Source organism: Alteromonas sp. KUL42 (assembly GCF_006538325.1).
Lineage (GTDB): Bacteria > Pseudomonadota > Gammaproteobacteria > Enterobacterales > Alteromonadaceae > Alteromonas.
In genome coordinates, this window is the sequence record NZ_BJKK01000009.1 from 115,344 (window position 1) to 201,854 (window position 86,511).

Sequence of the window (86,511 nt, forward strand, 5' to 3'; positions counted from 1 at the left end):
AATACAGCCACCACGAGAAACGTCGCTATATTTATTACATCGTCAACATCGCTCATTCGTACCGAATAAAATGGCGCGGTAAATAAAAAGTTAAAGCTTATAGCACCTATAATGGCCGCTACTAGTCCATTCATACGTGAAAACAGAATGGAGCAAGTTACTGCACCCAATTGGAGTATGAGTAAAGTTCCTCCAATAGGTAAAAACCAATTTCTTAACAGCAAACAAATAAATGTAAAAATCACCATTATGCCTACGGTTATGATGCCATCTCGCATTAGATGAAGCGCCCCGCTAAAAATAAAAGGTCTTACAGAAATGTATCAAGGCTGATAAGAAAATACGCGTAAAAATTGCGTAAAAAATGGGAGTGACTGGTAGAAGCAACAAGGACAGGCGAGTACATTGCACACTCGCCCACCAATTGTTAAATCAATTAGAATCTGTAGTTGACTGCTAACTGATAGATACGACCTGTATAGGTTAGACGACTAATAGCACGCTCGTCTGTTCCTAAGAACTCTTCACCAATCTCATCCGTTAAGTTGAAAGCACGAAGGAATAATTTAGTTTTCTCGTTAAGTGCATAAGAACCAACGAAATCTAAACGTCCAATCGCTTTTCTGGTACGTGCATTGGTACCTAGGAACGAGTTTGCACCTCTAAGAGTTTGATCGTCACGCCAGTTATAAGATAAGCGTAAGCTTATACCGTCGTTTTCCCAATACGTAATCACATTGAACGATTCAGGCGAAACACGTGTTAACTCAACTTCGCTGCCTTCTTGGTCTAAACTTGTATAGTTAAATACGCCACCGAAGCCGTTCCATGGGTAGGGTAGGAAATCTAGTTTTTGCTGGATTGCAACTTCGTAACCTTCAACAGTGATGGTATCTGAAACATTGATTGGAGCGACAATGTTTACTTCCCTCAAGTTTTCATTTCCATCATCATCAATGATAGGTGTTGTCTGAATACAGCCAAACTCTCGACCATTAGTCCCTGGGGTACGTTCAATATCGCCAAGTAGTCTATCGACAATTGGGTTTGTACCTGGGTCAGGGCAGAAACCTTGCTCAGAATCAAACAAGTTTGTAATGTCTTTCTTAAAATAACCTACAGAAATTGCACTACCTTCGCGGTTATACCATTCTAATGAAATGTCGTAGTTTTTTGCCTCGTAAGGACGTACTGTCGCGGTCGGCAGGTCTAGACGAACTGTTTGGTTACCGCCCCTTAGCGCTGCGGTTGGGCGCTGAGCAAGCAGGTTTGGACGAACAATGCCTTCATAGTAAGCAGCTCTTAACAATACATCATCATGAACCTCGAAGGTGATGTTTGCCATAGGAAGCGTATGTTGATAATCATCCTCAAACGTGACTGGCGCCGCTACGCCGTTACGACCGCGTTCGTCAACTTGAGTTTCAAAACCGTCAAAGGTGTTATCTGTTTGTACATGGCGTACACCAATGTTCCCGCGATAGGGTATTGAGCCCAATTCGCCACCAAAATCAGACATGACGTACATTGCCAAAATGTCTTGCTCTGCATCGAAATTAAAGCCTAAGTTAGTTGGCAAACCGCTGTTTCTATCTTGTTGGTCCCAAAAACCAGTCCTATTGCGCACTAACCCTGGAAATGGTGTGCTGAAAGAAGTTGCAGTTGGAATATTATTTACGTCAGTTTCAATACCTTGTTGAAGCATTTGCAGAGCTAGAGCATTATCGATGGTTAACCATCCCGAAGTATTATCGAACGTGCCTGGAATATTACCGCCGAAATAATCACTTTGCTGTGACGATAAGGTGTTGTCGGTCAGGAACGCATCAGAGATATTACTTGTATCAATGCCTGCCAAGCTTTGTCTCTGGTCAATACTTTCTAAAGACTCTCGTGAGAATCGCGCACCGAACTTGATAGTTTCAAAATTAAGTTTATCACCTAAGCCGAAGTCTACAAATCGTTCTGCATTGAATTCAGCGCTGCTCAATTCGCGCGATAGATCGCGGACACGCCCCGTCACTCTGAAAGATAAGCGACGACCTTGGTTTGCATCAGAAACAGAGTTAATGCTTGAAGAGCTTAGATTTGGAACTTGCCATACTAAGTCATTGTAAACGTACGGTTGATCATACTGTCCTTGAACAACAATATTATCTAGATTCCCGTTACCTGAATCAATTGAACCATTGAATCCTGTTGGTACACTATCTACGCCAGTTCGACGACCGTCAGCGTCCGTAAAGTTGAATGAATCACGCCAATCCTGATTCGACAAGAATGTATAGCCGACGTTCTGAAACTGATTACTTGCTTCAGAGTGTGTGATTTTGCCATCAAACGCCCAATCTTCTGTGAAATAATCTGCATAAAGAATAATACCTTCGGTTTTTCTCTAAAGGTAGTTTCGCGATTTTCATTTTGGAGTGACCCGTTAGTGAAGTCGTATTTAGATACTGCATAAACTAACGGGGCTCCCTCTTCGTCTGCCGTTCGGTCATAGGCAAACGGTGCTGTATCCATATCTAAAGTAACACGTGCGTCAAAGTTATCTCTGTCACGGCGACGGGTATTAAAACCGGGACTGATTGTTGTAGCTTCTTTGGTACCTGATGCCAAGTCTCGTTCTGAATAAAGTAAATGAGCACCAAGTTTAAAGTTTTCGTTTACACGATATTCGATGTTTCCTGAGAAAGAAATACGGTCACCATCGCTGTACTCACTAACATTTCGACCTCGAGCTGGCGCGGTAAGCTGCGCGTCCTCTTCCAATCCCCACTTTTCGCGATACTCTGCGATATTAGTTGCGCGAACATCACCATCTACGGTGTCAACAGAAGTGTAGTCTATAATATCGAATGTATCGCGTCTGAATGTTTGGCCTGAACCAGCAAGTTTAAATGCAACACCCAGCTTATTGTCAATTAGGTGCTTTACACCTGATATTCTGAAGTTAGGGTCAACGTTTTCCGTTAGATCTTCATAACGTCCACCTAAACTTATAGAAGCTGTTCCATCTCGCTTAGAAAGAGCCTGTTGCAACTGTTGATCTACCGTACCCGCTATACCGCCAGCTTGCATATCCGCAGTTGGGCTCTTTACTACAGTAACGCCATCAAAAATACTTGCTTCAAAAGCAGCAAACGGGTTTGGTTCCCCGACTGAGTTAATATTGTTAGCGCCAGAAGGTGTAGCAAAAGACTGTCCAAACGCCGTTGTTTTAACGAAACCACTACCTAAACCACGAAGGCTGATTGTACTTTGTCTTCCTTCCTCGTCAGAGTTCAACTGAACACCAGGTATCGCCTGAAGTGCTTCACCAAAATCTAATGCTGGCAAAGCATCGATATCGGTAGCAGAAATTGCATCGACAATAGATGCAGCATTGCGTTTGGTGTTAAGGGCATTTTCAAGTGACGCTCTTACACCCGATACTTCAATAACTTCTACATCGTCATCAATCTGATTTTTCTCAGTACTCTGCTGTGCGTTATTGACTGCAGTATTAACCTCTTGAGCTAGCAGTGTAGGAGAGCTAATGGTTAATAATAGTGCAGCTGTGTTGCCCAACAGCTTTCTATTAATATTTGATCTTGTGTTTTGCATCGACCTAGTCTCTTGGTTGTGTGATTTAAGTGTGTGTCTCTTAAAAGTCTTGTAAAAGATTTGTGAAGCAATATTAACCGTACAAAACAATCAAAACAAGTCATAAGGCATCATTTTCATTTATTTTGACTTTATTGGGCGTTTAGAGTTGTGCGAGACATGACTAAACAACGCAGTTCTAGGCGCATTTCTAATATGTGTATATTCTTTAGTCTATAAAAGATAGATGGATTTGTACGACACGTAGTCGACCTTTTCCCTATCTGGTTACCGTGTTGATATTGATATCCATAAAAGCAATTGTTGTTGCGCATTTGTTAACAAATTAAGCCTATGTCTAATAGACCGCTGGTGATTATAAATGCTTATATGTTCCCGGATATTAACAGGTGGTTTAATAAGTTAAGTTAGCACAATAAATATCGATAAACTATTTACGTCATACATTTCAATTAATTACGAGACTATCGGACAGGTCTGTTACTTTTTAAATTACGTTGAACAACCTTGCTTGTGTAAAAAAAGACCCAAAATGATTGAAAATGACTTGATCTTGAGCGGCGGGGTGTTAATGTTATGTTAATTCGTATTTAGTAAAAATTGAATATTGCGAATTTATGAACAGAAAGCACATTACAAACTAATCTTTAAGGTAAAACCGATGGCTACTAAAAAACACTCTAAATCGGCATTTAAGGTCAAAGCTATAATGGTTGGTTCAGCCGCTGCGCTCACGATGGTAAGTTCACCAACTCTACTGGCGCAGGAAGTAAAAACAGCGCTCGATAACGCAAACTCTGCTCAAAGCGTAGAAGAAAATGCGATTGATGAATCAGAAGTAGAGATAATTGAAGTTTCAGGGTTTAGAGGCGCTCTAGAACAATCTTTATTTACTAAAAGAAGCGCTGACTCTGTTGTCGACGCCATTTCCCCATCGGACATGGAATTACTCCCAGCTCTTGATTTAGGTGAAGCGTTGCAGGCTCTGCCTGGTATCCAATTAAATCGCGATGATGGAACCCGAGATGGGGAAATCAGTCTCCGCGGTCTTCCGGGTAGTTTTGTTCTTACCACTGCCGGTGGACAGTCAATTGCAACACCAAGCCGAAGTGAAAGTGATGCGGGTGTCGCCAATCCATTCGGTGCTTTCGAAGCGGGTATATTCGATGGTGTAAACGTAATTAAAAGTCCAACTGCCGATTTGCAAGTGGGTGGCATAGCTGGGATAGTCGATCTCAAATTCCAAAGAGCATTAAGTAAAAAAGATAATTTCTTAAAAGTTGATTTGGGAACTCGATACGAGGACCTATCAGATGAATTTAACAAAACCTACAGATTTCAGGGTGTTAAACACTTTTTAGACGGTCGACTTGGTGTTGCGTTCAAAGCTGCTGGCTCTGAGCAAAACTATCGTCGCGACACAGTGAATTTCACGCAATATACTGATTTGGTAACTTTCAATCAGGAAACTGGTGAGCAAACCGGTGTCAGACCTGTAATTAGCTCGGAAGCCATTGACGCATACCGTGCACAACATGGTTTAGAAGATAACTCACAAATTCGCGTTATTTCTCGCGCAGGTCAAGCTGCGGAAGTACGAAATGGTGATCGTCACTCAGGCGCGCTGAACATTGAGTTTATGGCTACTGACAGCTTAAAGCTTGGACTGGATTATATTTACACAAAAAGAACGCTCGACCAGAGTAACTTGGAAGATACTCAGTTTCTTCTTCGCAGGCAAGCGGATAACGCGCAACAGCAAATAACGTTGTTAGGCGCGCCGTCAGCCTCAGGCTTTGCGGGGCCTGGTGAGCCTCAAACCTATACTGTCGGTCATGCCAGTATCACAAACGTCAATTGGCAGCCAGCGAATCGTTTGTTTCAATTTACAGAAGATGCTAAAGGGCTCTTCTTGTATGGGGATTACGTAAAAGACGATTGGAAGATAGACGCTAAATTTTCGAAATCAGAGTCAGAAAATTTCTTTATCAACGAAGGTCTTGATGTGCGACATTTAGTTGACGGCGCAAGAGGGCGTTGGAATCCGACGGGAATCGATGTAGAAATCAATACAGGAAACGGTGACCTTGGTCAGGCTTTTATCAATGTATTAGACCCTTCTGCTCTTAATTCCTTCACCTATGATGGTGACTGGAGTGCTCCAAATATATCTGCGTTTAACAGTGGCCTCAACCGTTCTGCTAATGGTGATAGACGAGTAGATTTTTATGTAAATGGGCGTGTTGATAACCCAATTCGTGAAATGGACTCGGGAGAATTCAACGTATTTCGATACACAGACCTTGGATTTAAAGATGTTTTTCGTTTGGACTCCGTTAAAGGTGGTTATCGGTATCAAACAGAGGAACTTATCAACAATGACCTTCGTATAGGGGCGGGGGGCATCAATGTTGATGCGTTAACAACAGAGAACTTATTCGGAGATACAAGTCTGTTTGTAGAAACTCAAGGGGAATTCTTTAATGGTAACTTCCCTGGCTCATTCGGTCCAGATAGTGGCTGGATAACGTTGAATGCAGAAAGGCTTCGTCCGCTACTTCAAGAAGGCATACAAGATAGATTACCTGGTGCAAAACTGGCATCACCTACAGGTTGGGCAGTGCGAGAAGCGGGTGGAAGAAACCAATTCTTCGCACGTAATTTCAGTACCACCCAAGATATTGATGCTGCGTATATTATGGGTAACTTCAGCGGTACCTTAGGTGACGTCTTCTACTCGGGAAACTTGGGGTTACGTCGAGTTGAAACGGAGAATGAATTTGTTGGTCCATTTGTTGATGCGAACAATGTCCTTCAGACTCGAACATCTACTAATAATTATGCTCATAATTTAACGTCGTGGAACATTAAATTTGAACTAATTGAGGATGTCATTTTGAGAATGGCGGGTTATGAAGCACTTGTAAGACCAAATCTTCGTAGCCAAAACCCAACTACAATTATCACACCGAGTGAAAACGATGATGGTGATGTAACTGGCGTACGTGTTGATTTACCTGCTTCCGAAGTAGAACCATACACAGCAGATAACTTTGATGCATCGTTAGAATGGTATAACCGTCAAGGAAGTGCGATTTCTATAGGTTATTTTACGAAAGAAATTACAGGTTTATTCGGAACTGAACCAATTTGTGGTGACGATATTCCAAGTGATGTCAGCGAAGGGCTTTTCGGCGAAACAGGTTTGGTTGAAGGTAGTGGAACAGGTGGCCTTGAATGTCGTGAATTGACCCCATTTACAGATTCTCAAGGTAATGTTAATGAGGATGGCCGTCGTATTACTGTAAATCGTTCTATCAATACTGAGGGTTCGATAAAGGTTTCCGGTTATGAATTAGCTGTTCAACAGAAACTCGATTTTTTGCCATACCCTTGGAATGGTTTCGGTGGTGTATTCAATTACACGAAAATCAACACTGACGAATCTGAAGATGGAACAACTCTGTTGAGGGTTTCGCCGGAATCATATAACTTGGTTGGATATTGGGAGAATGACGGAATAAGTATTCGTCTATCTTATAACTGGCGTGAAGCGCAGCAGCTCTCGCAAAATATCATTCTCGACGGGACTAACAGTGCATTCTTGGGAACAGATGCGCGATTTGAAACGAGCCGTGGCCGTCTAGATTTGGCTGTAAACTATAATTATAGCAAAAACTTAAGGTTCGATTTCCGTGCATTCAACTTAACTGAAGACCAAGGTTATGAGTATATTGGCGGCAATGAAGATGCTGTTAACCGTATTCGTTTTGATGGGCGTACTTACAGCTTCAACGTTGGGTATACATTTTAAGGTAAGCGTTTAACACAAACGGTTGTGTGTGCCAAAGGTCAAGCATGTAAAAGTGTTTGGCCTTTTTTAATATTTTAGGTGGATAAACTAAAACCCTCGACTTAATGTTCCCTTGGAAAGGTTTAGCGTTTTTAAAAGGGGATGGGCGTAACGATGCGTTAGTAAATGCATGTCATTATCAGACTGTGCCTTTCTAATTAGTCAACTCCGCTCTGACTACCGAACTTTCGCCATTCCAGTTTTTCCGGCCTGATACTGTTTTGCATAACGAATAGCCATAGTTTCGTTTTTCCAGTTGCCTGAAAGAACTATTTCTGCCATAGGTACATCGGCTTCCATCATAGTGAGCACACCCCCAGTGCGTGTGCTGTGACATGTAAACTTACCATCAGCATTTAATGTTACACCTATCGCTTCATACCGTTTCAACAGTGCTTGATATTGCATAGGCGCTTCTTGGATCGTTTGCTTTGGGGATAACTTCCTAAAAATGAACCCTTCAGAAATCTGCGCTTTTTCAAGCCACTTCTTAAGCAACGAGGACGTTTCATTAGAAAAGAAACCAAAGTGTCCATCACCTAGTTGGTCGGTTTTCGAGCGAGGTGCGAATACGGTTCTTGCTTGCCAATCGATATGCTTAACTTCAATGGCCAATATATTCGATGCTCGAAATAAGGTATCAATAGCCAAGTTGATCAAAACTGCATCGCGTAACCCCAGTAGAGAGTCGGTATCAACAGCACAACTTGCTTCGCGAACGTGGTGTAGTTTTAGAGGTTTTGCCTGCTTCTGTACGGAAGGCTTTTCTTTTAGTTTGCCGTTTACATATCTATTAAATAACTTTGAATGCTTCCAAGGATCTGGCAATTCGCTAACTCCTATAAAAAAGCGTATTGCAGCGAGTTTACGTTTAATAGTGTGATGTTTTAGCTCTGTGATCATTAGACCATCAAAGAATGCCTGACATGATCGCTTTGTTATTTTCCAGTCACTTGCTAGAGCTGGTAATTCGTTTTTACGGCAAAATTGTAGGTATTGGTTAAAATCTGATTGATATGCTTTACGAGTATTAAACGACATCGTTTCCCATACAGAATCGCGCAACTCTGTCAGGTTTTCTACAACGCTTATTTTATGTTCGTTGTTAAGAGCGAAGTCGTTCTGAGATAGAGAAAGTGTCTTAGTCATTTCATTATTCGATATAACTTTAATTATCTATAATAATAAAATAGCACAGCAAAGAGAGTAAATAAAGCGTTACATATAACGCTTGCACAAAATAACAATAGTAGGGTAGCTACAGTCGTGATATAAAAGCGTTATAAGTAACGCAAACGCAGGGCAGGGTAGTGAGCAACGATACGGTTTGGCAGGAATATATAGAAAATAATTTTGATAAATTCATTTCATCTTTAAAAAGCGACGATTTTATAAGTGGCGAAAAAGAAATTATAAGCGATGAAGATATTAATTTTTTAGAGCCTAAAAAGACTTATGATTGCCTTAGAAAAATAATTACTCAAGATGCCATTAAAAAGCTTCAAAATAGATTTAGAGCGCACAAACACAGAGAAAAAAGAGGAATAAAAAATCTTCAATTAAAATCACATTCTCTTAATATGCTTGATAAGTTTAAAGCGCAGGTGGGCGCCGACACATTGGAAGAGGCGATAGACTTTTTATTGTCACCGGACTATCGCGAGTATGAACACGATGTGGACCTGGCTAAGCAGCGGTTAGGCGAAGGAAATTTTGATAGCACCGAATTGATGCTCGACAGCTTTACCAAAAGACTGAAAAACTACGACAGAGAGCGCTTATCGTTAATGATCGCGCTGGCGTTCAACGAAGGCTGGAGAGCTGCAAAGCAAACAAAAAAGCGTACCGGCAATCCCCGCCAAGAAGCGCTCAACCAGTCAGACTTATATAACAGCGTAGTGAAATTAATAGCAAGGAGTAATAATGTTGATTGAAGATAACACATGGAAAATTTTTGCGCCCTACAACATATTGGTGTCGCTTAGAGGGCTAATGGACGAAGTCTGTAACCAGATTGTCGAATATAGAAACAGCGTGCCCATTGTGCCAGTACTGTGCCTGCCTACAGCCGCTAAGGAAATATCGCTGACACCGCTCATTATGCAATCTGCCTACAATCTACAGAGAAATGACAAGGCGGTCTTTTATCCAGTATCGGAGCTGACCGCTACACGAAATAAAAATGAATCAAAGGGGCGCATTGATATAGGTCTATTCAGTAAGAGACACGCCACTTTTATTGAATGCAAAGCTGTAAGAACCAGCGCAACCAACAACAACAATAGAATTTAAAAGGCGTTAAACAAAGCAACGGATCAGCTTCTCGATATAGATATGGAGACACTGCTATTCAATTCACCAAAAGATACAATTAGTAATATTCGTGCGAATAACAAGCTTATACCAATGGTCGCAATCAATGTGACATGCGATAAGAATAGGGTAGAAGATCGAGACAGTCTATTTTTGAAAAAAGTAGAATCAATTCGTGATGGTTTCCGAAATTCAATGATAGTACAGGTCAGATATAAGCCGCACTTTATTCGTTATAATGGTGACATTGATGTAAAAGTTGAGGATAGAAAGCTAATGTCTATTGGTCATGTTTTTATTTTAAAAGAAGTTTTCAAAAGCTAAATTTGGTGAGTCTCAACTTGTTCTGACATTTTAGATAATAGAAAGGTATAAATTACGAAGGGCTGTTGTTTACGTGAAGTAGAAGTTTGCACTCTGGGGGACAGAGGTCGGCTATGAGTAAAGCGGACATTGACCACAACCAATGCGCTGGTCCGCTTCAGACAAACAGCAGACGTTCAGGGCTCTCTGCTCTTGATTCCGATATTTACCATAAGCGGAAGTTAATATGCTTTATTCTGACTGACTCTTCAGTGGCATAAAGCAGTTATTCAGACCACAATAGTCCACAGGATGCGCCTCCAAAAGCCGAATGTTGAATATTACAATTGATAACCAACCCTACAACTCCAAATTTTTATTACAAAGCGATTTACGAGCCACCTCCCCATTTTGTCAAAAGAAGTCGAATGATCGTCATGGGGGTAAGTAAATCCGGGGCATTGATTTATAAACCCAAATGCCCCAGTGCTGCTAATTCACCTTATAGTGAACGAGTCTATAGAGTACAGGTAGTACAACCAGAGTTAACAAGGTAGAGGATATGATCCCACCAATGACCACCGTTGCCAGAGGTCGCTGCACCTCTGCGCCAGTACCTACGTTAAGCGCCATGGGCACGAAACCAAGACTCGCCACTAACGCTGTCATCAGCACTGGCCGCAAGCGAGTCATTGCACCATCAATAATCGAGTTTACCAACTCGCCAGTCTCTTCCATCCTCTGCCTGATAAAAGACAGCATTACCAGACCATTCAATACAGCAATACCAGAGAGCGCGATAAAACCAATCCCTGCCGATATTGAAAGAGGCATATCTCTGATCCAAAGAGCAAAGATGCCGCCAGTTAATGCCAAAGGGACGCCTGTGAAAATTATCAAGGCGTCTTTGACTGAGCCAAATGCAATCACAAGTAATGCAAGGATCAGGAAAAGCGTTGCGGGCACAACCAAGCTCAGTCGTTGACTTGCACTTTCCAATTGCTCAAACGTTCCACCATAACTTATCCAATAACCACTCGGCAGTGCCACATTGGCTGCGATTTGCTCTTTAGCATCATTGACAAAAGAGCCTAAATCACGATCTCTCACATTTGCTGTGACGACGATACGGCGTTTTGCGTTTTCTCGACTTATTTGACTGGGTATATTGGTATATTCAAGCTCAGCCACCTCGGCGATTGGCACATACTCACCATCATTGGTCATGATGGGTATATTTCCCAGCGCTTCTAAATCATTGCGAATCTCTTCAGGATAACGAACAACAATCTCAAAGCGTCTGTCGCCTTCAAATACCAAACCAGCTTCTTTGCCGCCAACTGATGCACTTAACCACGTTTGCAAGTCAGTTACGTCTAAGTTGTAACGCGCCAGCGCATAAGGCTTCGGGTTCACCGTGAAGATGGGGATCTCATCTACTTGTTCTACTCGTGCATCAGCAGCGCCCGGAATATCTTGTAATACGGATAAAACATCACCAGCTGAATCCCGCAGCTTATCCAGATCATCACCATATATCTTGATCCCTAAATCTGCCCTAACGCCACTAATTAATTCGTTAAAGCGCATCTGTATAGGTTGCGTAAACTCATAGTTATTGCCGGGTACATTTTGAAGATCCCTCTCCAATTGCTCGACAAATTCCGTTTTCGATAATGCAGGGTTTGGCCATTCATCAATTGGTTTTAGCATTACAAAAGTGTCAGTGACGTTGGGTGGCATAGCATCAGTAGCCACCTCAGCAGTACCCGTTTTAGCAAATACGGTGTTTACCTGTGGGTATTGCATAATGACCTGTTCAAGCCGTTTTTGCATATCGACAGCTTGTTCAATTCCTGTGCCGGGCACTCTCATTGCATGAAGGGCTATGTCACCCTCATCTAGTTGCGGCACAAATTCAGAACCTAGGCGCATCCCAAACCAAACACTGATAACTACGAGTAATGTTGCTGCACCTACTACCAACCATCGTAATTTTAATGCCCACTCCAGTACAGGGCGGTAAACTGATTTAGCCCCAGTGATTATTGGACTCGCTTTTTCACTGACTTTGCCTGACATAAACATAGCAACAGCTGCGGGCACAATGGTGATTGAAAATACCATTGCCGCTAGCAATGCCAATATTACGGTAGCCGCCATTGGGTGAAACATCTTCCCTTCGACACCTGTTAAGCTAAAGATAGGAATGTACACAATCGTGATTATCATCACGCCAAATAGACTTGGGCGTATCACCTCATTCGTTGCCTCAAATACGACTTCCAGCCGTTCTTTAAGAGGCAGTATTGCACCCGTTCGCCGCTGCGATTCACTTAATCGCCTAATACAGTTCTCGACGATAATAACCGCTCCGTCAACAATCAGTCCAAAGTCTAACGCACCTAAGCTCATTAGGTTCGCGCTAACGCCCGTTTGTACCATGCCTATTATTGTGGCAAGCATGGCAAGTGGGATGACAGCGGCGGTGATAATTGCTGCCCGTATATTGCCCAGCAATAAAAATAAGACAACAATAACGAGTAGTGCGCCTTCAACAAGGTTTTTTTGTACTGTATTGATGGCTTTATCCACGAGCGTAGTGCGATCGTATACACTTTGGATAATTACGCCCTCTGGCAGGCTTGCTTGGATTTCATCCACTTTATCAGCCACGTCTAGCGCAACAGCTCGGCTATTTTCGCCTATTAGCATCATAGCTGTGCCCAACACCGTCTCTTGACCTTCTCGTGTTGCAGCGCCCGTTCTAAGCTCCTTACCGATGGCGACCTCTGCAATGTCACTTACCGTGACGGGAGATCGGTTTGTAAGCGTTACCACCACGTTACCGATGTCCTCAACGCTCGAAAGTCTCGCTTGTGAACGTACTAGTATTTGCTGGCCGTTGCGTTCAATGTACCCAGCGCCCTGATTAGCGTTATTTCGATTTAATGCCCGCAATAAATCGTCAGTACTAACGCCGTAATTAAGCATAAGTTGAGGATTAGGCTTCACATGATACTGTTTGGTAAACCCCCCAATAGCATTAACCTCTGTTACCCCTTTCACCAAGGCCAGTTGAGGTTTCACCACCCAATCGTGTAACTCTCGAAGCGCCATTGCATCAAATTTTCTGCCATCGACAGTTACTGTGCCGGGCTTCGCGCTAAGCGTGTACATGTAAATTTCACCCAAACCTGTGGCAATCGGCCCCATCTTAGGCTCAATACCATCGGGCAATTGGCTTTTGATAATGCCTAGCCGTTCGTTTATGAGGTTTCTGGCAAAATAGAGATCCGTGCCTTCTTCAAAAACGGCCGTCACTTGTGATAAGCCATAGCGCGATAGTGAACGTGTGTAGTCCAAGTTTGGTAATCCTGCCAAAGCGTTTTCTACCAAAAAGGTGATACGTTGTTCAGTTTCAAGCGGTGAATAACCTTCTGCTTGTGTGTTGATTTGTACCTGAACGTTGGTGATATCGGGTACGGCATCAATAGGCAGCTTTTGATAACTGAATAGGCCTAATCCAATCACCAAAAAGGAAAGCATCAGAAAAATACCGCGCTTTTCGATTGCGGTACGAATAATGGAAACTAGCATCTTAAACCTCCCTTAGAACTACACGCCATTTGACAGGGAAATATCAGTTGTAGTGAGGCATTAATGATCATGGCCTGCCTCCGATTTTTCCAAATCTGCTTTAATTATGTAGCTATTGGAAGCCACGACGCGTTCGCCTGCTTCAAGGCCACTGATAACCTCGATATAGTGACCATCTGAGACACCAAGCTCTACCGCTCTGGGCGCATACTCATCACCCTCAACCACAAAAACAACTTGTTTGGCTTCATACTCTTGCACAGAAGATAGAGGAACCGAATGACTTACTGACTTAGTTGACGTCGTAACTTGTGCTTTGACCAGCGTACCGAGTGGCCAATATCCAGTACTATTATCGACAGCTACATTGGCAAGAGAGTGTGGATTGCCATCAGCTGAAGGCGTAATATATGCAATCTTGGAGGTTTGGTTGAAACCTGCGTGGCTTAGTTCAACTGACTGTCCAACCTTGATGCTGCTAAGCATTTGTGAAAAAACGGTCAGCTGTGCCCATACGTTTTTATAGTTAGCTAACGAAAAAAGTACTTGCCCGTTTGATAACTCACCATTATTCGCATGTCGCGCAATCACATTGCCATCAAAAGGTGACGTGATGGAATAACTTTTTAAACTCTCATTGGACTCAACAACCGCTAAAATATCACCTTTCTTAACGGAATCGCCAATGTTGACTTTTACATCTTTAATAACACCGTCAAACCGTGCTCTTATATGACTTAATGAGGCGGGGTCTGCACTAATTCGCCCATAAAGCGTACTCGTTAACGCAATATCGCGTGCGAGCACGGGAGTTGCAGAAATACCATTCTGAATTGCTGTTTCATTGCTCATTCTTACGACTTCACCTGCGTGATTGTCTTGATCGCTGGAACTTACATCACTGTGTTTACCTCCTGCGATTGCGGTTAGGCTATAAAGGCTAAGGGTGAAGATAGAAATAAGTACTTTTTGTATTGTGAATTTATTCATAATCATGACTTCTTATCGAAATGTTAGATGACTGCTGCCAATTGCTTTTGTGACTTGGGTGAAATGAGTCATCATTGTGCTCATTCGTCAGCGCGAGACCTGTGAGTGTTTCAATTTCTGTTTTGCTTAAGTGAACTTGAGACGCTGCCTCTATTAATGTCAGCCGGGTTGTCAGAAATTCTTGTCGAGTAGTTACCCATTCCAAGTAGCTGAAACGGCCCTCCAAATAGGCGTTCTCGACTAAATCTAACGCGCCCTTTAACGGAGGAATCACCTTGCGCTGAAGTGTGTCAATCTCTAGCAATGCTCGTGTATGTTCGCCTAACGCTTGATTAACTGAATGTAATAGGCTTCGAACGTTGCTTTGTCTTTGCTGCTCTATTGCGTCAAGACGTGCCCTGTTTGCTTCATATTCACCAAGGTTTCGTTCTTTTTGAAACAATGGAACGCTTACTCCGGCAACCAGTGCTGTTTCATCAATACCTTGCATTCTGCGAAGCCCCGCTGACCACTCAATATCAGCGCGGTTATTCGCTTGCACTAAACGAAGCTGCGCCGCTTGCACACGGCTTTGTTTAGCGTATAGGTCAATGTGAGGGCTATTTTGGATTGCGACTGCCAGCGCATCAAACGACTCAATCTTATTAAAAGCAAAAAGATCGCCTTCCACACGCTTAAAGCTCGGTACCTGCTCCCCCCACATGATGGATAAACTGCGCAAGGCAAACGTTAGGTCCTGTTGAGCTAGATTAACATCGAGCTTTGCTTGGGCCAGCGCAGCTTGGGCACGTTTTTGTTCTAACAAGGGGGACGCGCCTGCTTCAACGCGTTTCGTTACGGCATTCAATGTATAAAGTGCAAGTGCCTCTGCATCTTTTATGACGTCTAAGTTCGCCTGCAATACGAGTACTTTGATGTAACGACGATTAAGCTCACCGAGGATATCTAAGGTGAGTATTCGCTTTTCAACATCTTGCTGTATTCTTCGTTCAGAGAGTACATTCAACCTTGCTGCTGGCTTATCATTGAGCTGTAACACTGATGATAATGTCAAGGTAACTTCAAGCTCTTTGAGACCTGAAACCTCGCCAGTTCCCAAAAAGTTCTCTAATTCAACCCCTGCATTCAATGCGGGTTTAAGCGCCGCCGTTTTTGACTCTCCGTCTATAACACGTTGTTTAAATTTAAACTCATACAGACTTGGATTATTGGCAAGTGTTAGTCTAATAGCGTCCTCAAGAGTCAGCGTTTCTCGTATGGGCGCTTGGACACTTTTGTCTACAAATCTGTTGGTTTTCGCCGCATGAGCGGTCGGTGGACTGAGTAATAAGCCCAGTATGCAACTGCACACAATGGCAGATGCATGCCCGAAAATAGGAAACATTTTCATTGGAATATCCTAATAATTTATCAATATTTAGCATCGCGAGTGTTATCAGCGCGGTGCTATCGAAAAAACGTACTAGGAAGTAATTTTGGGGGGCGAAGTAAGCGGTTAATAGGTGCGTCAATTACCGCATCTAAATAGTTGAAATTGTGGACTGAAACCACTGTTTTCAGACTGTTGATATGACTCTGACTGACCCATTGTGCATGTGTGCCATGGCAGTGGCCGCAATGGTGACAATCAGCAGGATTGTGGTGCTCTGTACTTACTTTATCACTGGTTTCATTGGCAGACAGCTCAGACTGCACTTGCTCGTGCTCAGAATGCTTATGCTCGTGTTGCAAGTGCTGAATGTCTATTGCATGAAAATCTAACGAATTCGCCACAGCAGAAAACGACTGAAAGAGTATCAGCGAGATCACGATGTAACTTATGCGTTTTAGATTTTTCATGTATGAAAGGTTACCAAGCCTAATTCACTTCGTCACGACATTGTTCATTAGCAAACTCCAGCTCAACTGTCGTATGTTCAAATTTATACTTTTCTAACGAACTGTGTATGTTTTCTTTGAGTGATTGGAGGTGCTCGAGACTGACATCTTCATCAAGAACAAGATGGACCGTCATTACGTTACGCTCACCGTCTAGAGACCAAATATGAAAACTGATGAAGATCACTTACCTTATCGTTTGCCAGTAAATCGCTTCGAATCTTTGAAAGCTGTTCTTCATCGGGCGTTGCTTGCAAAAACAGCATTAGGGTTTCTTTGAGATTGCGGAACACATTGAAAAGGATGAACAAAGTAAAGCCAATGGATAAGATTGGATCTAAAATAGGCCAAGGCTTAAACATTAAGACGATGGACACGATAAATACTGCTACCCAACCAAGCACATCTTCCAGCAAATGCCAGTTGAGGACTCGCTCATTTAATGAGTCTCCCTCACTCAGTTTATAAGCCGCAAAGCCGTTTACTGCCATCCCAAAGATAGACAATAAAACCATCCCTTCAACTTGGGGCATTTCAGGCTCAGCCAAACGAGGTATCGCTTCAAGCAATATCCAAATGGAGCCTACCGTCAGCACAATACCGTTAATCAATGCACCGAGTAAGGAAAATCTTTTGTAGCCGTATGAGAATGTTTGATTAGAATCTTTATCGCTAAGCTTGTTTAATCCCCACGCTGTACCAATGGAAAGACTATCACCCAAATCGTGCACTGCGTCAGCCATAATAGCGGTGCTGTTGGTAAGCCATCCACCAATGAATTCAATAACAGTGAACACCACATTTAAGAAAAACGCCCATCCAATACGTTTAGACGCGTCGGTTGAATTCTCTTGCGAGTGTGAATGGTTATGACTGTGCATTTCTAATTTTTTCCAATATGGCTTTGTTTTCGGGTGAAATAGACATTGACTTGAATGGACTCACGTTTGCCCCACCAGTATTGCCCTCAGGCAATAAGCCAATTGGAGTTTTAGTCAGCGCACCTAGCATTCTAAAAATTTGTCCAAATATCTCTTTAAGGTCGCGGCGTTCTATTCCAAATTTAAGCATTTCATAATGCACTCGTGTGTGGTGGTATGTTGAGTGCTGACCGATGACATGAGCATCCTCTAAGGCCTTAAATCCTGCTTTATTGTCATTGTTCGAAAGGGATTGATGCGCGGCGCTCAGTTTTTGAAGTATGTAAGGTTTTGCTGCTTGAGTGAAATTCATACGATCTCTCCATTCGTCGAGCTGTTTTCACGGAATTCCTGTCTGGCGTCTTTTAGAATTAAGACTGCGCCTCGTAACACAACGATAGACACAATAAAACCTATGACCAAATCAGGCCAACGAGTATCGAATAGATAAACCATCACACCCGCCAATATCACTCCTATGTTTGCAATGACGTCGTTTGCCGAGAATATCCAACTTGCTCGCATATGCACCTCGCCATTTTTTTGTTTTCTGATTATCGCCAAACATATAACGTTAGCGATAAGTGCAACACCGCCCATGCCCATCATAAGCATAGATTCAGGCCCACTTCCAAAGGTTGCGCGACGAGCTATGTCAAACAAAATTAATAGGCCTAATGCCAATTGAAAATATCCACTTACCTTTGCAGCATTGGCTTTGTGAACAATTGTTTTCCCTACTGCATATATACCAACACCGTAAACGACTGCGTCAGCCAACATATCAAGGGAGTCTGCAATAAGTGCTGTTGAGTCAGCGAGTAACCCTACACTCATTTCAATGATAAACATCACAGCATTGATGCCCAATAGCCAGTAGAGAACTGCCTTTTGTTCTTGGTCTTTTATCTCAATTTCGCACCCACAACCACTCATAAAAACACTCGCTTTACTCACCTATAACGCGAGTGTAAACTCTATACTTGGTATAGAGTCAAGCTTTAGGCAAGTTAAAATGAAAATTGGGCTTCTGGCAGCTAAGACAGGGTTAAGTATTCAGACAATTCGTTTTTATGAGCGTAAATCACTATTGGCTGCACCTGAGCGAACGGCATCGAATTATCGAAGCTACTCTGAAGATGCACTGAAGCAGTTATTGTTTATAAAGCAATGTCGCGCATTAGATATGACAATCGAGGAAATTAAATTAGTACTGGAAACCCGAGCAAACCCAGAGAATAGCTGCGAAAACGTTAATACTACAATAGATAAGCATGTTGACGATATCGAACATCGGATAGCTGAATTAAAAGTACTACAAGAAACACTGATTTCAATTCGTTCTGCTTGCGATCATGATAAGAAGGTTAAAGAGTGCGGGGTATTGCATCAATTAGATAGCATTGCAGAAGTGTGTTCTTCTAGTACGGAGAATTAGTCTCGAATTATCAGTTTTATGTTGGAGCTTTGTCATAGGTATTCGGCTAAAGCAGCCATTCAATTTTTATTAGTAGCATGACCGTTGATTACCTCATTCGTGTCATTAAAATCTTAATGAGCCAAGGTCTGCTTCACGTGCACAAGAGACTGTCAATTTTGGTCTAGCTCTATCTCTGAAAGTGTCAGGTTAAGTGACGACTAATCCAGTTTAGCGTGTTAACACCAAGCGACTTTGTCGTATCTTAATTACCAAGCGATTCTGTCGGTCATTTTTTTATGTGCCTGTTAGTGTTTTGTTTTTTGAATACTAGAAGGCATGTTGAGGATGATTGTGATGGATTCTAAAGCTCAACTCACCGTTGATATAATAGCTAAAGTGGTTGAAGGTAAAATATCGATTGCCAATGCTACCAAGTTACTCAATAAATCCCGACGTTCAATTGAACGCTATATAAAACGCTATCAAGAAGTCGGTATTCAGTTTGTGGTGCATGGTAATTGCGGTAAATCACCCCCGAATAAAACGCCTATTTCGATAAAAAAAGCCGTTCAAGCGTTAATTAAGGATAAGTATTTTGATTTGAATTTACTGCACTTAGCCGAGCAGTTGGCTGAGAATGAACACATTGTTGTTAAGCGTGAGACCTTACGTGGTTGGGCGCACGATATTCATCATGTAAAGCGAGCTAAGCGTCGTCGTAGCCATGTTCGTAAACGCAGAGAACGTATGGCCGCACCGGGCTTAATGATGCAAATGGATGGTAGTCCGCACCGTTGGTTTGGTAACAAAAAGCATTGTCTCATTGCGATGATAGATGATGCCACCAGTGAAGTTTATGCTGAATTCTTCCCATCAGAGACCACCGTTGGATGTTTGAAAGTCATGCGTGACTGCCTTGAAAAGAAAGGTGTGTTTAAAACACTTTATGTGGACAGAGCCGGAATCTATGGTGGGCCTAAGCGTTGTAACTTCTCACAAATGCAACGCGCTTGTGAGGAGCTGGGCATTGAAATTATCTTTGCCAATTCCCCACAAGGTAAAGGGCGCGTTGAACGAGCGTTCGAAACCTTCCAAGACAGGTTGGTGCCCGAACTTAGGTTGAACAATATCAACGATATCGCCGCTGCCAATGCTTACCTTAAGCATGTCTTCATTCCGCAGTTCTGGCAGTCGAAAGTCCAAGTGAAATCAAAGCAAGCACCTGAATTTACGCCTCTGTCAAAACACATCAACCTTGATGATATCTGCGTCATTAAAGACCATCGTAAAATACGTAACGACCATACCTTCAGTTATGGCAACAAATTCTACCTCATTGATTCACCGCTCAAGCACTCCATTGCCAATCAGAAAATCGAGATAAGGAACACGAGTAAAAAAGGGTTTACCGCTCACTTCGCTGGTCGCAAACTGAAGATCTCGGAAGTTAATGAGCCAAGCAAACTGGCATCAGAAGACTTGGCAGTACAGAAGAAACTTGAAGTATTAGCGTTAATCGAAAAGCTCGGAAGCGTCAGTGCTGCATCACGCCAAAGTGGCGTCTCACGAGACACTATTCATCGGCACTTAAGAATGGTTAAGCGAGGTGGCCCTGATGCGCTAAAACGGCAAGAAACGCCTAACATACGGCATAAAAACTGTGTAGATATGGAAATCGAGAAAGCGGTAATCGAGTTCTCTCTTGAACATCCTCACCTTGGTCAGCAGAAGGTGGCACATAAGCTAACAGAAGCATTAGGCATTGATGTTAGCCCAAATGGCGTGCGCAGTATGTGGTTGAGAAATGATATGAATACAACCGCACTGAGAATTGAGAGATCACTAGCTTTGCATGAATCAGCATAATAAATAGCCAGTTGTTTAACTGACTACTTTTCAATTACAACAACTGTTGCCCTCTTGAATTGGAGGGCACTTCACTGTTCCATATGAGCAATAAACGCAGCAGTCGCCGCTCAAAGGCTTTAGCAGTGTTTTACATTTAGTGCATTCATAAAAAAATTGGCATGCAGTGGTTGGCATTTCTTCTTGCTGGCTGTAATCGCAATGTGGGCAAGTAATCGTCGATGAGAGTTCTATTTTCGCCATAGTTTTGTGTTCCTCTGAGGGTTTCAATATCGTTCAACTAGCGACGGCCTTACGACTTCACTAATGAAGGATAACCAGCATTCTTTGTAGCCTTTGTTAGTGCATCAGGATTTGTTATCTCATCGTCAAATGTTACAACAGCAAGTTTATTTTCAAATGTCACTTCCACTTGTTTAACGCCTTTAACGCGCTCAAGTGCTTTTTCTACTGTTATCGGGCACGTTACACAATCCATAGACGGAACTTCTAACGTAACAGTTACATCTTTTGCAAACGTCGCCGTGCTGCTTATCAACAATAAAGTTGTAATCAATAACTTCTTCATTTTTCTCTCCAATTAGAGTTAAGTGGTAGCACCTACACGACCCATATGATCCAGTAGTTGCTGGTAACAAAAACAAACGCCAACAGTGTGGTAAACCAAAATACTGCTTTTCGTCGTGTTCTTACCTTTGGGACTGCACAAGCCTCGTCATCCGCACAGTTTTCAACAGGCTGATGTATCTTCCACCCAGCAAAGCCAAATAAAACTACAACCACGAATATAAAAATAGGACGATAAGGGTCTAAGAGTGTTAAATGACTAATCCATGAACCACTTATACCCAATAAAAGTAAAACAAGAGGCCCGGCACAGCAGGCACTTGCACCGATTGCTGCGGCAAGCCCGCCTAAGATTGATAGTTGACTACTTTTTGCCATATTTACGTTTATTACACTGTTCTTTTAAGCACAGCATAAACTCCGTATATGGGTACGGAGTCAAGTGATGAGTCATTTTACGGTTGAAGTGACTGAATGATTGGGCAATCTTTATCACTTGGATTAGTTTTACAGTCTGAAATGAGCGAGACAAGGCTGTCTTTAAGGTTAAGCAAATCTCTTAACTTATCTTCAATTACTGCAAGCTTTTGCTCAGCGAGTTGCTGAACATCTTCACAATTACTAGCACTTAATATTAATAATGATGATATTTCCGCCAATGTAAAACCTAAATACTGTGCACGCTTTATGAACAATAGTCTTGAAAGTGCTTGTTCTGTATATTGCCTGTATCCCTGTATCGGTTTGATGGGTTGTTCAAGTAAGCCTTTGCGTTCATAGAAACGAACGGTCTCTACACCAACATTTGCCTCTTTGGCGAGTTTACTGATTGTATACATTGGCTACCTTTAATATTCTGGTTAATTCAATAATATACAAAACGTCTAATTAACTCATGCTTCAAAGGAAATATTTGCATATTTATTGAAGTGGATAATACTAACTGTTACCTTAAATGCGACAAAGTCGCTCGGTAATTAGACCGACATAATCCCTTGGTAATCACACTAATCCAGTTTAGCGGACTTCTTCAAAGGCGCTACTTTACATCTTCTTCTATTGGAATAGATTCCCAATAGTTGTTCCACCAATCGAGCGGCATTAGTTTTATTGATACTTCAAAGTGCTTTTCAAACAACCGATAAGTCTTGTCAACGTATTTGCAGGATCTATACAAGTAGTCGGGGTCGAGCGGCACGTCTAGTAGAGCAGGAATCAAGTGGTGCTTATGTAGTGGATTTTTGCAACGAGTCATATTGTAAACTGAAACATGGGGCCACATGCTATGCGCCCCTTGGCTAAAGGGCGTGTAAGCAAAATTATAAAGGTCTTCGCAATCTGCCTCTTGCGCCATTTTCCTACAATTTAAATTCGACCACGTTCCAACATCCACTTCGACAAAAAATTCATTGCGTTGTGAATTAATCCAATGCTCTCTAAACTCTATCATTTGTTGAAGATCTTCTTTGTCTTCTTGATATTCCTCCTTTTCTAACAGGAGCTTGTAGTGTTCGATAAGTAACTTTGCTTCACCCAGACCATGCATAATGTATTTATGGGGTCGCTCTTCCAAATCATCCATCATCCACGCAAGCGTGATATATAAATCGGTCATAGAGCGTAAGAATAATGGTGCAGAATGTCCGTTCCATGTTGAGGGAGCTTGAGCCAACTCGATGGAGAGAGTAATTTGTCGAGATAAAAGACCACCAATGGCAGATAATGCCTCCAGTTTATCCGCGGGAATTTTAACTTTAGTCCAAACTTCATCGAAACTGTCCACTAGATAATCGACGTAGCCACTTACTAATTCTTCAATATCCATTGTCGCATCCATCTAAATCAAAAGCCTCATTCCAAAAAGTCTCTGGCCAATTGTTTTCAGGAACCCCTATTTCTTTCAAAAAAGAAGCTGCTGCAAATCCGTTGATATGAGCGCGAGCAAAACTTGCAACACGCTTTGCATCATCAGACTCTGGCGCTTTGAATATTGCATTGAAGTCAGGCAAGTCGATATGAGCAGAAATTTTCATTCGCCCAGATATTATCTCTGCGTAAACCGCAGTAACCTGAACTTTGGTCGCTTTTGATGACAGTCTATCCAAAAGCGCCTCTACATCCTCTTTCAGCATTTCAATGGCATCTTCACGGTCAATACCATACTGGTGCTCAGAAAAAAGAAACGCTAATGGATAGCTCTTTAATAAGTGATACTGATGTTCGAGATTACTTAAAACGTCGTTGAAATATGGTTTCGTTCTTAATGTCTCATACAATTCATTCTTTTTTGAATCTGACAGAGTTGTATAGCTACCCATGTATTGAAGCGGCGCAATTTTTTCACCCTCAAAGCAGTTATACGCAGTATCAATAAAATCAACAATGACTTTAGTTGCATTCCTATCGCCAAGACGAAGATATAATGACGACATCCAAATTAAGCACGGAAGCCGGTCGTTTACAAACGATGTTTCTCTCATCTTGTCGATTTGCATTAAAGGGGGGATGAACTTTTTGCCCACTTTTTTATGATCTTTTAACACCTTTCCTTGGTGGTTACTTTTTTTCATTCTTTTTTTCTACTTCACTTAAGTGATTTTGCAGGGAGCGGATATCTCAGCTCTACATTCTTCGTATGAATTTCACGTTGATCTCGCCTGATATCATGAAAATACCAAATATTAAATTTTCGCTCATAGTCCCAAGTGTCGTGTTTGAGCGAGTCCCAGCCTAAATATGATGCAATATGATTCGCCATATCTCGCTTTCTATCAGAGGTTACTTTTCCTTGAAACGCGCTCATAACTGCTCCCAACAGAAAGTCAGCCAGCTGTATTTGCTGAGAATCTTTTGAGTCTTTAGTCACAACTGTTTGAATCAGAGCATCACCGCCTAATTCTTGTTTTAGGATATTGTTAGCGATTGTATGAAACGCTTCGTCAGCCTTATTGTATCGCGACGGTAATGGGTCGACTTCGACTCGAAATTCTGATAACTGATTAGGATGTGCTTTTTTAACTGCTTTTATTTTTGAAGAAATAAGAGTTGTGAAGTGTTTTCGCATTGCAAGGTCGTAGTCACCGTCATGAAATGATTTATCTACCAATCCTTTTCTAATAACTATGCAATGAAAAGCCAGCCACGCGTGTTTGAAAAATACATCGGCAAGCTCTTTGTAAAAATCAATGTTATTTTTCTGATGAGCACGTTGCCATTTAATTTCGTTTGTATATCGATACTTTTCCCTAAGATTTCTGATGATACGAACAAAATCGCCGCGACGTTGGTACTTCATCCACAAGGAACCAAAACCGTAGTATACCTGCCCATCTATACCAGATTCGTCACAGGCAATATGCCAAATTAGCTTTCCTTTTGCCATTTATACACGCCTCCGTATGCATAATCATATTAAACAATGCAACATATAGTATTAGCAAGTTTAACTTTTAGTCAGGTAGGCGATGTTGTGAAAATTTGGACCTATTGACCCGTTAAGCGCTGATTGCACCAAACATTCCTGAACGACCGGAGTACGTACTTTTCTGCCGTTTAATTACAAATATTCGAACGGCTGCTATTGGCACTAAATTGCAGGACTTATTCGCAATTTCCTTAGTAAAGAGCAGGACTCGGGCTCCTAGACTTAACAGTGGTGAATCAATGGAAATATTATAAACGGTATTACTGGCTCTATAGTATCGATAGTATTTCCTTGAAACCAATTCTTTGTCGCAACATGTGTTAAGGCTTAATGTCTAGCGTTACTTTTTTGAGGTATCAGTCTTTTAGTCGTAACAAAAAATAATACCTACGTCATCATTTTTTGGCCTACTAAAAGCCCATTTGAACAGTAAAAGGAAGTAATAAATGAAATTAATGTCTATTGGATTTTTTTTAGCTATTCTAGTGTCATTTTCTAAGCTAGCTGTAAGTTCGGAAGTCGTTGAGTGTTATGATTGCAGCCATTCCGATAAAATTGTGTCATGGGGTATGTTGAACTTAAAGGTTGGTGAAAAAAAGCATATTACGCTTGTTGATATTTACAATAAAAATGCTCGTTCTTTTGATGTAACTCTTTCTCTCACTCCCACTCTTCCAGGGATGCCTGAAGTTCCGGTTGTGACATACATGCTTTCCTCAGTTCCTTCGGGTATTTCAACAATGATGACGGACCTCAGTAATGCTTCGAACTCTCTGGTGGCCGAAGCTGAAGCAAAATCAATTCCGAAAGAAGTTATATCTTCACCCTGGGAATTCGTTAATTGCAGCTATTGTCGTGCTGATGTAAGCGACTATCTAAATAATAGCTTAGAGGGAAAGATAAAAACTGTAGAAGCGACGGCTATCTCCATAGCTCAGGCGCTTAACTTGATTAATACTAGTGTGCCAAACCAGTTTCAAATTCCACTTGAAACTGGCGGCAGTATTTTAGTTGAATTAACAGTAATTAACTCTCCAATAAAGTTAGAAGTTAAAATACTCAGAATTCTTGATACTAACAATAATGAAGTACAGCAAGATGTAACTAAGTTGAACAATATGAACATCAAAGCGGCGCTAGAGGCTCACATAGAAGATATGAACAACTATTTGAGCCCACTAGGATACGGCGTAAACATGAATTCTTTAATTTTTAGTGGTGGATTTTACAGAGGAAGGATAACGATAGAACGCTTCGATTATAAATAGCGATACCTATCTTTGCTGTACTAAATCTTTCCAAAAGCTACGAAATTTGTTTTTAAGCAACTAGAGATACTTCTATTAAAAAGCTTGGCCCTTGTTTGGGCTTAGCTTTTGGTGTAGCCGTTTACAAGGATAATAGGTTTCATAGTTTGAGACTATTTTGAGTTTTTATAAATCCGTGGATAACCAAAGATTACTGCATATGCTGCTCGTCTAAGCGTACAATTGAAGCTAAAGCGGCCACCTGAAGAACTAGAGGCTATGAAGTACTTTTATTGCTGCAACTAAGAACATCAGCACATAAGTGTAAACGTCCGGTAATCCCACCTAACGCTTAGCAAATTGCCATGGCAATTTGCTCGATATCAACGTCGGCCTTACTGAGTTTATCGAGGCCAGTCATCACATACTCGAACACATTGAGATCATTAGCTTTAGCGGTTTCGATGATGCTGTAGAGAACCGCACTGGCATTTGCGCCCGTGGAGGTCTGGCTAAACAGCCAGTTTTTTCTGCCTATCAAGAACGGTTTAATCGCGTGCTCAGCGCGATTATTATCGATATTCAATAATCCGTCGAGTGTATAACGCGCCAGCTTTTCCCATTGATTCAAGCAGTATTGTATCGCTTCGCCTAATTTGGTTTTCGGTAGTGTCCACTTCCCATAAACTGAGACAGACGTAGTTGGAGTTTTTAGCGATGAATAATGCAGGGTGCAATCAAAAAGTTTAACTTTTCATAACCTTAGCTCATCAGTGTGTTGGATTAAATCGATGTTATTAGGTAGGTTGAGGTAGTAAATATTATTATGATTTAATATCCGATGGATGCATTTGAACTCATAACATATCTAAAGCTTCAAGTTAATCTCAAGCTTTATAAATTTTCGGATTCACGCATGATAATTACACTTATCATGCGTGAAAAAAACAAACAGTGGGACTTTCGATAAAAGCACTATATGCCCATCGCGGTAACTTAACCAAACTATATTTTCGCTAAATGAGCTTCACGTTTTTTGTCTGCCTCGGTAATCGGCCTTGTATAGAGGTTGATGGCTTCATTCAAACACTTCCACGCATGCCCTTGCCTATTTGCTTTACGTTTTTGCGGCACGTGAGCGCTTAACGGACGAATTGTGGGCACATCCTCGTAATTACATAAAATAACGGGCTGTGCCGCATTAATGGTATTTACCACTGGCTTACCGTCACTCGCGCCATAGTAGAGAGACAAATTCACCGACGCATTGCGTGTCTTACGTATATAAAAGCGGTGGGTGTGCTGTGTGCCCATTATACGCGCTTTTATTTCATTCAGTTGTGTATCGTTGAGACCAGACTTGCTGTTATACAAATACAACACAGCGCGCTCAGGCGTTAGCCGTTGGTCAGCGTTCTTGTAGGCCCAATAAAAGTTCACGCTTTTAAGCGCGGTGTCCGTATCAGGGCGACAATTGATGACGTCAATATGCCGATACAGCTGATAAGAGATAATTTCGACGCCACGGTGTTGGTGCAAGAACTCGTGCTTCTGCAAATGATTACGTCCGTGTGAACCATCCGGCTTTCTATCTTGCACGCAGTGTTTGATAGCTGTCTTCGTACTGTTAATGGCGATAATGGTATCAATGATGTCATCATGGTTCTCAAGCAAAAGAATACCAGGATATTTGCCCGCCACTCGGCCTGAAATATCATGAGAAGGACGATGGAAGCATTTTAAGGCATTAAGGCAACGCATCTGTGCCTGTACGTTGAACATATCGCGGTGGCCAAGCATTAGCTCACCGGCAGAGAATGCTTTAAAGTCCTCTTTAGTGACGTCATCAATATTGGCAAAATAAGCAGTAGGGGCTAACCGCATGGCACTATACAACGACTCATACAACTCATCTAAAGTTGTGAGCAGACCATTAAAGCGCGCAAAGTCATTCACCATCACCACACCCTCTTATCAATCAAACCGACTACCCCTATTATATTGTATTGTATTTACAGACCACCTTCAAATAAAAACAACCATAAAACCAACCCGTGGAAACCACATAGTGGCATCCACCCTGCAAGCCCGGCCTACCAAACCAGCCGAAGGCAAGCGCGAGTTGGGCTAGAGGGGCACCTCGGTGGTGGATGAGGGACATGTTTTTTGGTATGACTGTGTGAAGGTGGTCTGTAATGCTAGGTGGTAAGTTCGTTTTTCATGGTAATAGTTGAACAGAAACATTGGATTGTTCTGGCGTGACGGTTCTAGAGACTATGGGGCTTTCAAAATCAACAGTCAGTTGCGAACTTTCATTGAGGTAAAAAATAACGCAACTTGTTTATTGGCTAGTACTGTTTTCTAATGAAAATGAGTAATAATCCCTCTCTATTGTAAATAAATCAACATTAGGGATTGTCAATGTATAAGCGCTGGAGAAATATTAAACGCCGTTAAATTAAAATAATTATCCCCCCTTGAGAGTACGTATCGAGGCTCAAATGTGTCGTCGCCATCACCGGACTGCCCTACTCCATTCTCACCATCGAGGCAAAATACGCTATTTTGCGCAGTGTCTCATATTGATTATTCGCTTAAAACACACATAAAAGCCTAACAATTGTTTTTCTAAACGCAAGTTTCGAGTGGCTATTACCCTCGAATCAAGATAATAAGTACACAACTCTTAATTAAATAGGTAGAAGAGACTGACTACCTGTTGGTAGAACTTTGTAGTGGCGAAAAACAGGAGTAGTTACTAAGAAATATAAGCACTTAAACGAGGGGCAACGATTTAAGGAAGATGTCTACTCAAGAGAGGGTTTAAGTTGCTGAGGAATTAGAAATCGTTTGAAAGATAGTCACAGTACGAGTCGCCGATAGGTTTGACGTAAAAAATCTGTAGTACGCAATACCTGCCGGATGTTTGCGTACTACAAAGCGACCAAGCTTAGAATAGATGCTTCAAAATATTGTATATCAGCACTAACCTTTGCCTTCGCTGAGTCTGTCGTGAATGAAAAATGTAGGCCCAAATTAAAACTGGCTCGCGGTATGCGTAAGTACCCTTAAGACAGTTGCACGAAGCGTGTGATTACCCCCAAATCGCATTAACATCAAGCGTCGCCCCGCTAGAGTGAACAAGAAAAAACTGTTCGGCGATTGCTTAGTCGGTACGCTTTTAGGTAAGCAAGGAAGAAGCATATTAATCAGCCTTGCCGAACAGAAAAGTAAGCTGTTTTTAATAAAAAAGTACCAATAAAAAGCGCATATTATAGAAAAGTTACAGCCATGTTCACACATTCATAGTGACAATGGCAGAGAGTTTTTTGGTCATGAAACAGTAGCAGAGAATTACAAAAAAGGCGTTTACTTCGCGAATTTTTATTCATTATGGGAGCGAGGATTAGTTAAAAACTTCGAAGATCTACTGCGTCAGTGCTAATTAAAAGTTCACGATTTACGGACGGTAAAAGATAAGCTGGTAACTGAGAATGAAAAAACATTTAATGATAGACCAAGAAAGTGCTTCGGCTTTAATCAGCCTATTAAAATGTACAGTGAATTACAAAAAACCAGGCTAACTTAACGGGCGGAGCACCTAGCGAACGAAATCACGCATCAAATACAAGCAAAATTGTTACGTAAGTTTTATCGGCGATGTATGACTAAACGGTCTTAAAAAATTATAAATTTGTACCAAGGTGAATAGTGCCAAAAATCAATATATTTACGTCGTTTTTTTGAAAAAAACATCGTAAAAAAGGATGTGGGGAGCAATACGGAAAGGTTAGAAAATGATATTTTTAGCTTAACATCTCACGCTTATTTTCTTTATGTAATAAGTAGTGTTATAGACATCAGAGAACACTTAAATTTTCGCATTTTTTGAATAAATATCACTCTTTAAACATTTTGCTCGTACCGAGATAAATAAAGAAAGTAACTTCCCGATTAAAACAATGTTCAAAGCGTTACTTCTTGTTCCATTCAGACATACTTTTTGATCGTACCCCCCACGTTACTTCTTAAAAATAAAATAAAAAGGAACGCTTTTTTATGGGGTACAGAGAACGGTACAGAGAACGCTCTTAAAAAAGTCCAAAAATGAAGTTTTGCTTAATTTTTGTTCACCCGCGCTTTAGAATCCAAACTTTGAAAAATGATAATTATATTCACAGTAACGGAGGCAAAGATCTGTCTATATTCATCACTGAAAAAGCCTTTGTACCTAAGCCTTTTTAAAAGAAGTCGGCGACTATATCTTTATCCATTTACTCATAGACCTTAAGGAAAATTTTTCACGGTCTTTTTGGATTCATAAAATGACTAAAAATATTGCGCTGTTTTCCATTCTTGTGCTTATCATTTAGCGGAGCTTTGACTTGCAAGTTATATACGGTCTAGCATTCTATATAACATGACTGAGAGATATAAAATAAGAACTGCAAAAGCACGTTATTGGGTACTTGGTTCAGAAATTGGCTGGCCAGCGTCCATGTCATTTCTATCCATTGCAACGAAGGCAATTAAAGGTATAAAGAAGCAGATAACTTTTTTGTGAAGGGACGATTGTTGAAATACCAAAGACCACTCTTTGTGTTTTCAAAGTGATTTCTGATTGTATAAGATGTTAGAGTGAAATTGTATAATACCGCTTCGTCAATTATCCCAGCATATGCTTCTGAATTACTGTCTGATGTATTTAGAGCTCCCTATTTATTCGCTCCGCCAGTGCCGCCACCTAAAGCTTTTAAACCCGCCGGATATTGATAGCTCACTAACATTTCCCCATCTATAAAAATAGCTTCAAGACCAGTCTTCACATTGTAAGTTTCTGCTATGTTGTGAGGTTTACCATCTTAGTGTTGGCCTACAAGATTTCCCGTCCAGAGAAAGTTTAAGCTCATGATTACCTTGGCCAACAATATACAGCCTAAAACTCAATGACTCTTTGTAATCTCCAGCAGGACGAAGTATTGACTTGCCTTGATCATTTTGGAAACTAAGCAAATTTCTGTTCTTTTTATCGCTTTGGTCTTTTCGAAATATTTCATCAATCCCACTAGCGGCCGCTAGAGTTGTAATCGATTCGGTACGCAGTAACAAACCGAATGGTTTGTTAACGTCGGTGGGTATTATCACAGGTCACAACATTCAGGCTGAAGAACGGCTTATTGCGATTAGAAATAAACTTATAGCAGTATCAAAGTCCTAAACCCGGCCTTAAGCACCTCCGATAACAGGTGCTTTTCCCCTGCCTCTCAGTTGTATTACAACGTTTCGCTTTGTTTACCTTCAGAACCGCTTAATAACGGTGTGGAGGTAATGCCCTATCTTTTGCTGGCTGCCCCTTAAATATTCTTTATATAGAATAAAAAGTGATATTCCTTTTAAAGAATATTGAAAAATATTCCATAAGAAGTATATTTATAAATATACTTCTTATGGAATATATTGAGTTAACAATGAGAATTAAGACCCCAAAAGACGTAGGTCACTACATAGCATCTACACGCAAGGCGCTAGGGTGGTCTCAAACAGACTTGGCCACTAAAATTGGTAAAGACCAGCGCTTTGTATCGAGATTAGAGAATGACCCCACCAGCGTGGCATTTGGTACTGTGCTGATGGTTCTAAACGTTCTCAATATCAATATCGATATGACAAACCAAAGCACTCATAAAACAGATGGGGCAGCAGTAGCTGGTGGACAGCGTATTCCCCAGAACGCCCCAAAAGTCGTTAAAAGCTCATTAAGAAGAGTGGGATCAGGTAAGTTTGTCAGTAAGCCAATGAGAACGCCGGTGGTTGTTAGAAAGAATAAAGCTAAGGAATAGTTATGGCTAAGAGGAGAAAAACTAACAGTCTATCAGTGGGCATCAATGGCCGGCACGTAGGTACATTCGAGCGCTATGGTGCCACGCATGCATTTACTTACGACGATGAGTGGCTATCCGCAGAATACGCACACCCAATTAGTCTATCGATGCCGCTTACCAAAAAGAGACACACCGGTGACCTGGTGCGCTTTTACTTCGACAACCTACTGCCGGACGACATAGAGATTCGTAAGTTAATTGTTGACCGTGTTGGCGCCTACTCTACAGACACAATGGATTTGTTGAGTGAGATTGGCCGTGATTGCGTGGGCTCTCTTTCTTTGACACCGGAACCAGTCGATGGGATCGACGAATTAAAGCTTGAGGCAATGAGTCATGCCGATATCGAAGCGCACCTTATGAATACAGTAAGACGTAAAACACTGGGTATGGATGATGATGACGTATTCAGAATATCCCTTGCAGGTGCACAAGAGAAAACCGCGCTGACACTTCATGAAGGGAAATGGCATCGCCCCCTAGGTACCACTCCAACAACCCATATATTCAAACTGCCAATACATGATTTAGAAAACGGGCTAAAGCTAACAAACAGCGTAGATAATGAATGGTTCTGCTTGAGATTTATGCGTTACCTGGGATTCAACGTTGCTCAAGCGGACATATACACTTTCGGTAGGCAAAAAGCGCTGGTGGTTGAACGGTTTGATAGGCAACAAGGTGAGGACGGCCTTATATATCGACTTACTCAAGAAGACATGTGCCAAGCACTTGGTAGAGCTGGCCAGTCAAAGTATGAAGCTCATGGGGGCCCGGGTGCGAGTGAGATAGCCAATCTGCTTCGCTTTAGTACTGATAGCGAAAATGACATGTTTCAGTTCTTTCTTGCGCAATACGTATTTTGGCTGTTGTTGGGCATTGATGGCCACGCAAAGAACTTCAGTGTTTACCTTGACCAAAATGGCCATTGGCTTACCCCGCTTTACGACGTGATTTCAGCGCATCCATTCAGAAACCAATTCAGACGCAAGGAACTGCGGATGGCCATGAAGGTAATGTCTAAAAATAATCATTACATCTGGGCAGACATTCAAATGAGACATTGGAAATCACATGCAGCTAAGACGTTCTTAAATGATGAGCTGGCTTTGGGTTACATTGAATCACTTAACGAAGAAGTTGAAACTGCTTTGAGTAAAACCTTTGCTGATGCTTCTGAAGACTTCGACCAAGAGACTGGGGAACTGATTGCTGAAGGCGTGTTGTCCAAAGTGAGAATATAAAAATGAGGGCTATCCTAATAACGAAAAAGTGAATAACTCATCAAACACCAGCAAATCCAACGAATAAATCATCCACAGACTTGTTGATAACTGGATAAGGGTAACCACTACGGCAACATACCCTTTGACCCCCTTAACCAATAAACCCCTTTCTCACCAACCCAGCATAAGACCCCTAACCGGACTCACTAACCGAGACACAAACTAGAACGAATCTACCGCACCCAAAAGCTCACCACACGCACCACTAAACATCTACCAGCCTTCCCCATAGTAAAAGTGCGTTACTTGTCCACTACCGGTAGCCCACTTTCGTTTACCTCCCTACTCGCTCACCATTTTCTCATGTACTTCCTGCACAACCGCGCGGAGCGCGCGGCCGCCGTAGCGAAGCTGCGGGAAGTTTAGCAAGATAGCATAGGGTATGTTGGCGTAGCATTTTGAGAGTAGGTTTGTTTTTTCTAGGGAAGCGCGATTACTATGGTGAAACAAAACCCATTCACCCCATTTAACTTGCCAACTTTTTGTCTTTAAAGCGATAGGAAATCTGCGATGTTAATGAACATTCCTTACACCAACTGCTTACCGTTTGTGTTCAGTAATAGAGGGTGATGTGCCCGTCAATTCAAATTCTGGTGCATTTTGTTTATGTAACTGCATATCCTGCCGCTTAAAGACTTCCATACTTCGTTAAAAAGTAACTAGGTGTCTTTCCATTCTAAGGCCAGCTCATATCACATAACGTTAACACTGATGGCAATAGATGACCAGTTATGACTAATAAGTATTGGTTAGCAAGAGAATAGCCACCCACAAGTAGGTGGCTATTTGCTCAATAGTTTAGAATCGATAATTGACCGCCAACTGGTAAATCCGGCCGTTATATGTCAATCGGCTTAACGCTTGCTCGTCGGACCCCAAATACTCCACTCCAACATCGTCTGTGAGGTTAAACGCTCTCAGGAAGAGTTTGGTCTGGTCATTTAATTGATACGACCCTACGAAATCAAGACGCTCAGTAGATTCCCGTGTTCTGGCATTGGTCCCCAAGAAGGAGTTTGCACCTCGTAAAGTTTGATCATCTCTCCAGTTATATGCCAACCGCAAGCTGATACCTTTATGCTCCCAATACCCTATTACGTTAAAGGACTCTGGCGACACACGAGTTAACTCCAGCTCACTGCCAGACTGTCTTAGGTTTGTATAGTTGAACACGCCACCAAATCCACTCCATGGAAAAGGCAGAAAATCTAGGTTTTGTTGAATAGCGAGTTCAAAACCTTCGACTGATATTTTTTCAGTCGTATTAATTGGTGAAGTAATAATTACTTCACGTAGGTTTTCATTACCATCGTCATCAACAATCGGCGTTAGCTGAATACAGCCAAACTCGCGGCCCCCGGTTCCCGGAACGCGTTCAATTGGACCCAATAGTCGGTCAACAACTGGGTTGGTGCCAGAAGACGGGCAGAAGCCTTCCTCCTCGTCAAACAAATTAGTAATGTCTTTTTTGAAAAATCCTAAAGTAACAGCACTACCTTCACGGTTGTACCACTCTAACGACACATCATAATTAGTTGCGTCGTAAGGCCTTACCGTTGCTGTTGGGAGATCCAAATTAACCGAGTTATTTCCCCCGCGAAGCGAAGCTGTTGGCCTTTGTGAAAGAAGGTTTGGGCGAACTATACCTTCATAATATGCTGCTCTAAGAATAATATCGTCTGAAAGCTCGAAAGCGATGTTCGCCATTGGCAGCGTATGTGAATAATCATCTTTGAATTCAGTTAAGACCGCTATACCATTGCGTCCTTGAGCATCCACTTGTGTCTCAAAACCATCAAAGGTGTTGTCGGTTTCCACATAGCGCACACCGATATTTCCAGTATAGGGTACCGGTCCGAATTCTCCGGAAAAATCTGACATTACGTAAAATGCTGTAATATCTTGTTGAGCCCCAAAATTAAACCCGATATTTGTAGGCAAGCCCGAGTTACGATCTTGAGTATCCCAAAACCCCGTTCTATTTCTCTCTAAAATAGGAGAAGCCACACTAAACGATGTAGCCGTCGGTATTTCGGAGGCATTGAGCGCAATATTCTGCTGTAAAATGGCGATGGCAAGATCATTGTCTATCGTTAACCATCCAGAAGTATTATCAAATGTTCCAGGAATGTTGCCATTGAAATATTCATTCTGAACCGCCGACAAGACATTTGAAGTTATAAATGCATCAGATATATTGCTTGTATCAATACCAGGTGCCCCTTGCCGTTGGTCAAGGCTGTTAAGCTTTTCACGTGAGAATCGAGCACCAAATTTAACTGCATCAGCCCTGAATACCTCACCTATACCCAAGTCAAGAAAGCGAGCGCTGTTAAACTCCACACTGCTAACCTTTCGGTCGAGGTCCTGCACACGACCGTTTATGCCAAAAATCAGTTGCCTACCTTGGTTTGCATCTGAAATAGAGCTTACCGTTGATGAACTCAAATTAGTTTCTTGCCAGACCAATCCGTTATACACATAAGGAACCGCAAAGCCACCTTGTACTACGATATCGTTCAAGTTCCCGTAACCACTGTCAATAATCCCATCAAACCCAGTAGGCACTGTAATAAGATCTCTCCTAGTGCCCTCTGCATCGGTGAAGTTAAATTGGCGTCTCCAATCTTGAGTATGATTAAAGTTTATACCCACATTTGCAAATTGGTTTGTGGCTTCGGAATGCGTAATTTTACTGTCGAAACTCCAATCATCAGTGATGTAGTCAGCGTATAAGATAAGCCCTTCGGACTTCTCCCTGAACGTAGTTTTACGGTTTTCAGTTTGCAAGTTTCCGTTCACAAAGCTGTATCTCGGAGCTGCATAAACAAGTGGAGAATCGGGGTCATCTGACACTCTATCGTATACAAACGGTGCAGAGTTCAAATCAAGAGTGATTCTTCCGTCAAAGTTGTCACGGTCTCGTCGTGTGGTATTGAATCCAGGGCTAAAAGTCGTTGCTTCCTTCGTTCCGTTATCAAGATTACGCTCAGAAAAAAGAACATGAGCTCCAACTTTAAAGTCGTCCGTTATTTTATATTCAATGTTCCCAGTGAAAGAAAGACGATCTCCTTCACTAAACTCGCTGACATTTCTACCTCTCGCCGGCGCAGTTAGCTGTGCATCCTCGGGTAGGCCCCACCGTGCTCGATATTCGTCAATATTGGTTGCCCGAACAAAGCCTTCTTCTGTATCCACTGTTATATAGTCAATAATATCAAACGTGTCGCGTCTAAAAGTTTGACCTGATCCAGCAAATTTAAAAGCAACAGCTAACTTGTCTTCAATGATATGTTTAACGCCTGCTAGCTTTAGTTCTTCATCAATTTCTCCGGTAAGCTCTTCGTATCGCCCCCCAACACTAATATTGAAATTACCATCTTTTTTAGACAACGCCTGTTGGAGTTGCATGTCTACAACACCCGCTATACCCCCCTTCTTGTAGATCTGCTGTAGGGCTTTTTATTACCGTTACACCATCAAATACACCAGCTTCAAATGCCGCAAACGGATTAGGAGACCCTACAGCATTTAGTTCGCTCGCTGCTGAAGGGGTAGCAAATGTTTGACCGAATGCGGTTGTGTTGACAAAGCCACTGCCAAGCCCTCGAAGGCTAATCGTGCTTTGCCGCCCTTCTTCGTCGCTGTTTAGTTGAATACCCGGTATAGCCTGCAGTGCTTCACCTAAGTCAAGCGCGGGCAACGCATCAATATCGGTAGCAGAAATTGCATCGACGATTGAAGAAGATTCTTTCTTCACGTTTAACGCGTTTTCAAGAGAAGCTCTCACGCCAGTTACTTCAATTACTTCGGTGTCATCAGAAATACTCTTGTTAATTGCAGCGTTAACTTCTTGAGCGATAATAGTTGGTGAGCTCACGGCGAGTAAAAAGGCCGTCGTGCTATTTAAAATTAGGTGAGAGCCATTAATTTTGTTGGTGTGCATGAACGCAATCTCTATAAATACAACAAATATAAATATGTTTTTTTGGAACCCAACTTCCCCAACAACACATCATGTTAAGGAATTGTGAATGATAATATCACCCCTCACAATCATTAAAAATCACTAACAATCAATTTCGATCGTAATTTTTTTAATCTTAAAGATTTATAATTTCAATGGAAAATATACAAATACCATACGCCACCTCCATGCTGGATTGTAAATTACAATAAAAATCGTATATACAAGCATGTAGAAGAGAAAAGTCATCGTATTTATTTAGACGCGTAGCAAAAACCAAGGAATCATATACAGCCACATATAATCATTAAATGTCACCCTAGACTTGTATCTTCTTCCGAAAGTAGTGTAAATAGTGTGTAAATTACATGACTGTAGTTAGCAATCTTACCTATCGGTAGTATTGTTTATTCAATAAGCCAGCGCGTGTGATGACGAGTAAAAAATGAAGACCGCAATAGCAACGAATCGATTTGGTCTAGGAGCTACCCCTGTCGAGCTAAAAGTAGCAGTTGACGACCCTGTCGGACATGTTGTCGCTCAAATAGTACCAATACATTTAAATAAAACGAATTCGTCTCAATCAATTGCTTTGACACTTAACCGATATCGTAAAGACAACTCTGAAGAATCAAAAGACGAGGCTCGTAAGTTTAGGCAAGCCACCTACAAGCGACTCTCCATTGGGACGCTCAATAACGCAATTAGTAGCACGCAGCCGTTTATGTGGAGAATGCTAGATTTCTTTTCAAATCACTTTAGCGTTACTGCGCAGGGAGCATATCTGACAGCGCTTTCACCAACATTGGAACGCGAGGCAATAGCTCCCAATCTCTTAGGTAATTTTTCAGACATGCTGCTTTCTGTTTGTCGCCACCCGGTTATGCTCGTATACCTGAATAATGAAAAGTCATTTGGCAAGAACTCGCGTTTGGGAAAAAAAGGAAAGGGGCTCAACGAAAACTTAGCACGGGAAATACTTGAATTGCATACCTTAGGCGTAAATGGTGGATATACCCAAAGCGATGTTATCGCATTAGCAAACGGTATTTCCGGGTGGGGTGTTCAGGCCCCTGAAAAAACAAAAGCTGGGCTTTTCTTCTTTAGAAAAGCCGGACATGAACCCAGTTCACAGTCATTGTTGGGCAGGTTATTTACTCAAGAAAACGAAGAGCAAGGTGAAGCCATGCTCAGGTATATTGCAGCTCGACCAGCAACAGCTAAACATATCAGCGAAAAGTTAGTTAAGCATGTTGTCAGTGATACCCCCTCACCAACGTTACTAAAACATGTAGAACAAACTTGGTTAGACACAGAGGGTGATTTCAAATCGATTTATCATGCACTCGTTACTCATCCGCACTCTTGGTTCGACACCTTAGATAAATTCAAGACTCCCAGAGAGTTTCTGATCTCTACTTGCAGAGGGATAGGCCTTACTTCACTTAAAGAAGGGTTTGCAATCCGTAGTCTCACTGAAATGGGCCAAGCACCTTTCAAAGCAGGTAGTCCCGCTGGTTATGAAGACTCAGAGGACTTCTGGAATAGTGGCTATGGATTAATGGCAAGAGCCGATTGGCTCTCATCTTTGCGCATAAACCGACAGTTTGAAATCCCCGAACTGGCCAGCAAATTATTAGGATCAACACTATCCGAACACACGAGACAACTAGTGTCTCGAGCAGAAAGTCGTGACCGTGCGTTTGCTCTTTTATTTTTAAGCCCAGAGTTTATGAGGAGATAGCTATGCAAAGACGTGCATTATTAAAGCTCTTAGCGAGCGGTGCAATTATGCTTCACTCTCCAACATTGTACGCAGTTAATGAAGTAAAAAAGGCAAAACCATTAAAGCGTGTGATATGGATACTGCAACGAGGCGCTGTTGACAGCCTACATACTATTATTCCAGCTTTTGAGAAGAACCTCATCTCTCTTCGCCCAGATTTAGTGACTGGGCTTGAAAACGCTTTTTCATTGGATGATCAATACAAACTTCATCCGTCGCTAATTAATGTGCATGATTTATTCCTGCGCAAAGAACTATCGTGTATTGTGGCAACTTCTACAGGCTATAAAGGTCGCTCCCACTTCGATGGTCAAGATTATCTTGAAAGCGGTTTAGGGGCTCCTAACCTTCAATCTGGTTGGCTTGGTCGCGCTATGGACACTCTTGGTACTGAAGGCATTGCAATATCAAAGTCAACCCCTTTGGCATTTAGAGATTCTTCACGAGGACGCAACTTTTACCCATCCAATTTTGACAATTCGATAGACAGCTTAACCGATGATCTCGTTGCGCTTTATCAATATGACGAAAAGCTAACCAAAGCGCTGACCTCTGGCACAGAAATAAAAAGTGCCTTAATGAGTGATAGCAAGAAGCGCCCATCTGCCTCTTTTTCTAAATTATGCGGTGAATGTGCTGACATAATGCAATCAAAACCAAACATTCAGTTTGTAATGATAGAGTCGGGAGGCTGGGATACCCATAAAGCCCAGAATGCCAGATTATCCAGGGTGTTAGGGCAATTAGATGACGGCATCGCGCAACTAAAGAAAGGATTAGGCAAAGACTGGAAAAACACCCTTGTTTTAGTCACGTCCGAGTTTGGAAGAACAGTGCGACAAAATGGAACAGGCGGCACAGATCATGGCACAGCCAGCAGTATGTTTATTGCGGGTGGCTCTCATTTAGGAGGCTCGGTCCATGGAACGTGGCCTGGGCTTTCAGATGACGCTCTTTTCGAGAAGCGCGACCTTGCTCCAACGACGAATACGTTTTCTTGGATATCTACCGCTATAAAACAACACCTTGGACTTACCTTGAGTCAAGCAAGGGCTATATTTCCTGATCATCCATCATATGACTGCGAGCTTTTTAAGAGAGAATAATTTTCTAAGTGCCGCAGGGTGAACAGAAAGCGGCTTCGAAAATAGTGAGCGTTATCAGCTAAGAATAGGTCGCAGTAAACGTTGGTTACTTAACACACGCGACCTAGACAGTACCGGTACCGAGCTGATGGAATAAAAGCCCGCCATGAAGCTCCCGTTCGCTAAAACGTCTTAAATGTAGCTTGGTTTTTGTCTGTTTTTAGCGAGATATCTTGGTAACGCAAAGCGTGACCTTTGCCGATATATGCATTCAACAATTCACCTGCCGAGTTCACAGTAATCACGGCAAAGCGACCAGTAAAATGTATATCCAGCGCTAGGTTATTATAGACATCATCGTCTTCGTTTTGCACAAGCACATACTGATGGAGATATTCACCATCCACATTGATTGTTACCTTCAACCCCTTAAACATCTTTTTATCCATCAGCCGCTCGACCTTTCGTACAGCCCCTTGTTGCCGACCATTCTGAGTATATGGCTCGTATACAACCGTAAAAGGGTTTTCCCAAGCTTCGCCTTGTCGACGCAGTAAAAATGTGGGTAATGGTTTCTTATTGTATGGCTTAGCAGCAGCGCTAGATGGCGGCGCATTGACCTGAGTAAACTGAATGTTTGAATTTTGGGGAATAAATGCCTCCAGGATGATTGGATGCGGCTCAAGTTCATTAGCAGTAAAAGTAACCTGAAAGTTCTGGTTACTCACCTTACCGCTTTGCACATCCTTGAAAAAGTGCCAACCGGGATGCTGGTAAGCCTTATGTTTTTCCCACTTTATTTTGTCAGAGCCTTGATACCTTTCTGGTTCTGCCGCCAACTCTACTTTTTTACCATTGCTTACCACATCCATGGTATCGCCAATGTTGTGATACACATAATCGTGAAACTCTTTTGACGCGTTCGATTTGGCTCTAAATATATCAACGTAATACCCCTGTTTGTCGTTAACTCGGATGAGCGCCATTGTTCGTTGATGCTGAGCCGGGGCAACAAGGTTAAACTCGTCATAAAATTCAGTGGTAGCAAAAGAATGGTTGGGTGAAACGCCTTGCATATTAATGGCGGGTTCCATTGCAATTGTCTTTACTTGATCAATACCCATGTTAATCCACCCTCCATGGCTTCCTGAAGCACCGTTACTAATCACGGTATTATGGGCTGCAAACAGACGATAGTAGTTTTCATGAATGTCAGTGCGATAGGTGCCTTTGCCTCCATCAATGCCTAACACGTAGCCTTGGCCGTATAACTCCATATCCATGCCTGAAGCATGACCGTGAATGTAGCTACCGCCGCCGACCCATGTCATAAGACTGTTTTTCTCTGGATCTATTTGGCTTCGGTTGCGTTGAATAGTTAGACCAGCATGAGGCAGTTGACTACTACGAGGACGCAGAGGCTTTTTTACTGTTGACTTGTCTGTAGATAGCAGCTCTAACTCCTGTAAATCACGCGACCAGAGCAGTGTTAATGGTAAAATATAGGGGCTTGGGTAATAGTCCCGTTCTGGCAACGTGCCTCTATCATACTCACCATTTTGAAGACTTCCCCTCAACACACCTGAAAATTGGGCTATCTGCTCTTGATTGTCGTTGAGTTTAGCCAATTGCAATGCCATTTCATATGCTTGAAAATCAACATCCATAAAACGGTTTGTGTCGCCAAAATAAGGATAGCCGTCATTAGGAAACTGTAAGTTGTACATCGCAGTTAATGACTGAGGGATGTTACTGTAGACAGAACCCACTTTGTAGTGAGGGTACTTACGGTCAATTAAAGTCATCAGGTACACGCTTAAAGAAGTTACGTGTTTAGAATAGCTAATTGATTCGGGCCAAATATCTCCGGGTTCTTTAAACATCTCGGCAATCATCGCCAAAGAAGCTTGATGCTGAGTGTTTTTATCTAAATAGTAAGGTAGTAGTTCGGCAACCTTTTGTGGGTCATCGTGTGCATGAATGTTATGTAATAGGCTCGACGACTCTAATACAGGCCAGTTTGACTCAAGTAACCCACGGTTAAGTGCCAGATAAACATAGGTTTCGAACACTTTTTGTGCTGCGGAAAAGTCAAAATCCACCAACTGATTAGATGCAACATCTAAGACTTGCCCGCCATTTTTTAGAAACGGATACACGAAGTCATAGATTATAGGTAATTGCGCGCCTACCAATCTTGCCTCCAATAAATGATCGTCTTGATACATCCACCCGCTATTCATAAACCCATTTTCATTCACCGGTATTTGCACAAGTGCATTTATAAAGACGGCTAGTATGTCAGCTGCGCATGTTGCGTATTTATCCTGTTGGGTGAGGTAATAAAGCACTGAGCAGTCAACTGCGTCTTGGATGCCTTTAAGCATCTTTTCTTGGGGCTCTCTGGGATAACCCCACCTAAGCTTATCGTCGCTTTGATTACCTAAACCTTTTGTGTAAGTGACTAAGGTCGGTGCCTGTTTGTTTTCCGAACTTTGTGACCATACTAAGGGTAAGTCCAAAAGTTTTTCTCGCCTTTCTTCAAATGTGAGCGACGTTGCTGCATCAGCACGGCTTTGTAAACTAAGAAAAAGCTTTTCTGCCCATTCGTTGCGCTCAATTTTGTTTAATATCGTTTGTCTTTCGGATGGTGTCACCCAAATAGAAGGGCGCACAACATTCTGAGCGCTAACTTCGCCGGTGCAGGTTACAACTACAAGTAGGCATACTGCCCATTTTATTGTTAATTTCATCTAGGATACTCTTCTACAAATACTTGCTGCTTCAGTACAAAAATCAAAAATTCTTTTCACAATGACGTTCAGATTAAACTGCATTTACCACGTAACAAGCCGATGCACGACTGGCTCTAGTGAATTTCTTCACCAAACGTTTTTTTCATCTTTAGAAGCCTTACAGGTCCAATCAAGCCAGATGGTTGCAGCTTTTTCGGTTGTTTAACAAAGAAATTGAATCCAGTGAAAGTGACACGCTGACTTTGAGGTGGAGGTCTATTTTCGACCAGCCAGGGCACAGTATCGCCAGTCATCGAATAACCGCTGGTGTCTGGATATGCTTCATCCCCAATAAGTCGGTTTACCCACGTATTTGTCACCGAAATTTTAAGCGTATTACCACCGGACTTTAATGCGCTTTGAATATTTAGAACAAAAGGAGGCTTCCACAAGGTTTCGAATTCTTGACCGTTCACTGTAACCTCAGCAATTTGTTGTACGTTTCCCAAATCCAAATATGCTGGACCCGTTTTTACTAATCGATCGCGGTCTAATTGAAAAGTAGTTTGATATTGGGCTGTACCGGAATAATACTTAATGCCATCGATGTCACTATCTGTCCAATCTATAAGTTCATCAAACGTAACCTCGCCTGGCCCTGCCCATGCTTGATCAAATTTGACAAGCCATGGTCTGCTGAATGTGTAAATAGTCTCATGCTCACTCTTTCGTACGTAAATATCATCGATCTTTGAACTATGATTGCCTTTATATATTGGGCTTTCATCATCACGTCGAATAAAAATAAACCTAGATGCAAATGGCTCTAAAGAAAGCTTAGCTGTGAGTCGAGAGTTGTTTATTTGGAAGTCTTTAATTTTCTCTATGGTGCCATCATCCACATTCCATATTTCCGGCGTCCCCTTTCCCTCACGTAGACTTATTTCGACACGTTTGAATTCAGGGTCGTCATTGTAGAAATAATAAAGATCGTTTGGCCCAATTCGTCTGTGCGCAAAAAATTGTGCTGGTTCGCCATTAATTTCGAAATCAGCCTCCATCTCCAATACGTCGATTGATTCGTCTAACGAATAGCTACTAACGACCCCTTTTTTGTAGCGATTTAATCGAGGTGCATTATTCTCTTCATCGCCCCATAGTGACTTTACAATCTGGTCGAACTCATTTTGGTACGCCCACTCACTGTAACCAATAACATGCTTGGGCCTGTCGCCAATAACAGTTGCACCTGCAGCGACTAGCTCTTCAATGCGCTGCAACGTTTTAAAGTGTAAATACTCAGTTTTGTACAAATGTAACGCTTTGTAGCTGGTGCCCTCGGGCAGCACTAACATGCCATCTTTTACACTTGCGCGGTTAAGTAAAACATCTGTGTTGGTGTAATCGTAGCCGTAGCCATTGGGCACAGAAGTGTTGTTAGCGTTACCCACTCTAAGAGGCGCCACATCACCTAAATGCACAAGGAAGTCTGCCTCTGGTACGCCTTGTTGAAGTAAATAAGAGCCTCTGGCTAAATATTTAAACCACGCTTTGCCGCCATTCTTCCACCATGTTTGAGTTCTATCGATATGAGAACCGATAGAATCCATCGTCATGCCAGGTTTTATATGGTTATTCGGTTGATGGGCAAATCGATGAAACATGGTTTCGTTGATGCCCCGCGCCCACATTTCGTCACCGTAATGCTTGTAGAAGTAAGGATGTCCATACCAATTTACCGTATTGATGGATGTGAACGACTCAGCCGAAACCACTTTTTTACCATAAATATGCGCTGACGAAATGGCAGCCATAATGCGACCGTTGTATTCTTTCTCGCGTACCCAGAATTCACCCATCAAGCGGTCTGCTTTTCCACCTGCAGCGAGTTCGTCAAAGGGCCCCCATCCGTAAGGCTCAATATAGGACTCAAGCCCATATTCGTTTGCTAAACGGGTAAATTCACCGAAGTAGTTTTCTACCATTAGGTCTGACTGATGCTGTCTAAATTCTTGTAAAACAGCTCCCGTATGTTCAGGCGACTCAATAACTCGGCCAGTCATAACAGGTAACCACGGGATAAAGTCATAGCCAAACTTGTGTTCAAAACTTTGTGCTATATCATCAGTCCAGTTTTGCCCACCCACTTCGTAGCTATCAATCTCGACCGTTTTAAGTGATTCGATACCGGCGTCTTTGGCTCCTTCCATCACTTTTCCAACAAATTGTTCAAAGTGAAAACGCAAGGCTTCGGCATCAAATTTATCAACTTCTAAACCTTCTCCTTCCACCGTAGCCGGCACATTAAAAGCCCCCGTGCTGGTGTATCCAAAACGTAAAAGTTGCCAGTCACCATCAGGCACATTTACACCTTCTGGCGGCAGTTCTCCTCTATTCAATACAACAATGTCATCACGCCTAATCAAGGCATCAGGCGCTATACTCGGTGCTAAGCTTAACTTTCCTCGTTCCATAGAGTTCATTGAAAGCCAGTTATCCATACGCGGCGTTGACCACAAGTCGAAACGCTTGATGGCAATAGGTTTATCAAATACAACGCGAAAATACTTGGCATTAAAACCATCATTCTTATCAGTAACCAATTGTGGACTGAAAGCCCACATTCTGGCGCCAGTTCTTGGTCTACGCAGTTTGTCTACAACGCGGCGAAAGTTCTCTCCATCATCCGATACCCAGAGAGAAGCATCGCCATGTCGATTTGGGGTCTCTATCTGCAGGCTTCTGAGTGTAGATGGCTTGTCCACCTCTACCTGTACCCAATAGACGTCATCTTCATTTTTTGAAAAGGTCAGTTCAGTATCCCAATCGCTATCTTTTAAAACACTAGCATCGAGAGTTTTGTCAGAAGTAGTGATCTTGGCGTTTTTAAAACGATTGTCTGATACATAATTATCTCTGGGTATGGCAATGACAGCGACATCACGATAAAGCTGCTCTGCATATCCGGGCTGAGGGGGGACTAAGACTTGCTTACCACTTACACTTAGCTCTGACCACGTCAACCGTTTCATTGACTGTTCTGGCGTTACCCATGGACCACCGCTCGACGTCCACCCGTCGGAATTGTGAATACCAAACTCAATACCTTGTTTATCTGCTTGCTCGGCGGCATGAAGTAAGTGTTCATAAAATTCGTCAGTATCAAATCTAATAGGGCCGCGGGAAGAATATGGCCAGTTACGTCTATGGACATGAAAGAAGATTGCCCCTCCAATGCCTGCATCTCGCATAGCTTTGAAGTCCTCGGTAAACCCTTCTTTGCTCATATTGCCGTTCATCGCATGCATCCAAGTTTTCGGAAGATAGGATGGCTCAGGCGACGCGAACTCCGACTCTAAAATAGACTGCGCCAGCGTTTTCAATGGGGTGACGATAAACACAACTGCTATAAAAAAAATAACACAACGACATTTTTTAACACAAAAACAAATTGGTTTTGATTCATGGTGACTAATTTTGCTACATTGTGATTACATGTGATTGAATGTAACTCAACATCGCTGTCTTTGAAACAGAAGAATAGGGCAACGGTGACGACTCTCATTGAGATAAAATAAAATGAAAATTAAGAAGAAGGCCACGATAGTTAGATTAAAAAGTGCTGGTTTATTCAAAACCACCGCTTTCGGGTTGGCAATAAGCTTTTTAACTGCGGCTTGCGCCCCAACAGAGACCCCCAAAGAAACGATTTCGGAAAATGACTTCTACACTCAAAGAGCTGCTCTCATTGCCAAGTACTCTAAAACCGACAACGTTTTTTCAGCCTTAAGAGCACAAATAGCGCCTTCGGATCCTGCAAGCCACCAGTACTGGCAATGGCGCGTTGATCAATACCTCTATGGACAGTATCCGGAATATCAACAAATTTATGACGGGTTCAAAGAGGGAAAGAAATTCGAAAATATTTATCCTCTTGTAAAAGAAGACCTAGGGCCCAAAAAAACTCTTCCTGATGCTCTACCAAAGCTACCAAAAGGTCACTTTACTGAAAATTTGCCTGGAAACCCTCATCGCGGATGGCAATACCTTGATGGGGATACGCTATATATCACCTATCAAGGGAAGTTAACTGACCCATACGTCGCCAGCTATAATCTTGTAACCCAAGAATGGAAAGGACCTTTCAAAGTCGCCGAAAGTACCTTATCAAAAGGCGATAGAAAGATTGATAGTCACGGCAGGCCAATCATAGAAATGGATACGCAAGGCTACCTACACATAGTCTATGGCGGGCATGGTGGAGAACGTGAGGATGGACTAAATCCGCTTTCAATAGACACGCCTCACGCTGGCGGTAGAATGCTGCATGTTGTATCTAAAAAACCTTATGACATTAGCGAGTTCAAATACGTAGATGATATTACGCCTTTTGCGTCATACACTAAAAGCTATAAGATGGGCAATGGCGATATCTACTTATTTACGCGGGCTGGAACTCATAAGTCCCCATGGGTCTATTATAAGATGCCTGCCGGAACTAAACGTTTTGAGAAGCCTGTTATTATTACCTGGCCAACGCCTCAATCAGACGAGCCCATTAATGTTGATACGTTTTACATCAACCCGCTTAAAATCTCAGATACCGAGATAGCCATTAGCTTTCTTTGGCACGAATGTAACTTCTTAGAAATTCACGATAAAGAAACCTATGCCCGTATCAACGCCTATTACATGCGTTTAGACACAACCAGTGGGCTTTTCTATAACGCTCAAGGTGAAAACATTGACCTTCCGGTCACAATTAATGTGGCGAACGACAAGATGCTGGCTTTCAATTCAACAGATAAAGAGGAAACGCCATTTGGTACTTCTCCAGTCATTTTAAAAAGTGGTCAGCCAGCAGTAGCTTATGAGGCTCGCACTAAGGCTTACCGCGAGTGGCGAATGGCAGCCTTTAACAACGGTCAATGGCAACATAGTTTACCTATGCCAGGTACGGTAAACAGAACGCTAAAAGATGAAGAAAACAAGTCAATTTCTAATATTCTCGATTTGGTAGTTTTAGGCACGCCATCAGGTAAACACACCGCTGTTACTGTGTATCGCGACGCAAATGGCACAACCTATTTTTCCACAGTGGAAAGTTCAAACGGTACTGACTGGAAAGTCGTCAATGCCCATTTGGCACTTGATAATACGCGTATACAGATGGAAGCAATCAAAGATGATGCTGGACTAAATATAGGTGTTATTTTAAATATTAAAAAAGGGGCAGCCCAACGCTTATACCTTTGGCATGATGGTGAGTTTCAGCGACCGGGTCAGCTCGCTTCGACTGGTGTCGACGGCGCAACTGACGCAACATTGTTTCATGAATCGTTTGAAAATGGAGGCTGGAATGCGGCCTCTCCTCGCGGTTTTACACCTGGCCTAGACAACTCGCTCGCGAAAAATTTCATGTTTAACCAACTACAAACTGACTCCGCGTTTTCGCTAGAACAAAGTATTGTTCGCAGCGGTGACTACTCAGCAAAATTGTATTGGAAGCATAAAACGCCAGCTTCTTATAATGGAGACCCTCAAAAAAATCGATAACGTAGATAGAAAAGCGATGTTTCATGGCTTTAAAACCAGCAAAGTTTTAGGCGCTGAAGCATGGTACGGCTTTAGTTTCTATTTTCCTAGCGAAGGCACGCGCAATGAACCGAACGATTGGTTGTTTTTTCAGATTCACGGTAGCGCCGACAAACGATTAAAAGAGCATTCCCGAAACCCACCTTTTTCCTTGACGCTCACTCCAGAGGGCATGCGAGGGGCTTGGAAATGGGACCCTCACGAACTAAGCCCTAGCCGACATGGTGATGGAACTGCTCATTTTGAAGTACCGAGTAACAAACAAGATTATCTAGACCGTTGGGTCGACTTCGTTCTTCACGCCAAAGTTGACTACACACAAGTTAGCACCGGTTTTCTAGAGCTTTGGGTTGATGGCAAAAAGGTATTAGATAAACAAAACATTCGATTTGGCTATAACGATGACAAAGGCATTTATCCATCGTGGGGAATGTATTTTAACGGTGATTTGAGCGGAATGCAGAGCGATCATTATTTATACCTAGATGAGATTCGGATGACTGATTCAACTGACGCCACTTATGAGGATGTAGCGCCTCGGCTATCTAAGTAAGCATTTCAGGTAACAATATAATTTTCATATAGCTTAAAAAACGGGCCATAACAATGACGCGCAATGTTTTAAATAATAACCGCCTGACGCGCTTTTTGCTTTTGGCCTTGTCTTTGTTTAGCGTACTACTAGCAGCCAACGTATATGCAACAAACGCAACAAGACAGATTATAAGCTTTAATGAAGACTGGCTGTTTACGCTTGATGACAATGAAATCTATAAACATGAAAACTTCAATGATAGTGGTTGGAAAAAGTTAGACGTTCCTCATGACTATATATTTGAAGAGGGCGTAAATAAGACCGGTTCCCAAGGACAATCAGGTGGCTATCACGGAGGAGGGATAGCTTGGTATAGAAAGCATTTCACCTATGATGCAAGCTGGCAGGATAAACACATCTGGATTCAGTTTGACGGCGTGTATATGAACAGTGAGGTGTGGATTAACGGACATTACCTCGGAAAAAGACCGTATGGCTACATTAGTTTTCAATATGAGTTAAGCAAGTACTTAAATCAGGGAGACAATGTTATTAGCTTGCGAGTTGATAACGAACTGCAACCATCAGCCAGATGGTATCACCCAGGCGGTATCTATGCACCAGTCAAACTAGCTATCCTCAACCCCGTCCATATTAAACATAACTCGTTGTTTATCCATACTCCCCACGTCGGCCAAGAAACAGAGGTCGCCGTTAGCTTTGAATTAAGTCACAATACCCAGAATATTTCTGGGTATGAGCTTCATTACGCTGTTTACGATCAAGATAATGAAAAGATATTAACGCACCTCACCTCGCTTGAAAAAGTTAACAAAGTCGAGAATGAAAAGACGGAGTATGCCCTATCTTTCAACTTGTCCGGAGCTAAACGCTGGAAGCCGCATAATGCTTATTTGTATAGGTTATCGCTAACTCTTTTAGATAACGGAAACGTCATTGACTCTCAAATAGCAAAATTTGGCGTTCGAGATATCGAATGGAAAACAGATAAGGGCTTTTGGATAAACGGCGAAAATATCAATATTAAAGGCGTTGCCGAACATTATGAAGGTGGCCCTGTTGGAGGCGCTTGGACGAAACCGCTTCTACGATGGAAACTAAACCTTCTAAAAGAAATGGGCGTTAACGCCATTCGTACTGGGCATAATCCCTACCCCACCATGTTTTATGAGCTGTGTGACGAGCTAGGTATAATGGTGATGGATGAAGTATTTGACGGATGGAAGCAAAAAGCACGTCACGACTACGGCCGATATCATTTCGATGAGTGGTGGGAGAGAGACTTAACCGAGTGGGTTACACGCAATAGAAATCACCCTTCAATCATTATTTACAGTGTAGGTAATGAGACTCACGGTGACATTGTTACTGAGCTTGCTGCTGCTGTGAAAAAACATGACCCAACTCGACTTGTTACCTCTGGTTCTACCAATAAAGAGGGACTCGACGTAATAGGTATTAACGGAGGGTCAGAAAACATGAGCTTCTTCGAACGACGGTTTGATCGCCCTTTCGTATCAACGGAAGCCCCTCACACGTGGCAAACTCGTGGATACTATCGTACCCAAACATGGTGGCGGGACGGTCCTAAGGGAGACACGTTCGAGTTACCTGATATCACAGAGAAGGAAATTTTCTTTTACGATTGGAAAGATCCCAAAGAGTGGTCGAATCAAAAACAGCATCTTAACTCGTCTTACGATAACGCAACAGTTCGGATTAATGCGCGTAAAAACTGGGAGCTTGCACGTGACTTGCCTCACCACGCGGGGCACTTTCGTTGGACCGGCTTCGACTACCATGGAGAAGCTGGGTTAGCACACGGAGGTTGGCCTTACATTGCTTTTATGGGTGGCGCACTGGATTTGGCAGGCTTTAAGAAAGACCTTTTCCACTTTTATCGAAGCCAATGGCTAGATGAACCTTCACTTCATATTCTCCCTAGTTGGACACATCCAACGATGAAGGAAGGTACGTTGGTGCCAGTATGGGTTTATTCTAATCTCGATGAAGTCGAGCTATTTCTAAATGGTAAATCCCTTGGCCGTGATAAACCGGGAAAACAAGCCGATGAGATGCAAGCAGAATGGTTCGTACCTTGGACGCCGGGTTTAATACGCGCAGTGGGTTATATGAACGGTAAAAAGGTCTTAGAGAAAGAAATTAAAACCGCTGGCTCACCTGTTGGTCTAAGACACAGCATAGACACTTATACCGCTGAAGATGGTTTCAATACTGCGAAAGTAATCACTACTGAAACCGTAGATAAGGATAACAACTTTTACCCCTATGGGAGTCATAAGACCTATTATCACTTTAGTGAAGGATTAAAAGTAAAAGCACTTGAAAACGGCTCTCCTTACGAACACACCAATCGTGTTAAATCTAATTACAGACATTTATTTATGGGAAAAAATAGAGCGTTTGTTGAAGTTGCTTATCCTGATGCTCGCGAATTTGTCACTATAGCTGCTATCGTGGGTGACGAAGCGTTAAGGCTCTCGAACAAGGTGGCTATTGATGTCCAAACCATTGCTATCACTGAAACTGCAAATATCGCGTCTCAACAAATTCAAGTTCGCTATAGCGTGAACACTCCCAATGAAGAAGAAATGAAACCTTATCTTACCCCTTTCGCAGTGAACAATGGTGACACAGTATACGCGAATGTGGTTATCAATGGCCGACTTGCCTTTCAAATGAAGCAACAATTCGGACAGGGTGTGGGCCTTTTCTGGGGCGATGAAAGCTCAGCCGATATGTGGGTAGGTCGCGGCTTATCATTACAGGGCGAAGACGCTGAATATGGCCAAGGCGCCGCTGCAGTGCGCGGCGCTCATGGAGTCCACGGAGGGGCTTATGGAACATTTAACGACGAAGAAGGCACAATGTATTGGTACCACGAGAACGACGGTGCTGAGGGCGTATACACTGCTGTTTTCCGTTACACGCACAACGACGAGAGCTCACAACGGCCTATTGCTATCTATGTAAATGATAAGAAAGCGGCTATGGTCGAATTTGAGCCTACCGGGAGTTGGGACAGTAAGTGGGACGAACAAGCAGTAAGCTTCACGCTAGTAAAAGGTGCCAACCATATAGAATTTAGAACCGTTGGTGAAAGCGGTCCTAATATTGACCAGTTTACCCTTGAGTAGGTCCTAATATTGACCAGTTTACCCTTGAGTAAACGTGTTCCAATACAATCACAAACTGTTCTGATGGTCTATAGCCTTCAACAAGGGACACAATATTTATCACCACCTATGTTTTAGTGGAGAAATAATGCGTAGGACTTCACTAATTTAACGAGCAGCGTATTCGCTAAAACACAGCAGTCATAATTTCGAATGCAATAAATATATAAGTAAAAAAGTGAGTGACCACAATGCAATTTAGATATTCATTATTAGCTTTTATTTTCTTTTCAATAACTGTTTGGGTTAACAGCGCTGAGCCATCGAACGCTGCCAATAATAAAAAATATGGCAAACCTAATATCATTATGATCGTGGTGGACGATCTTGGCTGGTCTGACGTAGGATACAACCAAACCTCAAGTTACTTTGAAACCCCGAATGTCGACGTGTTAGCGCAGCAAGGTTTGGTTTTTGACCAAGCCTATGCTGGCGCCGCTAACTGTGCGCCGAGTCGTGCGGTATTAATGTCAGGTCAGTATGGGCCACGTCACGGTGTTTATACCGTCTCCCCATCTACCCGCGGCGATGCAAAAACACGTAAGTTAATTCCAATAAAAAACAAACGTGGTATAAGCACAGATGTTATTACGATCGCAGAATCACTAAAAACTGTTGGCTACACAACGGGTTCTTTTGGCAAGTGGCACTTAGGCCCCGACCCTGATGAACAAGGTTTTGATGTTAATGTTGCTGGTAGTCACCAAGGTATGACCTTCAATTATTTTAGTCCTTATGACTTACCTAACATTAAAGATGGCCCCAAAGGCGAGTATTTGACCGAGCGTTTAACAAACGAAGTGATTGAATGGGTTAAATCAAGCAAAGACCAGCCATTTTTTGCCTATATTCCTTATTATACTGTCCACACTCCCTATCAAGCCGTTGTTGATAAGGTAGACAAGTATCGTAAAAAGGGAATTAATGACGCAAAACAAGCGACTTACGCTGCTATGGTTGAGCATATGGATGAGAATGTCGGCCGAATTCTTAACACGTTATCATCTGAGGGCTTAGCCGATAGCACCTTGGTTATTTTCACATCTGACAACGGTGGTTATCGTATGTCGTCTTTTCCTTCGCCGCTTCGTGGCGGTAAAGGTTCTTATTATGACGGTGGTATACGCGTACCGCTTATAGTGAGTTGGCCAGGAAAAATTAAACCAGGCCTTGATCATACACCTGTAATTAATGCCGACTTTTATCCCACTTTGGTTAACTTAGCGAAAGCGGAATTACCAAATCAAGTCTTGGACGGTGTTGATTTAAGTAGGTACTTATTAGGCAAAGGTAACATTGCAGAACGCGATTTGTTTTGGCACTTTCCAGTGTATCTTCAAGCACACCATGCATCTACTGACCAAGGTCAAGACCCGTTATTTAGAACACGTCCAGGAAGTGCCATAAGAAGTGGCGACTGGAAGCTAATCCAATACTTCGAAAACAACGAGTTTGAACTGTATAACTTGGAAAATGATTTAGCAGAGAAGAATAATTTAGCGAACAGGAATCCGCAGAAGCTTGCAGAATTAAAAGCAAAACTCAAAGCATGGCAACAGCAAACGGATGCAGATATTCCCACCAAACTCAACCCTGAATATGATCCTGTACTAAATCAGCAGCTAATTAACAAAGTGTTGGTTAACTAGCAGTCTGATTTATCAGCGGTCATTAAAAAATTGTTTCGATGAACGAGTGGATATTTTCATGGAATAGATTCTCGGGAATGTCGAAAAGGCCCTCTCTACTCAGAAGGGCCTAGCCGATCATCACTCACCTTACTTCAGTTAAAAGTCTGTTACCGTGATATTGCCTTGTAGCATTTTGGCTAGCAAAGCCTGCCATTCGGAAGTGTCCCAGTTGGTGCGCATTCCCATTGAGATAGCTTTTTCTAACAGCTCAACTGATTTTTTGAAGTCACGCTGTGGGCGCAGTCTATAAGAGATAGAAAGCAAATATTGATATTCTGGATTTAGGTTTTGAGAACTTGAAATAGCGTCCAAATACTGTATCGCGCCAGTAACATCTATTAACGTTTTGTTTTTTGTTGTCAGCTTTATCTTTGCTACATGGAGGGCTGCTGCTTCATCCCCCTTCTGTGCAGCTGATTCAAACCAAAACAGCGCTTTTTTCTCGTCATTAATTACCCAAGGACTGGAAAGTAAAAGTTTACCCAAACGATATTCTGCTCGAGAAAGACCATATTTACTCGCTTGAGCTATCCACTTTATTGCTTCAGCTATGTCTTTTTGCTTAATGTACAACTGTAAGCCATATTCATACATAGCTCCTGGATGCCCTTTTTCGGCAAGCTGCTTAAGCAATTTTTCAGCTCCGTTGCCTTCACTCTCCATCCAAGGAAAAATGATCATCGCCATAGCATATTCGTAAAGTGACTCAAGTGTTGGTTCTTTTTTTGCGGCGCGTAAGACACGGCGCGTCTCTTTGTATAATTGAGGCAGGTTATCGTTGAGATAAAATTGATCATTAACCGCCGCTCCTAAATATGCTCGATGGACAAACTCAGTCGACTCACCACCTAGTTTAGGCTGTCCTAGCGGGAATAGCTTATAAGCGTCGAGAAAACGTCTCGTATTTCCAGACTTTTGAATTTCGCGAACGAACCGCACAGAGCCGTCGCAAGCCACATCGTTTTCTACCACCAAGAAGCCGGGATTACTAACAACAATTGCTGTATCTAATGAGACATCATCGTCCAAATCGTCAAGCCCACTACCGGAATTTTGAAAATCATCATCGAAGTTTTGAAACTCGACCAATTCTTCAAAATACACTTTTTGCGTTAACGCATTCTCTCCATCGAAAGCTACTTTCTTATCAATGTTATTTTGATTCAGCTCTGGTAAAAACTGGTGCTGATAGTTTTGATGAACAACTCGCTGTTCCTTTATGGCGTTATCCAGCAGAGAAAGCTCCTGTTCATCTAACGATGAGCGCATTTGCTCGATAATACTTTGAGCATTGTGGTAGCGCTGCTCAGCCGCCAAAGACAAATAAATGAGAGATGAAGCGACATTAGGTTCAACACCTAAACCTTTTAAATACATAATACCTAATTGATACTGAGCATGAGCATTTCCTAGCTTCGCGCCTTCTTCATATAAAGGTAACGCAACCGCGTAATTCCCTTTTTTAAACTCTGTATTAGCTTTTAACACATTCACAGCAAAACTATTGAAGCTCAAAGCACCTGCCAATAAAGCGGCCAAGCATTTTTTAAAGCAACTCATACTGATTCTCCGTTTGTGTAACGTTTGGCGCTACACTATTCTAGGTAATGCCATGACACATTGATCAAGCTTCAAATTACCTAGAAACACCCAAATCGATAACTTGCAGATGAAGCGGCAGCGAGTTTCCAGCCCCTTTCTCCATTAAATAATAGTACGCTTTGCCGTTTTCAATATGAATAGTGCCGTGGTCAAATTTCACTCCCGATGTTTGCTGATAAACCACTTCAAAATCGTTCGTTCCACCTTTCGCCTTTTCAACAAACGGGTAGCCATTCTTAAGCCCAATAATGAAAATACTATCACCCGATGTATAGATAGAGTCGGCACCAGTAAAGTCAGTCGTAACCGTGAAGTCTTTAGCGTTGGCTGGTTTAAAGGCGTGTATCGACACCTCTTTGTAATCACTTCGCTTGGTATTTGTAGACCTAACGTGAGTAATAAAATGAAGGTCTTCGTTTTCAGTAACCGTCCAATCGAACCCTCGAACTATATGAACAGAATTGGGTTCTTGGTGATCAATGTAATCGCCCGGCTCAAAGATCTTAATTTCATCAGAGTCAACCAACGGCCAGGTCATGTTTTCACCATCTACATTTTTCCAATCTCCTAAACCATCTGGGTGATCAGAGTATGCGTAGTAAACGCCATTTTGGTACTTATAACGGTCATTATTATTCGCACTACGCTGCTGAAAGCCTACGCGTAACTTACCGTTTATGTACTTCATTTGGCCATATAAGCCCCAGTTGTACGCATTACCATGTGTTTTTTGGTCTTTATGATTGAAAGGCGTAAAACGAGTCCACTCTTGTTTTTCGGCGTCGTACTTATTGAAATAGTAAGCACCATTGTTATTGCCACCCCAGCGCATGTAATGCAAAAGCTCGCCATCTTTACTTGTGTAGAATTTAGGGTACGTCAGCGCAGAAAAATTCTCTTTATCTGCTAAGTTACCGGTCATGGTCAAATGTTTGTAGTCATCGGCGCCCTGACTCACTTCACTGGTATCTTTTACAAACTGTTCTAATGTAAATTCGTCATCCGGTACATCTGCTGCACCTATCACAGAATGAGAGTAGCGGAAAAAGTCGTTAACAAACCGTCCTTTGAACCTGCCATTTGCATCATCGTCGACATAGGCATGCATGTCGTAAACCATATGAATAGTGCCATTTTTCGGGCTCACGGCTAACCCTATCGTGTTATGTGACTCCCCTACTAACGGATTTCCTCGAAACCCTGTGTGTCGATGGGGAAACTGAACAGTTTTTACAACGCCCGTTTTAGTGTTAAACCTAGAGAGCATAACATTGCGTTCTTCTTTTCCGCCCTTGTACCACGTCATGAAAACGTAGTGCTTATAGGGTTTGACCGCATCGCCATGAGCTGAAATATTTCTTCCAAAAAAGTAATCGTACTCGGGCCCTGTCGAAGGGTTTTCGAAGGTTTTGTGATTGAGCTTTTTACCATCAAAATGGAGCGCGCCATCTGTTATTTTTGTACTGCTCTCTAGAAATACTGCACTTGCTTTGTTTGCATTTGAAGATAAGCCTACAGTATCGCTCGATGCACAAGCTGTTAATATTGAAAGCACGGCAAAAGCTTTTACAGGTGCGCTTGTTCTCTGCGCTAAGCCACGTATTTTTTGTTTCAAATTCATCGGATTTACTCGCTATACACTTACAAGCAGTGTACATTTAATTAAAACCATTTTCACTCAAAAATAACCAAATACAGTCATAAGAATGTCAAAAAAAAACTTCCCAGATGGGCTGATATTAGACCAGATGTCGCTAAATTATTGGGTGTAAAACGTGCGCAAACTCAAATAAGAGGGTTCGAAATTGTTACTATATTCAGCTAAAAAAATACAAAATTTAGGTATTTTGTTTAAGAGCAATCTTGTTTCGCTATCTCTCTTATGTTGCTTATCAATCAATTTCAGTGCCCATGCATCAGTAGGATTAGAAACGGAAGTGCTAGTGACCCCCAACGCGCTTTTTTTCAACGGAAATAAAGTTAAAGGCTCTCATACTGACAATAATCCAGATGGCTACGATTATATTTTTGGCAATGCACTATCCCCTCACGGTGACTGCATAAAGGTATACAAGCATTTTGTATTTATGACGTGGTATAAGGGCGGCAAAAACAACCGACATGTCATGCTTTCACGCCTGAATACTAAAACCGGTGTGCTTAAAACCATTCAGTTTCCCCACCAGCACACAGGGTTTAGAGGCAAATGGTGGTTAGGTGAGACGCACAATACTATTGCGGTGGGCATAAGCCCCGTAAACGATACGATTCACTTGCTTTACGACATGCATCGCAACGGCAGAGTGGAAGCGTTCTCTCAAGACTATCTTCGTTATTCTTACTCTTTAGAAGGCGCGGCTTCAGTGCCAGACGACAAGTTTACTTTGGCACAATTTGTCAACTCCAGTGCTGGTCACTACAAGCATTTAGCCTTCGATGGCATAGACGACATCGATACGACAAAACTTCTTACCTACCCTGCTTTTTTCACAGGAAAGGATGGAGATTTGTTTATGAAAATGCGCTACGGATTTTCAGCAAATGGGAAAATGCTTTTTGCCCGTTACGATGGCAAAAAGTGGCATGGATATTATGACTTCAACCAGGTTTTAGCTTCAGAGCATGGTAGTGAATACAACTGGGGTTTATACGGTGACTTCAAATACACCGGCGGTAAGTTTCGCATAGCGTTTCAGCGACGATCTAAAAACACGTCAGATAAATACCTTTATCAAAACGGTATTTATTACGCTTATTCTGAAGATCCACATGGTGTCTTTGACTGGAAAAGTGCGTACGCTGAACCAATTGAAATTCCACTAGCTATTTCTGAGAAAATCCAAATTGAAGAGCCTGGAGACTGGGCTAAAACACAGCAAAAGAACCACGTTTCCATTGTTCACGGATTTGACTTCACAGTGACAAACAGCGGCGATGAGCACTTCATAAGTAAAGTAGAAGACCTTGAGTTCAATGAACAGATAAACCTGCACACATTCCGTAAATTCGGACAAAAGGACTTCACTACCGTTCGGGTTCCGTTTGGCGGGCAATTGTTTAGTAACGGGGATGATGTCTACCTTACTGGGTTGAAAAATGGCCATGTGGCAATCGCAAAGGCTGAGGACAACTCAGAAACCTTCACTACTATCTACGAACACAAGCGAGGTCCGGTATTCGATAAAGCCGTGGTCTTTTTTAAAGACAACAAGGCTTACTACTTCCTGAAAGACTCTGAAGGTACAGGCGATGGGCGTAGTTTGTATTTACAAGTATTTTCGTTGTAATAACGCTAGGTAATTTCGTTTCAAAGTTCACCGCGCAGTGGTGTTATGAACAGAAAATCAGACTCTTTTTAGGCGAAAAGTAACATTTATTACAGATACTATCGTTCACATGGAAAACAACCCGTTCATTTGCGCTCTGCCGTTGTGAAACTAATAGGAACAACAAGAGGTTTTTTAGATGACACAATCACTATTGAGAACACTGCTACTTACTTTGCTGCTTCCACTTTTTGCAAATAATGTAGTACTTGCACAAGACATTAAACATGGCTTGCGCGATGAAGCAGGCCGACACATGATCCCGCGCGGCTTTGTAGTAAACACTAACGATGCGGGTGGAGAAGTTAACTTCTCACAAGAAGATTATGTGCGCATGGTGCGAATGGGCGCCAATGTACAAGTTGTAAGGTTAGAACTAGGTAAATTGAGTACATTCGGCGATTCAAAATTTCAACCAGAATACTTGGCCCGTTTAAAACGTGCTGTGCGCCTTGGAAGAGAAGCCGGTATTAAAACCGTGTTTAAGTTAACGGTATATGGCGCCAAAGGTTTTTCATGGCCTGATTTATACTTCAACCAAAATAATGCTCAAGAAAAGTACATTAGTGCATGGCGACATATTTGGGATGCGTTTAAAGACAACGATGCAGTTATCGGCTATGACTTAGTAAACGAGCCAAGAAAAAAGGAGCTAACCCAGTCTTATGACGAGCTAACTAGCGATTATTTAATTCCACTTTACGAAAAAATTATCGATGCCGCACTGCCCTACAGCGACGAAAAGTTGTTCTTGATTCAAACTATTTTTATGAACAAAGGTGAAGCAATAAACAAAAATCAGTACGCGGAAATTAAGGAAAGGATAGACCGCAAAAACATTGTTTTCGCACCACACATTTACCAAGAGTATATTGACTACATCACTCCAACTATGGAACGGTTTGATAAAGAAGCGGACTTACTTCAAGCGCCAATTTTAGTAGGCGAATGGGGCTTTCCCACGCTACTTACTACCGACAAATCAGTAGAGGAACAGTTGCACTATATTGAGTTTTATATTCGTACTGCAGAAATTTTTGACCAAATGGGTGTCGGTTCAATTAAAGCTTGGTTTCTAGGCAACCGTAGCTACCAAAATTTCTTGCCAGGCGGTGAATCGACCTGGGCTATTTTCTCTGATAAGCAAGCCGACGGAACTGTAGAGCGAAAATATATCACCGATATAATTGCTCGCCCCTATCCGCAGTATATTGCTGGCGATATTAGAAACTTTATGTTTCATTTTGCCACCCGCACGTTGGATCTCAATATCAAAACCGATAACAGTAAAGGGGCATCAAGAATATTTGTGGGCGCAGATCGTCACTACCCTGATGGATTCTCCGTTCACATCGGCGACGACATAATTCTTACGCACAGTCCAATGAGAACTGGTTTTCGCGTATATTCATCTAAAGCCAATACAAAACCCAGCGATTTTATCTGGGATGCTGATAGACAACAGCTAGTAGTACTCGCTTGGCCCACAAACGATGAGATAGTGAATGTAAGAATAGAACCAGGGATTTACCGGGAGCCAGATCCGGCGGCAAAGAACTAAATCTAGTAGCAAATGCCTGCTCATTAATGCCTAAATGAGTAGGCCTCTATTTTAGCTATCAGTTGGCTATAAGATACTTATCGGACGTTTCTCGCATGGCTAATAAAAGTCCGCTGAAGACAAAAGCGGACACTAAGTTTTCATGTTTTGAAAGATGATGGTATTTGGAAAGCCGCCACTAAAGAGTCTATTTAGAACAGTTTTAACTTCGCAAATTATTAGTGAGGTCTTAGTCTAGATTGCTATATGTTAAAACACAGAGGGATGTTTTCGAATTATCCTCGCTATCTCTACAAACTCATGTCGCTGGATGTAATAAATCGAGTAAGTTTCATAAATTGCGCGGCGATATCCTTCTTTAATCTCATCTACCGCCGGGTATAGGTTTGGGGCTTTGGCTATTTTATCAAATGTGCTCGCAAGACCTTCGTAGAATAAAATGGCTTGCTCTAAACCAAAGTGAGTCTCTCCGTAGTCCAGTATTGCCGTAAGGTCGTATTCTGCGGCAACACTTATCCGATAGTTAGACATTCAATGAACGCTGCCTTTTAAAGTCATTTAATATTTCTTGCGGCGTTTTATTCGATAACCCGCTTTCTTCAGATTCTAAAAGTGCTTGCCGAATTGCTTGAATTTCATTGTTTCGCGCTTGCTCTTTGCGGATTAAATCGCGCAATAACTCGCTATCACTGGCGTAGTGACCACTTTGTAGTTGCGATTTTATCCAATCATTTTGTGTTTCCGTCACCGTAATGCTCTTTTTAATCATATTCATGAAATTAACCTGCATTGTCGTTGGTAGTATTAAATACTACTTTATGTAGCATTGGTATTGCAAATGTCTTATTGCGTCTTTTCCTAATCAACCAAGCAGGTGCATTTATGTACCCTATGGCCGTCTACAAAACCAAAGAGTGAATCGACCAGACGTTGCTAGACAGATTTTCTTTTGAATTCTTCTAGCTTTTCGTAAGCCAGTGGAGGCATATATTTTGCTTCTCCGTGCTTACGTCTAGAGTTATAAGACATTTCGATTTAATCAAATATGTCAGCTCTTGCATGTTCACGTGTCGTATAGATTTTTCTCTTTATCCTTTCGCGTTTCAGTAGTTGGAAGAAGCTCTCTGCTAGCGCATTATCGTGGCAGGTTCATCATGCCTTTGATGGGATTACCACACAAATGTCGCTTTAAAGTGAGATGGTATATTGATTGATGCCAGTCTAGTAAGCCAGAACAGTGGAAATGAGCGCAGGTCTGCTTGCGCTATACAAAACTTAGACTTGTCAGCGTTTCGTTAATTATTTCTGTGTATTAAGCCCCCCAGTCGAAATCTTTCTGGATTGTCAGACTGTCGTCAAACGCTATCTTTGGCGGTACACGAAGTGGTGGTAATAGGGATGGTAGTGACGTGGTAATTGGTGATGCAACTTTGTTGAGGTGGTCGAGGAGCTTCTTGATCACGATGGGGTAGCATGCCTGTTTTACCAGCAAATATGCGGACGCGCGTGAAGCTAATGTGATGAACTATAGCCCATTGAATGCAAAACCCACCGGAGCGGGATTGGTTTCAAATTACAATGGGTGTTCAGTTAGTTACGACCCGTACGTTAGATCTCAATATCAAAACCGATAACAGTAAAGGGGCATCAAGAATATTCGTGAGCGCAGATCGTCACTACCCTGATGGATTCTCCGTTCATGTAGGCGAGGATTTAATTCTTACGCACAGTCCGATTAAAACTGGTTTTCGCGCTTATTCATCTAAAGCCAACACAAAACCCAGCGATTTTATCCGGGATGCTGATAGACAACAGCTAGTTGTGCTCGCATGGCCCACAAACGATGAGATAGTGGATATAAGAATTGAACCAGGAATTTACCGGGAACCAGACCCGGCTGCAAAGAATTAAATCAAGTAGCAAATGCCTGCTCATTAATGTCTAAATGAGTAGGTCTCTATTTTAGCTAATAGTTGGCTGTAAGAGACTTAGCGGACGTTTTTCTGTTTAAGGCTGCCTCCGACTTTAGTATCACTTTCTAAGTGAAGAAGTCTCAATCTGGCAATATTAAGAGTTAACTGTTTTTTCTGCCCATTCTAAGATAACTGGAAAAAGACTAACGATAGAACTCTCCGCAGGCATATTCGCATAGGCCATAATTAATTCTTGGTTGAACGCGTCAAATTGCCTAAACCCCCGCTCTTTTACCATCTGCTTTTCCATTGATATTAAAAAAACTTGAACGTCATTTTCTTCAAAATTGTCTATCGCATATAAACTAAATAACGCCCACGTCATATATTCGTTAAATACTTTGTAAGGTGTTGAATAGGCATTAGTTCCAACATTACTTTCATTCGTCCAATACGAACGATCAGCAAAAATACGATTAATATCTTCAATGTATTTACTGGAAATTGGATTTACAAAGTTGTGATCAATTTCGGTAAATACGACTCTTGATGAGCGCATTTCGTTCAGTGCTTCGTTATATTTCGAATTATAGCGAGCAGCACTTATGAACATAACCGCTTGTTCAAAACCATTGTCCCTAAAGGTTCTTGTTGAATGGGCACCGTTGACTAGAGGCGAAAATATAACACGGTAGCTCCCATAAGAGATTAAGAACTTAGTTTCTAACCAAACCTTCATTTTATCGACAGGAATAAGCGCTTTGTATGTATTTATTAACTCTTTGTAATAGCTGGAGTGTTTCATATAAAACCTTCTAAAGCCGCTGACTTTAGCAAAGTCTTCAATAAGGCCAGCATTAGCCCTTATTGGGTCATCTGGGTAATTAAAACCCATTTTGTGAATAACGCCATCATCAATTATGTTTTCATCGTCTGCGTAGATATATCCACAAGCATTCATTTTCCACGCGAAGTAATGCTTATAACTCTCTGCAATTTGTTCATTATCACCCTTTGGCAGCGTTTTAAACCCGTATTTAATCTGTTTATTGATAATATCGATAACAGGATGATCTCTAAATGGTAAAAAATGTCTGAGTACTTCTTGATGGTATGCTCCATCCATTTTAATCATATTTCTGTCTTGCTGACCTACTAGCGAAATAGCTAACATAATATTAGCCAGTTCATGTACTTCCGGGACTACTACAATAAATTTATCTTTATTCTGCGAAATGTATTCGTCTGAAAAATTAACGTTAGAAGGCTGGCAGGCTGAGAGTACGAAAACACTGAAAGCCAGAAAAAATCGCATGCTAATCTTTGTCATAGAGAGCGGTTCCCTGAACCACTAATGTAATATGTGTATTACTTTGAAGTATTGATTTAATGGCAATTTTATTTGTAAGTCAAGGTGTGAAATACTCCGAATAAGTAATTAAGAGAGCTGGTATTTTTTGCGCAAAAGTAGTTAAGGAGTGTACAAGATTTAGAGCTTTCTTCAATATTCTAGAAAATGACCCGATTGTTCATGTATCACCTCAAACCACTTTTTGAGTAAAAACAAAACAATATAACTAGCATGAGTTGTTAAGGGCAAAGTCCCTCAGTGACGGCTTAACGTACACTGCTGCCATTTCAATGCCAGCGCGTGAACCGCAGCTACTGACACTAATGAACCCACAGCTTTGATAAAGCTCTTTTAATCAAGGCTGGTTAAACTAAGTAGGTATTGTACAACCCGTGCTAAATGCACGGGTTTAGTGACATTAGTTATCAATAGTGATGCTACATTACCTTACAGCGGTTCAATGCTTGCAGGTAATAATAATCACCGTAATTTAACGACGAATTTAATTCATCATTGGCAGGAAAATTACCCGTTGCCTGTTTCAACAAGAAGTGGCCGTTTTCACCTATATTGGCAAGATAGGCTGGTGACGATAGTGTCCGCAGCATTTTCATCGCAGCATCGTAGTAACGCTCTGACTCGGCACCTTCAACAAACGTTGATAGTTCAAGCAACGCACTTGCAACCAACGAAGCGGCAGACGAATCTCGGTACAAGGTTGTTCCTTCATGTTTTGGTGCATCGTAATCAAAATAAGGCACTAAATCATCGGGCATATTGGGATGGCTGAGAATATAGTTAGCGATTCCTCTAGCATGCTCTAAAAACTTCTCATTCTGAGTAAATCGATATGACATGGTGTAACCATACAGCCCCCAACCTTGTCCACGCGACCATGACGAATCGTCAGCAATGCCTTGGAAAGTTTGTTTCCAGTTAGGTTTACCAGTATCTCTATTGTAATTGACTAAGTGGTAAGAACTGTAATCGTCACGAAAATGGTGCTCCATAGTTACTGTCGCGTGACTGATAGCAGCATCGCGGTAAACTGGGTCACCAGTTATTTCAGATGCGCGATACAACAACTCTAAATTCATCATGTTGTCGATAATAACCGGGAATTCCCATGTTCCCCAACTCCAAGAATAGGTAACACCAATTTTGGGGTTGTAACGTTCCATCAAGGTTTTAGCCGCATTTACAATAACCGTCTCGTACTCTTTATTGTCGGTTAATCGCAGGCCATTTCCGAAACTGTCGTAGATGATAAAACCAATATCATGGGTTTTGCGATTGTATTGATTCTTCTCTAGCGCAGTTGTCCATTCAGTTGCCGTGTCTAGCCAACTTTGATTTTGATTATGTTCGTATAGATTCCAGAAACTGCCAGCAACAAAACCGGTAGTCCAACCTAGCATTGGTTCTAGCCTTGCTTTTCCTTGGCTATACGATCTGGGCACATTTTTAGTGTCGGTATAAGCTTTTCTAAAACCATCGTACTGAATAGTCGCGTGATCTAATACTGCTGCGCAAAACTTAGCATTATTTTCCGGCCAATCAATTTTCTTAGAATAAGTGACTGTGTTAGGTACTGTTTCTTTTACTACCGGAGCGCTAACTTGCTCATCTGTCGCGCTGCAAGCAGATAAAATGCAAGCCGCTAAAATGGAGGTAATAGTTTGCTGTTTTTTGTTCATCCAATACATACCGTTGTAACTAATTTAGTTTTACAGGATAAACAATAACCCGCCCAATTTCATCAAAAACAATCATATTAAGTCATTAGCAATCCAAAAAAATGCTTTCTAAAGAAAATACGGCAATCTTTACATGCTATCTAGCTCCAGTTTAGCCATTTCAAACTACAAGCCCTTCTCTAACAACCATTAAACTTGCTGCTTTATTCGTACTGATTGAGAAGGTAATAACATTTCCATATTATCGTGCGTAAAACGTGCGACACGATTCTTATATTTATTCCTTCACCCATCGCACTTCGTACTTCTGCACGGAGAAGGAAGGAATAGACGCTTCAATTGACACTGTCGACGTTTCACTGCTTGCTTGTTGAGTGCGTCCCTCAATCCAGCCACTCCATTTCAAGGAGGTCACTTTTCCATATTTTTCTCTATGCACACGAAACGTGTCCTGCCCTGTTTGGTTTAAAGCATCGCGAACAGATGCCGTAGGATGAGCATCGGCTTTTCGCCACCCGCCTTCACGCTCGATAATCATGGCTTTAGGAAAGTCATTGAAGAATTGCTGCTCAATATTTGTTTCGCTATCAATTTGTGCCATGCGATATTGAAACTGTGTGCCGGCAGGTTTATCAACGCGAACATGTATTTGAAGTAATTCTGGTTCGAGAGCTTCCATGTTTTCGTTATTAAAGCTGAAAGTAAGCACGTCAATTCCTTCATCAGCTTCTTTTTTCGTAAATATTCCGTTCACCGTGTTTCCCTTAAGCGTTTTAGAAACACTTGAGGTATTTTCGTAGAGCGTGTTACCCACCATTGAAAACAGTGCTAGCTGTGTCATTGCTTCAGGACTGTAAGACCCTTCTTGAACGTTACCCCACTGAAAAACTTCTTTAATGTTGTGGGTTAGCATCATTTTACCGAGCATGGCAAAAAATGCTGAATTATGCGAAGTCGCCACACTCACAAAGCCTGCCCGTTTCATTTTCACAATGAATTTATACTCATGAATTTCAAAGCTAGCTTCCGGATTATAATCTGCATGCTCCAAAATAGGTGCTATCTGATTAGCATAAACCTTTTCCATATCCATTTCGTGAGGATGGGTTATATGGGGGTAGTAAGAAATCGCTAAGAAGTCATAGGGCACGTTATTTTCTTTTGCCCAGGAAACAAAATGCGGTGCATAGGCATTTTCTTTATTACCAGTATAATCAATATACTGGCTTTTATGAGAGGCCTCTCTGAAGTGAGCGCCTACCTTTGCACTAGGTAGCACAGTCTTAATTGCTGCTACTGTATTGCTGTAGTGATCAAAAAATTCCTCTCGCGTGGCCGCCCAGTGCTGTGGCCGGGTATCTATTTCAGATCCCACTCTAAATCGCCATTTAAGCACTCGCTCTTTGCCATAACGTTCAACCAGTTCGGTAATAAAGGCGCGAATGTAATTGTTCCATGCTGTTGCATCGTTCGGCGGTAGCCCATTTCCATACACGCCCACTTTATCCTTCAATAAATAGTGTTCACCATCGGACTTTTCTACAAATTTATAGCCTCGCTGAAAGGCCCAAGGTGGATTATCTAATACGATCTGAAATATATCCCAGTCGCCCTTTAACCAACTATCAAGCTTGGCGAATGCAGCCTCAAAGTTATAGATATACTGCTCACCGTCCCATAAATAGGTATCGCCCGATAAATCCTGATTATACCAACCCCCTAACAATCTAACTGTATTTACCTTAGGCCTACGTCCGAACGTCGCGGGTATAGATTTTGGGCTGCCTCTTTCTGTTCTCACCGCAACGTCGAAAAAATCATATACTTCACCTATTTGAGCATGATTATCTGTAAAATCTGAAACCAGTGTGACCGGCATTTGCTTGTTATTGACGTTTCGCTGTTGGTAAAAAGAGGGAGCATCAAGGGGGAATTTTGCATGCAGAAGTTTACGTAACTTTTCTTCTATGTTTTGGAAAGTGGGTTTTCCAGACTCATTAACCTGTGCAATGTCAGTGACTGTATGATTGTATAATTCTGTAAACTTTATTTCCTGCGTGGCCGCATCTCGCCATTGTGTATATCGCCACTGCCCATCTGTTACTGTTACGCCCATAATCTTGCCGCGATTAAACAAGCTATAGGCAGCCTGTTTGAATGAATGATCGGGATTGTCGAGAAGAGACAGCATACTTTTCCCATCTACTTCAGGCATATTGAGGCCTGCCGCCTCGGCGAGTGTGGGAAAAATATCGATATTTTCAACCAGTGCAGACGAGGTTCGATTCGCTACGCGAGCGCTATGAGAAAGCTCTCGACTGATAATCAAAGGTACGCGGGTATCTAGCTCCATGTTGGTATGCTTGTTCCACGCACCGTACTCGCCAAGCTTGTAACCATGATCGCTCATCAACACAACCATGGTATTTTCCCGCAGGTCCATTTCGTTAAGTGCTTGCATTACTCTGCCCATTTGCGCGTCCATGTAGCTTACCGATGCGTAATATCCATGCCTGAGCTTTTTGGTAAGTTCATTATCAACGTCGCCTTCTTTAGGAATACCGCCATACATTCGAAGCTCGCCCCAGTTTGTGAGCGCAAGACGATACATGTCCTTTGGCTTATTTCGACTTGGCACTGCAAACTCGTCGCCGTCATAGAGGTCCCAATAACGTTTGGGGGCGTTGAAAGGCAAATGCGGCTTACTGAGGCCAACGAACATTAAAAACTTTTCGTCTTTCAGCTCTTTTAACGCACGTATGGCATCGCTGGCTACTTTTCCATCTTTATAAAAGTCGTCTTCTACTTCACCAGCCTCATAAGCAAACCGTTTCTCTTTATTACCGTCAATGGCGTAAAAATTATCGAGCTTTTTAATATGAGTAGACCAGTTCTCTGCATCGTCGACTGTACTGTGGTAAACCTTACCAATACTAATGGTTTTGTAGCCATTGGCTTTAAACAATTGGGGCATCGACACCACATTTGGCTGATTAGGTCTAAGTCGCCCATTTTTTCTAATGGTATACAGGCCCGTAGTCTCTGGTCTTAAGCCTGTCATAATGCTTACCCGAGAAGGGCCGCATATCGCTTGTTGCGCATAGGCCCGAGTAAACGTCACGCCCTCGCTGGCCAGCTGATCGATATTGGGGCTATGCACCTGATTGTGACCATAAACGCCCAAGTCAGGTCGAAGATCATCAATCAAGAACACCACAATGTTAGGAGATTGCCCAGATTGACTGGCATAAGACATTACGCTGAATAATACACCTGGAAACACAAGCATAAGCGCAGCTAAGTATGTAAATATTAATCTCATTTCTACCTCTAAAACTTAAGTTGCGTTTATTTCCCAGGTGCCTGGGTCAACTTCAAAATTGATGTATTTTGATGTCTCTGACACAAACTTCACACCGCTCACATTGTTTCTAGCTTGCCCGTTTTGCCACACTACTTTGCCGTTAATGGATATTTTGCTGATATCAAAATATTTTTTAGGCACTCCGACTAAGGCCACTGTATTAACTGGGGAGGTAAGTTCAAGCGTAAGGTTTTCTAAGGTGCGGCTGATTACAAAATCAATATCGCCTTGCACGCTAGGCACGCGTTGTTCAATGCGCTTCATGTGCGCCATGTTAGGCATAATCTGATATGTCTTCCAGGCCACAGAAGTTGGCGCTATGCCGGCAATATATTTACTCAGTACCGTGCTAGGTGCGTTCCATGCATGATTTTCAGTTCCCCCGCCGTTCATGTATTCGGTTAACGTAGACCTAACTGGGTTAGCTACCTGTTTGCCATAACGTTCTTTCATTCTAGACAGAGCTTCATCGTAACGCCCGGCCATTGCCATAGCGTTATAAACCATCCATTCAAAATGCGGGCTGGCAAAGTGGTTAGGAACTAATACATTGTCAACTATTGAGTTGTATTGCGACTCCTCGGCTAAACCGAACAAGATTGCAACTGCATTAGCTCGGTCATCTTTAAACTGCGTGGGGTTACTGCTGTAAAAGCCGTTTTGCCAAAACGTAGCCCTAAACGCGGTTTTTTAGCGCGGCAATGCGGCTATCATAGAAACTAAGGTGAGTATCGTTACCTAGCGCCCTGGCCATCTTGCGCGCAGATACCAGCGCACTGTAATACAGTGCATTTTGAATAACGTCATAATCTATGGTGTCTTGTGGTCCCCAGTCTGTCCATTTCCAGGCGCCACTTCTGAATGTGGCGAGGCCGTTTTCACGGGTTCCCCATAATGTGAGGTACTTATGCACATACGGATAGGCAAACTCAAGCGTCTCACGATCGCCGGTATTATAGTAGTAGTGCCAAATACCTTGCTCAATAAACTGTAAACTCTGTGCGGGCAATTCTCTAAATCGACCAGGCCCTAAACCAGCGAAAATACCGGTTTCACTATCGCTAAAGGCAAGTGTTACTTTAATCGCCTTTTTGAGTAAATCTCTGCCAGGCTTATCCATTGAGTAAAACAGATAGCTTGCTTGGTCAGCTACATCACCAATCCATAAACCACGTTCTCTGTCAGGAGTATCCATAAAGTTATCGCGGGCACAAATATACAAAGTATTCTCGGCCATCTGCCAAATGCGCGTAAACCAGGTATCGTCTGCTTCAAAATGGCCAGGCGTTGAGCCAACCCCAGTCCAGCGATATTTTAAGCTGTGGACTGTGACACCTTTTGGAAAGGTGTATTCTATGGTGCGGGCGTTAAACCATGAGTACGACTCAAACTGCTGTCGCCCCTCTTTTGTCGTGTACTCAGTCTCAATGGTGTTAAGTCGCATATTCGAATCGATATGTACGGTTTGGCCTTGTTCCGCCTCTATATCAAAATAGGGCGTCACATTTTTATTAAAATCGAGTACACATTTAATGGTTTCGCCGTTACTCACAAAGGGAAACTTGCTGGCTGGATAGTTCTCGCAGTAAGCTAATCCATAGTTGTTAAGAATTGGGATTTCACTCTGGGATAGTGCATTAAAAGGCGCGCGCGGTGGGCGGTGCAGGCTTTTTGCTTGTTGCCATGACGTATCGTCATAGCCGGGCATATACCAAGCATTATCCGTCCAATCTCCCATGCTATTTCTGGCATCATAGTTAATGTTCCATGCAGCCACGCGATACGGAGATTGCTTTGTCACTTTCGTGGCGTAAGCTGGGTGTGGGCTTACTTTCCATGAGTCATTAGAAATAACCTGGGTATCGCCCACGTTAGCCTGAAAGATAAAGCCCCCTTTGTTGGACGAGATATGGGTGCCCTTTTGCCCGTTGTCACCGTAATACCATACCAAAGCCGCAATAGTATTAGTGCCTTCAGTGAGGTATTGGCTGATATCAACTTGGTCGTAGTATTTGTTAGATGCAATAGGAAAGAAATCCGTCCGTGGCGCAGGTTTTACCGGGGACGGTCCCCCTGTATAACTTCCCTCGAAGACCACAAGTTCACCATTAATCCACAACCAATATTTGGTATCTGCGCTGATATAAGCAAGGCTTTCTTGAGGCTTTTCATCTAGGCTAATTTCTTTACGAAGTGCCATCCAGGTATTTGGATCGGTAAATCGTTCTTTTGCCCAAATCCACTCTGCTGCCCACTCAACGGCAAGCGCAGAATGAGGTAAAACCGAGCCGAGTAGCATAATGCTAGCAATTATTATTTCTTTTGTGCGCATAAATTGTATCCATTAAAGCTTTTACATAGGCATGATTGACGAAACATAAGCACGTTACTTTGATATCGTAATTTCGCCCGAAACAAGATAAGAACCTGGCTCAAGCCATAAGTCCGTATCTGCCAACGCCTTACCATCTCGGGTCAGTGTCAGCTTCTCAATAGACGGAAGTTTCAATTCAGCTCGGGTGTTTTTGGGTACAGTGATACTCATTGATAATTGATTGGCGGCAATAGACCAAGCCACGCTAATATCGCCATTTATAGTTGGCACAGTGCCCTGTAAATTATTCAGCTTACTCGTGAACTGCGGATTGATTTGAAAGGTTTTGAACCCTGGCTCTAGTGTTCTAATTCCAAGCATCCCTGTATAAAACCACTCAGCCACGGCACCGTAAGCATAGTGGTTTAGTGAATTCATATTAGCTTTATTAAAACCGTCTTCAATGGAGTAAGAGTTCCATCGCTCCCAAGTGGTCGTTGCACCATTGTTAATTGAGTAGAACCACGACGGATAGGTTTCCTGCAGCAAAATATCGTACATCAATTCGCTATGGCCATATTGCTGAAGCACTTGGTGGAGCATAGGCGTACCGAGAAAACCGGTACGTAAATGCCGATCGCTTTTCTCTAGCAAGTCTAATAACTTCTCAACTGCAGTGGCTTGTTGGTCCTCGGAAAACAAACCAAACGCCAGCGGCAGTAAATAACTTGTTTGAGTAGTCTTGAGGTTAAGTTCAACAGTTTTTGGTGATTTAAGCCGTTTCCCTTTTTCTCTCTTAATTTGCTTAGTCGTTGTGCTTACAACGTTAAGGGCATCATCAAAAAAGAACGTTCTGAATTTTTGCTTAATGTTATTAAATAATCGTCGATACTGATGAGCGTCAGATTCATAGCCTAGCGCCTGTGCAGTTTTGGCCAAAATGTCGACCGAGCGCGCGTAATAGGCTGTAGCTATCAAATCTGGGTGCGTGTCACCTGATGCACGCCCGTTTTCTGTAAAAGGCTGTAGCCAGTCACCGTACGTGCCGATATTTGAAATATAATCAAAACTATTAAACTCGGTGAATTTTACCCACCGCTTCATCATTGAGTAATTTTCCGAAAGGATCGTTAAATCACCTGTATGCTGATATAACTCCCATGGAACTATGGTTGCCGCATCCCCCCAGGCAGCGGCGGTTCCCTCAGTAAGAAACGGGCGAAACGGCACAAATTTTGGGATCATTCCGTCAATGCCCTGCTCTTCTCGCATGCTCTCTAGCCATGATGCCCAGAATGCGTAAACGTCTGCTTTGTATAAAGATGTGCGTACAAAAACTTGAGCGTCCCCCGTCCAGCCTAACCGCTCATCACGCTGCGGACAGTCGGTTGGAATATCAAGAAAGTTACCCCTTAGCCCCCACGACACGTTGCTTGATAACTTATTAAGTTTGCTATGGTTGCTGGAAAAATTGTCATATACATCGAAATCAGAATGAAGCACCTTCCCTGTAACCCAATCCAGCGCGGGCGTTGCTGTTGTGTCATAACCCGACACTTCTACGTAACGGTAGCCATGAAACGTAAATGTTGGTTGATAGGTAATTAGGCCATCAGAGTTAGGAATATACCAATCGGTACTTTTGGCCGAGCGTAGATTTTTAACATAGAATTCTTCTCCTTGCAGTGCTTCAGAAAATCGAATTTTTACGGGTTGGCCCTTTTTCACCGGTAGCGATACTTCGGGCACGCCTACCATGTTTTGACCCATGTCGAAAATGGCTACACCATCTTTTACGCTCACAAGTGTGATAGCAGGAATTGTTTTTGTTACTCTTACTGGCGCATGACGTTTTGGCCGCAGCTTAACCACAGGTTCACGTGGCTCAGAGTAAACACGTTTCCAGCCCTCACTATCAAACTCTGGAGTATTCCAACCAGGCATCTCGTAATTCGCATCATAGCGCTCACCATCGTAATTACCCGCAGCGCGAATGGGGCCTTGGTCCGTTGATAACCAGCTTTCATCCGTTACAATTCGCGAGCTAGTGCCGTCTTCAAAAGTGACCTCAAGCTGCGCAATAAGGCGCAGTGGTGTTACGTAATCCTGCTTTGTAGGATGAAAGATTCGACCTTGCCACCCTTCTGCCAATGCAGCACCAATGGCATTAGCGCCTTGTTGCAATAGATTAGTCACATCGTAAGTCAGCGTCTCAATACGCTTATGATATGGCGTCCACCCCGGAGTCATGACATCTTCACTGACAGCCTGACCATTGATGAATGGCTTAAAAACGCCCTTTGCAGTGATATAAAGACGAGCCCGCTTAATCGGCTTATTAAGCTCAAAGTTTTTGCGTAAATACTGTGGCGGGTAGTATTGGTTATCTGGTTGCTCAATAGCGTTAGGACTAAGAACTTCTGTGCGCTCATTAGTGTCTGGATGCCCTATCCATTGAGCGTGCCAATCACTGTTTTTCAATAAGCCAGTTTCTAGCGTCTGTATTTCACTCCATTGTGAACTATTGCTTTGTACATCCCATGTTTTAACTCGCCAAAACACGCGTTGCCTCGATTCCAAAGTGAGGCCTTCAGGTCTTATCCAAGCGTTTTTAGAGGAGGTTACTCTTCCGCTATCCCAAATGATTTGTTCGGGCTTGAATGCATCGTCGCTTGCAACTTGAAGTTGGTAGCTTTGCTGAGCTACCTGAGAAGACTCGGTGTCAAGCTGCCAACTAAAACGTGGCACATTCTCATAGTGGCCGATGGGATTTACCATCCCTTCTCCCACCGTAACTCCAATGGGAGGAGCTATTAATGATGACTCATTGTCATTGGTGGAGTCAGGCCCTACGTGCTCGCAGGCAACAATAAAAATAGCGAATAAACATAATAGTGAGTAACGATAATATGACATTGTTCGGCTCAAATCAGACTTTATATAGTTAGAAAAGGCACCGAATTGTGAGATTGATACCCTTAAAACTTAAATTCAATCAAATATAGTCAAACAATGTCTTAAATGTTAAATTTGCGTAAATTGACACAGTGTTACCGCATTAAATATTTGTTTAGTGGTAACGCTGCTGAAATGAGTAGCGAACTGTCGCGATGAATTTGATGTTCACATCGTAATAGAGAGGATAAGGTGTCTCAAAACATGCCAACACCACAGGTTAATCGAGGTTCTTTGCATACAACTTCAGACTTGTTTTCGGCAATGTTTGAATCAGAAAAGCAACGTTTGTATGCATACATCTATGCCTTTGTTTTAGACAAAGCGGCCGCAGATGATAGTTTTTCAGGAGACAAGCGTTATCCTTTGGAAGGAATTCGAGACTTTTGAGCGAGGAACGAGTTTTAGAAAATGGTCAAATACTATTGTGTTTAACTGTGTAAGAACATATCGAAGACAACAGAAAAAATTCGTTTCAGGTTTGAGTGATGAGTTGCTAGAGCAGCTATCAGCAGTAGCTTCCCATCAAGATAATACAGACCAAAAATGGAGCATGCTGCAGCATTGCGTTTCTCACCTCTCTGCCTCCGCACACCAATTATATTATGGTTTTTTCATAGAAAATTTAAGTGCACAGGCACTTGCAGACAAAACGGGGCGATCGGTTTTTGGTATTCGTAAATCTATCCACTTACTTCGCCGTAAGCTTTTCGACTGCGTTGATAAACAAAAAGTGGAGCACGACACTTGAATCGCTCGGAAAGATTTAATGAAGTTCGGGCTATAGCAGATGATATTTGCGCCGGCACCGTTACACAGATGCAGCTTCAAAAGCTTGAAGAACTGTTGAGTAACAATGAGCAGGCTCAACGGTTTTACCTTGATTACATCGAATTTCATATTCATCTTAAATCGAACGCTATTCCAGAACTCGAAATAGTCAGGCGAAAAACCTTCGTAGATGAACTTATTGTGCGACCCACGCACGCTTCAAGTTTACCTCATCAAAGCCAACCTTATGAAGCCACCTCTGAAAAGAGAACCGCTAGCACAAAACGTAAGTTTTATTTAGCAGGGGGACTCACCGTGCTGTGCATGCTGGTGGTATATCTAGTTATTCAATTCAAACCACTTCCCGACGAACCCTTTATAGGAAAAATAGTTAGTGGGGAGCTGTTAATTGACGAAAATGGAAATGTACAAAACACTCTCGTTTATCCTGGTATGTACAAAACCGAGCGACCGGTTGAGCTTGAATTACGCTCTGGTGATAGCGTAATGCTCTCTGCTCATTCGCACTTCAAATTATTTAACTCTACAGAAATTGAGTTAAAAAGCGGTGAGGTTAACGTTATCTCTCATTCAAATAAGACTATTGCTATTTCTGCCAACGCCTCTGATATTCAGATGCATTCGGGCAAGTTAACCGTAAACGTTGACAGTGATGCAACCTCGGTCTCTGGTAACACCAAAGCAAAAATCTTTCCTAAAACATGGCGACCTAAACACTTTTGGAACTTCGATGATGTTGGCGACAGAGTGATGGACTTTGCGGGTCGCGCAGTCGGTGTTCCAAGTAGTGGAGCTCAACGCATCGATGGACTCGTCGGAAAAGGCGCTTTCTATTTTGATAATGGAAAACATGCAAGAATTAACGTGGGTAGCGGAGGTGGAAGTGCACCCGCAACAGGTTCGTTCTCCGTTATTGATGGTGTCACTATAGAAGCATTGATTAAGCCTTTATATAGTGGAGAAGGCCCTAATACCACCCGATACGGTGAAATTGATGAGATTTTCAGGAAAGATCAAAGTGATAAGGATCATAGAATATTGCTTAGCTTTCAAAATGACCGCAACAAATCAATAGTAGTGCCAGCTGGCAATTATGCAGAGTCTCTAAGCTTCGGGTTGTACATTTTAGGCCAAGGGTACCATGAGCTCAAACTACCACTAGACGGCAGAGACGGACGTCCAACGCTTCAACAGTTAAAAGATGGAAACCTTCACCATGTAGTAGCAACTTATGACGTTGAAAGTGGAGTAAAAGCAATTTATATCGACGGAAAAGTAGGCGCACGTTACCGATACCCACCCGGCTCAAAAGTATTGAGCGGTGGAGCGGGGTTAGCCAATATTGGCAATTCTCCTAACGCTCAAGGGCACGCCGCAGAGGCCTATGCGGGGGGCTATAGATGAAGTGGCATTTTATGATTTTGCGCTAACACCTTTTATGGTAGCGCTTCACTATAACAATGTTTTGATGGGCCTGAATTACTACGGCAGCCAGCCATCTGCAAAAGCGTTACCGCACAAAAGCCATATAGAACTTACTCCCAATAAGACGCTACTACTAGATAACATCACCGGCTTACCAAAAGACGATTTTTAAACAGAAACTATAAAACCACCTACAACTACTATCCTGCTACCTATTACATTGATGTCAAAACAATGTAAATGATCTTGATTGATAATGATTGCTTTTGGCTTGTTTTTATAGGTAGTATCAACGTCATTACATTTCCCGAGTCGAAACAAGAAGAGGGTAACGTGGAAATAAACAGACGTATATTTTTGGGCTCTATGCTGTATGTAGTTTCAGCTTCTGTTTTACCATCAGAGCTAAAAAAGACGCTCAACCTTACTGTTTTTGAGTCGGATGCGGTTTTTTTTGATGCTGAACAATTTACGCTGGTTTACGATATTGTGGACATTATGATACCCCGCACTGACACCCCCGGTGCAGTAGATTCTCACACCGCACAGGTACTTGATGAGTTAATGATATCTTGGGCAGCCACCTCTACCCAACAGCAATTCACTTTGTTCTTATCTGAGTTTTTGCAACGCGCAAGAACCGCATTTAATGCAAACTACCTGTCACTGAGTAAAGAAAATCGTCAGACATTTGTAGAGCAAATCGACGAGGTCGTTTTCGACACGGGTAAAGGCGACTTTTCCATAGCATACAAACGATTCAAAGCACTTATTTTTCATATTCACTACTCATCTGAAATAGCCAACCCCAACTTCTTTCTTGTTCCTGGTGGCTATCGAGGAAGTCTTTCACAGGATGAGCTAAACGTTATTTACGAGAGAAAATACTTATGAACAACGACTATGACGTCATTATTGTTGGTTCAGGAATTACGGGCGGCTGGGCAGCGAAAGAGTTTTGTGAGCGAGGCTTCAATACATTAGTTATTGAGCGGGGTAGAAATGTAGATCACAGAGGCCCTGAGTACAAAGATTTTCAAGCACCTTGGGATTTACAAAACCGAGGAATGCCAGAAGAAACACTCGCTGAAAATGGTCACTACGCTACGTTGAGAAAAAAAGGGCACTTATATAAAACCGATGCACTTCACTTTTTTGTCGACGATAAGAAGCACCCTTACAGCTCCCCCGAAGATAAGCCATTTATGTGGACGCGGGGGTATCAACTCGGTGGACGCTCATTAACATGGGGGCGGCAGGTATTGCGATGGAGCCCAATGGATTTTGAGGCCAATGCGAAAGACGGCCATGGTATTGAATGGCCTATTGGTTACGAAGACTTAGCTCCATGGTATAGCTATGTTGAGAAATTTATAGGTGTGTCAGCGAATAAAGATGGTTTAAAAACCCTACCCGACGGTGAGTTTCAAACACCGTGGGAGATGAGTTATGCAGAGCAATACATTTCCAATAATATTGCGAAAAAATACACTGACAGACACCTCATTATAGGAAGAGCCGCTAATCTTACCTCGCCTACTGAAGAACAAACTGCACTAGGTAGAGGTAAATGCCTGGCGCGTTCTTACTGTAGAAGAGGATGCAGCTTTGGCGCGTACTTTAGCTCTCAGTCTGCCACATTACCTGCAGCTCATAAAACGGGAAACCTAACCGTAATAACAGACAGTATTGTTGAGCGTATTGACTACGACGACGTCAATAACAAAGTCTCCGGGGTGTCTGTCATCGATGCAAATACGAAAGAAAGAAGGCAATACAAGAGTCGCGCTGTGTTTATGTGCGCATCGGCATTAGGCACGGTGCAAGTTATGTTGAACTCAACATCCAAAACATTCCCAAATGGTATTGCAAATAGCAGCGGTATGCTGGGCCACTACATACTCGGTCACGTCACCGGCGTTGTAGCAAGTGCGGATGTACCGGTAAGTGAAGATAAGTATGCATTCGGACGGCGCCCTATTGCTACTTACATTCCAAATTACCGGCACGAAAAGCAAGATGATGCAAATTTTGTGAGGGGTTTTGGTTTTCAAACCACAGCACAAAACCGATCATTCTCCTCTCCTAATGCCAAAGAAAAAGGTATTGGCATTATCGCCAAACAGAGCGTTGGAAAGCCCGGTCCTTGGCGTTTCAGGGCATTTATGTATGGTGAGGTTTTACCTTATTACGAGAATGTAGCTAGTCTTCACCCTACCCAAAAAGACGAGTGGGGCATGCCATTACTTCATATCGATGCTGAAATAAAAGACAATGAAAGAAAAATGATTAAGCAAGCGGCTAAAGACATACAAGAAATACTCGAAGTAGGTGGGTGCACCAACATTCAGGTAAAAGCGACACCAGAAAACAAACATATTCCGATGGGCAAGCAGGTTCACGAAATGGGCGGAGCATGTATGGGAAAAAATCCCGATTCATCGGTTCTCAATGGCTGGGGCCAAACACACGATATACCCAATTTGTTTGTTACCGACGGTGCCTGCATGGCATCTAGCGCAACCCAAAACCCATCGTTAACTTATATGGCGATAACGGCGCGAGCGGCAGACTACGCGGCTAAGCTCCTCAAAAACAACATTATTTAGAGTAGACGCACGCCCTCAAAAAAGGCTTTTGAAAGGGCATGCCTCACCTCAATTACCACCAAGCAAGTCGATGCTTCAATTCCTATCTTGAACCATTATACTCACAGGGCCTAGCAGTCCTGATGGAAGTAACTCATCATCTTTGTTCCAATGCTTCCATGTAGCAAACGTGCTGCGCGCCCCGGGTTGTTCAGGCGCAGCTCCTTTAAGCCATTTCGGAAAACTAGTTAACTGAGAGCCTTGATAGCCATTTTTCTTCCAAGTTGCAGTGTCAGGATACAAGCGTTCGTCGCCAATTAAACGATTAGGCCAAAGAGTAGTCACTTCTATCTCTAAACGGTTGGCTCCGCTTCGAATGATATTGCTAATATCAAAATGATAAGGCGCCCACATTCTCAGTCCGAGATCGTGACCATTTAGCCTTACGCGCGCAAACTGAAAAGCTTCGCCAAGGTTAAGAAGGTAACTTTGGGAGATTGGCAAATGATCAGCCATTTCAAACTCAGTCTCATAGCGAACAGTACCAGAGAAATACCTGACATCTTCATTCACATGTTTGGACAAATCGATGAGTTCGTTAAGCGCTAATGCGTTTGGTTTTTTACCCCTTTAATAAACTCTACCTGCCACGGTGAATCTAGCACCTGTAATTGCCGAATAGGGCTAGTGTTAAGTAGCTTTCCGGTACTCTTTTGCGGCGCTAAAACAACAAACAAAGACTGCGCTTGGTCAAAGCGTAATTTTAACCGCGTACGTCCGTTTTCAACCACGTAATCACTGGCGAGAAGTCGTTTACCTGAAAGCGGATCCCAGATTTCAACCGCTTTACCTTTAGCTCTCAGGTCCAATTCTATTTCGGCAGCCCTTTGATCTAGGTTACTGATGAAATACACATCCGTGTTCTCTTCAGATACATCATGGTGTCGCCAAACAAATCGGTTATCAGTGTGAGAAATTAGCACGTCTGGTTGAATACCTTTATGGTTCAATGCGTCTTCTAGGGTTTTAAACACTTGGCTCTTAAATCGCGCGCCCCAAATTTCGTTGACTAAATGGTGAACTCGTCCATCTGTGGCCGAGATATCAAAAGAGCCTTCCAAACTTGGCGAAAAAGTGGGAGGTAAACCTACAACTGTTACCCCTCTCTCTAATAGAGATTTTATTTGCTCCAGTACTTCTACTCGCATGCTCACGTCGGGCGATATGGACAAAAGGTTATAGGTTCTCCCCGATTCAAAAGCTAGCTGACCTCGCTCATTTACATCAACGTGGTTCATCAGCCCATCTGTCGAGATAAATTCAAAATCGTAGCCCTCAGGCAGCGTTTTCAAAGCAAATTCCTTGTCAGATGTCGTTGCTGAGTCATCACCTAATAAGTGCAATACATCAAACACAGGCTGCCCTTTGCTGAGCATGGCGTGGGAACGCGTCAAATACTCATTCCATGTATTTATCTCATGCCACCACGTTTGTGTGCGCTCAAAATGTAAACCCCAGTAACCAAGTGTCATGCCCGGCTCTAGGGTTGTCCAGGGTTGATGGGTAAAGAGATGATGCGTTGTCAACGTCACCCCGGCAGCCAAATCGGTATCAGCTTGCGACTTATAAGTTAGCGGGTGACTTAGCCACCTATTCGCTTGAGGCAATGAAGTGAAGGACTCTGAACGAACAGGCTTATTGTAAATAGAGCCTGCGGATGCTGCCATTTTGGCAGTCACGTAAGCAAATTCTTGATTGGGCCTATTTTCTGCAGGGTTAATAGAACGAAATGCACTATTAGCATAAATAATATCCGCTTTCCCCAGCGCTTGAAGGTTGTCTATAAAAGGTTTCATCGATTGCGCTGAAAACTTCAAACCCAGTTGGTTTGAACGCTTTTGCATACCCCCATAAAACCGCTCAGCAATAAGCTCTGCCAGTGTTTTTCTGTAGTCCCAAAGAAAACGCTCACTGAACATTGCATTCTTTACGGTATACCCCAGCGTAATAGGAAGAAGTCGAATAGGTGAATAACCACGCCTCTCTTTGAAGTCTATTTCAAACTCCTGCGTCCAATTTTGCCGTCCTACTTCCCAGCTATCAGCGTGGGTTGATACAAATGAATCGCCTACATGTTCCTGCGAACGACTTGCTACGTTTTTAATGTAATGCTCAAAATGTTTATCAAGCGCACGCTCGCTCAATTTATCAACTTCAAGCCCTTCGCCTTTCGCCGTACCCGGTCGATTAACCGCTTCAGTAGAAGACATACCAAACCGAATTACGGTCCAATTATCACTAGGTGGTGTCCAGTTAAGGCGACCGTTTTCGTCAAGATATTGGGTAACGTCAACAATTGCATCAAGATTGATACTCGCGTTATTCTCTAACGAGGTATTTATTGCTTCGCGCTCTGTTTCTTGCATATGAAAAGGAAAAATATGCGCTGCTTTTTGACACCAGTTCGCGATACGTTGTTTATTATCAATAATAACTTCTCTTACCGCGACATCGACCTTTGGCATCGCTGTGTACAAAAGTTTATTGTCGGTAGGCTGGAACACAATTCTTGCGTATTTCGCCTTCACTGGTTCAAACTGAAAACAGCTAAGGTCATCATAAATTTGCCCTCGTTTTGAAAAGGCGACCTCTTGGTAATTCTCACCATCATTTGATATAAGAAGGTGATTTCTCCCCATCATTCCATAAGCAGCAAATTTCACAAAAACGTTACGAAACGTATACTCCTCAGAAAAATCAAATTGAATAAAGCGCTGTTTGGTTTCGTCATCAACCTTGGGATACACCAATGTATTCCAATCACTATCGTAGGCATTTGTAGCATGTACAGTGCCTTGTGGTGTAGAGCCAGAAATTTTGGCCTTCGCGATATATTCTTGAAAATCTTGCTCAATGTGCGCTTGAGGTGTAGGGAAGGCAAGGACAGCGATATCTTCGTAAAAATTTAGAGGGGCATGAGGTGCAGGGAAAATTATCGATTGAGTTCGGCTATGGACCTGTTGTTCACTCCAAACCAATTCTTTCATGCCATCTTCGGGATTTATCCAAGGACCACCAGCGACGGACCACCCTTCACTATTATAGAGGTTCACTTTTAAACCTAGCTCAGAAGCCTTTTCAAAGGTAAAAGCGAGTAGCGACTCGTAATCTTCTGAAAGAAATTCAACAGGACCTGCGGGAATAACATGATGCTCATTAATGTGCATCAACACCACACCTCCTAGTCCGGCATCTGCCATTGATTCGAGATCAGCTTTTATACCTTCCTCAGTAATATTTCCATTAATCCAATACCAAAACACCCATGGCTTGTGACTATCTTCAGGAGTATCAAACGCCTGTTTTATTGATACCGCATTTGCGTTCAATGAGACAAAAGCCAAAGCAATAATTAACAATAATCTGCGCAAAGCATACTCCCGTTATTTAATTTATTTCTAAAAGAAAAAATATAAAGAGCATCACGCTCTACTCACTTGGCTCGACTCTTCCTAGCTCAAAGTCATAGACGTAAATGGGGCTAGGCTCACCATTAATTTTTGGTGCATGCTGCCAAACAATACTTGCAATCCCCCGACTTAATAAGCTGAGATCCCACGTGATATAACCGCCCTCAATTTTGCCTAGCCCCCTATCTACATTAGGCATTTCAATTTTATGCCACTCAGTAAAACTGTCTGCTCTATTGGAATAGAAAATTTCGGCATCGTCTCTTCCTGCAAAAGCAAACAACCTGTCACCTAAGAACATTAAAGTAACGTTTGAAGCGGTAAAGTCAGAGACACGCTTTTGCCAATGGCCTGATATATCGCGAACATAATGATGCACCCGGGCTGGGCCGTCTGGGGATGTCTTATGACTAAGCAGGAGGTGATAATCACCTGTTTTAGTATCGACTACAGAGTTATGGGAAACATTTGATGGCCTCAATGCTGTAGGCACATGGACTGCTTCTAATCCAGGTGTTTCAACAGATAACACCTCACCTTTTCGAGTATCAGCTACTAGATTACCCGCATTGTTGTACCAAGTTAGCCCCTCATCATCGCTGTAGGTGTAGTAGATACCGTGATTGCAATCAAGACCGTTAATCTTACCAGGATTGCAATTGACAGGTCGCTCTCTAAATACCCAGCTAATGTGCATACGACCATTAGCATCAAATTTTGGTCCACCACCGGCTAAATAGGGCCCTCTTGTTGAAGGTTCTTTATTGCCATTTACATTTTGAACGTAAACACCATCACTTGACGATATGTTGCGAATATACTGCCACTCACTATTCTTGGCATCATAAAGTGCAAGCTGCATTTCGCCTTTTGCAGCCCCACCCTCTCGGAAATACATAAGTACATTGCCACTTTCTAACGAATAAAATTTTGGGTAAGTGACTCGCTCTACCGCGTCGTTAGGAAAACCTAGATTACGCCGAAATTTAAAAATATCGTCATTCCAATCTACGGTTTCTGGATGATCTGCGACTCCCGAAGCAGTGCGTGCGTAGTTAATGCGATCTAAGTTGTGATGATCGAAAGAGATATGAATGGCGCCGTCGCCTTTTGAAATTTCGATGGCTTGGCGGTTATGCGCGTCGTCGGAAGTTAGCCGATATACAGGCAAGGTGGCGTGTTGCCAGTCGTGTCCCGTTACTTTTCTACGTGCGACGACAACTTCAGCAAAAAGGTCGCCGTAACCTCCCCTGTCTTTTGCTGTGTAATAAATCACATATTGATAACCTTTATAGGTAACTGCTTGAGCTCCCATAACACCCGCAAAGAGAGGCTTACCATTTTGCGCACGGTCTGAGCCATCTGAAGTATGAGATTTATCAACCAAAAGACTACTCCCCAGCAAAATTGGCGTTGAGTGGAGAGACAACGAAGGTACGGAGGCCAGCGTATCTTGATGTGCCGAAGCTCCTCTATCATTCGCAAAAGAAGTGCAGCCAAATAGGTGTGCAATTACCATAGCTAAAAGCAGCTTATTTTTCATGTTTCTATGTTCCATATTTTGTTCAATTGGAAGACCGCTGGTCTATCGACTACGTAAATCTATTTAGTCAATATTTGACTGCTCAATTTCTTATGAGAAGCACCAAGCTTCAAGGCATTTTAAAAGTCGCTGGGTTGAAGCTCGTTGAAAGTGGGTCGTCCAAATCGAGCATTTTCTCTTTGATAGTGTCATCCAGCCTTTTCAACGTCATCTTTTCAGCAGGTGTCAATTCTCTCTCAAGCAGGTTGTGAGTCTCATGAGGATCGACAACTAAGTGATAAAACTCGTCTCGTTCTTTGTTTTTGAAATCTCGGACTAATTTGTATTGACCATCGCTGTACATTCTCATACCCGTGATTGACTGATGCAGCGTTGAATAAGCGGCAAAATAGTCAGTACTCACTACCAGGTTTTCATCTTTTAACGCTTTGATTACACTTTGCCCTCTAATGACTGCTTCACTAGGTAAATCCAGTTTGGCGATATCCATAAGAGTAGGGAAGAAATCAAGATTTGATACGGTAGAGGCATTTTCTGTCCCTGCAGGCACCTTACCTGGCCAACGAACAATAAGAGGTACCTTAAGCACCGCATCATATAGATTTGGGCGCTGGCCTTTGGGTATGGTTTCAGTGCCTTTAGGTGGAGTGTTCAACAACCAAAAGCCATTGCCTTTATGCCAAATACCGTTCTGTCCAATAACGTATCCATGGTCAGACGTAAAAATGACGACTGTATTTTCAGATAGCCCCAGATCGTCTAGATGATCCAACAGTCTTCCAACATTTCTATCTACACCTCTAACAGAAGCTAGATATCCACGTAATAATTTTTTAGCTCTTTCTGTGTTTAAATCCGGGTAATCAGGATGTAACAAATCTATATCTTGACTAATAGCCTCTGAATCACTCTCTGAAACAGGCTCAAATGGATAGTGAGGTGCCCTATAATGCAAAGATAAGGCAAACTTCCTGTATTTATTCCTACTCAAAAAGTCCATGGCATGCTCGGTGAGTACGTCCACGGTTAGCCCCTCTTCATTCTTTAGGGCACCATTTACAAGAAGTTGAGGGTCTATGGGTGAAGTTCCGCCTCCTAAAAAACCCGTAAACTCGTTATAGCCAAAATTTTGAGGGTGATGTTCCGGTTGCTTTCCTAAATGCCACTTGCCGATCAAACCATTGTAATAGCCGTTTTCTTGTAGTCTTTTGGGCCAGGAATCCAGCTCTGCTGAAAGGCCTAATTCAAGCTGATGGCCTGTTAGCGTCTTACTTTTAAGGTGGTCATTTATCCAATCGTCGATACCTACTTCAAAGCCGTAACGGGAAGTGAGCAAACCTGCTCGGGAAGGGCTACAAACTGGCGTGGTGGTATAAGCATTTGGAAAAGACATACCTTGCTCGGCTAAGCGTTTAAGGTTTGGGGTAACAGCACTGGGGCTTTTACCTTCTATCGCCCAAGGAGCCTGGTCGTCTGTGTATATAAAAACAATATTCGGGCTTATACTTTCGCTTTTGTGGCCGACGTCCCTTACTGGGCCAGTCTCACCACTTACATATCCACAGCCGCTCCAAATCAGTATGCTTAATGCCAAAGGGCGCAATAAGTAAACCAGCATTTTCTTTTTCCCTTCCAAAATCAGTTTTTTGGTGATACCTGCTTGAGAAATCCAAGAGTATTGAGCTGCTTTACGCTTTCCAAACTCTTAACAGGTAGCAAATACACATACTCGCATTTCAAACTCGCCAGATATGAGAAACAGTTCACAACTTAGTCATGATTGAATTTGACAATTAAAGCATCATTCCATTTTTTAAACAAATATTTTACATATCAAAAATTGCCAATAAGAACGTCAAATAATACGCATAAAAACTTTAAAATCAGCAACTAATATGATTTTCACATAAATAAGATAAGATACGTAAAACACAAAATCGACAACAAACATAAGAAAAATAAAGACCACATGTGAATGAATATGATTGTATTAATGATTTACTTCAATGTAACATTGAGCACAAATTAGGCTCACAGTTAAGCCTCTCACTACCCTATATTTCGTTAAATCAACTAATTTAAAGGATGCACGATGGAAACTCTCATAAGCAAAATAAGTCGGTTCATCGGAATAAGAATGTGCTTGTTCGCTATTGCTTATATACCACTAACTTCATTACAAGCTAAGGCCGGGATGCCAACACAAGAACACGTGATGGCACAAATGGAAAAAGTCGCAAATTGGCAAGTTGCGCGCACACAACACATGACACATGTTGGTCGTGCTCGAGTTGGCTCTGAAGCATATGGGCGATGGATTCAAGGCGCTTTTTATAAGGGCCTCACTAAACTTGCTGAGCGGTCTGATAACCCTTTTTACGAAACCTGGATTGGCTACGTGGGGAACGCCCATGACTGGAAAATGGGCAAGGTGAAATATTTTGCCGATGACCACGTTATCGGGCAGACAAACCTTTGGTATTACCGCAGGCATAAAAACGAAGATGCGCTTACACCAGTAATAGAAACGTTTGACTGGCTTATTGAGCAGGCTCCCGATAATAGCCTAGAGTTCGTCGCCGGTAGAAATAAAGATAACGTACACAACTGTCAATGGAGATGGTGCTGGGCTGACGCCTTGTTTATGGGCCCGCCCGTACTATTCGAACTTTCTGCTATTACAGGCGAACCTAAATACGCTGATTACGCCCACAAAGAGTTCCAAGCAACTATTGATTACTTACAAGATCCCAAAACCAAATTACTTTTCCGTGACTCTCGGTATTTCGACAAAGAAGGCAAGTTTGGTGAACAAGTCTTCTGGTCCAGAGGAATGGGTTGGG

59 protein-coding genes and 3 pseudogenes (1 of these 62 cut by a window edge) are annotated in these 86,511 nt (G+C 42.4%); 23 read left to right on the forward strand and 39 right to left on the reverse strand.

Features of this window, described 5'->3' with window-relative positions; translation table 11 throughout:
• The 3 genes from EYR97_RS13420 to EYR97_RS22430 all read right to left on the reverse strand — a co-directional run.
• A protein-coding gene (locus tag EYR97_RS13420) for a DUF4118 domain-containing protein (RefSeq protein WP_131094909.1) crosses the window boundary here: on the reverse strand, positions 1–278 show its 5' portion. Its footprint begins 724 nt before the window's first position; only the first 278 of its 1,002 coding nucleotides appear in the window; the start codon lies at positions 276–278; its stop codon lies beyond the left edge, outside the window.
• A gap of 158 nt (positions 279–436) precedes the next feature.
• The gene (locus tag EYR97_RS22425) at positions 437–2,278 is read right to left on the reverse strand and encodes a TonB-dependent receptor domain-containing protein (RefSeq protein ID WP_242635077.1); all 1,842 of its coding nucleotides are present in this window, start codon (positions 2,276–2,278) and stop codon (positions 437–439) included.
• Positions 2,212–3,606 (reverse strand): TonB-dependent receptor plug domain-containing protein, encoded by a 1,395-nt coding sequence (locus EYR97_RS22430; protein ID WP_242635078.1) that lies wholly within the window; start codon positions 3,604–3,606, stop codon positions 2,212–2,214. The genes EYR97_RS22425 and EYR97_RS22430 overlap by 67 nt, the downstream gene beginning before the upstream one ends.
• Before the next feature lie 661 nt (positions 3,607–4,267).
• Between EYR97_RS22430 and EYR97_RS13430 the strand changes: the two genes are divergently transcribed.
• Positions 4,268–7,420, forward strand: coding sequence for a TonB-dependent receptor (locus tag EYR97_RS13430; protein ID WP_131094910.1), 3,153 nt, complete (start codon positions 4,268–4,270; stop codon positions 7,418–7,420).
• A gap of 216 nt (positions 7,421–7,636) precedes the next feature.
• Here EYR97_RS13430 and EYR97_RS13435 read toward each other — a convergent pair whose 3' ends face one another.
• On the reverse strand, positions 7,637–8,608 hold the full coding sequence (locus EYR97_RS13435; protein WP_131094911.1) for a tyrosine-type recombinase/integrase: 972 nt from the start codon (positions 8,606–8,608) through the stop codon (positions 7,637–7,639).
• 161 nt (positions 8,609–8,769) lie between these two features.
• Between EYR97_RS13435 and EYR97_RS13440 the strand changes: the two genes are divergently transcribed.
• Together EYR97_RS13440 and EYR97_RS13445 are read left to right on the forward strand one after the other, a co-directional pair.
• On the forward strand, positions 8,770–9,393 hold the full coding sequence (locus tag EYR97_RS13440) for a hypothetical protein (RefSeq protein ID WP_131094912.1): 624 nt from the start codon (positions 8,770–8,772) through the stop codon (positions 9,391–9,393).
• Entirely contained in the window at positions 9,383–9,751 is a 369-nt protein-coding gene (locus tag EYR97_RS13445; protein ID WP_131094913.1) for a hypothetical protein, read from the forward strand. The genes EYR97_RS13440 and EYR97_RS13445 overlap by 11 nt, the downstream gene beginning before the upstream one ends.
• Positions 9,752–10,567: 816 nt before the next feature.
• Here the strand turns inward: EYR97_RS13445 and EYR97_RS13450 are convergent.
• The 7 genes and pseudogenes from EYR97_RS13450 to EYR97_RS13480 all read right to left on the reverse strand — a co-directional run bounded on the left by EYR97_RS13450 (position 10,568) and on the right by EYR97_RS13480 (position 18,399).
• Entirely contained in the window at positions 10,568–13,675 is a 3,108-nt protein-coding gene (locus EYR97_RS13450) for an efflux RND transporter permease subunit (RefSeq protein WP_032096159.1), read from the reverse strand.
• A gap of 60 nt (positions 13,676–13,735) precedes the next feature.
• Positions 13,736–14,665: an efflux RND transporter periplasmic adaptor subunit gene (locus EYR97_RS13455; protein WP_014951216.1), complete on the reverse strand. Its 930-nt coding sequence runs from the start codon at positions 14,663–14,665 to the stop codon at positions 13,736–13,738.
• Entirely contained in the window at positions 14,658–16,055 is a 1,398-nt protein-coding gene (locus tag EYR97_RS13460; RefSeq protein WP_014951215.1) for a TolC family protein, read from the reverse strand. Before EYR97_RS13460 ends, EYR97_RS13455 begins: the two co-directional genes overlap by 8 nt.
• 56 nt (positions 16,056–16,111) lie before the next feature.
• Entirely contained in the window at positions 16,112–16,504 is a 393-nt protein-coding gene (locus EYR97_RS13465) for a hypothetical protein (RefSeq protein WP_131094914.1), read from the reverse strand.
• Between the two features lie 19 nt (positions 16,505–16,523).
• Positions 16,524–17,424: pseudogene (locus tag EYR97_RS13470) on the reverse strand (cation diffusion facilitator family transporter).
• Positions 17,411–17,776 carry a DUF3703 domain-containing protein gene (locus tag EYR97_RS13475; protein ID WP_014951212.1) on the reverse strand — a complete coding sequence of 122 codons (366 nt, stop codon included), beginning with the start codon at positions 17,774–17,776 and terminating at the stop codon, positions 17,411–17,413. The pseudogene EYR97_RS13470 and the gene EYR97_RS13475 overlap by 14 nt, the downstream one beginning before the upstream one ends.
• The gene (locus EYR97_RS13480) at positions 17,773–18,399 is read right to left on the reverse strand and encodes a cation transporter (RefSeq protein ID WP_014951211.1); all 627 of its coding nucleotides are present in this window, start codon (positions 18,397–18,399) and stop codon (positions 17,773–17,775) included. The genes EYR97_RS13475 and EYR97_RS13480 overlap by 4 nt, the downstream gene beginning before the upstream one ends.
• 79 nt (positions 18,400–18,478) lie before the next feature.
• On the opposite strand from EYR97_RS13480, the gene cadR reads away from it, so the two are divergent.
• A complete protein-coding gene (gene cadR / locus EYR97_RS13485; RefSeq protein ID WP_014951210.1) occupies positions 18,479–18,901 on the forward strand; it encodes a Cd(II)/Pb(II)-responsive transcriptional regulator in 423 nt (140 codons plus the stop codon).
• A gap of 327 nt (positions 18,902–19,228) precedes the next feature.
• A complete protein-coding gene (locus EYR97_RS13490) occupies positions 19,229–20,749 on the forward strand; it encodes an ISNCY family transposase (RefSeq protein ID WP_024016316.1) in 1,521 nt (506 codons plus the stop codon).
• A gap of 30 nt (positions 20,750–20,779) precedes the next feature.
• Here the strand turns inward: EYR97_RS13490 and EYR97_RS22435 are convergent, their stop codons facing one another.
• The 7 genes from EYR97_RS22435 to EYR97_RS13525 all read right to left on the reverse strand — a co-directional run bounded on the left by EYR97_RS22435 (position 20,780) and on the right by EYR97_RS13525 (position 24,698).
• On the reverse strand, positions 20,780–20,992 hold the full coding sequence (locus EYR97_RS22435) for a GDCCVxC domain-containing (seleno)protein (protein WP_080589192.1): 213 nt from the start codon (positions 20,990–20,992) through the stop codon (positions 20,780–20,782).
• A gap of 49 nt (positions 20,993–21,041) precedes the next feature.
• Positions 21,042–21,317: a mercury resistance system periplasmic binding protein MerP gene (gene merP, locus EYR97_RS13500; RefSeq protein ID WP_014951208.1), complete on the reverse strand. Its 276-nt coding sequence runs from the start codon at positions 21,315–21,317 to the stop codon at positions 21,042–21,044.
• Positions 21,318–21,349: 32 nt separating this feature from the next.
• Positions 21,350–21,694: a mercuric transporter MerT family protein gene (locus EYR97_RS13505; RefSeq protein WP_014951207.1), complete on the reverse strand. Its 345-nt coding sequence runs from the start codon at positions 21,692–21,694 to the stop codon at positions 21,350–21,352.
• 77 nt (positions 21,695–21,771) lie between these two features.
• Positions 21,772–22,155 carry a MerR family transcriptional regulator gene (locus EYR97_RS13510; RefSeq protein ID WP_014951206.1) on the reverse strand — a complete coding sequence of 128 codons (384 nt, stop codon included), beginning with the start codon at positions 22,153–22,155 and terminating at the stop codon, positions 21,772–21,774.
• 200 nt (positions 22,156–22,355) lie between these two features.
• Entirely contained in the window at positions 22,356–23,141 is a 786-nt protein-coding gene (locus EYR97_RS13515; protein ID WP_131094915.1) for a DUF5677 domain-containing protein, read from the reverse strand.
• A complete protein-coding gene (locus EYR97_RS13520; RefSeq protein WP_120963211.1) occupies positions 23,131–23,886 on the reverse strand; it encodes a hypothetical protein in 756 nt (251 codons plus the stop codon). The genes EYR97_RS13515 and EYR97_RS13520 overlap by 11 nt, the downstream gene beginning before the upstream one ends.
• A 14-nt stretch (positions 23,887–23,900) precedes the next feature.
• Entirely contained in the window at positions 23,901–24,698 is a 798-nt protein-coding gene (locus tag EYR97_RS13525; protein ID WP_014951205.1) for a DUF3800 domain-containing protein, read from the reverse strand.
• A gap of 488 nt (positions 24,699–25,186) precedes the next feature.
• On the opposite strand from EYR97_RS13525, the gene EYR97_RS13530 reads away from it, so the two are divergent.
• The gene (locus EYR97_RS13530; RefSeq protein ID WP_131094916.1) at positions 25,187–26,008 is read left to right on the forward strand and encodes a hypothetical protein; all 822 of its coding nucleotides are present in this window, start codon (positions 25,187–25,189) and stop codon (positions 26,006–26,008) included.
• A gap of 324 nt (positions 26,009–26,332) precedes the next feature.
• Here the strand turns inward: EYR97_RS13530 and EYR97_RS13535 are convergent.
• A pseudogene (locus EYR97_RS13535) lies at positions 26,333–26,642 on the reverse strand (transposase); the annotation flags it as partial.
• A 350-nt stretch (positions 26,643–26,992) separates the two neighbouring features.
• Positions 26,993–27,946 carry a DNA replication terminus site-binding protein gene (locus EYR97_RS13540; RefSeq protein WP_131094917.1) on the reverse strand — a complete coding sequence of 318 codons (954 nt, stop codon included), beginning with the start codon at positions 27,944–27,946 and terminating at the stop codon, positions 26,993–26,995.
• 3,509 nt (positions 27,947–31,455) lie between these two features.
• Between EYR97_RS13540 and EYR97_RS13545 the strand changes: the two genes are divergently transcribed.
• On the forward strand, positions 31,456–31,827 hold the full coding sequence (locus EYR97_RS13545; protein ID WP_131094918.1) for a helix-turn-helix domain-containing protein: 372 nt from the start codon (positions 31,456–31,458) through the stop codon (positions 31,825–31,827).
• Positions 31,828–31,829: 2 nt separating this feature from the next.
• Positions 31,830–33,113 (forward strand): type II toxin-antitoxin system HipA family toxin, encoded by a 1,284-nt coding sequence (locus EYR97_RS13550; RefSeq protein WP_131094919.1) that lies wholly within the window; start codon positions 31,830–31,832, stop codon positions 33,111–33,113.
• An 840-nt stretch (positions 33,114–33,953) separates the two neighbouring features.
• Here the strand turns inward: EYR97_RS13550 and EYR97_RS13555 are convergent.
• Positions 33,954–36,566, reverse strand: coding sequence for a TonB-dependent receptor (locus EYR97_RS13555; protein WP_131094920.1), 2,613 nt, complete (start codon positions 36,564–36,566; stop codon positions 33,954–33,956).
• Complete coding sequence (locus tag EYR97_RS13560; protein ID WP_131094921.1) at positions 36,541–37,101, reverse strand: TonB-dependent receptor plug domain-containing protein; 561 nt, start codon at positions 37,099–37,101, stop codon at positions 36,541–36,543. The genes EYR97_RS13555 and EYR97_RS13560 overlap by 26 nt, the downstream gene beginning before the upstream one ends.
• A 466-nt stretch (positions 37,102–37,567) precedes the next feature.
• Here EYR97_RS13560 and EYR97_RS13565 point away from each other — a divergent pair, with 466 nt between their 5' ends.
• On the forward strand, positions 37,568–38,866 hold the full coding sequence (locus EYR97_RS13565) for a DUF1800 family protein (protein ID WP_131094922.1): 1,299 nt from the start codon (positions 37,568–37,570) through the stop codon (positions 38,864–38,866).
• A gap of 2 nt (positions 38,867–38,868) precedes the next feature.
• The gene (locus EYR97_RS13570; RefSeq protein ID WP_131094923.1) at positions 38,869–40,014 is read left to right on the forward strand and encodes a DUF1501 domain-containing protein; all 1,146 of its coding nucleotides are present in this window, start codon (positions 38,869–38,871) and stop codon (positions 40,012–40,014) included.
• A gap of 161 nt (positions 40,015–40,175) precedes the next feature.
• Here EYR97_RS13570 and EYR97_RS13575 read toward each other — a convergent pair whose 3' ends face one another.
• Together EYR97_RS13575 and EYR97_RS13580 are read right to left on the reverse strand one after the other, a co-directional pair.
• The gene (locus tag EYR97_RS13575) at positions 40,176–42,746 is read right to left on the reverse strand and encodes a heparinase II/III family protein (RefSeq protein WP_131094924.1); all 2,571 of its coding nucleotides are present in this window, start codon (positions 42,744–42,746) and stop codon (positions 40,176–40,178) included.
• 116 nt (positions 42,747–42,862) lie between these two features.
• Positions 42,863–46,129 (reverse strand): glycosyl hydrolase, encoded by a 3,267-nt coding sequence (locus EYR97_RS13580; protein ID WP_242635079.1) that lies wholly within the window; start codon positions 46,127–46,129, stop codon positions 42,863–42,865.
• A gap of 178 nt (positions 46,130–46,307) precedes the next feature.
• Between EYR97_RS13580 and EYR97_RS13585 the strand changes: the two genes are divergently transcribed.
• From EYR97_RS13585 to EYR97_RS13595, 4 genes are all read left to right on the forward strand, one after another.
• On the forward strand, positions 46,308–48,284 hold the full coding sequence (locus EYR97_RS13585) for a BNR-4 repeat-containing protein (RefSeq protein ID WP_242635080.1): 1,977 nt from the start codon (positions 46,308–46,310) through the stop codon (positions 48,282–48,284).
• Positions 48,259–48,876, forward strand: coding sequence for a heparin lyase I family protein (locus EYR97_RS22440; RefSeq protein WP_242635081.1), 618 nt, complete (start codon positions 48,259–48,261; stop codon positions 48,874–48,876). The genes EYR97_RS13585 and EYR97_RS22440 overlap by 26 nt, the downstream gene beginning before the upstream one ends.
• A 53-nt stretch (positions 48,877–48,929) precedes the next feature.
• Positions 48,930–52,037, forward strand: coding sequence for a glycoside hydrolase family 2 TIM barrel-domain containing protein (locus EYR97_RS13590; RefSeq protein ID WP_131094925.1), 3,108 nt, complete (start codon positions 48,930–48,932; stop codon positions 52,035–52,037).
• 230 nt (positions 52,038–52,267) lie between these two features.
• Entirely contained in the window at positions 52,268–53,725 is a 1,458-nt protein-coding gene (locus EYR97_RS13595; protein WP_131094926.1) for a sulfatase, read from the forward strand.
• A gap of 138 nt (positions 53,726–53,863) precedes the next feature.
• Here EYR97_RS13595 and EYR97_RS13600 read toward each other — a convergent pair whose 3' ends face one another.
• Complete coding sequence (locus tag EYR97_RS13600; RefSeq protein ID WP_131094927.1) at positions 53,864–55,327, reverse strand: tetratricopeptide repeat protein; 1,464 nt, start codon at positions 55,325–55,327, stop codon at positions 53,864–53,866.
• Positions 55,328–55,403: 76 nt separating this feature from the next.
• On the reverse strand, positions 55,404–56,990 hold the full coding sequence (locus tag EYR97_RS13605; RefSeq protein ID WP_131094928.1) for a BNR-4 repeat-containing protein: 1,587 nt from the start codon (positions 56,988–56,990) through the stop codon (positions 55,404–55,406).
• 322 nt (positions 56,991–57,312) lie between these two features.
• On the opposite strand from EYR97_RS13605, the gene EYR97_RS13610 reads away from it, so the two are divergent.
• Positions 57,313–58,656, forward strand: a complete 1,344-nt coding sequence (locus tag EYR97_RS13610) for a BNR repeat-containing protein (protein WP_258313227.1) — start codon at positions 57,313–57,315, stop codon at positions 58,654–58,656.
• Positions 58,657–58,834: 178 nt separating this feature from the next.
• Positions 58,835–60,256, forward strand: a complete 1,422-nt coding sequence (locus tag EYR97_RS13615; protein WP_131094929.1) for a cellulase family glycosylhydrolase — start codon at positions 58,835–58,837, stop codon at positions 60,254–60,256.
• Positions 60,257–60,505: 249 nt separating this feature from the next.
• On the opposite strand, the gene EYR97_RS13620 is transcribed toward EYR97_RS13615, so the two are convergent.
• From EYR97_RS13620 to EYR97_RS13630, 3 genes and pseudogenes are all read right to left on the reverse strand, one after another.
• Positions 60,506–60,787: a type II toxin-antitoxin system RelE/ParE family toxin gene (locus EYR97_RS13620; RefSeq protein ID WP_131094930.1), complete on the reverse strand. Its 282-nt coding sequence runs from the start codon at positions 60,785–60,787 to the stop codon at positions 60,506–60,508.
• Complete coding sequence (locus EYR97_RS13625; protein WP_131094931.1) at positions 60,780–61,031, reverse strand: type II toxin-antitoxin system ParD family antitoxin; 252 nt, start codon at positions 61,029–61,031, stop codon at positions 60,780–60,782. The genes EYR97_RS13620 and EYR97_RS13625 overlap by 8 nt, the downstream gene beginning before the upstream one ends.
• Positions 61,032–61,189: 158 nt before the next feature.
• Positions 61,190–61,402 (reverse strand): annotated as a pseudogene (locus EYR97_RS13630) (IS3 family transposase); the annotation flags it as partial.
• Between the two features lie 393 nt (positions 61,403–61,795).
• Between EYR97_RS13630 and EYR97_RS13635 the strand changes: the two are divergent.
• Positions 61,796–62,167, forward strand: coding sequence for a hypothetical protein (locus tag EYR97_RS13635; protein WP_181409148.1), 372 nt, complete (start codon positions 61,796–61,798; stop codon positions 62,165–62,167).
• Between the two features lie 156 nt (positions 62,168–62,323).
• Here EYR97_RS13635 and EYR97_RS13640 read toward each other — a convergent pair whose 3' ends face one another.
• From EYR97_RS13640 to EYR97_RS13660, 6 genes are all read right to left on the reverse strand, one after another.
• The gene (locus tag EYR97_RS13640) at positions 62,324–63,499 is read right to left on the reverse strand and encodes a DUF4932 domain-containing protein (RefSeq protein WP_131094932.1); all 1,176 of its coding nucleotides are present in this window, start codon (positions 63,497–63,499) and stop codon (positions 62,324–62,326) included.
• Between the two features lie 458 nt (positions 63,500–63,957).
• On the reverse strand, positions 63,958–65,217 hold the full coding sequence (locus tag EYR97_RS13645) for a glycoside hydrolase family 88 protein (protein WP_131094933.1): 1,260 nt from the start codon (positions 65,215–65,217) through the stop codon (positions 63,958–63,960).
• Positions 65,218–65,494: 277 nt separating this feature from the next.
• Complete coding sequence (locus tag EYR97_RS13650; protein ID WP_131094934.1) at positions 65,495–68,539, reverse strand: sulfatase; 3,045 nt, start codon at positions 68,537–68,539, stop codon at positions 65,495–65,497.
• A 15-nt stretch (positions 68,540–68,554) separates the two neighbouring features.
• Positions 68,555–69,178, reverse strand: coding sequence for an alpha-L-rhamnosidase C-terminal domain-containing protein (locus EYR97_RS22445; protein ID WP_242635083.1), 624 nt, complete (start codon positions 69,176–69,178; stop codon positions 68,555–68,557).
• Between the two features lie 79 nt (positions 69,179–69,257).
• Positions 69,258–70,913 (reverse strand): alpha-L-rhamnosidase N-terminal domain-containing protein, encoded by a 1,656-nt coding sequence (locus EYR97_RS13655; protein WP_242635084.1) that lies wholly within the window; start codon positions 70,911–70,913, stop codon positions 69,258–69,260.
• A gap of 54 nt (positions 70,914–70,967) precedes the next feature.
• On the reverse strand, positions 70,968–73,811 hold the full coding sequence (locus tag EYR97_RS13660) for an alpha-L-rhamnosidase (RefSeq protein ID WP_242635085.1): 2,844 nt from the start codon (positions 73,809–73,811) through the stop codon (positions 70,968–70,970).
• 243 nt (positions 73,812–74,054) lie between these two features.
• Here EYR97_RS13660 and EYR97_RS22450 point away from each other — a divergent pair, with 243 nt between their 5' ends.
• The 5 genes from EYR97_RS22450 (at position 74,055) to EYR97_RS13685 (ending at position 78,676) form a co-directional block, all read left to right on the forward strand.
• The gene (locus EYR97_RS22450) at positions 74,055–74,240 is read left to right on the forward strand and encodes a hypothetical protein (RefSeq protein WP_242635086.1); all 186 of its coding nucleotides are present in this window, start codon (positions 74,055–74,057) and stop codon (positions 74,238–74,240) included.
• A gap of 357 nt (positions 74,241–74,597) precedes the next feature.
• On the forward strand, positions 74,598–76,046 hold the full coding sequence (locus EYR97_RS13670; protein ID WP_131094935.1) for a LamG domain-containing protein: 1,449 nt from the start codon (positions 74,598–74,600) through the stop codon (positions 76,044–76,046).
• 1 nt (position 76,047) lies between these two features.
• Positions 76,048–76,239, forward strand: coding sequence for a hypothetical protein (locus EYR97_RS13675; protein ID WP_131094936.1), 192 nt, complete (start codon positions 76,048–76,050; stop codon positions 76,237–76,239).
• A gap of 68 nt (positions 76,240–76,307) precedes the next feature.
• Entirely contained in the window at positions 76,308–76,961 is a 654-nt protein-coding gene (locus tag EYR97_RS13680; RefSeq protein ID WP_131094937.1) for a gluconate 2-dehydrogenase subunit 3 family protein, read from the forward strand.
• Positions 76,958–78,676 (forward strand): GMC oxidoreductase, encoded by a 1,719-nt coding sequence (locus EYR97_RS13685; protein ID WP_131094938.1) that lies wholly within the window; start codon positions 76,958–76,960, stop codon positions 78,674–78,676. The genes EYR97_RS13680 and EYR97_RS13685 overlap by 4 nt, the downstream gene beginning before the upstream one ends.
• A 75-nt stretch (positions 78,677–78,751) precedes the next feature.
• Here EYR97_RS13685 and EYR97_RS13690 read toward each other — a convergent pair whose 3' ends face one another.
• From EYR97_RS13690 to EYR97_RS13705, 4 genes are all read right to left on the reverse strand, one after another.
• On the reverse strand, positions 78,752–79,240 hold the full coding sequence (locus tag EYR97_RS13690) for a glycosylhydrolase-like jelly roll fold domain-containing protein (RefSeq protein ID WP_131094939.1): 489 nt from the start codon (positions 79,238–79,240) through the stop codon (positions 78,752–78,754).
• Between the two features lie 20 nt (positions 79,241–79,260).
• A complete protein-coding gene (locus EYR97_RS13695) occupies positions 79,261–82,086 on the reverse strand; it encodes a glycosyl hydrolase (RefSeq protein WP_131094940.1) in 2,826 nt (941 codons plus the stop codon).
• 58 nt (positions 82,087–82,144) lie between these two features.
• Entirely contained in the window at positions 82,145–83,668 is a 1,524-nt protein-coding gene (locus tag EYR97_RS13700) for a BNR-4 repeat-containing protein (protein ID WP_165478083.1), read from the reverse strand.
• A gap of 109 nt (positions 83,669–83,777) precedes the next feature.
• Positions 83,778–85,286, reverse strand: coding sequence for a sulfatase-like hydrolase/transferase (locus tag EYR97_RS13705; protein WP_242635087.1), 1,509 nt, complete (start codon positions 85,284–85,286; stop codon positions 83,778–83,780).
• A gap of 474 nt (positions 85,287–85,760) precedes the next feature.
• Here EYR97_RS13705 and EYR97_RS13710 point away from each other — a divergent pair.
• A partial coding sequence (locus EYR97_RS13710) for a glycoside hydrolase family 88 protein (protein WP_181409149.1) occupies positions 85,761–86,511 on the forward strand: 751 nt, incomplete at its 3' end.

Bases quoted from the DNA above. Each gene is read 5' to 3' on its own strand.
- EYR97_RS22430 (WP_242635078.1), bottom strand. From the start codon at position 3,606: ATGCAAAACACAAGATCAAATATTAATAGAAAGCTGTTGGGCAACACA.
- EYR97_RS13430 (WP_131094910.1), top strand. From the start codon at position 4,268: ATGGCTACTAAAAAACACTCTAAATCGGCATTTAAGGTCAAAGCTATA.
- EYR97_RS13435 (WP_131094911.1), bottom strand. From the start codon at position 8,608: ATGACTAAGACACTTTCTCTATCTCAGAACGACTTCGCTCTTAACAAC.
- EYR97_RS13445 (WP_131094913.1), top strand. From the start codon at position 9,383: ATGTTGATTGAAGATAACACATGGAAAATTTTTGCGCCCTACAACATA.
- EYR97_RS13450 (WP_032096159.1), bottom strand. From the start codon at position 13,675: ATGCTAGTTTCCATTATTCGTACCGCAATCGAAAAGCGCGGTATTTTT.
- EYR97_RS13455 (WP_014951216.1), bottom strand. From the start codon at position 14,665: ATGAATAAATTCACAATACAAAAAGTACTTATTTCTATCTTCACCCTT.
- EYR97_RS13460 (WP_014951215.1), bottom strand. From the start codon at position 16,055: ATGAAAATGTTTCCTATTTTCGGGCATGCATCTGCCATTGTGTGCAGT.
- EYR97_RS13465 (WP_131094914.1), bottom strand. From the start codon at position 16,504: ATGAAAAATCTAAAACGCATAAGTTACATCGTGATCTCGCTGATACTC.
- EYR97_RS13475 (WP_014951212.1), bottom strand. From the start codon at position 17,776: ATGAATTTCACTCAAGCAGCAAAACCTTACATACTTCAAAAACTGAGC.
- EYR97_RS13480 (WP_014951211.1), bottom strand. From the start codon at position 18,399: ATGAGTGGTTGTGGGTGCGAAATTGAGATAAAAGACCAAGAACAAAAG.
- cadR (WP_014951210.1), top strand. From the start codon at position 18,479: ATGAAAATTGGGCTTCTGGCAGCTAAGACAGGGTTAAGTATTCAGACA.
- EYR97_RS13490 (WP_024016316.1), top strand. From the start codon at position 19,229: ATGATTGTGATGGATTCTAAAGCTCAACTCACCGTTGATATAATAGCT.
- EYR97_RS22435 (WP_080589192.1), bottom strand. From the start codon at position 20,992: ATGGCGAAAATAGAACTCTCATCGACGATTACTTGCCCACATTGCGAT.
- merP (WP_014951208.1), bottom strand. From the start codon at position 21,317: ATGAAGAAGTTATTGATTACAACTTTATTGTTGATAAGCAGCACGGCG.
- EYR97_RS13505 (WP_014951207.1), bottom strand. From the start codon at position 21,694: ATGGCAAAAAGTAGTCAACTATCAATCTTAGGCGGGCTTGCCGCAGCA.
- EYR97_RS13510 (WP_014951206.1), bottom strand. From the start codon at position 22,155: ATGTATACAATCAGTAAACTCGCCAAAGAGGCAAATGTTGGTGTAGAG.
- EYR97_RS13515 (WP_131094915.1), bottom strand. From the start codon at position 23,141: ATGGATATTGAAGAATTAGTAAGTGGCTACGTCGATTATCTAGTGGAC.
- EYR97_RS13520 (WP_120963211.1), bottom strand. From the start codon at position 23,886: ATGAAAAAAAGTAACCACCAAGGAAAGGTGTTAAAAGATCATAAAAAA.
- EYR97_RS13525 (WP_014951205.1), bottom strand. From the start codon at position 24,698: ATGGCAAAAGGAAAGCTAATTTGGCATATTGCCTGTGACGAATCTGGT.
- EYR97_RS13530 (WP_131094916.1), top strand. From the start codon at position 25,187: ATGAAATTAATGTCTATTGGATTTTTTTTAGCTATTCTAGTGTCATTT.
- EYR97_RS13540 (WP_131094917.1), bottom strand. From the start codon at position 27,946: ATGGTGAATGACTTTGCGCGCTTTAATGGTCTGCTCACAACTTTAGAT.
- EYR97_RS13545 (WP_131094918.1), top strand. From the start codon at position 31,456: ATGAGAATTAAGACCCCAAAAGACGTAGGTCACTACATAGCATCTACA.
- EYR97_RS13550 (WP_131094919.1), top strand. From the start codon at position 31,830: ATGGCTAAGAGGAGAAAAACTAACAGTCTATCAGTGGGCATCAATGGC.
- EYR97_RS13555 (WP_131094920.1), bottom strand. From the start codon at position 36,566: ATGCAACTCCAACAGGCGTTGTCTAAAAAAGATGGTAATTTCAATATT.
- EYR97_RS13560 (WP_131094921.1), bottom strand. From the start codon at position 37,101: ATGCACACCAACAAAATTAATGGCTCTCACCTAATTTTAAATAGCACG.
- EYR97_RS13565 (WP_131094922.1), top strand. From the start codon at position 37,568: ATGAAGACCGCAATAGCAACGAATCGATTTGGTCTAGGAGCTACCCCT.
- EYR97_RS13570 (WP_131094923.1), top strand. From the start codon at position 38,869: ATGCAAAGACGTGCATTATTAAAGCTCTTAGCGAGCGGTGCAATTATG.
- EYR97_RS13575 (WP_131094924.1), bottom strand. From the start codon at position 42,746: ATGAAATTAACAATAAAATGGGCAGTATGCCTACTTGTAGTTGTAACC.
- EYR97_RS13585 (WP_242635080.1), top strand. From the start codon at position 46,308: ATGAAAATTAAGAAGAAGGCCACGATAGTTAGATTAAAAAGTGCTGGT.
- EYR97_RS22440 (WP_242635081.1), top strand. From the start codon at position 48,259: ATGGAGACCCTCAAAAAAATCGATAACGTAGATAGAAAAGCGATGTTT.
- EYR97_RS13590 (WP_131094925.1), top strand. From the start codon at position 48,930: ATGACGCGCAATGTTTTAAATAATAACCGCCTGACGCGCTTTTTGCTT.
- EYR97_RS13595 (WP_131094926.1), top strand. From the start codon at position 52,268: ATGCAATTTAGATATTCATTATTAGCTTTTATTTTCTTTTCAATAACT.
- EYR97_RS13600 (WP_131094927.1), bottom strand. From the start codon at position 55,327: ATGAGTTGCTTTAAAAAATGCTTGGCCGCTTTATTGGCAGGTGCTTTG.
- EYR97_RS13605 (WP_131094928.1), bottom strand. From the start codon at position 56,990: ATGAATTTGAAACAAAAAATACGTGGCTTAGCGCAGAGAACAAGCGCA.
- EYR97_RS13615 (WP_131094929.1), top strand. From the start codon at position 58,835: ATGACACAATCACTATTGAGAACACTGCTACTTACTTTGCTGCTTCCA.
- EYR97_RS13620 (WP_131094930.1), bottom strand. From the start codon at position 60,787: ATGTCTAACTATCGGATAAGTGTTGCCGCAGAATACGACCTTACGGCA.
- EYR97_RS13625 (WP_131094931.1), bottom strand. From the start codon at position 61,031: ATGAATATGATTAAAAAGAGCATTACGGTGACGGAAACACAAAATGAT.
- EYR97_RS13635 (WP_181409148.1), top strand. From the start codon at position 61,796: ATGCAAAACCCACCGGAGCGGGATTGGTTTCAAATTACAATGGGTGTT.
- EYR97_RS13640 (WP_131094932.1), bottom strand. From the start codon at position 63,499: ATGACAAAGATTAGCATGCGATTTTTTCTGGCTTTCAGTGTTTTCGTA.
- EYR97_RS13645 (WP_131094933.1), bottom strand. From the start codon at position 65,217: ATGAACAAAAAACAGCAAACTATTACCTCCATTTTAGCGGCTTGCATT.
- EYR97_RS13650 (WP_131094934.1), bottom strand. From the start codon at position 68,539: ATGAGATTAATATTTACATACTTAGCTGCGCTTATGCTTGTGTTTCCA.
- EYR97_RS13655 (WP_242635084.1), bottom strand. From the start codon at position 70,913: ATGCGCACAAAAGAAATAATAATTGCTAGCATTATGCTACTCGGCTCG.
- EYR97_RS13660 (WP_242635085.1), bottom strand. From the start codon at position 73,811: ATGTCATATTATCGTTACTCACTATTATGTTTATTCGCTATTTTTATT.
- EYR97_RS22450 (WP_242635086.1), top strand. From the start codon at position 74,055: ATGCCAACACCACAGGTTAATCGAGGTTCTTTGCATACAACTTCAGAC.
- EYR97_RS13680 (WP_131094937.1), top strand. From the start codon at position 76,308: ATGATCTTGATTGATAATGATTGCTTTTGGCTTGTTTTTATAGGTAGT.
- EYR97_RS13685 (WP_131094938.1), top strand. From the start codon at position 76,958: ATGAACAACGACTATGACGTCATTATTGTTGGTTCAGGAATTACGGGC.
- EYR97_RS13700 (WP_165478083.1), bottom strand. From the start codon at position 83,668: ATGAAAAATAAGCTGCTTTTAGCTATGGTAATTGCACACCTATTTGGC.
- EYR97_RS13705 (WP_242635087.1), bottom strand. From the start codon at position 85,286: ATGCTGGTTTACTTATTGCGCCCTTTGGCATTAAGCATACTGATTTGG.